The 115,343-nt window shown below is 50.8% G+C and carries 94 protein-coding genes (1 of these 94 running past the window's edge); 52 read left to right on the top strand and 42 right to left on the bottom strand.

What is annotated here, in order from left to right; translation table 11 throughout:
- Positions 1 to 667, bottom strand: partial view of a long-chain-fatty-acid--CoA ligase gene (locus RBT11_13910; GenBank protein ID MDX9787875.1) — the beginning only. 869 nt of this gene lie to the left of the window's left edge; only the first 667 of its 1,536 coding nucleotides appear in the window; its start codon is at positions 665 to 667; its stop codon lies off the left edge, out of view.
- A gap of 253 nt (positions 668 to 920) precedes the next feature.
- Here RBT11_13910 and RBT11_13905 point away from each other — a divergent pair, with 253 nt between their 5' ends.
- The 3 genes from RBT11_13905 to RBT11_13895 all read left to right on the top strand — a co-directional run bounded on the left by RBT11_13905 (position 921) and on the right by RBT11_13895 (position 3,818).
- Positions 921 to 1,244, top strand: a complete 324-nt coding sequence (locus tag RBT11_13905; protein ID MDX9787874.1) for a hypothetical protein — start codon at positions 921 to 923, stop codon at positions 1,242 to 1,244.
- Positions 1,245 to 3,217: 1,973 nt separating this feature from the next.
- Positions 3,218 to 3,475, top strand: coding sequence for a hypothetical protein (locus RBT11_13900; protein ID MDX9787873.1), 258 nt, complete (start codon positions 3,218 to 3,220; stop codon positions 3,473 to 3,475).
- A gap of 136 nt (positions 3,476 to 3,611) precedes the next feature.
- Complete coding sequence (locus RBT11_13895; protein ID MDX9787872.1) at positions 3,612 to 3,818, top strand: hypothetical protein; 207 nt, start codon at positions 3,612 to 3,614, stop codon at positions 3,816 to 3,818.
- A 125-nt stretch (positions 3,819 to 3,943) separates the two neighbouring features.
- On the opposite strand, the gene RBT11_13890 is transcribed toward RBT11_13895, so the two are convergent.
- Positions 3,944 to 4,261: a hypothetical protein gene (locus RBT11_13890; GenBank protein MDX9787871.1), complete on the bottom strand. Its 318-nt coding sequence runs from the start codon at positions 4,259 to 4,261 to the stop codon at positions 3,944 to 3,946.
- Between the two features lie 729 nt (positions 4,262 to 4,990).
- Here RBT11_13890 and RBT11_13885 point away from each other — a divergent pair.
- The 3 genes from RBT11_13885 to RBT11_13875 are packed head-to-tail and all read left to right on the top strand — an operon-like array spanning position 4,991 to position 6,685.
- The gene (locus RBT11_13885) at positions 4,991 to 5,362 is read left to right on the top strand and encodes a DUF4277 domain-containing protein (protein MDX9787870.1); all 372 of its coding nucleotides are present in this window, start codon (positions 4,991 to 4,993) and stop codon (positions 5,360 to 5,362) included.
- A 36-nt stretch (positions 5,363 to 5,398) separates the two neighbouring features.
- On the top strand, positions 5,399 to 5,992 hold the full coding sequence (locus tag RBT11_13880; GenBank protein ID MDX9787869.1) for a hypothetical protein: 594 nt from the start codon (positions 5,399 to 5,401) through the stop codon (positions 5,990 to 5,992).
- A 30-nt stretch (positions 5,993 to 6,022) separates the two neighbouring features.
- Positions 6,023 to 6,685 (top strand): transposase, encoded by a 663-nt coding sequence (locus RBT11_13875; protein ID MDX9787868.1) that lies wholly within the window; start codon positions 6,023 to 6,025, stop codon positions 6,683 to 6,685.
- A gap of 230 nt (positions 6,686 to 6,915) precedes the next feature.
- Here RBT11_13875 and RBT11_13870 read toward each other — a convergent pair whose 3' ends face one another.
- The 4 genes from RBT11_13870 to RBT11_13855 form a co-directional block, all read right to left on the bottom strand.
- Positions 6,916 to 7,674, bottom strand: coding sequence for a hypothetical protein (locus tag RBT11_13870; protein ID MDX9787867.1), 759 nt, complete (start codon positions 7,672 to 7,674; stop codon positions 6,916 to 6,918).
- A gap of 87 nt (positions 7,675 to 7,761) precedes the next feature.
- Positions 7,762 to 8,904 (bottom strand): acyl-CoA dehydrogenase family protein, encoded by a 1,143-nt coding sequence (locus tag RBT11_13865; protein MDX9787866.1) that lies wholly within the window; start codon positions 8,902 to 8,904, stop codon positions 7,762 to 7,764.
- 315 nt (positions 8,905 to 9,219) lie between these two features.
- Complete coding sequence (locus RBT11_13860) at positions 9,220 to 9,660, bottom strand: hypothetical protein (GenBank protein MDX9787865.1); 441 nt, start codon at positions 9,658 to 9,660, stop codon at positions 9,220 to 9,222.
- A 33-nt stretch (positions 9,661 to 9,693) separates the two neighbouring features.
- Complete coding sequence (locus RBT11_13855; GenBank protein MDX9787864.1) at positions 9,694 to 10,350, bottom strand: hypothetical protein; 657 nt, start codon at positions 10,348 to 10,350, stop codon at positions 9,694 to 9,696.
- Between the two features lie 309 nt (positions 10,351 to 10,659).
- On the opposite strand from RBT11_13855, the gene RBT11_13850 reads away from it, so the two are divergent.
- Positions 10,660 to 12,549 carry a U32 family peptidase gene (locus RBT11_13850; GenBank protein ID MDX9787863.1) on the top strand — a complete coding sequence of 630 codons (1,890 nt, stop codon included), beginning with the start codon at positions 10,660 to 10,662 and terminating at the stop codon, positions 12,547 to 12,549.
- Between the two features lie 209 nt (positions 12,550 to 12,758).
- Positions 12,759 to 13,055: an antibiotic biosynthesis monooxygenase family protein gene (locus RBT11_13845; GenBank protein ID MDX9787862.1), complete on the top strand. Its 297-nt coding sequence runs from the start codon at positions 12,759 to 12,761 to the stop codon at positions 13,053 to 13,055.
- 144 nt (positions 13,056 to 13,199) lie between these two features.
- On the opposite strand, the gene RBT11_13840 is transcribed toward RBT11_13845, so the two are convergent.
- On the bottom strand, positions 13,200 to 14,108 hold the full coding sequence (locus RBT11_13840; protein MDX9787861.1) for a MotA/TolQ/ExbB proton channel family protein: 909 nt from the start codon (positions 14,106 to 14,108) through the stop codon (positions 13,200 to 13,202).
- 45 nt (positions 14,109 to 14,153) lie between these two features.
- Positions 14,154 to 14,960 (bottom strand): flagellar motor protein MotB, encoded by an 807-nt coding sequence (locus RBT11_13835; GenBank protein MDX9787860.1) that lies wholly within the window; start codon positions 14,958 to 14,960, stop codon positions 14,154 to 14,156.
- An 802-nt stretch (positions 14,961 to 15,762) separates the two neighbouring features.
- Between RBT11_13835 and RBT11_13830 the strand changes: the two genes are divergently transcribed.
- Positions 15,763 to 17,571 carry a MopE-related protein gene (locus tag RBT11_13830; GenBank protein ID MDX9787859.1) on the top strand — a complete coding sequence of 603 codons (1,809 nt, stop codon included), beginning with the start codon at positions 15,763 to 15,765 and terminating at the stop codon, positions 17,569 to 17,571.
- Between the two features lie 136 nt (positions 17,572 to 17,707).
- A complete protein-coding gene (locus RBT11_13825; GenBank protein ID MDX9787858.1) occupies positions 17,708 to 18,829 on the top strand; it encodes a hypothetical protein in 1,122 nt (373 codons plus the stop codon).
- A gap of 18 nt (positions 18,830 to 18,847) precedes the next feature.
- Here RBT11_13825 and RBT11_13820 read toward each other — a convergent pair whose 3' ends face one another.
- From RBT11_13820 to RBT11_13800, 5 genes are read right to left on the bottom strand one after another with little or no spacing between them, the layout of a single operon-like run.
- The gene (locus RBT11_13820; GenBank protein ID MDX9787857.1) at positions 18,848 to 19,357 is read right to left on the bottom strand and encodes a FlgO family outer membrane protein; all 510 of its coding nucleotides are present in this window, start codon (positions 19,355 to 19,357) and stop codon (positions 18,848 to 18,850) included.
- A gap of 37 nt (positions 19,358 to 19,394) precedes the next feature.
- On the bottom strand, positions 19,395 to 21,341 hold the full coding sequence (locus RBT11_13815; protein MDX9787856.1) for a redoxin domain-containing protein: 1,947 nt from the start codon (positions 21,339 to 21,341) through the stop codon (positions 19,395 to 19,397).
- A gap of 19 nt (positions 21,342 to 21,360) precedes the next feature.
- Entirely contained in the window at positions 21,361 to 22,566 is a 1,206-nt protein-coding gene (locus tag RBT11_13810) for a serine/threonine-protein kinase (GenBank protein ID MDX9787855.1), read from the bottom strand.
- Positions 22,563 to 23,513 carry a serine protease gene (locus tag RBT11_13805; protein MDX9787854.1) on the bottom strand — a complete coding sequence of 317 codons (951 nt, stop codon included), beginning with the start codon at positions 23,511 to 23,513 and terminating at the stop codon, positions 22,563 to 22,565. Before RBT11_13805 ends, RBT11_13810 begins: the two co-directional genes overlap by 4 nt.
- Positions 23,514 to 23,521: 8 nt before the next feature.
- A complete protein-coding gene (locus RBT11_13800) occupies positions 23,522 to 24,247 on the bottom strand; it encodes a Stp1/IreP family PP2C-type Ser/Thr phosphatase (protein ID MDX9787853.1) in 726 nt (241 codons plus the stop codon).
- A gap of 304 nt (positions 24,248 to 24,551) precedes the next feature.
- Between RBT11_13800 and RBT11_13795 the strand changes: the two genes are divergently transcribed.
- The 3 genes from RBT11_13795 to RBT11_13785 all read left to right on the top strand — a co-directional run bounded on the left by RBT11_13795 (position 24,552) and on the right by RBT11_13785 (position 28,672).
- Entirely contained in the window at positions 24,552 to 25,565 is a 1,014-nt protein-coding gene (locus RBT11_13795; protein MDX9787852.1) for an FHA domain-containing protein, read from the top strand.
- 217 nt (positions 25,566 to 25,782) lie between these two features.
- The gene (gene tssI, locus RBT11_13790) at positions 25,783 to 27,807 is read left to right on the top strand and encodes a type VI secretion system tip protein TssI/VgrG (GenBank protein ID MDX9787851.1); all 2,025 of its coding nucleotides are present in this window, start codon (positions 25,783 to 25,785) and stop codon (positions 27,805 to 27,807) included.
- A 97-nt stretch (positions 27,808 to 27,904) separates the two neighbouring features.
- Complete coding sequence (locus tag RBT11_13785; GenBank protein ID MDX9787850.1) at positions 27,905 to 28,672, top strand: hypothetical protein; 768 nt, start codon at positions 27,905 to 27,907, stop codon at positions 28,670 to 28,672.
- 48 nt (positions 28,673 to 28,720) lie between these two features.
- Here RBT11_13785 and RBT11_13780 read toward each other — a convergent pair whose 3' ends face one another.
- Genes RBT11_13780 through RBT11_13760 form a run of 5 tightly spaced genes read right to left on the bottom strand, consistent with a single transcriptional unit; the run spans position 28,721 to position 33,942 of the window.
- Positions 28,721 to 30,325, bottom strand: coding sequence for a class I SAM-dependent methyltransferase (locus RBT11_13780; protein ID MDX9787849.1), 1,605 nt, complete (start codon positions 30,323 to 30,325; stop codon positions 28,721 to 28,723).
- Positions 30,326 to 30,339: 14 nt separating this feature from the next.
- Positions 30,340 to 31,239 (bottom strand): hypothetical protein, encoded by a 900-nt coding sequence (locus RBT11_13775; GenBank protein MDX9787848.1) that lies wholly within the window; start codon positions 31,237 to 31,239, stop codon positions 30,340 to 30,342.
- 4 nt (positions 31,240 to 31,243) lie between these two features.
- Positions 31,244 to 32,425 carry a DUF2169 domain-containing protein gene (locus RBT11_13770; protein MDX9787847.1) on the bottom strand — a complete coding sequence of 394 codons (1,182 nt, stop codon included), beginning with the start codon at positions 32,423 to 32,425 and terminating at the stop codon, positions 31,244 to 31,246.
- Positions 32,418 to 33,467 (bottom strand): DUF2169 domain-containing protein, encoded by a 1,050-nt coding sequence (locus RBT11_13765; protein MDX9787846.1) that lies wholly within the window; start codon positions 33,465 to 33,467, stop codon positions 32,418 to 32,420. Before RBT11_13765 ends, RBT11_13770 begins: the two co-directional genes overlap by 8 nt.
- A gap of 13 nt (positions 33,468 to 33,480) precedes the next feature.
- On the bottom strand, positions 33,481 to 33,942 hold the full coding sequence (locus RBT11_13760) for a hypothetical protein (protein MDX9787845.1): 462 nt from the start codon (positions 33,940 to 33,942) through the stop codon (positions 33,481 to 33,483).
- Positions 33,943 to 34,725: 783 nt separating this feature from the next.
- Between RBT11_13760 and RBT11_13755 the strand changes: the two genes are divergently transcribed.
- The 8 genes from RBT11_13755 (at position 34,726) to RBT11_13720 (ending at position 46,187) form a co-directional block, all read left to right on the top strand.
- The gene (locus tag RBT11_13755) at positions 34,726 to 36,237 is read left to right on the top strand and encodes a class I SAM-dependent methyltransferase (GenBank protein MDX9787844.1); all 1,512 of its coding nucleotides are present in this window, start codon (positions 34,726 to 34,728) and stop codon (positions 36,235 to 36,237) included.
- Positions 36,238 to 36,343: 106 nt separating this feature from the next.
- A complete protein-coding gene (locus RBT11_13750; protein ID MDX9787843.1) occupies positions 36,344 to 36,931 on the top strand; it encodes a YajG family lipoprotein in 588 nt (195 codons plus the stop codon).
- A gap of 66 nt (positions 36,932 to 36,997) precedes the next feature.
- Positions 36,998 to 38,263: an efflux RND transporter periplasmic adaptor subunit gene (locus RBT11_13745; protein MDX9787842.1), complete on the top strand. Its 1,266-nt coding sequence runs from the start codon at positions 36,998 to 37,000 to the stop codon at positions 38,261 to 38,263.
- Positions 38,264 to 38,266: 3 nt separating this feature from the next.
- Positions 38,267 to 41,407 (top strand): multidrug efflux RND transporter permease subunit, encoded by a 3,141-nt coding sequence (locus RBT11_13740; protein MDX9787841.1) that lies wholly within the window; start codon positions 38,267 to 38,269, stop codon positions 41,405 to 41,407.
- A gap of 49 nt (positions 41,408 to 41,456) precedes the next feature.
- Positions 41,457 to 42,953, top strand: a complete 1,497-nt coding sequence (locus tag RBT11_13735; GenBank protein ID MDX9787840.1) for a TolC family protein — start codon at positions 41,457 to 41,459, stop codon at positions 42,951 to 42,953.
- On the top strand, positions 42,950 to 44,263 hold the full coding sequence (locus RBT11_13730; GenBank protein ID MDX9787839.1) for an efflux RND transporter periplasmic adaptor subunit: 1,314 nt from the start codon (positions 42,950 to 42,952) through the stop codon (positions 44,261 to 44,263). The genes RBT11_13735 and RBT11_13730 overlap by 4 nt, the downstream gene beginning before the upstream one ends.
- The gene (locus RBT11_13725) at positions 44,260 to 44,976 is read left to right on the top strand and encodes an ABC transporter ATP-binding protein (protein ID MDX9787838.1); all 717 of its coding nucleotides are present in this window, start codon (positions 44,260 to 44,262) and stop codon (positions 44,974 to 44,976) included. The genes RBT11_13730 and RBT11_13725 overlap by 4 nt, the downstream gene beginning before the upstream one ends.
- Entirely contained in the window at positions 44,976 to 46,187 is a 1,212-nt protein-coding gene (locus RBT11_13720; GenBank protein ID MDX9787837.1) for an ABC transporter permease, read from the top strand. The genes RBT11_13725 and RBT11_13720 overlap by 1 nt, the downstream gene beginning before the upstream one ends.
- An 81-nt stretch (positions 46,188 to 46,268) precedes the next feature.
- Here the strand turns inward: RBT11_13720 and galE are convergent, their stop codons facing one another.
- On the bottom strand, positions 46,269 to 47,264 hold the full coding sequence (gene galE, locus RBT11_13715) for a UDP-glucose 4-epimerase GalE (protein ID MDX9787836.1): 996 nt from the start codon (positions 47,262 to 47,264) through the stop codon (positions 46,269 to 46,271).
- 357 nt (positions 47,265 to 47,621) lie between these two features.
- Here galE and RBT11_13710 point away from each other — a divergent pair, with 357 nt between their 5' ends.
- Complete coding sequence (locus tag RBT11_13710) at positions 47,622 to 47,795, top strand: hypothetical protein (GenBank protein MDX9787835.1); 174 nt, start codon at positions 47,622 to 47,624, stop codon at positions 47,793 to 47,795.
- Positions 47,796 to 47,804: 9 nt separating this feature from the next.
- On the opposite strand, the gene RBT11_13705 is transcribed toward RBT11_13710, so the two are convergent.
- The gene (locus RBT11_13705) at positions 47,805 to 48,203 is read right to left on the bottom strand and encodes a GatB/YqeY domain-containing protein (protein MDX9787834.1); all 399 of its coding nucleotides are present in this window, start codon (positions 48,201 to 48,203) and stop codon (positions 47,805 to 47,807) included.
- 262 nt (positions 48,204 to 48,465) lie between these two features.
- On the opposite strand from RBT11_13705, the gene hemE reads away from it, so the two are divergent.
- From hemE to RBT11_13660, 9 genes are all read left to right on the top strand, one after another.
- Complete coding sequence (gene hemE, locus RBT11_13700) at positions 48,466 to 49,512, top strand: uroporphyrinogen decarboxylase (GenBank protein ID MDX9787833.1); 1,047 nt, start codon at positions 48,466 to 48,468, stop codon at positions 49,510 to 49,512.
- Between the two features lie 91 nt (positions 49,513 to 49,603).
- Entirely contained in the window at positions 49,604 to 50,971 is a 1,368-nt protein-coding gene (gene hemN, locus RBT11_13695; GenBank protein MDX9787832.1) for an oxygen-independent coproporphyrinogen III oxidase, read from the top strand.
- Positions 50,972 to 50,990: 19 nt separating this feature from the next.
- Positions 50,991 to 51,947 (top strand): ferrochelatase, encoded by a 957-nt coding sequence (gene hemH, locus RBT11_13690; protein ID MDX9787831.1) that lies wholly within the window; start codon positions 50,991 to 50,993, stop codon positions 51,945 to 51,947.
- Between the two features lie 17 nt (positions 51,948 to 51,964).
- Positions 51,965 to 53,365, top strand: coding sequence for a protoporphyrinogen oxidase (gene hemG / locus RBT11_13685; protein MDX9787830.1), 1,401 nt, complete (start codon positions 51,965 to 51,967; stop codon positions 53,363 to 53,365).
- Positions 53,366 to 53,577: 212 nt separating this feature from the next.
- A complete protein-coding gene (locus RBT11_13680; protein ID MDX9787829.1) occupies positions 53,578 to 53,868 on the top strand; it encodes a nucleotidyltransferase domain-containing protein in 291 nt (96 codons plus the stop codon).
- A complete protein-coding gene (locus tag RBT11_13675; GenBank protein ID MDX9787828.1) occupies positions 53,861 to 54,241 on the top strand; it encodes a DUF86 domain-containing protein in 381 nt (126 codons plus the stop codon). Before RBT11_13680 ends, RBT11_13675 begins: the two co-directional genes overlap by 8 nt.
- 160 nt (positions 54,242 to 54,401) lie before the next feature.
- On the top strand, positions 54,402 to 55,655 hold the full coding sequence (locus RBT11_13670) for an aconitase/3-isopropylmalate dehydratase large subunit family protein (protein MDX9787827.1): 1,254 nt from the start codon (positions 54,402 to 54,404) through the stop codon (positions 55,653 to 55,655).
- Positions 55,655 to 56,179, top strand: coding sequence for a hypothetical protein (locus RBT11_13665; protein ID MDX9787826.1), 525 nt, complete (start codon positions 55,655 to 55,657; stop codon positions 56,177 to 56,179). Before RBT11_13670 ends, RBT11_13665 begins: the two co-directional genes overlap by 1 nt.
- The gene (locus RBT11_13660) at positions 56,176 to 57,390 is read left to right on the top strand and encodes an NAD(P)/FAD-dependent oxidoreductase (GenBank protein ID MDX9787825.1); all 1,215 of its coding nucleotides are present in this window, start codon (positions 56,176 to 56,178) and stop codon (positions 57,388 to 57,390) included. Before RBT11_13665 ends, RBT11_13660 begins: the two co-directional genes overlap by 4 nt.
- Before the next feature lie 23 nt (positions 57,391 to 57,413).
- Here the strand turns inward: RBT11_13660 and RBT11_13655 are convergent, their stop codons facing one another.
- From RBT11_13655 to RBT11_13645, 3 genes are all read right to left on the bottom strand, one after another.
- Entirely contained in the window at positions 57,414 to 57,707 is a 294-nt protein-coding gene (locus RBT11_13655; protein ID MDX9787824.1) for a hypothetical protein, read from the bottom strand.
- Positions 57,708 to 58,187: 480 nt separating this feature from the next.
- A complete protein-coding gene (locus RBT11_13650) occupies positions 58,188 to 59,378 on the bottom strand; it encodes a hypothetical protein (GenBank protein ID MDX9787823.1) in 1,191 nt (396 codons plus the stop codon).
- Between the two features lie 5 nt (positions 59,379 to 59,383).
- Positions 59,384 to 60,250 (bottom strand): MoxR family ATPase, encoded by an 867-nt coding sequence (locus tag RBT11_13645; protein ID MDX9787822.1) that lies wholly within the window; start codon positions 60,248 to 60,250, stop codon positions 59,384 to 59,386.
- Between the two features lie 321 nt (positions 60,251 to 60,571).
- On the opposite strand from RBT11_13645, the gene RBT11_13640 reads away from it, so the two are divergent.
- On the top strand, positions 60,572 to 61,240 hold the full coding sequence (locus RBT11_13640; GenBank protein MDX9787821.1) for an MBL fold metallo-hydrolase: 669 nt from the start codon (positions 60,572 to 60,574) through the stop codon (positions 61,238 to 61,240).
- 17 nt (positions 61,241 to 61,257) lie between these two features.
- Positions 61,258 to 62,058 carry an NAD(+) synthase gene (gene nadE / locus RBT11_13635; protein ID MDX9787820.1) on the top strand — a complete coding sequence of 267 codons (801 nt, stop codon included), beginning with the start codon at positions 61,258 to 61,260 and terminating at the stop codon, positions 62,056 to 62,058.
- A gap of 54 nt (positions 62,059 to 62,112) precedes the next feature.
- Here the strand turns inward: nadE and RBT11_13630 are convergent, their stop codons facing one another.
- Positions 62,113 to 62,910, bottom strand: a complete 798-nt coding sequence (locus RBT11_13630; protein ID MDX9787819.1) for a hypothetical protein — start codon at positions 62,908 to 62,910, stop codon at positions 62,113 to 62,115.
- A 223-nt stretch (positions 62,911 to 63,133) separates the two neighbouring features.
- Here RBT11_13630 and RBT11_13625 point away from each other — a divergent pair, with 223 nt between their 5' ends.
- The 5 genes from RBT11_13625 to RBT11_13605 all read left to right on the top strand — a co-directional run bounded on the left by RBT11_13625 (position 63,134) and on the right by RBT11_13605 (position 66,360).
- Entirely contained in the window at positions 63,134 to 63,529 is a 396-nt protein-coding gene (locus tag RBT11_13625) for a hypothetical protein (protein ID MDX9787818.1), read from the top strand.
- A 206-nt stretch (positions 63,530 to 63,735) separates the two neighbouring features.
- On the top strand, positions 63,736 to 64,416 hold the full coding sequence (locus RBT11_13620) for an RNA polymerase sigma factor (protein ID MDX9787817.1): 681 nt from the start codon (positions 63,736 to 63,738) through the stop codon (positions 64,414 to 64,416).
- Positions 64,417 to 64,422: 6 nt separating this feature from the next.
- Positions 64,423 to 65,016: a zf-HC2 domain-containing protein gene (locus RBT11_13615; GenBank protein ID MDX9787816.1), complete on the top strand. Its 594-nt coding sequence runs from the start codon at positions 64,423 to 64,425 to the stop codon at positions 65,014 to 65,016.
- A complete protein-coding gene (locus RBT11_13610; GenBank protein MDX9787815.1) occupies positions 65,009 to 65,590 on the top strand; it encodes a DUF3106 domain-containing protein in 582 nt (193 codons plus the stop codon). Before RBT11_13615 ends, RBT11_13610 begins: the two co-directional genes overlap by 8 nt.
- A gap of 23 nt (positions 65,591 to 65,613) precedes the next feature.
- Positions 65,614 to 66,360, top strand: a complete 747-nt coding sequence (locus RBT11_13605) for a hypothetical protein (GenBank protein ID MDX9787814.1) — start codon at positions 65,614 to 65,616, stop codon at positions 66,358 to 66,360.
- Positions 66,361 to 66,394: 34 nt separating this feature from the next.
- Here the strand turns inward: RBT11_13605 and RBT11_13600 are convergent, their stop codons facing one another.
- Positions 66,395 to 68,179, bottom strand: a complete 1,785-nt coding sequence (locus RBT11_13600) for an adenine deaminase C-terminal domain-containing protein (GenBank protein ID MDX9787813.1) — start codon at positions 68,177 to 68,179, stop codon at positions 66,395 to 66,397.
- A 248-nt stretch (positions 68,180 to 68,427) separates the two neighbouring features.
- Here RBT11_13600 and RBT11_13595 point away from each other — a divergent pair, with 248 nt between their 5' ends.
- Together RBT11_13595 and RBT11_13590 are read left to right on the top strand one after the other, a co-directional pair.
- Positions 68,428 to 69,840 (top strand): CoA-binding protein, encoded by a 1,413-nt coding sequence (locus RBT11_13595; GenBank protein MDX9787812.1) that lies wholly within the window; start codon positions 68,428 to 68,430, stop codon positions 69,838 to 69,840.
- The gene (locus tag RBT11_13590; GenBank protein ID MDX9787811.1) at positions 69,833 to 70,468 is read left to right on the top strand and encodes an acetate--CoA ligase family protein; all 636 of its coding nucleotides are present in this window, start codon (positions 69,833 to 69,835) and stop codon (positions 70,466 to 70,468) included. The genes RBT11_13595 and RBT11_13590 overlap by 8 nt, the downstream gene beginning before the upstream one ends.
- Before the next feature lie 508 nt (positions 70,469 to 70,976).
- Here RBT11_13590 and RBT11_13585 read toward each other — a convergent pair.
- Positions 70,977 to 71,684, bottom strand: a complete 708-nt coding sequence (locus RBT11_13585; protein MDX9787810.1) for a hypothetical protein — start codon at positions 71,682 to 71,684, stop codon at positions 70,977 to 70,979.
- A gap of 222 nt (positions 71,685 to 71,906) precedes the next feature.
- Here RBT11_13585 and RBT11_13580 point away from each other — a divergent pair, with 222 nt between their 5' ends.
- A complete protein-coding gene (locus tag RBT11_13580; GenBank protein ID MDX9787809.1) occupies positions 71,907 to 73,904 on the top strand; it encodes an ABC-F family ATP-binding cassette domain-containing protein in 1,998 nt (665 codons plus the stop codon).
- A 161-nt stretch (positions 73,905 to 74,065) separates the two neighbouring features.
- Positions 74,066 to 74,596 (top strand): peptidylprolyl isomerase, encoded by a 531-nt coding sequence (locus RBT11_13575; protein MDX9787808.1) that lies wholly within the window; start codon positions 74,066 to 74,068, stop codon positions 74,594 to 74,596.
- Between the two features lie 117 nt (positions 74,597 to 74,713).
- Here RBT11_13575 and RBT11_13570 read toward each other — a convergent pair whose 3' ends face one another.
- From RBT11_13570 to RBT11_13560, 3 genes are all read right to left on the bottom strand, one after another.
- Complete coding sequence (locus tag RBT11_13570; protein MDX9787807.1) at positions 74,714 to 75,796, bottom strand: class I SAM-dependent RNA methyltransferase; 1,083 nt, start codon at positions 75,794 to 75,796, stop codon at positions 74,714 to 74,716.
- A 70-nt stretch (positions 75,797 to 75,866) separates the two neighbouring features.
- On the bottom strand, positions 75,867 to 76,103 hold the full coding sequence (locus RBT11_13565; protein ID MDX9787806.1) for a YheU family protein: 237 nt from the start codon (positions 76,101 to 76,103) through the stop codon (positions 75,867 to 75,869).
- A 45-nt stretch (positions 76,104 to 76,148) separates the two neighbouring features.
- A complete protein-coding gene (locus RBT11_13560; protein MDX9787805.1) occupies positions 76,149 to 76,436 on the bottom strand; it encodes a hypothetical protein in 288 nt (95 codons plus the stop codon).
- A gap of 768 nt (positions 76,437 to 77,204) precedes the next feature.
- Here RBT11_13560 and htpX point away from each other — a divergent pair.
- The 3 genes from htpX to RBT11_13545 all read left to right on the top strand — a co-directional run bounded on the left by htpX (position 77,205) and on the right by RBT11_13545 (position 80,739).
- A complete protein-coding gene (gene htpX / locus RBT11_13555) occupies positions 77,205 to 78,134 on the top strand; it encodes a zinc metalloprotease HtpX (GenBank protein MDX9787804.1) in 930 nt (309 codons plus the stop codon).
- A 65-nt stretch (positions 78,135 to 78,199) separates the two neighbouring features.
- Positions 78,200 to 78,517 carry a YebG family protein gene (locus RBT11_13550; protein ID MDX9787803.1) on the top strand — a complete coding sequence of 106 codons (318 nt, stop codon included), beginning with the start codon at positions 78,200 to 78,202 and terminating at the stop codon, positions 78,515 to 78,517.
- A 314-nt stretch (positions 78,518 to 78,831) separates the two neighbouring features.
- Positions 78,832 to 80,739 carry a propionyl-CoA synthetase gene (locus RBT11_13545; protein MDX9787802.1) on the top strand — a complete coding sequence of 636 codons (1,908 nt, stop codon included), beginning with the start codon at positions 78,832 to 78,834 and terminating at the stop codon, positions 80,737 to 80,739.
- Positions 80,740 to 80,825: 86 nt separating this feature from the next.
- On the opposite strand, the gene RBT11_13540 is transcribed toward RBT11_13545, so the two are convergent.
- Together RBT11_13540 and RBT11_13535 are read right to left on the bottom strand one after the other, a co-directional pair.
- Positions 80,826 to 81,962: an acyl-CoA dehydrogenase family protein gene (locus RBT11_13540; GenBank protein MDX9787801.1), complete on the bottom strand. Its 1,137-nt coding sequence runs from the start codon at positions 81,960 to 81,962 to the stop codon at positions 80,826 to 80,828.
- Between the two features lie 158 nt (positions 81,963 to 82,120).
- A complete protein-coding gene (locus RBT11_13535; protein ID MDX9787800.1) occupies positions 82,121 to 83,656 on the bottom strand; it encodes an AMP-binding protein in 1,536 nt (511 codons plus the stop codon).
- 334 nt (positions 83,657 to 83,990) lie between these two features.
- Between RBT11_13535 and RBT11_13530 the strand changes: the two genes are divergently transcribed.
- The 3 genes from RBT11_13530 to RBT11_13520 all read left to right on the top strand — a co-directional run bounded on the left by RBT11_13530 (position 83,991) and on the right by RBT11_13520 (position 91,048).
- Entirely contained in the window at positions 83,991 to 87,122 is a 3,132-nt protein-coding gene (locus RBT11_13530) for a sigma-54 dependent transcriptional regulator (GenBank protein MDX9787799.1), read from the top strand.
- 217 nt (positions 87,123 to 87,339) lie between these two features.
- Positions 87,340 to 88,965: an AMP-binding protein gene (locus tag RBT11_13525; GenBank protein ID MDX9787798.1), complete on the top strand. Its 1,626-nt coding sequence runs from the start codon at positions 87,340 to 87,342 to the stop codon at positions 88,963 to 88,965.
- 139 nt (positions 88,966 to 89,104) lie between these two features.
- Positions 89,105 to 91,048 carry an FAD-dependent oxidoreductase gene (locus RBT11_13520; protein MDX9787797.1) on the top strand — a complete coding sequence of 648 codons (1,944 nt, stop codon included), beginning with the start codon at positions 89,105 to 89,107 and terminating at the stop codon, positions 91,046 to 91,048.
- A 100-nt stretch (positions 91,049 to 91,148) separates the two neighbouring features.
- On the opposite strand, the gene RBT11_13515 is transcribed toward RBT11_13520, so the two are convergent.
- A complete protein-coding gene (locus RBT11_13515) occupies positions 91,149 to 92,702 on the bottom strand; it encodes a long-chain-fatty-acid--CoA ligase (GenBank protein ID MDX9787796.1) in 1,554 nt (517 codons plus the stop codon).
- A 629-nt stretch (positions 92,703 to 93,331) separates the two neighbouring features.
- On the opposite strand from RBT11_13515, the gene RBT11_13510 reads away from it, so the two are divergent.
- Genes RBT11_13510 through RBT11_13500 form a run of 3 tightly spaced genes read left to right on the top strand, consistent with a single transcriptional unit; the run spans position 93,332 to position 97,111 of the window.
- Complete coding sequence (locus tag RBT11_13510; GenBank protein ID MDX9787795.1) at positions 93,332 to 94,333, top strand: xanthine dehydrogenase family protein subunit M; 1,002 nt, start codon at positions 93,332 to 93,334, stop codon at positions 94,331 to 94,333.
- Positions 94,330 to 94,824 carry a (2Fe-2S)-binding protein gene (locus RBT11_13505; protein MDX9787794.1) on the top strand — a complete coding sequence of 165 codons (495 nt, stop codon included), beginning with the start codon at positions 94,330 to 94,332 and terminating at the stop codon, positions 94,822 to 94,824. The genes RBT11_13510 and RBT11_13505 overlap by 4 nt, the downstream gene beginning before the upstream one ends.
- The gene (locus RBT11_13500) at positions 94,793 to 97,111 is read left to right on the top strand and encodes a xanthine dehydrogenase family protein molybdopterin-binding subunit (protein MDX9787793.1); all 2,319 of its coding nucleotides are present in this window, start codon (positions 94,793 to 94,795) and stop codon (positions 97,109 to 97,111) included. Before RBT11_13505 ends, RBT11_13500 begins: the two co-directional genes overlap by 32 nt.
- A 548-nt stretch (positions 97,112 to 97,659) precedes the next feature.
- On the opposite strand, the gene RBT11_13495 is transcribed toward RBT11_13500, so the two are convergent.
- The 9 genes from RBT11_13495 to RBT11_13455 all read right to left on the bottom strand — a co-directional run bounded on the left by RBT11_13495 (position 97,660) and on the right by RBT11_13455 (position 111,090).
- A complete protein-coding gene (locus tag RBT11_13495; protein ID MDX9787792.1) occupies positions 97,660 to 99,066 on the bottom strand; it encodes an FAD-dependent oxidoreductase in 1,407 nt (468 codons plus the stop codon).
- A gap of 174 nt (positions 99,067 to 99,240) precedes the next feature.
- A complete protein-coding gene (locus tag RBT11_13490; GenBank protein ID MDX9787791.1) occupies positions 99,241 to 100,377 on the bottom strand; it encodes an acyl-CoA dehydrogenase family protein in 1,137 nt (378 codons plus the stop codon).
- Positions 100,378 to 100,395: 18 nt separating this feature from the next.
- Positions 100,396 to 100,860, bottom strand: a complete 465-nt coding sequence (locus RBT11_13485; GenBank protein MDX9787790.1) for a hypothetical protein — start codon at positions 100,858 to 100,860, stop codon at positions 100,396 to 100,398.
- Positions 100,861 to 101,077: 217 nt separating this feature from the next.
- Complete coding sequence (locus RBT11_13480) at positions 101,078 to 102,625, bottom strand: AMP-binding protein (GenBank protein ID MDX9787789.1); 1,548 nt, start codon at positions 102,623 to 102,625, stop codon at positions 101,078 to 101,080.
- Positions 102,626 to 102,673: 48 nt separating this feature from the next.
- The gene (locus RBT11_13475; GenBank protein MDX9787788.1) at positions 102,674 to 105,073 is read right to left on the bottom strand and encodes an MMPL family transporter; all 2,400 of its coding nucleotides are present in this window, start codon (positions 105,071 to 105,073) and stop codon (positions 102,674 to 102,676) included.
- Positions 105,074 to 106,249: a YCF48-related protein gene (locus RBT11_13470; GenBank protein ID MDX9787787.1), complete on the bottom strand. Its 1,176-nt coding sequence runs from the start codon at positions 106,247 to 106,249 to the stop codon at positions 105,074 to 105,076.
- A 107-nt stretch (positions 106,250 to 106,356) separates the two neighbouring features.
- Entirely contained in the window at positions 106,357 to 107,727 is a 1,371-nt protein-coding gene (locus RBT11_13465) for a DUF1329 domain-containing protein (protein ID MDX9787786.1), read from the bottom strand.
- Positions 107,728 to 107,947: 220 nt separating this feature from the next.
- Positions 107,948 to 109,498, bottom strand: a complete 1,551-nt coding sequence (locus RBT11_13460; protein ID MDX9787785.1) for a DUF1302 family protein — start codon at positions 109,496 to 109,498, stop codon at positions 107,948 to 107,950.
- Positions 109,499 to 109,839: 341 nt separating this feature from the next.
- Positions 109,840 to 111,090 (bottom strand): MFS transporter, encoded by a 1,251-nt coding sequence (locus RBT11_13455; protein MDX9787784.1) that lies wholly within the window; start codon positions 111,088 to 111,090, stop codon positions 109,840 to 109,842.
- Positions 111,091 to 111,558: 468 nt separating this feature from the next.
- Between RBT11_13455 and RBT11_13450 the strand changes: the two genes are divergently transcribed.
- Positions 111,559 to 114,714, top strand: coding sequence for a sigma-54 dependent transcriptional regulator (locus RBT11_13450; protein ID MDX9787783.1), 3,156 nt, complete (start codon positions 111,559 to 111,561; stop codon positions 114,712 to 114,714).
- Between the two features lie 463 nt (positions 114,715 to 115,177).
- Here RBT11_13450 and RBT11_13445 read toward each other — a convergent pair whose 3' ends face one another.
- On the bottom strand, positions 115,178 to 115,321 hold the full coding sequence (locus RBT11_13445) for a universal stress protein (protein ID MDX9787782.1): 144 nt from the start codon (positions 115,319 to 115,321) through the stop codon (positions 115,178 to 115,180).
- Positions 115,322 to 115,343: the final 22 nt, after the last annotated feature.

Raw genomic sequence — 115,343 nt, 5'->3', positions numbered from 1 at the left:
TGTTAGGTGTAAGGTAATTAAAAAAACCCACATTGAATAAAGGTACGACGTACATTTCAATATCTTTTGACCGATGCCCCATTTCCAGAATCTGATTTAATGATGCCCACAGGTTCGCTCTATGGGTTCTGAGAACCCCCTTTGGCTTTCCTGTGGTTCCAGAGGTGTAAATAATGGAAGATTCATCCTCCAAAGAAATCTGGATGTGGGGTTCTTCGGCAGAATTGCTCTGGATAAGTTTTTCATAACTTAACGTGTTAGAATGATTTCCATCAGATCCAACCAAAATGAAATTTCGAACTTTATCCAATTCGGGCCTGATGGAATCGATAATTTCACTAAATTCCTGCCCATAAATGACTACAGAAGCATCACTATCATTTATAATATAGACAAGCTCCCGCCCAACTAACCTGAAATTCAGGGAAATGGATACCGCTCCGATTTTCGCAGAGGCGTAAACCGCTTCGACTATCTCGTTTCCATTATGAAGCAGTATAGCAACTCTATTACCCTTTCTTACCCCCAACTTCTGAAGAGCATTGGCTAATTTGCAAACCCTCTCATTTAAAAGGCGGTAAGTCATTTTAATATCATTGAAAATGACTGCCAATTTATCTGGTTGCTTACTGGCATGTAAGGCAAGAAAATCGATAAAAGAGTTCATTACAGGCTCCTAATAATGACGCTTGAAGAGGCTTGACAAATTGAAGGGGCTTGACAAAATTTTACCAAACGTTTGTTTGATAACACATAATCCATTATTTTGCCTCTTGTCAAGAAATTTATCAAATTATGTTACGAGCTAATAAAATATCCGATGTAAGGCACCGTAAATAAAGGAACAAAAATGTGCGCTATTTTCAAATTAGGATGAAATCGGGAAAAATTTTGTAAACATTCAGACCGAATCGGAATATATGGCAGAGTTTTCATATCAGCCCGGCAAATGTGAAAAATGCTATCGAATGGTCGCGCTCAAAAAAATCATAAAAGTGACAAAGGGCGAACTTAAGCTTTTTGACGACGTTCGGTATTTTTTTTACATTACAAACGAGACAAAGATGTCCGCAAAGGAACTGATTGAATTTTATCGCGGCCGGCGGATCACAAAAACGACATCGAACAACTCAAAAACGAAGTCCGAGCCATTCAATCCCCCCTCTGACAACCTTGTTTCCAACTGGGCCTATATGGTCATTGCGTCGCTGGCCTGGGACCTGAAAGCCTGTATGGCATGCTGATGCATTATCGTCCCATTGGCGCTCAAATCATTCGCATGGAATTTAAAAAGTTCGTCAATATGTTTATTCAAATACCGTGTGTCATTATCAGAACCGGTAGGCGGATTTGTTACAGGATAATCGGATACAATGATAAGCTCAACCACACCTTCAACTTTTTGAATATGCTAAGATCATTAGTTTTTCAGTAAGGATCTATCTTCTGGGCAGCCGTTGCAACAGCAACCGCGAGCTCATTCCAACACAGTAACTGAAAGGATATCGATCATAAACAGAGTAAAAAATTTCTTATTACAACACCAATCATGAGGAGAAGTGTGCCCAACAGATTTTTCCAGCATTACTTTTTATATAAAAATCATAGAAGTAATTCAAAAGCCTGAAAAAGTTTTGCTTCTTTTAATATACGCTTATTTTGGGTCTAAACTTACTGTAATAGCAGCTATGATAAATTTTACTCAAGTAAAAACGCGGCGTATAATCTCCGGCACCTTTCACATAATTTTATTTCTCCAGAACCGATAGCCTCTTCTATTTTTCCAATTTGTCCAACAGAAGCGACGGATCTTTCACATAGATCGCATTTTATCAGTTCATGGCTCAATATTGGTGATTTGGGTTTAAGTTGAATAAATCTTCTTAGACTTATCACATGTTTTAAAGACACAGCGTTGACCGGGCATATGCTCATGCATGTGGCACAAGCAATGCATCGATAATGAGAATAATAAAAAAACCTATCAGTTTTAAGATCTTGATACGCCAATGCCTGTGTGGGACAGTTCTCCGTACATGCGGCACATGCAATACATACTTTTTTATCCAGATAGACTCTTATAAAAAGAAATCCGACCACAATCAGCATGATCTCACCGGTAATAACGTGCAACGTATACATATTGTCGGATAAGAACTGGAACCTGCTTCCAAATGGATCATGCACCGATAAATAGCCAGTTGTAAAAGGGGCGGCGACGAGACCTAACAGCAAAAAATCCCATGCATTGGAATTCCTCCTGATTTTGGAAATTAGAACTCTTCGAAGAAAAAAAACCGCACAGAGCATTATGACCATTATGGTCAATATCTCGGAAATATGCAGGGGAAGCGGTGTCCAAGCCAAACCCAGGCGTGAATAAGATAATGTGAAAACGTGCATTGGAAGCCATACTGGTAGAGCAATGAGCGTCACATGAAAAAACAGTCGCAGGAATGAATAGTGAGGCTTTTCCAAATAAAGAGAATTTAATGGGAAGAAGCTTCTGCTTAATACTGATGTGATGTATTTCAATTTATTCTTTTTGAATCTTGGTGCACTTTGTATGATAAGACGAATGGAGAAAATAAAGCGCAAAAATAGGGCGGTAGGAAGAAATAAAAGCGCAAACCAAAGAAAATATTGATGAGCGAAAGCATAAAAAGTCATTATTAACTCGGATTTCGCTTGTTACAGATAGTAGTTAATAAATTTAAAATACGGCGAAATTCAATGATGTTTTGTGGAAAGCAACGAAAAATTGCACATATGCCCATATAGCTAAATATAACAAGCTGTAATTTTTGAAAATATGCATAGATTTTTTATTGCTGATATTATATGTGATTTCTATACTTTACGGAAATTACATATATGCCTAATCCGGCAAAGCCGGATGCTGGAATACTGGGATGCATAAAAGCCATCTTTCACCTTCGGCGAATATACACGCAAAAGCGTGCATGTTTCTGGTAAAGGGTCTAAAAATGTCATCAACGATGTTAAAAAACCAAACCAGTTGGATTTGCCCCGATTCTGCCGCATTATTTCGAAAAATGCGGCATTGTGGATATCATTGATGAGCATGTACCCACTGATCCGAGACGCAAAGCCCTTACCCATGGGCAGGCTTGTATCGCAATGATTACCGGCATTCTGTTCCAGGTGATGTAGTTGTACCGGATCTGCCAGTTTGCAAAAGAGAGCACGGTTCTTGATGCGCTGTTTCCCGGCCGCGCCGCAGGACTACTTTGATGACCGCTTGGCTGACACTCTGGATGCCCTCTATAGTTACGGTCTGGGAAATCTGGAGGGCATAATTACCAACGCCATGATCAATGCCTTCGATATTCAAACCGACATCTGTCATAACGACACCACTTGTGCCTTTGTGTATGGGAGCGTTGACAATCGCCAAACCGATCGAAGTATCACGATCACTTTCGGCTACAGCAAGCAGTACCGCTCAGCTTGAACCGATTTATTTGCATACGCCCGACCGGATTGAGACTTATCTGTTCCTTTTCAAGTTCGCACTGCAAGCCGTTGTATTGATCGAACGGTCGGCCCGCAAAAACATCCAGGCTCGGGACTAAGGACTGGGTGATTTCATGCCTAACCGTAAAGATTACCGGACATCGGAAGCCGAATATCTACTTCAAAAGTTCGAGCATGTTGTCAGCGGGCATATACGTCTTCCCGACGGAAAAGACTACAGCTTCGTATCTGAACTAACCAACCTGCAAAGCGATATTTTGACCATACTTGAGCTGCCCAAACGCTGTTACTCCTATGCGTATCTCTTCAAAAGCTCATAGTATCTCATAATACTGGCAGAAAAATTTCGAACTATCGGAAATTATCAAAACCTTTTTTTTCAAAGAGCGAAATCAAAGTTTTTAAACAATTTAATCGAACAAATGAATTTCGAATTTAATGACATTTATCCACCTGATAGTGCGTAATAAATGAATACAATATCTCCATTATTTAAGATCGTATCAGGACCGTCCATATAATCAATCATCTGGACTCTCCCTTCACCACCGATTTGTATGCCTATCTTGATCAGTTGATTAAAGGCATAATCATCACCGCAAACTGAAATATAGTCACTAAGACCATCTTTATATTTTTTTGTTATTATTTTTATTAGTTTTGAAATTTTATAATCTTCAAAGAGCTCTATTATTTCTTCGGTTGTCCCAATTTTATTGGCAAAAACAGACAGGAACTTGACCTTAATTTGCATTTTTTGCATATTATTCAACCTATGGGCAGAGGAAAATCTTTCTTCCCAAAAATTCCAATATTACTTTTTTAAACTCCTCTCTTTAATGACACAATATACTCCCTCATCCTTAAAGCCCGGATTGAAGCACAAATAGTCCGATATACATTCTGCTTTACGCAGGCATCCCATTTGCAATCGGTTAATCAAGTCTGGCTCTCGGATAAACGGTTGGCTCATTTTAATGTAATCGGTAATTCCGTCGTTTATAATCAAATCGGCGACCTCAAAGGATCTCAAACCCCTATAGGAGGATTAATGCAATTGTAATTTCTTTTTTAATATGGCGAGCATATCCTTCGAAGTAGGCTTCCTCATTCTCTGTTAAAATTCCAGGCCTGTGCTGGCTAATTCTGACTGTTTTAAGCCATTTTTAATCACCTATTATACCACAGCTTACCCCAATGACTTTAAACCCAGCATCGGCAAATCTTTTCGCGACCGGCAATGAATCATCGATTGCCAGTGCGTTATCGATAAAATCAGCGCAGTTCATCTTTATCTTGAATTTCGCTTGTTCCGTTTATTGGTTTTATAAATTAAAAATCAAAGGAAATCATTAAAAATATATAACTGTTATAGATTGAGCGCTTTTTCACACAATAATTCCAAATAAACCCATATAACCAACTGAAATCAAACTAGATTTTTACTGTTAAAAAGCAGAGTCTTTCCAGCATGTTAAGGAGGGCGCTGCAATTGATACCACCAGTTATCAAAAATGTCCAAACACAAGCGGTTGGATTTGCACCGATCCTGCACCGTTATTTTGATCAATGTGGGATCCAGCGCATCATAAATGATCAGGTTGAGCCGAATCTAAGAAGGAAAATCTTCACCCTTAGCCAAGCTGCCATGGCTATGGTTTCCGGCATACTGTTTCAGGTCATGCAACTATATCGAATTTGCAAATTTGCCGCAGAAAAAACCGTGCTCAACGTGATGCTACCCAATATTGCGCCCGAAGAGTTCTTCGACGACCGGCTTGCCAATACCCTGGATGCCATATTTTCTTATGGAATCGGGGAGCTCGAACTGGCTATCACCCGGAATATGATCGAGGTGTTTTAAATCCAAACTCCTGTCTGTCACAATGATACAACCTCAATGTCTGTTTACGGTAATGCCGACAACAACAAGACCGACCGCAGCATCCGTGTCACGTTTGGGCATAGTAAAAAGCACCGCAAGGACCTAAAGCAACTTGTCTGGTCGATGTCCGTTAGTTCCGATCACGCCTTCCCATTATTTCAAAAGGTCTATAGCGGCAATACGGCTGATGTAACTACCTATGTCGAGCAGTGGCACAAACTGATTGATCTGCTCGACGGCCATGATTTCCTTTACGTGGCTGATTCGAAATTGATCACTCACGAGAACATGGCGCATATTTCAGACAATGATGGGTTTTTCATCGCTCCGGCGCCGATGTATGAATCCTACAAGAATATCTTTGAAGAGGCACTGAGCAAACATGACAGTGAGCTACTTATCCTTTATAAAGAGCACGTTAACCGCGGCTTTGAAGTCCCCATGGAATTTTCACATGAAGACAAAACCTACAAGCTGCGGATGATCATTCTGTTCGATCATGGTCTTCGCGCCCTAAAACAAAAAGCGTTGCAAAACCGCATCCAGAAGACACGCGACGATTTCAAAGAACTTTCCGGCAAACTCAACAGTTATAAGCTGAAAAGCTAGGAACAGATAGAGGCGGCATGCGCCGCCATCTTGAAGAAAAACAACACAGACTTATTTTTCACCTACACCGTAATCAACAATCCGGTCACCACCTATAAGAACAGCAAACGCGGCAGGCCATCGGCAGACTCTGAAAAGGAAAAGATAGCTGAAGTCAATGACCATTTCAGCGTTCAACATGAACTTGACAAAGATGCTTTCGAAAAAGCTCTCTCCCAGTGCGGCGATTATCCGCTTCTAACCAACAAGCCCTCAGATAAACTGAGCATCGAGAAAGCTATGCTGGCTCACAAGAGCCAATACAAGTGCGAGCACACCTTCCGCCGGGCAAAGGGGCCTTACAGCATTGAGCCCATCTACCTGCATACCCCTGAGCGAATAGAAGCATTTTTGTTCCTCTTCAAAATCACTTTGCAGATGTTGGTGATCATCGAGAGAACCGCCAGGAATAATATCGACAACCGAAACCGGGGATTGGATAGATTTATGCCAAACAAAAAGGATATCCGTAATCCGCGCAGCGAGTTTATGCTGAAAGAGTTCGAAGATATCGTCCAGGGACAAATACCGCTACCTGACGGAGATAGCTGTGGCTTTGTATCCGAACTTAATGATCTTCAAAAAGATATTCTCTCCATCCTGGACGTTCGACTTCACTACTATGACTACCAGCATCTGATAGATTCAAGCTGAATCCATGGCCGATTAATAGAGCAGGCAATGGGAAGGAAGGATGAAAAAATAAATACGTGCGTTTTCAAAGAGCGAAATTAAAGATTGATATTATTGTTTCAGAATATCAAAATTCAAATTGTTTTGGACAGCAGTGCAATAATTTACTTACAAGATTGATGGGGAAAGAAATTTTTTCTCTCCCCATTAATTTAGTAAATCATTAACAAACCCAAAATCCGCATGACTATCTACAACGTAACACCCTTTCTCTTCAGGACAGCCTTTGTGGTATCAGGAATATTGTTTTTCAGCTTATCAGGTAAATCTTCAATTACTTTCTTGTCATATGTCCACATATGAATACATCTTTTCCCTGAGCAGTCATCGCCCAAATCTGGGACTCTCACACAGTACAAACCCGGTTCGACATCCATATAGGCCTCAATGTATGCATTATCAAACCTTCTGCAATAAAAGGCATTTCCAGGCATACTTAAAGGGGGCCAGAAAAGACATCCCAACCTGCAGCAAACGCTTTTCTGATCATCGCACCAAGAATATGCATGGGTATCAGGTCCATACAGCAAATGTGCAATATCCTGGTACCACACTATTCTTTCCAAGGGAACGGGGGATCCAAATTTTTTCTGAAGCAGTTCCCATCCTCTGGCACCCAGATTGTAACCGATTTCGTGGGCGACCTTTCTCGCCATTTCCTGGTCACCTATTTTGGCGATGGCATTATACAATGTGTGCCAGTGCATTTTAAACATATAGGAATGCCCGGCTAAGACATCATCGATTGTAAGACTGGACAGATCTTCTCCCGTCCTGAACTCAACTACCTCCATCAGCCTTTCTCTGGACAATCCAAATCCTGCGCTTGCCGATTTCCAATCTAAAATCCACGCCATGGGCGTGCTGTTTGGCCGATGAACATCAAAACCCCACCTAAATTCTTCTTCTGGTGTTGTTGGAAAAGCCACGGGTGACAATTTGTCTTTCATAACTATCTCCTTGCAAAGGGTTTAAATTATAGGTTTTAAAAATTATAATATACAATATAAATTTAAAAGGCCGGTTAGTGCGTGTTATCACCTCAACAACTTGCCGGCGATAACAGATCTCATGACCTGATTTGTTCCTTCAACAATTTGAAGCTGCTTGGCATCCCTCATCATCCTTTCGACGGGATGGTCACACATTAGCCCTGCGCCTCCTAAAATTTGAACAGCATTTGTCGTTACTTTCATCGCGACATCAGAAGCAAAGCATTTTGCCATAGCTGAAAACTTAGGGATGCCGGAAGATTTCTTTTCCACCTGTGAAGCGGCATAATAGGTCAAATGTCTAGCTGCCTCTATTTCCATTGCCATATCGGCCAACATAAATTGGATCCCCTGAAACTTACATATGGGTTTCCCGAACTGAATTCTGCCGGTAGAATATTTCAACGCATAATCAAAGGCACCTTGCGCTAATCCAACAGCGCATGCTGCAATCAGGGGTCTAGTTAAATTTAATAAGTTCATCAAATTTTTAACAGTCTGGCCTTCGCCGCTGATTAAATTCTCTTTTGGTATCTGACAATCTCTGAATAAAACTTCGCAAGCTGCAGCTCCACGAACACTTATCTTTTTTTCTTTTTTACCAATGGTTAATCCAGGAGCGTTTTTTTCTACGACAAAACAGCTGAGCCCCTCAGCTCCTGCTTCTGGATTCGTTTTTGCAAAAACCGTTAAAATATCAGCATTATCAGCATAAGAAATATAATGCTTAATACCGTCTAAATGAAATTTATCACCTTTTAACACTGCGCATGTAGAGACGGAACCCAGATCACTTCCAGCCTCAGGTTCTGTGGCGGCAAAAGCAGCATGCCATTCACCACTCGCCAGTTTTGGAATATATTTTTTTTTTAAATTTTCATTATTACCCACTATAATCGGCAAAGCCGCTAATTCCTGGGTTAATGGCATCATTGCGGAATTTATATCCACTTTGGATAATTCTTCAATGACCAAACAACAGGTATGAAAATCTAAATTCGTCCCCCCATATTCCTCGGGGAAAAACATTGAAAATATATCCGCTTCTTTTAGAAGATTCCAGATATCATTAGGAAATTGTGCACATTCATCAGCTTCTGCTGCACTTTCTTTAATTTTTTCGGATGCGATCTTTTTAACAGATCTTAATATCATGTTCTGTTCTTTTGATAATTCATTAAGATACATGGCCACTCCCTTTCCGAACCCGTTAATATAAAATGCGTAAGTTTCTTTTCATTGATTATTTAAAGCGATTTTCTTGTAAATAGGATACATAACATATAATAATGATGGAAGGTTATAATTTTTACCAAACGTTTGTTCAAATATATAGGAAGCACCTTTCTCATGTCAAGTTTTTTTAGCAATTTTTTTTTCAATTTTCTGTTCTGAATCTACAAAAATATTCAAGTATCTATCCAATTTACTTTGGTTTCCCCCAATTTGAAAAAATACGAATTCATCCATTTCACCCATCTTTAAAATTTGACGAATTCAAATTCAGAACTCCTGATATGGCGCAATTCCAGATGCAACGGCCATAGCGCCAAAGACAATTTTTAGCCGGGTCTGTGGAAACAGAAATTCTTCTTGATTCATCATCTCGCACAGTTCGTTTAGTGCCCTATTAAACCGCGGATTGGCCATCGGATGAAAATTGACCGATATGATTTCGGCCATCTTATCGGGCAGGATGTCCGCAGGTCGTTCAAATAGGCCTTTCAAAAAAGCACGGCCTTCATCGCGTGCGCGGGAAATTTGCTTTCTCCTTGTATCGCGGACAAGGCACCAGGCGATCACCGTCGGCTTCTTCAACATCGTAGGTGATGAGATGATCCAGGCTATATTCATTACGCATGTACCGGAAAAAATTCTCCTGACTCCATCGGGAAAACAAGCTGCGGCAATCTGCTCGACGCTCAGATCCTGCCAGGGGGTCATAACCGATGTCTTGTGGCCGGAATCACAAAGGCGTCAAACTTCGCGCATCCAGAACGATTTGCTCACAAGAACGCTCCTCTCTGCCAAACGATAGGTAATGGGCTTTCCGGAAAGCCGGCCTTGAGCTTCAATGAAGCAGTCCTCAGGCCAGGGTTCATACTTGCCCTTGCGGTAAGTAATCACATCCACGCCAGCTTTAAACCATTCGGCAAAATTCTTTGGGCTCCAGCCCTCTCTATCGAAAATGAGCGTAATCCGCCTTTCACCGGCCAGCTTTTTCATATACGGGATTATCTGGCCATTTACCATCGACAGCAGGCTGTCGTTTACCTCCGCGGTAAAGACAAAAAGCGGTTTGCGGTCGGCATCGTTGACCCAAAAATCAGTGGCAGCCGGCATGCAAAGCCGTCGGCGGGCTACATGCGTTTTAGGCAGCTTGTGCTTACGGCCATTGTAGCGCCTGACGTGACCGTCGATATACACAAAGCCGATGGCATCAAGATCATCATCGCACCACCGTCGGGTCAACTCCGTCATAAACTCCAACGATTTACCGTTTTGCCCCATCTCTGTGAGTTTCCGGCGCAGGGTCTTTACTTCCGGAATACGATCGAGACCCAGAATAATACCAAGCTCTCCAGGCGATTTCGCCTTGAGTTGTTCCGGGCTTTTAATGCGCAAAAGCGCCATAAACGCAACCGTTAAATATAATTTACTTACATAAGCATGAGACAGAATCTGGAGCGAATCCTCCAATCAAAGAAAAAAATCACTCGCAACAGGCAATCCAAAGGCTGAACAGGCAACCGATTATGCTCCCCTGAGCCGCACCCCCAAACCGTTAACCGCCGAACTAATCGTTGACAAACAAGGGGCTCCTGCATTTATAGTCGGGTTGGAAAGGGTAATGAGCCGGCAATTTTCGATAAGTTCAGCACCCAACCGAATACCGTGAGGCGCAACGAACCGTAGGCGCAGACTTTTGGCAGCACAATGAAGATGATTAAACAACCAAACGATGGCCATGCGCTGGTATCCCGAATAGAAAAACCCGGCGCCGCTCAAATACCGCTTGAACTTCTGGCGCCGGCCGGCAACGTTCAAATCGGAATAGCTGCCATTGATCACGGAGCCGATGCTGTGTATATCGGCGCTCCCAAATTCGGTGCCAGGGCCGGAGCCGGCAACACTATTTCGGAAATCACGGAATTAGTCCGTTATGCACACATGTTCTATGCCCGGGTATATGTAGCGCTCAATACGATTCTGACAGACCAGGAAATGCCGGAAGCACTGCAAATCATTCACTCGGTTTTCAATATCGGCGCTGACGGGTTGATTCTTCAAGATGCCGGCCTCCTGGAGCTGGACCTGCCCCCCATTCCGCTGATCGCCAGTACCCAGATGCATAACCATACACCGGAAAAGGTAAAATTTCTTGAAGACGTGGGGTTTAAACGCGTCATCCTCGCGCGGGAATTGTCTTTAACGGAAATGGCGGAGATTCGAAACCAAACCCGTGGGGAACTGGAAGCCTTTGTGCACGGAGCGCTGTGTGTTTCCTATAGCGGCCAATGCTATATGAGCCAGGCCATCGCCCAAAGAAGCGGCAACCGCGGCGTCTGCGCGCAGCCATGTCGTTCCCGTTACACGCTGACCGATGGCGACGGCACTGTTGTGTTACGGGACAAATTCCTTTTATCCCTGAAAGATCTTAATCTCATCACTGCCATTTCCGATCTGGCTGCGGCCGGTGTAACCTCGTTTAAAATCGAAGGCCGTTACAAGGACATCGATTACGTCAAAAACATCACAGCCGCCTACCGGATAGCCATCGATCGGTTTATCGACACGCACCCGGCATATCGCCGCGCCAGCGCCGGAGTCAGTACCTTTACGTTTTCAGCGGACCCCGAAAAAACCTTTAATCGTGGCTACACAAACTACTTTCTTTTCGGTCGAAAAGAAAAGATCGCCTCAATGGATACGCAAAAATCTATCGGGCAATTCTTGGGGATTATCAGCGCGGTAAGAAAGGATTCATTTCGCATCCAAAATGCCGACCTCACCAACGGGGACGGTCTTTGTTTCTTTACAAAGGAAAACACCCTGGCAGGATTCCGGGTCGACCGAATCATAAAAGAAACCGTTTATCCCAATACCATGAAAGGCTTGTCAATCGGCACCCGGTTGTATCGCAACCATGACCACGCTTTTTCCCGCATGCTGAAAAAAGATTCCGGGGCACGACGTATCGGTATAGAAATGAATTTTATTCAGAATAATACCCATATCCATCTTCTGGTTAAGGATGAAGACGGCAACCGGGCCGATCACGTCATGGCCGCTTTATTTGAACCTGCCCGCGACCCGGTCCGAGCACGCGCACAAATTCAGACACAGCTGACCAGCACGGGCAATAGCCCCTATCATGTAACGGAAATAACGATTTATCCCGAAGCGCCGGGATTTCTCCCTTTGAGCACCCTCAACGGCATCAGACGCCATGTCCTTGAAGCGCTCACTCAAATCCGGCCTCGACATTACCCGCGTCACACCCTTCGGCTGACACCCAACACCGTTGCCTACCCGGAAAAAATATTGGACTTTCAGGCCAATGTTCTGAATGAGTATGCCCGGCGCTTTTACGAACGCCACGGCGCGCAACTTCGCGAACCCGCATTTGAAACCCTTTCCAATACAACCGGAAAAACGGTTATGACCACGCGATATTGCATTCGCCACCAACTGGGCGCTTGTCCGAAGTCCGGCAAAAAAACGCTTGTACTCAAGGCGCCCTTGCGAATCACCGACGGGCATCATGCTTATCGGCTCGATTTTGACTGCCAACAGTGCAAAATGTTCGTGGTGATGGAAAACACGCAGTGAGCAATATAACGTCTGGTGCGCAATCCAAAATATACCGCCGATATTCGGTCCTAAATGTTATTATCTAAATTTATTTAGAAAATAGATAATCATAACAATACGCTTGTTGACCGGAACAAATTGGCATATTATGTTTGCATATGACACTTAATCCCCTTTACACCTGATCTCGTTCATATGGCTCAAACGATTAATGAAGGAAGACAAGTATGGCGGTGAGAATTCTGATTAGAAGAAGGGTTCCGGAAAGCAAGGCGCGAAAAATGCTGCCGCTTTTTAAGAAAATGCGACAGATGGCAACGGCTCAGGCAGGATACATATCAGGTGAAACCCTGAGAAACTGCGATGATCCAGAGGAGTTTTTGGTTATCAGCACATGGCAATCCATTGCAGATTGGGAAAATTGGCTTAAAAGCCCCGATCGCCAAAAAACACATGGAAAAATTGATGACCTTTTAGGCGGCGAAACGCTCTATGAAGCTTTTTATTCCGGGTTTACTGAATGAACCACCTATCGTTAGATACTCACATGCCGTTTCATCAATAATCCAATGGGCACCAACGAATCACTATCCGGGTCGATAGTGACTTTGCCAAATAAATAGCCCTGGCTACCTATTTAATCTTTCGGCAGCCAGGGCTATTTATGGTCAATCTGCCGCCGGTTCAGAAGGCATTTCCGGCATCTCGGGAGGATCAACGTGAACCACATTGCCGATATGAAACCGTTCCCGGATTCGTTCCAGCGAAACCAGTTTGCCCTTTCGAAGGGAGGGCGTTAAAAACGATTTCAGTTTCATTTCCAATGCGCGAGGATGCAAATTGCTGCCGATCGCGACGACTCCCTCAAGAATAATTTTCTGCAACAAAAGCTCATGATCGGTTCTCTCTCTTATATGCGCGGCCATCGGCAAAAAGAAAAAATTCGCTATAACAACGCCATAGAGCGTGGACGTAAGCGCAATGGGAATCGTGGCCAATATGGTCGCCGTGTCACCAATTCCCGCCAGCATGCCAATCAGCCCCACGACGCTGCCCACCAAACCAAAAGAGGGGCAAACCTCGGCCAATGTTCGCAAGATACGCTCGATTTCCTGGCGGCGCATTCTAAAAAAATACATTTCCGTGTTTAAAAAGTCCCGAATCTGGGCGACCTCATACCCGTCCACGAGCAACCCCAGGGCGTGCCTTAAGAAAAGGACGGTCGACTCTTCCTCGTCCTCCTGCAATGACAAAAGCCCCTTAAGCTTACTCTTTAATGACAAATCAACCAAAACCTCTATGATCTCTTCCGGCTCCTTTTCCCTTAATTTAAAAGAAACCCTCAGGACCTTCCAAACGATGAGCAGCCGTTGCATTCGAAAACTGATCATGGCAGCGCCCATGGTTCCGCCGACAACAATCAGGATTCCCGCCAAATTAAAATATAAACCCACTTGGCCCTGAAAAAAGAACCCGAGAAAAAACAAAAATAAAAAAATCACCAGTCCAACGAGGTTGCGATGAATCTGAATGACGCCCTTAACCGTTTCCAATTTTTCTTTAATTCTCTTATCCATACATTTTTCCTCAACGCTACGGGGGCAATTCTCTGCTGATGAACGCTATTTTTTCGAAAGAATAATTTCAACGCGCCGATTTTTCGAACGGTTTTCAATCGTATCATTGGGGTTGATCGGCTGAAAATAGGAAGAACCGCTGATAATCACCCTTTCGGCGGGAACCTGCATTTCTTCAATCAAAAAACGGGCCACCCTGCAGGCCCTAATGGCCGAAAGCTCCCAGTTGCTGGCAAATTGTTCCGAATGAATCGGCACATTATCGGTATGCCCGGCAACAGTCACCCTATCAGTGGTCTTGCCGATTGCGTCACCAATCTCACGCAACGAGAGGATAGCCTGTGTTTTCAATTCAGCCCGGCCCGTATCAAATAACAGATCTGCCGGTAAAATAATCCGCACCGCCTGATCTGCTTTCAACGCCACTCGATTCATATCCTGCAGTGTTTCCGGGCGAAACGCCTCCATCGGCTGTTCCCGCGGTTTGCTCTTTTCGATCCTTATCGCGGTTGTTTCAACAGGCGCTCCTTCTTTCCCGGGGTCGCTTTCCGTTTTTCCGGTCAACATTTTTGCCGGCGCCTTTATCTCTATACCGCCGTACCGGAGATCCCGGTTCGCCGACTGGTAAATGAACATTACGGCAAACAGGATAAACATAGTCATCATTAAATCCGACCATGCGATGGACCAGTGAACCCGCCGGGGTTTTCGAATCTGAAAGAAAATATCTTGCTCACGATGAACCGCCAGGCACGAAAAGGTATCCATCAGCGTACCGGCTTGAAAACAAGCGCTATTTTCGGATTTCTTTTCGGCCGCTTCAGGATTGTTTTCGTGTGAATATTCGTCCATAATGTCGAAAACCAATTATCATGTTAACAAAAAACCGGTCTGAATCAATAAGGTGCGTTACCGGGTCTTTTCCGACACCTTTGAGCCGACATGTTTTTATGCACTTTTAATGCCAAAAACAAAAGCATTCGCTCTTCAGTAAACATAACATCGGTTTGTTTCACTTGAAAACCCGCACAACTTTTGCTTGTCCGTCAAAGATGATTGTTTGCTGTCAGAGGCTTGACGTTTCACAAACAGCGAACCAAACCCCCGCCCCGTTTGGTCTTCTCGGCATGGCTTCCGACACTCACCTTGGCCATTTGAAAAAGAAACCGCCAAATTTGCGCCGTAGGGCTTTTCATAACTTGCCCCCAAGGTTTAGGCCCTTTACCAGAAACATGCACGCCTTTGCGTGTATGTTCGCCAAAGGTGAAAATGACTTTTATGCATCCCAGCATCCCAGCATCCCAGCATCCGGCTTTGCCGGATTAAGGAACACGATTTTTAGCAAGAATCGCTGAGTTAGTATATATGGTTTGACTTTTTTATGGTTTATTGTTTATGCTTTTTTTAACAATCGGATGAGTTCATGATGTCAATCGACTACCGGTTGCTCTTTCCTTTTAAAACAATTAAGCAATGTAGATAGTTATAACGAGCTATACCATATTATGGACGGCTTTTTTTTGATTAAGGTCGAAAAGGTTTCTGACTTTTTCTGAACCGGCGTCGAGCCTCTCTTTGATTCGTTTTTCTTAAGGTACATATGGCTAAAAAGAAATTTCAGAACCACCTGAACAGCGTACGGAGAACTGTTGATATGAGGAAGAAAGTATGTGTTATGATGGCCGTCGGCTTGCTTCTATGCACACAGATCATCGGCTGGGTATGGGCAGGTCAGGTAGTGACCGGTTCTCATAAGAACTGGGCCAAAGTTACCTTGGCCCAGGAAAAAGACATCGGGGATATTACGACGCCGGGCACATTGGCTGTTCTCTATTTCATTAACAAGACCGGACGGACGGAGATCGATCCGCTTCAAAAGGGCCTCGCCTACATGTTGATAACCGATCTTTCAAAGGTCGAGGGCCTTCAGGTAGTCGAACGAGCCAAACTTCAGGCTTTAGTGCAGGAAATGGGGTTGGGGTCATCAGGATTGGTCGATCCGGATACTTCTCCAAGGGTTGGGCGTCTTTTGGGCTCAGCCCATGTTGTAAGCGGCAATTTTTATAGTTTCGAATTGGAAAAATTCGGAATCGATCCCGGCCTGTTGCAAACAGTCGACGAGAAAATTTCAGACCTTCCCGACGCCCAGGGCATCTTGGAAGAAATATTCAAAATGGAAAAAGCTGTTCTTTTTGCAATACTGGAAGCGCTAAAAAAAGTACCGGAGGATAAAAAGGCCGTCGCAGAGTTGGAAAAACCGATGACCTATAGTTTTCCCGCGCTTATTTTTTTATTCAAAGGCTTTGATGAAAGTGACAAGGGAAATTACCTGCTGGCGGCCTCATATTATGAACGCGCTTTAAAAGCGGATCCCGCCCTGACCCCAGCCTCAGAATCGTTGACCGAGCTACAGGTTTTAGGATTGATCGGCAAAAAACCAAATCCGCGCGCATTCCTCCAGTCCTTGAGGGACAGAACCTCGTTAACGGATCGGTTATCATTGGATCCGGCGCTTCAGCGGGTCAGAACACCTCGGGATGTTGAACAGCGTCAAAGTCTAAGACCGCCCAAACCGGATGATGTGGACGATGACGGAGATGGTTTCACTGAGAATCAGGGCGATTGCAATGACGCGGATGCAAGTGTTCACCCCGGCGCCATGGAAATTTGCGGAGACGGTATCGATCAGGATTGCAACGGTTCTGATCTGATTTGCCCGGAGGATATCGACAATGACGGCGACGGGTTTACGAAAAATCAGGGCGATTGCAATGACGCGGATGCAAGTGTTCACCCCGGCGCCATGGAAATTTGCGGAGACGGTATCGATCAGGATTGTGACGGTAGTGATCTACCTTGTCCGGAAGATATTGACAACGACGGAGACGGGTTCACTGAAAACCAGGGCGATTGCAATGACGCGGATGCAAGCATTCACCCAGGCGCCGTCGAAATCTGCGGCGATGGCATCGACCAGGACTGTAATGGTAGTGATCTGATTTGTCCGGAAGATATCGACAACGACGGAGACGGGTTCACTGAAAACCAGGGCGATTGTAACGATAACAACGCAAGTATTCACCCAGGCGCCGTCGAAATCTGCGGCGATGGCATCGACCAGGATTGTAACGGAAGGGATCTGATTTGTCCGGAAGATATCGACAACGACGGAGACGGGTTCACTGAAAACCAGGGCGATTGTAACGATAACAACGCAAGCATTCACCCAGGCGCCGTCGAAATCTGCGGCGATGGCATCGACCAGGATTGTAACGGAAGGGATCTGATTTGTCCGGAAGATATCGACAAGGACGGAGACGGGTTCACTGAAAATCAGGGCGACTGCAATGACAATGACCCGAATATCAATCCTAATGCTGTAGAATCATGTGATGACAACGTAGATAACAATTGTGATGGCCAGATTAACGAGGGTTGCGATTTTTTCTTTCCCGTAGAATAGCAAGCATTGGTACGGTTTGAAATGATAAGTGAAAATGAAAAATGAGCACACCCATAGCACCCGGGATATTCATTTGGAGAAATGGGGGGCTTGAAATTGGTCGGCACTAAGTTTAGTTCTTACAAAGGACGGTAAAATGAGAAGAATCGTTTTATTTTTATTGGTTATCGTAATGGCTGCGGGCGTTCAGAAAGCATCGGCGGTTGATGTTCGCTTGATGACCGGATTTGATTTCAACCGGTGGTACAGCGACCATGACAGTCGCGGAATGCAAACCTCCATTCCGGTCATCATTTATGCCGAGCAATCAAATTTTTCAACGAAAATATTAACCTCTTTCGCACACACACAGTCGGATATGTTTGGTAAAGGCAGCAACTCCCTTGGATGCGTTATCGACACCAAACTGAATTTATCTTATTCAATTATTGATCAGTTTTTTGCGGATTGTCTTTTGGGCTTTGATGTGAATTTGCCCACCGGCCGCACGGAACTGGATGCAAAAGAGTTGGAATTGGCGATGGATCCGGACTTGGTGGCCATTACACAATTCGGTGAAGGGCTCAATTTCAACCCCACGTTTACACTGGCAAAGGTCTGGAATAACTGGGCTGCCGGTGTTGGAGTGGGATACCTTTGGCGGGGGGAATATGATTACAGCGAAATGATTCACAACTATGATCCCGGAGAAATCTTGAGCTTAACCGGTGAGATTGTCTATTCTCTTTCTTCCCGATGGCAGTGCCGTTTATTCGGGGAGTTTGCGTTTTACGACAATGATGAAGTCGATAATGAGAAATATTATGAAGAGGGTATTTTTGTGCTTACGGGTTTCGGCGTTAATTATTCTCAGGACGACTGGGACATTGCCTTGACCGTTCAGGGCATTTTTAGGGGAAAAAGTGCCTTTCAGGAGGAAGGTGAAGGGATCAAGACTGAAGATCGTTCAAGCTATGGGGATGAGTGGAACGCTGACTTCGTCTGGCGATATAATTTTTCAAAAGAAACTGTCCTGCGCACGCAGGTTTATTATCTTATTGTTGCAGAAAATGATTATGGAACGGATTCCTCTTTTTATATCGGTGAAAAGGAAAAAATCTCGGTTGCGGTGGCCCTGCTGAGCCAACTGACACCCAATTTGAGAGGTGAGTTCAGCCTGAGTGGATACACGATGGATGTCGACCGAAACTGGTATTTCTCGGAAGATCGTACATTCAATGGGTTTATCATTGGCGCCAGTGTAACCCAGAGTTTCTAGGTCAGTGGTTCATATGGTTCAAGGTCGAATAATCTCCTTTGCAGCGGCTTCCGCCGCGGTCAGCCATCCGGCCAAATCTGTACTGCTCACGGTTTTTTCCGTGGCTTTTAGAATGCGGCCGGTCTCCACCTCCACGATTCGAAGATCAAGGCGCATCTGATTGGCGATAACCTGGTAAGCGCCGAATATCATCAGCCGGGCCCCCACCATTTTGCCGATACGCAACTGGGTTGAAGCATCGGCCAGTGAAGAAGATCCGAGATTCAACTCCCTTAACACCAATTGAAGCTGCTGCCGTTCAACCAGCGTGTATTGCTCGTTTTGCCGCACGGTTTCCATGATTTTCGCGGATAAAAGATCCCCTAAGTCCGCTTGGGCGGGGTCAAGCGGACTTAAATTTTCGAGATCCCAAACCGCAATTGCGGGTTTTCTTTCCTGCGGCACGGGGGATGACGCGCGTTGGTGCGTGGCGCAACTAAAGCTAACCAAACTCACGAGGACAACCATTATCACCTGCAGTTTCTTCACCTTTTTCATCCTTCCGTACCGGGTCCGCCCATTGCGGTTAGAGTGTTTCCATCAGTTTTTCAACGACCTGATCATCCTGCTTAAACGCGCGATGCTTCTGAACTACTTTTGCATAGCTTAGATCGGGCTCCACGCTGACGATTTCAATTCTCCCCACGGCCTTGGGGGCGCCCTGAAGCAGTTTCCCCTTATATTTGATAGGCGCCTGGGTTTCAATGACCTCGAACTGCGTGCCCTGAACAACGCCTTGTTTAGCGCCGATATTGAGCATTACCTCTTCGCCGCCGGCCTGCACCAAAAAGCCTTGCAACGGGTAATGTTGTATAATGGCGGTAAGAATTTCCCGAGTCAGCCCATGAAGCATTTTGGGCAATGCTTCTTCGGCGTTGAGTTGCTTGGTGATGACTTTCGGTACCGCCGTGGTTTCCGTATCGATGAGCCGAAGGCTCATCAGGGTACCGTTATGAAGATGAAGCAGCGTTCCGGTGCTGATGAGCTTTGCGGCCAGTACACGACCCAGTTTCAAGGCGGTTTCAGGATCGGCCAGATCGGACGAGCCCAGATTCAGCTCCGTCAGCAGTTGATCCAGTACGGCCCGCTCCACCACCTTTACGCGGCCCGAGGCGTTGAGCTTGTCGCCGAGTTCCGTGGTGATAACGGTTGAAAAGCCGTCTCGTTCGGAAAGCGCGCCTTTTTCCTGAAGGTCCACAAAGGTTAACACCATGGGTCTGGAGGTCCAGGTATCTTCTGATTTGGAGACTTCTTGTTGCTGAGTTTTAAACCGCTCTGATAGTTCCTTGACCAACCGATTGATTTCATCTCTTTTGGCTGCATTTTTCTGCAGCGCAAGCATCTGCTCGGCTTTTTGCGCGAGCACGGCGGCAAAGGTGTCGGATTTATTCAGGCTCAGCGCCTCGCGGTAGGAAGAGAGGGCCTGATCCCATTTGCCTTCCCTTTCATAGGTCATCCCTTTATTTGAGGTGGCTTCCACATAATAGGGATCTATGGTGACCGCCTGATCATACAACCCCCTGGCCTGGTCGAATTTTCCGATCGTGGCATAAAACCGGCCGAACTTGTTGAGCGCTTCAGCCTGGTGAAAGGTGTCCCCTTCCTTCTTCGTCACGGCTTTTTGGTATTCGGCTTCTGCTTCCGCATTTTTTTTCTGGCTATATAGAATATCCGCTTTAACCAGATGGGCCAAGGGCCTTTCAGGCGCTTTTTGCTCAACTTCCCGGGCCATGTTAAGGGCTTTTTGCGTCTCCCCTTTTTTGGCGTAAACGGCGCTAAGTCCTTCCTTTCCTATAATTTCCCCCTGCCCTTTTCCGGTCGCAACGTTTTGAAAAATCTTTTCAGCACTTGCCAGGTTTCCTTCCTTGATTTCGGCATACCCCTTGAGTGCTTTGGCCCTAATGTTTTCCGGATTTTTCTCGATCACCACATCGGTAAGGGCTTTGGCCACCAGCGTTTGTTTTTGCTGCAAGGTTCTTTCCGCAAGCTTTACGAGCATTATTTCCGTGGTTTTGCCACCGCCCTGAAAATAGTCCAGCACGGTTTGCTTCGGACCGATAATGCAGATGGTCGGTAAAATCAATTGCGCATGGTACAGCGCGCTGGTACCGCCGGAATCCAGGAGCACGGGAAAGTCCGGCTTGGTTTGGGAAATGAAACCGTCCACAGCCTTTCTGCTGGAGGTGGTGATACCCCAAATCACCAGATTCTTGTCCGCAAAGCGTTTCGCCAGTTTGTCCAGGCTGAGAAGCCCCTCCTGACTGGGCCGTGATTCGGCGTCAAAAAAATAGAGAACCGTCATCGGCTGGTTTGCCACCACGGCAAGATCATAAGTCTTTCCAGCCGCGTCTTTCAGAGAAAAACCCGGCGCCGCTTGGCCCGGCAGGATTTGTGCCAAACACACCGGGGCAAATACCACTGCCAGTATTGTCAGGGTCAGGCAGGTTTTAACGAAGAAAAAGGACTGTCGCATGGTTAACCTCCTATTGGCTTCATTCTTTCGGAATCAGGCGTGCGAAAACCGGCATTTCGCCGGTATCCCTGAGTTGCACTTGCGCTTCATATTCATGATAATCCGGCAGACTCACCCGCACCTCGTATTTTCCAACCGGAAGATCTATCTTCAGGGGGGTGTTGCCTTTAAAGGACCCGTCCAGATAGACCTGAGCACCGTCCGGATTGCTACTGATGTTCAAAACCGGCAAGGGAGTTCTTGGTCTGCTAATCGGTGCCGGCGGCGTTACCAACGGGGTGTGGCCCGATAGAAACCAGATCAGTCCGGCGGCAACGATAAGGGTACAAACCGCTGCGATCGCAAATGCCCTTCTTTTCGCCGTTTTCCGGGAAAGTGGTTGGTTAACGGATTTTGTCCCCGAATCGGTGCTGAGGCATGCCGATAATGCCTCAACCATGGATTGCCCGCTCTGAAACCGCTTGCCGGGATCTTTGTTCAGGCACTTTAATATGAGGTCGGATAACGCCCGGGAGGCCCCGCACGCAACAAACGGCTCCGCCGCAATGGGCTCCGCCGGCTCTTCACCGGTAATCGCATGAAAAATGGCAGCCAGGTTATTGCCCGAAAAAGGTCTTCTTCCGGTCGACATTTCATAAAGGATCACGCCCAGAGAGTAAAGATCCGACCGGCCATCCACGGGTTGCCCCTTGACCTGCTCGGGAGACATGTAAACCGGAGTGCCTAAAATCTCGCCGGCCTGAGTGAGCTGGGGAGCCGCGGTGTCTTCGATGTGCGCGATGCCAAAATCGGTGATTTTAATGTCGCCGTTCGGGGCAAGCATGATGTTGGATGGTTTGATATCCCGGTGCACGATGCCCTGGCTGTGCCCGTAATCAAGTGCGGCCGCGACCTGAATGCCGATATGAATGATTTCTTCAAGGCGCAGTGGATTTCCTTTAAAGATTTCATCCAGCGGCCGTCCCTCTAAAAACTCCATGGCGATGTAAACCGTGTCATGGTCTCTGCCCACATCATAGACCGTTACAATATGCGGATGCGATAGCCGGCCGATGGCCTTGGCTTCCTTTAAAAACCGCTGAAGAAAATCCTCGCTGGTGACGCGGTCCGGCCGCAACACCTTCAGGGCGACCCGGCGATCGATTTCAGGATCATGAGCCTGATAAACCACGCCCATGGCCCCTTTTCCCAGCTCCTTTTGGATCTCGTAACGCCCGTATTTCATAGGGGATTTTTTTCTTTTAAAAAGCGGATCATGGTTTCAAGCGGGATGAGAAACCCCAGGTCGGATGTCCCGCGGTATCGGCCCTTTACCATGCCCACAAGGTTACCGTTGACGTCGAACACCGGGCTCCCGCTGCTGCCCGGATAAATCTCCATTTGCACTTGCCATAGCGGTTGATCATTGACGAGGCGCGGAGGGCCGTTGATCGTGCCGGAATAAATGGTTCCCCGCAGATTGACGGGACACCCGACCGTAAACACGGCCTCTCCCATGCCGAGCAGATTCCGGCCTTCCGCAAGGTTGACGGCGGTGTCCGTTTTCATCGGCAGTTGAATCAACGTTAAGTCCATGAGTGAGTTTTTAAACAAGATTTTTCCCTCTGCCTGGTGACCGTCATAAAGGGTAACCGTTACCTCCCGAATGGTTTTAAGGTCGTGGCCCGTGCAAAGAACCAATCCCTCTCTATCAACGATAACGCCTGAAAACTGAATGTCCTTTCCGTTCGTTCGGGCATGAATGCAGACCACGGACTCTATTTTGGACAGAACCACCACCGGAACTCGCTCGCGGGTATCGCGAGAAGGCTCCACCCCGGGCGTATCGATATACTGCAACAGATGATCCCACAACTGCTGGCGCCAAGTAACCGTATTTTCTCTGGAATAACGTATGGTTACCAGCGTAGCCAGGGGAGAGCTCGGGACAAGCTCAACCGCCCAGCCGGCATCGCTTTTATCGGCCTGAAGGGTAATCCGGCCGGATGTTGATTCTATCTTTTGTATTCGGTATCCTTGGTCTTCCCACCACCTTTTCAGCACGTCCGCGGTTTCACCGATGGGCAATGGAATCCGCTTTTGCTCGGATTCGGTAACGGCAGACCCGGTCCCGCTCATAGCGGCGCAGAAGATGGCCAGGATCAGGATAATGATATGGCGAATATGGCGCATGCCGCGTTTCATTCGATTTTGATTAATACCACTGTAATGTTGTCTTTGCCGCCCCCGACCTTGGCAAGTTCAATCAGTTCGTCGGCTTTTTGTGTCAGGGGCAAAGACTTTGTTAATACATCCGCAATGTCCGCATCGTCCACCGGATCGGTAAGACCGTCCGAGCATAGCAGAAAAAGATCTCCGGACGAGAAATTGCCTCGAATCAAATCAAGTGCGGGCGTTTCATCCACCCCGACCGCTCGCAAAATCACATTTCGCATGGCGTGTGTTCGCGCTTCCTGAGGAGTAATCAGCCCCTGATCCAATTGCCTCTGAACGAGCGAGTGATCTAGCGTCAACTGTTTAAATTGACCGTTTTTGAGGCGATAGGTGCGGCTGTCCCCCATATGGCCGATGAAGAACCGATCACCCGAAAATACCATCAGTTCAGCGGTGCACCCCATCCCTTTATGTTCGGGTATTTGTTCCGTATGCCTTAAAATCCGATCATTTGCCAACCCGAAGGCTTGCTGGATCAATTCGGCTGAATCTTTGGGTAGTCCTTCCGCGGTGGAAAATATTTCCGCAACGGTTTCTGAAAAAATCCGGCTGGCCAGCTCACCGGCGGCCGCGCCGCCCATGCCGTCGGCCACCAGAAAGAACCCGAATTCCGGCCTTACCATAAACGTATCTTCGTTATTGGATCGCCAAAGGCCGCAGTCTGTTTTCCCGAATGAAACGATTTTATTCATGCAGGCAATACCGGTTCAGTCATGAGGTGATTGATTGCGTAAACGCTTTTCTATTTATCGGGAATTCATCGCAAAATCAATTGATTTATCGATTTGCGGCGGATTGGCCGAATTCATGAAACTACTTGACATGCAAGTCCAACTATTATCTATAAATAGCTATCGTCGGCTGCGCCCGCAACCCAAATTGCGACAGTAAGTAGAGGAAGGCGGCCCCGCGCGGTCTTCCTCCTCGTTCGACGGGCCCGAGCATTGATTTTAATAACATCATACGACTTATACCCATTCACAAAGTGGACAGATTATGAAACTACCACCCGCCATTGTTATTCAACTGATTCATATCGAAGGTCCCATGAAGGGAGAAATTCAGGAGTTTAGCCAACCGGAAATAACCATCGGCCGGCATGCCGCATGCGATGTCTGCTTTCCCAAGGATTTGACCATCATCTCCCGGCATCATGCCCGCATCGTCCGCGATGGCAATCGGTTTATGTTGGTAGATTCAAGCACCAACGGCTCCTTTGTGAACGGCAAACAGGTTAAGGAAGCCATTCTGAAAGATGGCGATGTCATCCTTTTTGCGGAAGGCGGGCCAAAGCTCAGTTTTTTAACTCAGATTCTGGAGGGCAACGACATTCCGGACAGTCCGCTGCAGCCAATGGTCAAGCCGTCAGTCCCGGCCCCCGTCAAATCGACGACCGAACCCGACTACCCGCCGCAGCCAACGCCGGCAACACCACCCGCGCGGCCCGTCGCACCGGTTCAGCCGCCGGTTTTTACAGCGCCCGTCAGTCCCCCGCCGCCTACGGCGCCAACACCATCACCGATGACAAGTGACCCGATGGCCTCGCAGCCCTCCGACAATATTGCCATTCAGCAAGTGAAAAAACCGCTGGTGATTCAGTTCGGCCCGACGTTGCAATCCTTTAACACGCTGCCGGTGGTGATCGGCAATGGCGGCAATTGTGACTTCAAGCTGGCGCACCCCGCCATTTTTGAGCGTCATGCCCAGATTTTTTATCACCGGGAACAATATTGGATCAGGGACTTAACCGGAAAGAACGTGGTCCGGATCAACGGGGTGCCGGTAGCTGAACAGGGCACGCTGGCGCCAGAAGCGCGCCTTTCATTGAATGCTAAAGGACCGGATTTCAGGTTTTTGGGCGACGGCAGGCTCGCGGAAATCGAACCGGAAATGGCGCAAACAGAGACGTCCGAATCAAAGGAAAATTCACCGGACATCCATAAACCCGCCGCTTCCGGCAAAGGAATGAAAGAGATCGGTGCGATGATGAAACGGATGTTGAAGCGATAATTCACCTAATCCGGCAAAGCCGGATGCTGGGATGCTGGGATGCATAAAAGCCATCTTTCACCTTCGGCGAACATACACGCAAATGCGTGCATGTTTCTGGTAAAGGGCCTAATCGTCAAGATACATTGCTGACTTTTTCCCATTTATCTTGATTCAAGTTAACTGCGGCTTCCCGCTTTTTTGTCAATAAAAATGGTATGACCGAGGTAAATTGACCATGTCCATGTATACTCAGGAAAACAGGCTGATAGCGATTGAGACGCCGCTCGGGCCAGATGTGTTGTTGCTTAGTGAGCTCAGCGGCACGGAAGCGGTTTCCCGGCTGTTTAGTTACCGCTTAACCCTGCACTCTGAAAATCACCATATTGCCTTTGCCGATATCATTGGCCGGAATGTAACCGTGTCCATTGAGCTGGACAGTGGCGAAAAACGTTACATTAACGGTATCATTGCCTCTTTTTCACAGAGCAGTGCGGATCCGGCAAGTTCGGAACCTGTTAATTTTTCGAAATATTCAGCGATTCTTGTTCCTTGGCCCTGGTTATTGGCAAGAACATCCGACCTCAGAATATTTCAGGAACTATCCGTTCCGGACATCATTGAGAGAATATTCCAGGAAAAAGGGTTCAGAGACTTTGCGATCCGGCTTCACGGACAATATGAGAGAAAAGGATACTGCGTGCAGTACCGGGAAACGGATTTAAATTTCATTTCACGATTGATGGAAGAAGAAGGGATATTTTATTTTTTTCAACATGAAGCAGGAAAGCACACCCTCGTGCTATCCGATTCGGCCGCGGAGCACAGACCCTGCCCGGAGCAGAATATCATTCGGTATTCTCGAACGCAGGGTGCCGTGGTTGATGAAGACGTTATAGACAGCCTCGAGATTCAGCAGGAAATACGAATCGGAAAATTTACGCTGAATGATTATAACTTTGAAACGCCGTCAACAAAACTTTTCGTTGAGGCCATCAGCAAAATCGATCTGGGGCCCGGTGAACGGGAAATATATGACTATCCTGCTGAGTATGGCAAACGCACTCAGGGGAACAGACTTGCCAATCTTTTCATGGAAGGTGAAGAGGCGCAGATCACGACGATTTTCGGTACTAGTAATTGCCGGGACTTGCGTACCGGTTATCGATTTGAATTGCAGGATTACTTCCGGGAAGACATGAACGACAAATCCTATGTGCTGCTGGAAATATCGCATATGGCCTCTTCAAATATCGCACGGGTCAGCAACGAGGGCGGTGCTGTTTATAAAAACAGTTTTTCCTGTATCCCCCATGAGACCCCTTTCCGTCCGCAGCGAATGACCGCCAAGCCGATCGTTGAAGGTCTTCAGACGGCGGTTGTGGTGGGGCCGCCGGGAGAAGAAATATACACGGATGAGTATGGACGGGTCAAGGTTCAGTTTCATTGGGACCGGGAGGGGCAAAATAATGAGGACAGCTCCTGCTGGATACGGGTCAGCCAGTCCGCTTCGGGCCAGGGGTGGGGGTCTATTTATGTTCCCCGAATCGGCCAGGAAGTTATCGTGGAATTTGTTGAAGGTGATCCGGATCGACCGATCATCACGGGGTGTCTTTACAACGGTGCAAATCCCCCGCCCTTCAGCCTTCCCGATGGGAAAATGATCATGGGATGGAAATCGAATACGACTCCGGGCGGCGGGGGGTATAATGAGATTTCGCTAAATGACACGAAGGGAAAAGAAAAAATAACCATTCATGGTCAGTATGACATGAATACGACCATAGAACACCATCAGACCACCAAGATCAAAACAGGGGATCGAACCTTGACGATCGACGCGGGCACCAACACCACAAAGGTGAAAGGGACGGACAGCCTGACCGTCGAGGCCGGTTCACGCACGGTGAAGGTTACGGGGGGTGACTGCAGCACCACCTCTACGGACGGCGCTGTAAAATTACTCGGAAACGGCAAAGGCGTTAACATCACCGGCAATACCAAAGGCGTCGAGATCGGGGGCACGGGCAAAGGGGTTACCGTCTCCGGCAAGGGCGGCAGCGGGGTGAAAATTAGCGGAGAACCCAATTTCGAGGCTTCGGGAGCAGCCGAAGCGGTCATATCGAGCCCAAGCGTCGATATCGGGTATCAAACGATCAAGATTCATGGGACGTCCATCGAATTATCGGCGGGCGGCTCAACCATCAAAATCGGCGGCAGCGGCATCACCATTAAAGGGCCGATGGTCAACATCAATACCTGAGCGTAGATAGCCGAACCCCCGAGGCTAAGCCTTTGAGGACCGAAGACAGACATCTATTCCGACAAAATGAATGCTTAAACAATAGGCCTTTTTTATCATGTCGTTATCCACTCCCTTTCGGCAATGGACAGTCGGCGGCGTTGGCGGTGCCAGCGGCGGGATTGGACCGCTAAGCGCCGGCGCAGCCTCCTATCGATTGACCGGAAGCGGGCATTCAATTCGGAGTGAGGCCGGCATGGAATATTTTGCAGTCCCGATTGATAGAGTGCAGATGGTTCATAATTTGCGAATGGTCCGGACATCCCGATTCAGGCATGGCAGGGCCGTCTGGGCGCCGGCCAACCGGTTGCTGGTAGGGGGTAGAATTCCCCGTCTGGTCAATAACTTCAGCCTCGGATTTGCCGGTATCGGCCCGAGCTTTGGCATTCCCGTCTCTGCCGGGGTATCCACCCCTTTGCATGATTCTACGAGCGGCCAGGTTCACTTTTCAGGGGATACCAGGCGGGCTTTGGATTTTTCCGGCGAGGGCATGATCATTGAAATCGCAGGGGCCATTTTGGGCATGGGCGGCAACTCGTTGCAAATTTTGCTGTTTGATGCACCCCATACCCTTTTTGGCGGATCGGAATCCATTGTCCGAAGAGTTCGAGAAGCCATGAGCGCCTATCACTCAAGTGGCGGCAACCTGTTGTCATCACTCCAAAGTTTTTTTTTAAATACGGCCATCTCTTTTATTTCCGGAAACTACTCCGGCGCCGGGTTGGGCATCACCTTGTATTTGGGACGTTTCGGGGGCATCTCGGAAGTTGGTTGCGGTTCCGGCACCAGCGGTCAATGCGCCCCCAGTGTTCCCTACGATGGATAAGACCGCTGCCGGCGGCTGCCTGCTTCAAACTCAGGCAAAGAGGTGTGCTTAGCGAATTAACAGCCCCTGGCGCCCGAACTGGTGCAGTTTTTCTTCAAGCGCAATGCCCATGATTCTTCTTAGCTCTGTCGGCGCTTGCATGCGCCGGCCTTCCACATCCACGACCAGAGCGCCGGATGCGGCCAAATCCGTCAGCGCTGCAACGATCGCCGTGCGATCCTGGCAGCCGTCCAGCAACGGCACCAATTGCCTTTCAAAGGTGTCAAGCGCCACCTGTTCGTGGCGACGACTGGTCACCGTCCCCTTGTGAGCCGAATATCTGACCCAGGCGCAGGCTTGCGGATGCTCCCCCGCGGACAGCACGAACGGAACGGGGTGGCAATGCAGTTCGCATATTCCTTGAGAGAAACAATTCAGCAGCGCTCCCGCCAACGTTTGCCTATCGGTCTCGATGTCCGGAACCGGTATTCCCGAGGCCTTCATCAAACCGGCGATTCGTGCTCGTGCTTTTTCCGTCAGTTCGGAAAGAGATAGGGTCGCCGGCCAGCACTCAGCCAGGCAAACCAGCGCGGTTTTCACGATCGGCTCCCGGCTGGAAATCGTCTGCTGTTGCAAGCCGTGAAATATCTCTTCCTTTTCCGAGGCCAACGAAGGGGTCGAATGCGCTGCCCTTGCGGCGGCAGCACAATGCAGACCGCTCAGGCACCACGGCCCCAGCGTCCGGTTGAGCGAAACGCCCTCATGGCACAGCAGTGTTTGCCTGAACATCCGGTTTCTCAAAAAATCCATGTATTGTTCCATTTCGATGATGTCGCGGCCCAACCGTTCCAGCGTATTGAAAATAGACGAGCCGCAATTGCCGGCAAGCATCATCGGGAACTCGGCCTCTGCGAGGTATTTAAGTCCGTGCTTGGCCGCCAGTTCGGTAAACTCATGGAAATAGACCGGCTCGTTGATCTCTTCTAACGAATCATGCCGGAAATACGTGTCCTGCCAGTTGCGCATCTGTTCCAGCTCGATTCGAAGCAGCATGCCGTACGGGTTGTTCTGTCCGCGAACGGACTCGCTCAGCCATTGGATCAGCGCGCGCGCCTGTTCGATTTGCTTTAGCGGATCATCGAATTTTCGGGAATGATACAGCATCATGTCGCGAAGCATGCCGCGCATTCGCCAGCCCGGATAAGTATTGTAGCTGATGTAGGCAACACCGTTTTCATGAAGTCGCTCGCGGCAGATGCTCAGAATTTTTTGCTGAACCGCCGCCGGTACCCACGAATACACCCCGTGGCAAATGATATAATCGAACGTCCCGAAACGTTGGTCTATATCCCGAATGTCCGAATGGCGCAGGTCGATATTCTCCAAGGACAATGCCGCGATCGCCTTCCGGCCGGCGCTGACCTGCCGCGCCGAAAGGTCGACCCCCACGAACCGGCTGCCCGGCAGGGCGCATGCCATGGGGATCAGGTTTGAGCCGTCCGCACATCCCAATTCGAGGACACGGCATGAACGAAGGTCGGGCGGGGTCATCCCGAAAAGCGCCGCAAGTGTTTCCAACCGGTCCGGATGGCTCTGTGGATAGGCACCGGCGGGATAGGGCATCTTGTCATACGGGGTGATTGCGGCGCCTTGATCTGCTTTGAAATCTTCCATGGGGGCATGTCATCTCAGTCGGCGTTATGAATGCGTGGATCCGTACCGTCTGCGCCACTCAACGTGTCTCCGGCGGATGCCGTAGAAGATGCCGGCGGAGAAGCACTGTTGCCACCGGACGCCGGGGGGCCATCCACGCCGTCATGAATGCCCCGGTCAATATCCGGACCGCTTTCTCCGTACTCCTGCACCTGGTCCACCCCCACGCCGAAAAGCTTTTCAACGAGTGTGGCCGCTGCTTGCACGATGGGTCGTTCGGCCACATTTTCAACCACATCCTTAAGGACCTCTCGGGTAGATGCCTCGCCGAGCTCTTCTGTAATTTCCCTGGCTGCCTGGCGCATGACCACCGAAACGACCGCCTTTGACATCTGCTCGCCCATCCATCCGCCGGCCTTGGAAGCGGCCCAGCTAACAGCCACGTCCACAAGGGTCAGGACCAAGCCCGAAATAAGATCCCCCAGTGTCATTCCCACAAATACGCTGTTCGGGCAGATGACGATATCCGAGGGGTAATTGCAAGGGTCATTGCAGGCCTGATTGATGCCCACAAAGTTGAAAGGAATCAGATCACACGCAACCGGCGTACCCGCGCCGTCCACATCAATTTTCACGGTTGACGCCGAGAACATCGGCTTTGACCCGCCGAATGCAATGATGAGGGGAATGAGCGCATTGTTCGGGGGAATGCCGATGTGCGGCACAACGAATCCGCTGTCGTTTCCCTGCCCGATGAACTGAAATCCAAACGGCCCGATCACGGTCTTGGAATACTTTGCCTTGATCGTAAGACCGAGCAGCGTATCCATTGAAATATGAGGGGTAATCACCGGCACGACCGAGGGCGGATTAACCGCCGTATGAGATCCGATGCCGACAAAGGTGTGGGCCGTAAGGTGAGCGACATGCATCATAACGTTACGCAATGCTCCATTTCATAACCGCCATTTCGTGATTGCCATAGCGACGCGAAACTTCGCAGATGGCGGCATATACAAGAATCACCCGGTTTTCGTCGGGTTGGACGACGACTGCGGTCAGTTTGGTTCGGGTCTCACGCTGATCGGAAGGTTTCAGCGCGATGGTGACTTTCGGCAACGTGCCGGGAAGGCGCAGTCGTTTCTCGGGCACTGATGGAAAGAGATTCTTCAGAAACAGTTCGGCATCCGGGGGAAAATTCGAAATTGCAAGGCCCGGCGAAGCCCCCTGCTGAAAGCGAAGATCGAAAAAAGGAAAACGCCCTTGCGAGAGCGTCAGAATATCCGGTGGAATCCACCCCTGGCGTGTTTCCGGCACATCGCCGGCAATCTTTTCATGCTCATGCACCTGGCCTGCAAAGGCAAGACGCGGAAACCAGGAGGGGTGGTACCAATCAAATCCGGCGGGAAGCGGTGCCCGAAGCCACGCCTCGGGTTTGCCCACCGCCAGACGCTCCGGTGTTACGGGATCAAACGGAAATTCCAGGTTAGGCACCTTTGCCGCTTCAATGCTTTCGCGGTCCGCTGTCATCAAATAGCCACAGCCACTGGGATTGCGTGGGTAATGAAACTCCGTATTGCCGGCCACGATGTCTGCAAAGCGAGGTTGGGCCGCCTGAAAGGCTTTCACCAGCGGGTCGCCTTCTCGCGCCAGCGCAACCGTGTCAACGCCGCCGTAAGCGCGATCATAGCGCAACGGCATTTTCATGAACGGCGCGGGCGGGGTGAAGGCCGCCTTTTGGCCGGTCCATTCGAGGTGTCGGTCACCGTGGACACGAACGACGCGCGTGATGGGCCCGGCGCGGAGCTCGACATCGACCGTGGGGATGGCATTATACGCATATGCGTGGCCCTGAACGACGATATCCGTTGCAGGCTTGAATGCGTATAGATCCGCATCCCAGCGGGGCGGGGAAACCAGCGGCAGGGGGCGCTCCGCCTCCCATAGGGTCACATCGTCCTGTAGCTGAAGCGCTTCTTCCGTTAGCTCACAGCGCCCGGTGGAAGCAATGGTGAAAGCCCGCTTGAAAACCAGCGCAAGCTGGGGCGTGTTCCCCGGTTGCGCACAGACAAACCGGATCATTTCCGTCCCGGGCAGCGCATTGAAGTCGATTTCACTCATAAGCTGGCACCTTCATTTCAGGTTCCGCCCATTGGATGAAATACTCGGGAGGCGGTGCGAGCGGTGCCGGGCCGGTACGAAGAACCGCGATGCGTCGTTCCAAAGGCACCATGCGGTACCGGAACACACACCGGTATCCAAAGATAACCCGTTTTTCCTCGGTTAGAAGGATAATTGAATCCAGGTGAGCAGGGAATACATAGGGCCGATCCTGAAGCTGAACGTAAACATGAAAACTTAGCTCCGGAATAGCGAACTGGCAACCACCGCCTTTCGGTTGGACATTGTTCACCATGATGATCTCACCGGGAGTCGGCGCTGGCTTCAGCACGAGGTGCGGGTTTGCATTGTTGAAGTAAGCCGGCTTCAACTTGATGAGCCGGGGCACCGGCCCTTCCGTGTTGAACTCCGCAGCGCGATGCGCGCGCAGGGACCATTCCTTCGGGTAAGGACCCGGTGCACGCGGATCCGGTTGATCCTGCCACGTCTGAATGGGATGATCCGGATCTTCGAGATTGGGAAGCAGCCCGCCTTCCGCCGCAGATTCTTCAATAAAGAAACCGCGCCCTGCCGGATTGGCGGCAAACGGCATCTCACCGGCATCGACCTGCGCTTTGCCGCCATAGGCGCGTTCCCAGACAAGGGGAATGCAAGAGAAAGGCTCCGGGGTGCTGGGGATAAGGGGTTCATCCGGACGATGACGGACCCACGTGCGATCGCCAAACACGTTAATACCGTAGGCGAATTTACCGGCCTGTATCGTTACATTGACAAATCCGGCCGTATCCTGCGACGGGTAAGCGTTGCCCAGCACTATCAGGTCCGCGCCATCACGGAGAAAGGGCGTTTCCCCCTCCAGGTCGCCGTATTCGGTTTTAAAGGGCATCCCGCCCACCGGCCATGGCGGCCCCTCATCGGAAACCAGCGCGTTGTCCTTGATTCGAAATACAGCCTTTACCACTACGGCGCCGAGCATGCGTTCTTCCGATATGATGGTATTCATAAAAACGGCGGGAAACGGGGTGCCATTATCTAAATCCATGCGCTTTAAATCCTCAGCAGTTTAGACGCACCCGTTCGCCGGTGAGACGCACATCATCGTTGGCCTTCACATTGACGTTGCCCAGCCGGGCCTTGATGGTTTGCACCCGCGCCGTGCTTGAGAGGTCGCCGACAGCATCAATGGTCGCATCGCCGCCACTTCGAATGCTAACCCCTTCGGCACCGCTGAGCGACAGACTTTTCCCTGCGAACTCAAGCGGACCGGACGATTCAATCCGTAACCCGCGTTCAAATCGCATTACGGGGCCGGACGGCGTGATGCGGATGCTGAACGTCGCCTCTCCGGACGGGGCGATAAGGGTCAACAAATCCTCGTACTCGCCGCGTTCGATCTGCAACCGCTGGCCGCCGACGAATTCTATCCGGGTAACTTGCGCAACGCACCGTTCTGAAAGGGTGGTTGCTTCACCGCCCGCTTCGGCACAGGCGACGATCGTATTTGGACGAGAACTCATATTCGCTCCTTATGAGTGAAACCCTACGGTCGGGAAATTATTACAACCAGTGCCCGGGCACCTATCGGGCTTGTCGACTTGAAACCGCCGGGCTTGCGTTTTTAAAAATACCCAAAGGCAGTGTTCATTCGGCATGGGAATAAGCGTCTGTTTTTTAGTGGGGAGCATATGCAAAAGCCGATTGTGTGTCAAGACATTTGTCGATACAACATATTGACTTGAAAGAATAATGCCAGGCGTGTCGCCTCCGTTTTAGGATACGATTCAGTCGAAGCGGCCTCAACCCATCCGATGAAGAAATCATAATGACGTTACATATCCGGATGCAAGGTTATACGCAGTAAAATCAGCAGAGACGATGCACAGGGCCACATGCCCCAACGGGGCTGTGTAACATAGCCCGGGGTTGCGGCGAAGCCGCTACCCTGGGAAACGAGATACGAACCGGTTTGTCAACAACCCCAATGGGGTTGATGGTTAATTGATCGGTTCATCGATTTCCCGGGGTAGCGGCTTCGCCGCAACCCCGGGCTAGTTGACAAAGCCCCTTCGGGGCAGGGGTGTGAGGCCGGAATTGTCAATAAGATGTAGAATTTTAATTCGATTTATATCAGGACAAAATCACCGTGGATGTTCAATATTGCCATAAGGCATTTCATTTTATAGGGTGCTTTTGATTCGATGGGTCGTCATAGCCAAATTAAAAGCGTTAGCGTCGAGTCACGATGAGCGAAAATTTCAACCGGAGCACTCACTTCACGCTTTTTTAGAGAGGTTTTTCCAATGTCCCAAATTACAGGTAACCTTTTTCGTTTCAAGGACGACCATGCTTACGAGCGCCTTCGAAACGTGTTCGGCATAGCTGGGTACAACGATGGGAACATCCTGGAGACGTTGGGGGTTAAGAACTTTCCTTCCATACGGGGAACCGATGTGCCCCTGCTGATGCGGCGTACCGAGCAGCAAAGCGCCTTGAATACGCTGATTCGGCTCTTTCTGATGGAAGTGCCGGTTTCAATGACCGCGGCAAAACGGGCTTTTGATTCTGAGGGATTGTCCGCTTGCACGAGTGCGGGATTGCTCCTGGAAAGCGGCGGGGAAGTAATCGCCCGCATCAAGATTCTTCCCTTTAAAGGTCTGCTGGTGGCGTTTGATCAGAACCGCATGCTTCTATCAGCGGAAAAAGCACGGTATGTGATGGGCATCGGCGCAAGCTCCTTGACCCTGGCCAACCTGACCATTCGAAAGCATGCCGGACGCACGCTGGATCTTGGCACCGGGTGCGGCATTCAGGCACTGCTGGCAGCTCAGCACAGCGACAGGGTGATCGCATCGGACAAAAATCCGCGGGCCGCGGGGCTTGCCGCTTTCAATGCCCGGTTAAACGGATTAGGCCACCTTCATTGTCTAGTGGGGAATCTGTTTGAACCGTTTTGCAAGCATCAATTTGACCTGATCGTGACCAATCCGCCCTTCGTTATTTCGCCCGAAACCCGATATATTTACCGGGATGGCGGAATGCCGGCCGACCATATCTGCCGAACCATTGTCCGGGAGGTTCCAAAGTTTTTAACGGATGGCGGTTATTGCCAGATGTTGTGCAACTGGGCCGAAACAGCCGATAACCCCTGGGAGGAGCGACTTCGCGAATGGTTTGACGGCACCGGATGCGATGTATGGGTGCTGCGCTCTGAAAGCCGGGATGCGGCCACCTATGCCGACACCTGGATTCGTCACACGGAGCCCGGCATCGGCCCGGAAGCCTTTGCCGAACGCTTTGATGCGTGGATGCAATATTACCGGACCCAGGGCATCGAGGCGGTGAGCGCGGGACTGATCACCATGAAGCGCGAAGCCGGCAAATTGAATCATTTCAGAGCGGAAGATGGCCCGGAAAAAATGATCGGCCCCTGTGGAAAGGATATTCAGCTCGGCTTTTCGCTTCGGAATTTTCTTTCATCTATACGTAATAATAACGAATTATTTGAGACAATGTTCCAGATAGCCCCCCATGTGCGCCTGGTGCGAGAAGCCGTCCCCGGTGAAACGGGCTGGACCGATGAATCCTTTCAGTTGCAACTGACACAGGGGTTGGCTTATAAGGGCAATGTCGACCCCTTTGTCGCCAATCTGGTGGTCGGCTGTAACGGTAAACAGCCGCTGAAAACGCTTCTGGCGCAAATGGCGACACAACTCGGGGTGGACGCCCCCGAAAAGATAGCGGAACCCGTGAGCGGTGTGGTTCGTGAGCTTGTTGCACGCGGATTCTTATTGCCGGGTCCAATCAATGATTAACCATAACAGACACGATTTTTTAATCATTCTTCCCTACTTTCTACATATTTTATTGGTAGATACAAGTTCGGACGAGAAGATGAGAACCAGTAAGCAGAGGTGACCGATGAAAACGATTTTCAACTCCATTTTATTATTTGTCTGTTGTTTGGGGCTTCTTGCCTGCAATGTACTTCCACAAAATTTAAAACTGGCGCCGAATGTCACTGTCACGGAAAGTAGTCAGGGAAAAAGCGCCGTCATTACCGTCAAGGTGGTTGATGAAAGAGCGGATTCCATTCTCGGGCATATTAGTTCTGCTTCCTTTTCCGGCAGAGCGGATATTGTGACCAGCCAGGATCTTCCCGCCTTGATTCAGGGTGAAGTCATAAAGGGGCTTTTCAAAAAAGGATTTAATGCCTTACCTTGTGAAGTGAATGAGCGGCCTGTCTTAAAAGTGGTGATACAAACGATCCGATATGATGTCATACAAGGTGTTTGGGCCAGCCGTATTGAAACCAACGCGATATTAAAGGCGGTTGCCACGGTTAACGGCACAACGCACGAAACGATTTATCGCGCTGAAGATGAGAAGAAACTCGCGTTTCAACCCACTATGGAAAAAAATGAAATCTATATCAATCAAATGCTTAATGATGTCATTAAGGTTCTCCTGAATGACCCGCAGTTGATTGACTATTTATCAAACGCATAACAGCATCCAATGCCGGGGCTATCTTGCGCAACGCCAACGGCCCCCCATCGGAAAGGTACTGCCGCAATGAATGAAAATCCCGTAGGGGCGATCCCTGTGTTTGCCCTTATCACGAAGGGCGAGCATAGGGTTCGCCCCTACAAGTTCGCGCGCCGAAAACCGGGCCGGGACCATGATTCAGGGCAAAGTTTTTTTTTCTGTCTGTTTCTTTTCGCATTCCATGCACTGGCGATTTCCATTTTATGGTTTTCCGATACGGCGTTAGCCGAATCAAAGAAAGATAGCCAGGACCGTCCGCCGGTAGTCACGGTCACAACGGTCGTAGAAAAAGAGGTGAACCCACCCGATGACTATGTGGGCCGTGTGGAGGCGATTCAGGCCGTAGACCTGCGCGCCCGGGTGGAAGGGGTTCTGGAGCAGGTGAAGTTTAAGGAGGGGGGCGAGGTTCATGCCGGTGATTTACTCTATGTGATTGAGCAAGCCCCCTATCGGGCCAGGGTGAACGAGGCCTTAGCCAAAGTCGCCGATGCCGCGGCCGCCCTCACCAAGGCCAGTCAATACCTGAAGCGGCTCCGAACCGTGCGATCCGGCGGGGTATCCGCCACCGACCTGGATACGGCGCTGAGCACGGAACTTCAGGCTAAAGCTAAACTTCAAGAGGCCAAAGCCGGCCTTGAACAAGCCGAGATAGATCTGGCATATACATGGATTAAAGCGCCCATCAACGGCCGGATCGGGCGCACCGCCTACACGCGGGGAAATCTGGTGGGCCCCGGGTCCGAACCGCTTGCCAGAATCGTCCAGATTGATCCCATCCGCGTGGTCTATTCGATCAGCGATTTCGATTCTGTCCGTATCAGCGCCGACGTCCATAACGAGACCGCGGATTCGGCGGACTGCCGCCTCATTCCTCGTATTCGATTGCCGGACGGAACCGTTTACCCCGCAACAGGTCGATTTGATTTCATGGACAATCAGGTGGATTCGGGCACCGGAAGCATTGCCGTTCGCGCGGTGTTTGACAATGCGGCAGGCACCTTGCTGCCCGGTCAGTATGTGACGGTGCAATTGACCTGTAAAACGGGCAAACACCTGCCCGCAGTGCCCCAGGCTGCTGTGCAGGAAGACCGGGAGGGCCGTTATGTGCTGGTCGTGGACGCCCGTAGCCAGGTGCAGCAACGCCGGATTACGACCGGGGGAACAATCGGCGCCGACTGGTCGGTGGAATCCGGACTGGTGGCGGGTGAGATGGTTATTGTACAGGGCACCCAAAAAGTAAGGCCCGGCCAAAGGGTGGATCCCGTTTCCGACATCAGCCAAAGGGGTGAATGAGGCATGTTATCCCGCATCTTCATCGATCGGCCCCGGTTGGCGCTCGTTGTATCGATCGTCATCACCCTGGCCGGTGTGTTGGCTTTACTGAACATTCCGATTGCCCAGTACCCGGAGATCACGCCGCCTGAAATCTACGTGAGAGCCACTTATCCGGGAGCCAATGCCCAGGTGGTGGCCGACAGCGTGGCCGCGCCGCTTGAAGCTGAAATTAACGGCGTGGACGATATGCTCTATATGTCCGCCACTTGCGCCAATGATGGCTCCTACAGTCTGAGCATTACCTTTGCGGTGGGAACCGATCCCGATATCGCTCAGGTCAATGTTCAAAACCGGGTTCAACAAGCCGTTCCCAAACTGCCGGTCGATGTGACGGATCAAGGCCTGTCCGTTCGCACGCGATCTTCCGATATGCTGGCCGTTTTTGCCTTTTTTTCACCCAAGGGAACCAGAGACAACCTATTCCTCAGCAACTATGTCGGCATCAACGTTAAGGACGCCTTAACGCGCATCAAGGGGGTCAGCGAGGCTGTTATTTTCGGGGAACAACAATACAGTATGCGCATCTGGATGTATCCCGATCGACTGACCTCCCTCGGTCTTACAGCCGACGACATTATAACAGCCGTTCGTGAACAAAATATTCAGGCCTCGGTAGGCGCCATCGGCGCGGCGCCGGTTAAGGAGACGCAACAACTCCAGTTTACCATGCAGGCCAAGGGCCGTTTAAAGGATGTCGAGGATTTTAAAAATATCATCGTTCATACCAATGCCCGCGGCGGCACCGTTCGAATTCGGGACGTGGCCCGGGTGGAACTCGGCGCCCTGTCCTATGCCTCACAATCGAGACTGAACAACGCTCCGACCATCAACATGGCGATCTACCGGACCTCCGGTGCCAACGCGCTTGAAACCGTTCAGGCTGTGGAAGCCGAGGTGAAGCGGCTCTCCGCCCGTTTTCCGGAAGATATCGCCTATCGCCCCGTGTACGACAACACCAAGTATGTTCGGGCCGCAATCGAGGAAATCGCGTTAACCCTCTCCATTACCTTTTTGCTGGTGGTGGGGGTGACATATCTGTTTTTACAGGACTGGCGCTCGACTATGATTCCGACCCTCACGGTCCCCGTGTCCCTGGTGGGCACCTTTGCCGTGCTGTTTGCCGTGGGCTTCAGCGCCAACACGGTGACGCTATTCGCCCTGATTCTGGCGATCGGCCTGGTGGTGGATGACGCCATAGTGGTGGTGGAAAATGTGCAACGCCTGATGCAGGAAGAAGGACTCGACCCCAAGACTGCGGCTGTTAAATCCATGGAACAAGTGACCGGCCCGATTATTGCCACAACCCTCGTGTTGTTGGCCGTGTTCGTGCCGGTAGGATTTATGCCTGGCATTGCCGGTCAATTGTACCAGCAGTTTGCGATAACCATCTCCACGGCGGTGGTGCTCTCGGCGATCAATGCCCTGACATTGAGCCCCGCGCTCTGCGCCACCCTCCTGAGACCGCCCCGGCCCATTCGGCGCGGGCCCCTATCATGGTTTTCCAAGGTGCTTATCGCCTCCCGCAACGGGTATGTGGCCGTGGCGTCGCGGTTGGTCCGCCGGTTTTCCATTGTTCTTTTTATTTTTCTGCTCGGTTTCTTCGCCAACACCTATCTGTTCGTCAACCGGCCGTCGAGTTTTCTGCCGGCGGAAGATCTTGGTTCTTTTTATGTCAATGTGCAACTGCCGGACGGTTCGGCGCTCGCGCGCACCAATGGCGTGATGCAGCAGGTTTCGGAAATACTCCACCAAACTCCCGGCGTGGCCGATGTCATTGCGGTCAGCGGGCGCAGCCTTCTCAGTGGTACGGGCGAAAATTTAGGGCTCTGCGTGGTCGTGTTGACCCCCTGGAATGAGCGGAATCGACCGGAACGGCAGATTGAAGGGCTTCTGCGCAATGTACGGCGCCAGTTGAATGCAGTTCCCTCCGCCACTATTGTCGCGTTCGGACCACCGGCCATTCGAGGGCTGGGACGCACCAGCGGGTTTGACTTTCAACTTCAAGCCATTGGCGAAAAAACCCCGCAGGAACTCGCCGCAGTGAATCGCGCCCTGGTGGTGGCCGCCAATCAGGATTCGACCCTACAGGCGGTTTTTTCGACTTATTCGGCCAATGTACCGCAAATTTTCATCGATCTGGATCGAACCAAGGCCGAAACCCTCAAGGTGCCGGTCACCCGTGTATTTTCGACATTGCAGGCGCAACTGGGTTCCCGTTATGTCAATGATTTCAACCTTTACAGCCGGGTGTTTCAGGTCAAGGTGCAGGCCGATGCGCCCCATCGTGACGCGGTGGAAGATATCAAAAAGCTCTATGTGCGCAGCGATGACGGGGCGATGGTGCCCATGCGCTCCCTGGCGAATATATCCACGGTACTCGCGCCGCAGTCCGTGAACCGTTATAATCAATTTCTTTCTTCCCAAATCAACGGCGAGCCGGCCCCGGGATTCAGCTCGGGGCAGGCGATTGCGGCCATGGCTGACATTGCCGAAAAAACATTGCCGGAAGGATATGCGTTTGAGTGGAGCGGGCTTTCTTATCAGGAACAAGCCATTCGCGGCCAGGCGCCGGTTTTGCTTGCGCTTGCATTGCTCTTCGGGTACCTCTTTCTGGTGGCACAGTACGAAAGCTGGACCATACCGTTGACCATCATTGTCTCGATTTCAATGGCCACCCTTGGCGCGTTGGCCGGTCTATGGATCTGCGGATTGGACTTGAGTATCTATGCTCAGATAGGGTTGGTGCTGCTGGTGGGCTTGGCGAGCAAAAACGCGATTCTGATCGTTGAATTTTCCAAAACCCAGCGGGAAACCGGCAAGTCCATTGCCGAGGCAGCGGCGATCGGCGCCCGGATTCGTTACCGGGCCGTGTTGATGACCGCCTTTTCCTTTATCTTCGGCGTGCTACCCATGGTCATCGCCACGGGCGCAGGCGCCAACAGCAGACGGGCAATCGGAACGACCGTGTTTGCCGGTATGTTGGCGGCAACATTGGTTGGGATTTTTTTAATTCCGGGTCTCTATGCCGCCGTGCAGACTTCCCGCGAGAAAATCTCAGCGCGAAGACATCGGAGGCATCGGGGAAACCAGGCATCCGGCTGATTATCGAACGCCTTAACATGCCGTTAAAAGCGTAATGAAACAGAGAGAAATGACTGATAACGAACCCATGAACGAAATAAGTCCTCCCGGACTCAAGCCATTGTGCGGACTGCTGGCGGGACTGACCCTGATGGGGCTCGCCGGATGCGCCGCCGTGGGACCGGATTACACCCCTCCCGCCGCCAAAGCGCCGAATGCCTGGCACACCGCCCTTCAAAACGGACTCAGCGCCGGCCCTATAGACCCGGTATCAATCGCCTCATGGTGGACGCGCTTCGATGATCCGGTTCTTTCCGAATTGATCACGGGTGCCGTAACAAATAATCTCGATCTGGCCGAGGCCCGCGCGCGGGTTCGTGAAGCCAGGGCCGGAAGAGGCATCAGCCAGGCGGCTTTATTTCCCGCGCTGGATGCCACTGCTTCGGCAACCAAGAGTCGAAGCAGTGAAAACAGCGGCTCAGGCAGGGAAAGCGAGCTCTATGCGGTGGGCTTTGACGCGGGGTGGGAATTGGATGTGTTCGGCGGGGTTCGGCGCTCGATTGAGGCGTCCGATGCCGATCTGGCCGCTATCACGGAGGATCTTTACGATGTTCTGGTTAGCCTGGTGGCGGAAACCGCTCTAAATTACCTGGAAGCCAGAACGTTTCAGGAACGCCTGCGCGTGGCCGAGGCCAATATCAAAACGCAAGAGGAAACGTACCGTCTGACCCGTTCCCGGTTCGAGGCGGGCCTGAGTGACGAGCTTCCCGTGCAACAGGCCCTTTATAACCTGGAAAGCAGCCGCTCGGAATTGCCGACCCTTCGAACCGGTCTGGAAGCGGCTCAAAACCGATTGGCGGTGTTGCTGGGCATGCAACCCGGCGCGGTTCATGACGCACTATCCGAAGCCAAACCCATTCCGGTGCCGCCGGTATCGGTAGCCGTGGGCGTGCCGGCCGAAGCCCTTCGCAGACGTCCGGACGTTCGTCGGGCTGAGCGCCGCCTGGCTGCCCAAACGGCCCGAATCGGGGTTGCAGTGGCAGATCTTTACCCCAAGTTCAGGCTTTCCGGATCCATCGGGCTTGAATCGATTTCAACCGGTGATGTGCTGAACACCGACTCCCGAACCTGGCGCATCGGCCCGGGCATTTCATGGAACGTGTTTGACGCCGGCGCCATCCGTCGGAACATCGCGGTGAACTCCGCGCTTCAAGAGCAGGCTCTTATTCAACACGAATCAACCCTCCTTGCCGCACTAGAGGAAGTGGAAAACGCTCTCACCGCTTATGCCGAGGAACAACATCGACGCCGATCACTCATCGCCGCAACCGAAGCGGCGCAACTTGCAACGGCGCTTTCCAGGGATCGATATATGGCCGGGCTGGTGGATTTCAGCAATGTGCTTATCAACGAACGCGCCGTGTTGTCCTTTCAGGATAACTTGGCCCTTAGCAACAGAACCGTCACCGCCAACCTGGTGCGCCTTTACAAGGCACTCGGGGGCGGATGGACGCCGTTGGACGAAGGGTCTGACGTAGCATCAAGCTTATCAGGTGAAACACCATGAAGAATACGGAAACAAACGCTCACGACGACATCGCTAAAACCCTTGAACCGGGGGCCCCGAAACGCCGTGGCACCCGGCTGAAAAAGTGGCTTTTCTGGGGAGTTATGGTGCTGGTACTCGCATGGATCGGTATCCGATGGCACATGGACCGTAATACGACGAGCACCCGTTATATGACCCGGCCTGTGACAACCGGTGATTTGACGGTGACGGTTACGGCCACCGGCAACTTGCAGCCAACCAATCAAGTGGATGTGGGCAGCGAGTTGTCCGGTATCGTCGACACCGTGGGTGTTGATTATAATGACCATGTCAAAATCGGTCAGGTGCTGGCACGGCTGGATACGACCAAACTTCAGGCACAGGTTCTCCAATCCAGGGCCACCGTGGAAGCCGCCAAGGCCAAGGTGTTGCAAGTGCGGGCAACGATCACGGAAGCGCGCGCTCAGCTTGATCGACTGACCCACCTGGCAAAATTAAGCGAACGCAAGGCCGTTTCCAAGCAGGATCTGGATACGGCTCGCGCAACGCTGGATCGTGCACTTGCCGATGAAGCCGCCGCCATGGCATCAGTCGATCAGGCCCGGGCGGTTTTGGAGCTAAATGAAACCGATTTATCCAAGGCGATGATTCTCTCTCCCATCAACGGCATTGTGCTGGTGCGCTCGGTGGAACCCGGCCAAACCGTGGCCGCCTCTTTGCAGGCGCCGGTCCTTTTTACGCTGGCGGAAGATCTGACCCATATGGAACTGCATGTGGATGTGGACGAGGCGGATGTGGGCCGGGTACGTGCCGGCCAAAAGGCAAGCTTTACCGTGGATGCCTATCCGGAACGCACCTACCCCGCCGAAATCACCCAAGTGCGCTATGGGGCCAGAGCCACCGAAGGCAGTACGACCACCGGTGTGGTCACCTATGAGACGATTCTCAATGTGGACAATACCGACCTATCGCTCCGACCCGGCATGACAGCGACCGCGGATATCGTGGTCGAGGAGGTTAAAAAGACCCTTCTGATACCCAATGCCGCCCTGAGATTCAGCCCACCGTCCGACCCGAAAGACGTTCCGGCGCCGCAAGGCGGTATTATGATGAAACTCTTTCCCAGGCCGAGACGTTCCGGGGAAAAACAACGGTCTGAATCATCCGCTGAAAAGAAACCGCACCGCGTCTGGGTCGAGCAAAAAGGGCAACCCGTTCCCTTACTGATTCAAGCCGGTTTGACGGACGGCATCATGACGCAGATCCTTACGGGCGATATTATGCCTGGCATGGAAGTCATCGTCGATGCCGTGAGTGAGAAACCATGACGCCGGAACCAGGGAACACCCCGTTGATTCGACTAGAACGGGTCAGCAAAATCTATGGCGAAGGCCATGCCGCGGTGAGAGCGCTGGGCGGGGTCGATTTAACCATTGCGCAAGGGGAATTCGTGGCGGTGATGGGCCCGAGCGGCTCCGGCAAATCAACCTGCATGAACATATTGGGGTGTTTGGATACACCTACAACCGGCGCATTCCTGTTTAACGGCGTCAATGTCGGAAAGCTGTCCCGGGATCAACGGGCAATTCTGCGCCGCCACTATCTCGGTTTCGTGTTTCAGGGGTTTAACTTGCTTAACCGCACCTCGGCACTTGAGAATGTGGAATTGCCGCTGATTTATCGCAAAGTCCCCCTTGCTGAACGACATGCAAGCGCCCGTAACGCCTTAGCCGCCGTCGGCCTTAATGGATGGGAATCCCATACGCCAGGCGAACTCTCCGGCGGCCAGCAGCAGCGGGTGGCCATTGCGCGCGCGATCGTTACCGAGCCCAAGGTGCTGTTGGCCGACGAGCCCACCGGCAATCTGGACTCCGCCCGAAGCCGGGAAATCATGAATCTCTTAACCGACTTAAACCGCGAACGCGGATTGACCATCGTCATGGTCACGCATGAGCTGGATATGGCGGCTTACGCCGGCCGGCGCATTCATTTCAGAGACGGCCTGATCGATCACGGCTCTCAAACCGGAGATGTCCGCTGATGTTGTGGGAAACGATACTGCTGGCGCAACGGGAGATTCGGCGCAATGTGTTGCGATCTTCCCTTACCATTCTCGGCATCGTGATCGGCGTGGCCGCTGTAATCACCATGGTCACCGTGGGAAAAGGCGCCACCGCGCAGGTAGCCGCCGATATCGGGAAACTGGGCAGCAATATGCTCCAAATCAGGCCCGGTCAGGGTTTTCACGGACCCGGCGGCAGCCGCTCCACCGCCGCTATGTTCGAGGTGGCGGATGCCAATGCCATCGCCAAGGAAATTGACGGCCTGGTGGCCGTAGCGCCGACCGATGCCACAAAGACTCAAGCCATATTCGGGAATCAAAACTGGTCCACCACCATAAATGGCACCACCAATGACTTTCTCAAGACTCGCGACTGGCCGCTTTCGGCCGGTCGCGCCTTTACCGAGGCAGAAATGCGATCCGGCAAAGCGGTCTGCATTATAGGCGCCACTGTTGCCAAGGAGCTTTTCGGCTCCGAGAATCCGCTGGGCGCCGCCATTCGGCTTCAGAAACTGTCCTGTCAGGTCATCGGGGTTCTGGAATCCAAAGGCCAATCGAGCTTCGGCTCAGATCAGGATGATTTGGTGCTGGTTCCCATTCGAATTTTTCACCGCCGAATTTCCGGAAATACGGAAGTCAGTGTTATCTATGTATCCGCCAGAGACGGGGTCTCAACGGAAAAAGTGAAGGGCGATATCGAGCGGTTGATGCGGGAGCGACGCCGAATCGTGGGTGGCAAGGAGGATGACTTCAATGTTCGGGACATGAAGGAAATTCTGGCCACGCTGACCGGCACCACCCGCATTCTCACGGCATTGTTAAGCGCGGTGGCAGCCGTGAGCCTTCTGGTGGGCGGCATCGGCATCATGAATATCATGCTCGTATCGGTGACCGAGCGGACCCGCGAGATTGGTATTCGGCTCGCCATCGGCGCGCTTGAAAAGGAAGTGCTCTTGCAGTTTCTGGTGGAGGCAGTGGTGCTGTCCTGTTTCGGCGGGCTGGCCGGCATCGCGCTCGGCCTATCGGCAGCGGCCTTCGGCACGCGGGTGCTGGATGTACCCTTTATCTGGAATCCGGGTGTCGTGGCCCTTGCTTTTTTGTTTTCCGGCGCCGTGGGTGTCATCTTCGGCTTTTTCCCGGCCAGAAAAGCCGCCCGTCTGGATCCCATCGAAGCCTTGCGGCATGAGTAATGGCCTTGCGCCGGCGTTACAGTATCTGTCAGCCGAATAAACATTAGCTTCCAGCGCAACCGGGTTAGGCAATGTTTTGCGCTAACCACCGGTTGCATCATGCTCCCGCGAATGCCAATGCCAGGCCGTCCGAATGATGGTCTCCAGGCTTTCATATTCGGGATGCCATCCCAGCGCTCTTCTGATTTTATCGGAAGCCGCGACCAGGACGGCCGGATCACCGGCCCGGTTGCCGGTCTCAACGGCCGGAATCGCGCGCCCCGTGATGTTCCGGCTCAACTCGATGACCTCCCGCACGGAGTGGCCCTTTGAATTTCCCAGGTTGTACACCGTGCTGGCGCCGCCGTCCAAAAGGGCATTCAAGGCCAGCAAATGCGCCCGGGCCAGATCACAGACATGCACATAATCCCGCACGCAGGTGCCGTCCGGCGTCGGGTAAGCGGTACCGAAAATTTGAATATGCGGCAATTCACCCAATGCGGTTTTAAGCACCAGCGGAATCAGATGGGATTCGGGCTGGTGCCGTTCACCCATCAGGCCAGCGGGATCTGCACCCGCTGCGTTGAAGTATCGAAGGCTCATAAATTTTAAGCCATAAGCGACTTCGCAGTCTTGAAGCAGCCGCTCAACGGCCATTTTGGTCGCGCCATAGGGGTTTGTGGGCGCGCACGGCTGATCTTCCGTGATCGGAACGGTCGTCGGCTCGCCATAAACCGCCGCGGTTGAGGAAAATATAAACCGCAGGACCTTGTGTCGAACCATGGCCTCAAGCAGCGATAAGGTGCCGGCAAGATTGTTGCGGTAATACGCAAGGGGGTTACGAACGGATTCCCCCACCAGGGAAAACGCGGCAAAATGCATAACCGCATCGATAGCATACCGTGAAAAAAGCTGATTCAAAACTATGGGGTCGCTCAAATCCCCGCAAATAAACTCCCCGCCGACGACAAGATTCCGATGCCCCGTGGAAAGATTATCCAAAATGACCACCCGATGGCCGGCCGCCAACAGCGCCTTGACCATGTGCGTCCCGATATAACCGGCACCGCCCACCACTAAAATGGCCCGATCCGCCATACCTCATCCTCCACCCTATATTTAATTAACAGTCCGATCTTTAAAAGATTTTTTAACTCAAACAGCGGTTAAACACAACCCCTTCCGTAAAGGAAAAAAGTTTTATCACCCGGTTGAAAACCATTAATTTTCTCAACCTGTGAAACAAATGCCACAACTATATGGCGTTGGTTTCACAAATACTGAAAATATGTCGCAGTATTTTAAATAACCCATTGTTTTTTTTATGCCATTAAGTTTCTTAAAAAATGGGCACGCCTCTTGCTTAACCATACCTTATCGACACGGGAAAGAAAACCATGCGTTTAATTTTTCGGTTGCTCGAAAAGGGTCTCGCGGGCAAAATGAGGTAATAATATGGAAAAATTCGCGCCATGTGAACAGGGCATCAAAGCCCTGATGCTCCATTACCGGAAATCTTTTCGAATCCCTGAAAACATAAATCATTATTCCGAGGAAGATTATCGGGACGCTGAAAGAAAATACATCAAACTGTGCATGACCCACGGGAAATATGCGCTTTCAAATTAACCGGCAGGCTTACATTTCTTTCAAAATGTCTTTGACCGCATTGCCGTCCGCCCGTGAGCCAAAATGCGCCATCACCGGCTTCATGGCCTGCATTTTATTTTGAAATTGGGAAAAATCGATGTTGGACCGAATCCAGGCTGCGATCTCTTCGGTTGCGGCCATTTGCGGCAGATAGCCCTCAACAACGCCGATAAAAGGGGAATCCGGCAGCGCCCCCTTTTGCTGCAACACTTCCCGTTCGGACTTAATCAATTTTTTTAGAATAGCGATGACTTCATCGTCGGGCAACCCTTTTTTACCACCCCGGCTGAACTCCCCGAGAATCACCCGAATGGCTGATTTTCTTTCTTCATCCCTTGCTTTGATCGCTCCGGCCAGGTCCTGTTTGATTTTCTCTTGAAGTGTCACGCAATCCCCTTTATTTTTTTTAGAATCACCGTCAATTTATGGTTGGCGCCGATGTTCATGGTCATTTTCGAAACCGTTACATGATGGTTTCAGAATATAAAAGAATTTTTAAATCAGTTGGTTCAACATTTTCCCCCTTCCGTTACGCAGCAATGGGGTTAGTTGGTGTTGTAAAAGCGCGTATCTTCATATATCAGCATTAATAAGGTGCTGCGATTTGAATTACAGCTCAGGGAAAAAAGGAAATCAAGGAGAAAAGTGAGTGACTCATCTAAAAAACGATCTCTTTTTGCGCGCGTGTAAACGGTTACCGGTTGAAAGAACGCCCATATGGGTAATGCGTCAAGCCGGTCGCTATTTGCCGGAATACAGAGCGGTGCGGGAAACAGCGGATTTTTTCACCATGTGTCAAACGCCGGAGCTGGCCGCGCAGGTCACGCTTCAACCGGTGGATTTAATCGGGGTGGATGCCGCCATTATTTTTTCGGACATTCTCGTGATACCCCAAGCCATGGGAATGGAACTTGAAATGTATGAGGGAAGGGGCCCGGTGTTTCCTCATCCCATTCGAACCCGGGCGGACGCAAAAATGTTGAAAGACATTGATCCGACGGTTGAGCTAAAATATGTTCTAGATGCCGTGGCATTGACAAAGCGGGAATTGGCCGGGCGAGTACCGCTCATCGGTTTCTGCGGGTCACCCTGGACGTTGATGGCGTATATGGTGGAAGGACAGGGCTCGAAAAATTTCTCAAAAGTTAAAAGCTTGATCTATAATGACCCCAAACTTGCCCATGCGCTTTTGGATAAAATTGCGAATGCGGCGGCCCTCTTTTTATCTGCAAAGATTGAAGCCGGCGCCAACGCGGTTCAGATTTTCGACACCTGGGGGGGGCTTCTGGCCTACGACGATTTCAAAACCTTTTCCCTGCAATATATGGAAAAAATAATCGCTCAGATTCGCCGGACCGATGAACCCGTCATTTTATTCGCCAAGGGCGTTCACTCCGATTTCAACTTGCTGGCCGACAGTGGCGCCGATGTCATCGGCCTGGACTGGGTCGCCGACATCGGCATGGTCCGGGCGCAGATTGGGCACAGGGTCGCGCTTCAGGGAAACCTTGATCCGACCGTGCTTTACGCCGACCCGGCAACCATCGAGGCACAGGCAAAACGGGTTTTGGACGCTTATGGCCACGGCACGGGGCATGTATTTAATCTGGGGCATGGGATTCTGCCGGATATTCCACCCGAGAATTTAAAATCCCTGGTAACCTTCGTTCAAACGGAAAGCGCGATGTATCACTAGCAGCGGCCACGGTATCCGCATAACGACGACAACGGAAAGCCGCACGGCGATACGCCGGAATCAAGGACAAAGGGGAATCATCTTAACTGATATGGATCTGACTTTAATCAAAAAATATGATAAACCGGGGCCACGCTATACGAGTTATCCCACGGCGCCGCAATTTTCCGATACGTTCACCCATCAGGATTTTCTAAAGGAAATTGCCGACACCAATCGCGCGGCAAACCCGCCGGACCTGTCTTTATATTTTCATTTACCGTTTTGCGATACGCTCTGTTATTTTTGCGGCTGCAACATGATCGTCACTCGCAATAGGGAACGCATTGGTCATTATGTAAACTACTTAAAAAAAGAAATCGATCTGATACGGCCTCACCTGTCGCCGGACCGAAAGGTGTCCCAGCTTCACTGGGGCGGCGGAACCCCCACGCATCTGACCCCGGATGAAATTTCGAATCTGAGCGCCTATATTCACACCCGCTTCAATTTTCAGGACGCGGTGGAGGCGAGCTGCGAAATTGATCCCCGGGAGCTGACCCGGAACCATCTGGCGGCGCTGCGAGCCGCCGGTTTCAACCGAATCAGCATGGGCGTGCAGGACTTTAACGAAAAGGTGCAAAAGGCGGTCAATCGGATTCAGCCCGAGAACATCACGCGCAGGGCAATTGCGTGGGTTCGCGAGCTGGGCTTTCACAGTTTCAACCTGGATCTGATGTACGGGCTTCCCTTTCAATCCGTCTTCAGCCTTGAAAAAACGATCGACGGCGTGATCGACATTTCGCCGGATCGCATCGCGTTGTTTAATTTCGCCTATGTACCCTGGATGAAAAAACACATGCGGGCCATTCGCCAGTCAGACCTGCCGTCGCCGGAAGAAAAACTGAATATTCTCAAAATGGCCACGGAAAAGTTGATTGCCGCCGGTTATGTGTTTATCGGCATGGATCATTTTGCAAAACCCGATGACGAACTGGCCGTGGCGCTCCGGGAAAAACGATTGTACCGGAATTTCCAGGGATACAGCACGCATGCCGGAACGGATCTCTACGCCATGGGCATTACCAGCATCAGCCAGTTTGGCCGCATCTATGCGCAAAACGTCAAAACCGAAGCGGAATATTTCGCAGCGCTGGACAAGGGGGTGCCGCCCACGGCCAAAGGGATTGTGTTGTCGGACGACGATGTGTTGCGCCGATGGGTGATCACCCGCTTGATGTGCGATTTTGAATTGGATTTCGGCGCCGTGGAGGAAAAGTTCGGAATTCATTTTGAGACGTATTTTCGCTGGGGGTTGAACAATCTGAGGGAGATGACGGCAGATCACCTGCTGCGGATCGACAATCGTAAAATAATCGTTTTGGAGATGGGACGGCTGCTGATTCGCAATATCGCGATGAATTTTGACGGATTTATCGAGCGCCAGCAAGATAGCGCCAAATATTCCAGAACGGTCTAACGGGGAAAAAATATTGTTTATGAACGCATATGCGGTTGTCTTAATGAACCTCGGCGGGCCGGATTCCTTGGAATCCGTCGAACCCTTTTTATGCCACCTCTTCAGTGATCCCGACATTTTCCGGATTCCCTTCGGCCAGCGGCTCTTCGCCAAATTCATTTCCAAACGCCGGGCGCCGAAAGTCATGGCGCGGTATCGCCAAATCGGCGGCAAATCACCGATCAATGAATGGACCGAAGCACAACGCCGGCTGCTTCAAGAGGCACTGCAGGTGGAAAACCCCGGCGCCCGGGTCTACACGGCCATGCGCTATTGGCACCCGTTCATCCACGAGACTGCCGAAAAGGTCGCAGCAGACCGCTTTGAGAAAATCGTATTGCTGCCGCTCTATCCCCATTACTCCATCACCACCACGGGATCAGCCTTTAACGAGTGGAAAAGAGTCTATTCCGGGGACGTTGCCGCGTTGAACTATGTGTCGGACTATTTTGATCACCCGCAATATATCGCGGCGATCAATGAACGGATCGATGAAACGATTCAAACGTTTCCGGAAGCCGCGCGCGGTGAAATTCAAATCGTGTTCAGCGCTCACGGCACGCCGGTTCGATTCGTGAAAGAAGGCGATCCCTACAGCCGGCAGATACAAAAAACTGTGGATGGCGTTATGACGGCCCGCAGGCATTCGCACCCCCATCACCTGTGCTTTCAAAGCAGGGTCGGGCCGGTGAAATGGCTCGAGCCGTCCACCGAAAAAATGATCGAGAAACTGGCCACCCAAGGCAACAAGCACCTGTTGATCGTTCCGGTCAGTTTCGTATCGGATCATATCGAAACCTTGTTTGAATTGAATGTGGAATACCGGGAGGTGGCGGAACGGCTCGGCATTGAAACCTACCGGGTCATGACGGGATTAAACGCCTCAACCACCTTCATCGCAGCGCTCAAAGACATAGTTCTGGCAACCATCAAATAGAAGAAGTGCGTTCCATAATGAAAAAAAAGAGCATTCACATCACGGTATTGGGCGCCGGCATATCGGGGCTGGCGGCGGCGTATTGGCTTCATGGGGACGGATTTGAGATAACGGTTCTTGAGGCTAAATCTGCCCCCGGCGGCACCATGGAAACCGTTCGCGAAAATGATTGCCTCATTGATTACGGGCCTAACAGCGGACTCGAAACCACACCGCTGATCGGCCGAATGGTACGCGAACTGGGGCTGAAACAGGAACTGATTTATGCCAATGAGTCCGGCAACCGGCGATACATATTGAAACATAATCAGCTTATGGCCCTTCCCATGGGACCGGCCGCTTTTCTTAAAACCAAGCTATTTTCCACAAAAGCCAAACTCCGGCTGCTGGCCGAACCCTTTATCGGCAAATCAGCGGACGGCTATTACCAAAGCGTTTCCGAGTTTGTCCGCAGACGCCTGGGACGAGAGTTTCTCGATTACGCCATCAATCCCTTTGTTGCCGGCGTGTTTGCCGGAAATCCGGATTCGCTGAGCGTTCAATCCGCTTTTCCCAAACTCTACCGGCTTGAAACGCTCTACGGCGGGCTGATCAAGGGCATGATAAAGGGCGCAAAGGAACGGAAAGCAAGCGGTGAAACCTCCAAGCAAACCGCTCGCATGTTTTCCTTTCGCAGCGGCATGCAGACGCTTCCCGTCGCCATTGCCGGTAAATTGGGGGAAGCGGTTCGATATGGGTGCGACGTACGGGAAATCGTCCCGTTCAACCACCGGTTCAAGGTGCGATACCTTGAAAACCAACACGCGATGGAGATGGATACGGATATCGTATTATCGGCGATTCCGGCCTATCGGGCCGCAGCTATATTCGAACCGATGGATACCACCCTTAGCCGGCATCTTAACCAAATCTACTACCCGCCCGTGAAGGTTCTTTTTTTGGGATTTAAAAAAGCAGCCGTCAAAAGGGAGCTGGACGGGTTTGGTTTTCTGATACCGGAAAAGGAAAATAAAACCTTTCTGGGCGCCATCTGGACCTCCACGATTTTTGTCGGCCGGGCACCGGAAGAGGTTGCCGCCTTTACCTTGTTCGTCGGCGGTGCTCGATCGCCCCATCTTTTTGACACCGACGCGGATACGCTGTTCCACACAGTGTTAAATGAATTCAAGGAAATCATGAATATCGAGGAAGCACCTTTATTCGTTCGTGAGCGCATGTGGTCCAAGGCCATTCCTCAGTATACGCTCGGATATATCGAGCATGAGCGGTATTTTGAACGATTTGAAACCGAGCATCCCGGCATCTTTTTGAGCGGTAATTTTCGCGGGGGCATTTCGGTCGGCGATTGCGTCAAAAACTCGGAATCTGTTTATCAGCGGATAGTAAGAAAGGGGTCACTAATAAGCTGTCAACAATGAAAACTTGACACCCTAAAAAATAACCCGTCTCATGATATCATTTTTCCTTTTATGAATCCTTGTGATATACATATGCGCCGGGGAAAAGATCACCTTATGGTCAAAACCCGACAATATCCCATGCTGACTCGCTTAAGCTGAAACAAAGCGATGTTTTGTAAGTAATAGTGGAATTACCAGATGTTCTTTGGCGCACTATCAAAGGGCCACACATGAACAAAAACGAAATACTAACAAATTTGCAGCAATATAAAGAACGCAACAGCAGTGGATATCTTATTCGGCGGATCGGTATTTTTGGCTCCGTGGCAAGAGGATCTTCCACGATTCAAAGCGATGTCGATATCGTTGTTGAACTGGAACGGCAAGATTTGTTTGACCTGATCGGGATCAAACAGGATCTTGAAGAAAGGCTAAACTGCCCGGTGGATATCGTGAGCTATCGCCAAAAAATGAATCCCTTCTTGAAACGTCGAATCGACAATGAGGCGATTTATGTTTGATAGGGAACTGGCGCTTGAAATTTTAATCCAAATCCGCCAAGCGGCCCAAACAGTTTTAAGGAGGTCTGCGCCCATCAAATCACCTGAAGACTTCACAAGTTCCGATGCGGGTATGGAAAAACTGGACGCCATTTGTATGCAACTGATTGCCATTGGTGAGAGCTTAAAAAAGTTTGATGAAATAACGGACAATAAGTTCCTTCCCCGATATCCCCAAATAGAATGGAAAAAGGCCAAAGGGTTACGGGATATTATCAGCCACCACTATTTTGATGTGAACGCCGAAGCCATCTACAGCGTCTGTAAAGACAATATGAGTCTACTATCGGGAACGATCACCCAAATCATCAGAGACATCGAACACCAGAAATGAGACACCATTTTTTTTGGGGGGGGAGAGAAGAAAAAAAGAAGGGGATCAAAAAAAAGATAATGAGTTTGGCTCAGAAGTCGCAACAAAAGGAATAAGCTGTCAACAATGAAGACTTGACCCCTACCATCCTTTCAACCCTTAAAAGGAGTTTTATCCGTCAATGTTTCAGGGAATCACGGGTGATATTCTTCAGCGGCATTCATGCGGTGACAGAGAAGGCGCTTATCAGCAGGTTGAGGTTGATTTCATTTTGCTTCATGACCCTGCCTGCGCGCTGCTTCTAAAGGAGTTCACAGCGCTCGGCCAACCGTTTTTTGATAAAAACAAGGTCCTCATCACCGTGGATCATTTCGCGCCGCCCGCGAGCGTGGAAAGAGCCAACATGGTCAAAGACGTCCTTTCGTTTGTGCGAATGGAAAAACTTCCCAACGCGCCCGTATATCAGGGCATCTGTCATCAGCTCCTGGTGGAGGGGCCATGGGCCAGCCCCGGGAAACTGATTCTCGGCGCGGATTCCCACACCACCACCGCCGGCGCCGTGGGATGTTTTGCCACGGGCATGGGCTCTACGGATATCCTCTATGCATTGGTCACCGGAAAAACCTGGCTGTCTCCCCCCAGGGCCGTTCATATTCTTCTGAACGGAAAGTTTCCCGCTTATGGAATGGGAAAAGACCTTATCTTGACCCTCCTGGGACACCATGGAGAAGACGGGTTTATCCACAAGGCATTGGAATTTTGTGATTCACAAGGTGCCATGGCGATGGATGACCGATTCGCCATCTGCAACATGGTGGTGGAAGGCGGCGCCAAAAACGGCCTTTTCATTCCGGATGATATCACAGCCGCCTACCTGTCGGAGACCGGTTTTGATCTATCGGAGACCTATAAACCACCGCCAAACCAAACGCTGGGTTATGAAAAACGGCTGAAGATGGATCTTTCCGCCATCACCCCCAAAGTGGCGTGCCCGCACAGCCCGGCCCATGTGATCGATGCCGCCGAGGCGGCAAACGAAACCATCGACCAGGTATTTATCGGCTCCTGCACCGGCGGCAGGCTCACGGATCTGGCGGCGGCAGCGCAAATTTTAAAGGGCAAGCGCATTCACTCAAATGTACGGCTGTTGATTATTCCGGCATCCATCTCCATCTATCAACAAGCCATTGAAAGCGGCATTCTTCAAACGCTGTTGGCAGCGGGCGGCACCATCATGAACCCGAGCTGCGGCCCTTGCGGCGGTATCGACAAGGGAATTCTCGGTGCCGGTGAAACATGCCTCAGCACCTCCAACCGTAATTTCAGGGGCAGAATGGGCGATCCGAACTCCCGTGTTTTTTTATCTTCCCCGCTGTCGGCGGCCGCCAGCGCATTGACCGGCAAGATTACCGATCCCAGGGAGGTAATGGCTTAATGACGATGCTTCTTCCCTTTACCGCAACCGTTTGGAAACTTGAGGATAACGTCAACACGGATCTTCTTCACCCGCCGGATTACTTCAGTTTAAATGATGCGCGCATGAAAGCCGGCGTTCACGAAGGCATGAAACGGTTGCAGTCCGCCGTTTCGGCGCATCTTTCGCATGATGCTCTGGTCATCGTGGCCGGCCGCAATTTCGGATGCGGATCAAGCAGGGAAACCGCCGTGCGCGCCCTTCGCGCGGTGGGGGTAAAAGCCGTGGTGGCCCGGTCTTTCGGCCGAATCTTTTTTCGAAGCCTGGTCAACCTCGGTATGCCGCCGCTTATCTGCCATGATTTTCCGGATCACATCAACGACGGCGACGCGGTTACGATTGATTTTGCGCAAGGGCACATCACCTGTGACGGCGAACCACCGTGGTCCATTGAGCCCTTGGATGCGCATGTCCAAAAAGTGATCCTCTGCGGCGGATTGATTCATTATTTAAAAAAAGAACAGATGACCGGTAGCCAGTTATGACCTACGATTATGATGTCATTGTTATCGGCGGCGGGCCGGCAGGACTCAGCGCGGCCATTCGAACGCGGTGGATCAAGCAATACAAGGCCGTACCCTGCAGCACGCTGGTCATTGAAGCCGCTCATATCGGCGGGCTCGCCGGTTGGCGGGGGTGTCAGTTCGCAGGGCCTTCCTGGCAGTTGGACCGAGAAGAGATTCTCAACCGTTTTCAATCGGATATTCACGGCCTGAATATTCCGGTTCACCGGGGACGGGTTGAAAAAATTGAAACCTCCGGTCCGATCAAAACGGTGCACACAACGGAGGGCGCAACCTTTCGCGCCCTTTGCGTGATCATCGCCACGGGGATCAAATCCCTGGTCAATGAGCGGGATTTTCTGGGCCGTGGTCTTGAGGTTACCAACATGGGCTATGAGGCCATTGTTGAAAAGGTCGGCGAATTTTGCAGACGGCCCGGCGCCAAGCGGCTGGCCGTCGTGGGAAGTTCCAAATTATCCAATTTGATGCCGCTGATCCGTAAAACCACGCCGCCGGGCGTGGAAATGGTGTTTATCATGGAGGAAAACGGCATTTGTGAGGGGGATGTGATTCGGGGGTGGGTCGAACAATACTTCGGCAACACGCGGATAGAAGGGCTAAAGTTAAAAACCGGTACCGGATCGGTGCGCCTTGATTGCGATGCGGTGCTGCTGGACTTCAACTCCTATGAGCTTGCACCCGCCTGCCGCATTTCAATGGATAACCGCCCTGCCCCGTTCTCCTTTATTCCGGTAGATGCGGACATGTTGACGCAAACCCCCGGCATTCTGGCAGCCGGAGATATCACGCAAGGCGCTTATAACAGTTTTTCCAGGGCCGTCTCTCAGGGTATTACAGCGGGTTTAAGCGCATACCGGTACGTGTTTGAAAAAAAATTCAATCGACCTCCCCCGCTGTTTGCCTATCGCCCCACGGATTTTATTCTTCACGCGGATTTCAAAGAGCTGCCGGCGTTAAAGGCAACCATGAAGCCGGTTGTCCTGTGCCGTGAAACAGAAATCAAAGATGAGCTGACCGATGATGTCGAGGACCTTGCGGGGCTTTTTGACGGAAGGCATTCCATGGAACGGATTTCAGAAATAACGGGCCGAAGCCTTTCGAAAATCATGGCACTGGCGACCGCCTTAGTGGAAAAAAAGAGGATGACCGTGCATGTCGAAATAGATGGCTGATCCGCCTTCGCCGGGTTAGAAAATCAACAGGGCTCAATGGTACCCAATCCGAGCCAATTGACACTGCATGCCGGGCCGTCATCGATTTCTTCATTTTCTACATACGTGGTCAACACCTTTTCCATGAGGGCCAGCGGCTCTTCCTGTCTTGTTTTTGCCAACTGCTCATAACGGTTCCAAATTTCTTTTGGCATATTCAGACTGATTTTCTCTGACATTTTCTTCCTCCCTTTATACTTCCCGCCCGATGCAGCGACCACTCGAACAGCGGTCTCGGGCACTTCCTTGACATGCACGGTACAATTTGAATCAAGCATACCGTACGACACCGAAAAGAGTCAAGCAGGAAGACCGCAGTGCAACACGATGAATTTGTTCTAACCCCTGTTGGGGCTGAGCGATATCACCCGCGGCAATAACAGTCGAGACGATGGACTGGGCCTACTGCCAAAGGGGCTGCATAATCCAGCCCAGGGTTGCGGCGTATGCCGCTACCCTGGGAAAGCAAGATGCCAACCCATTTATAAACAACCCCGGAGGGGTTGTGTCAAGGCATTAGGAAGGACAATTTCCATGGGATTGACACAACCCCTTCGGGGTAAGTGGGTAGGGTTCGACCCGATTCCCCAGGGTAGCGGCATATGCCGCAACCCTGGGCTAGTGGACAAAGCCCCTTCGGGGCATGGGAATGAGATCGGAAGCATACATAATATACTGAATTTTATTACGATTTATATCAGAACAAAATAACCGTGCCGCAGCGCGCAGGGCAACCGCAAATCTCTCCGTAGGCACGTCTATTTTGCCATGAGATGAACAACCGCCTGCTCCAGCCCGTCAATTGAGAGTTCGAACATCGGGAAAATATTTCGAATGACATTGATGGTATAGCCGCCCCCCCAAACGCGTTTGGACATGGGGTTTAACCATACGGCATGGGAGAAAGTTGTCGCCAACAGTTTCAGTTGCTCAAGGCTTGGCCTTCCGCTTCGCTCATCCACCATAATCGACCCATCACTGGCCATCAGTTCATAGGGCGCCATACTGGCATCCCCGACGATAATCAGCCGCGTTTCGGGGTCCTGGCGAATCAAGGTGGAGATGGTTACCCCTTGCTTATATCGGGAGGGATCTCTCCAGAGAACATCATAAATGGTATTGTGGAAAAAATAAGTCTTAATGTCCTTGAACTGATTGCGGGCATAATCAAAAAGTGTTTGCACGACGGGAATGTACGGGTCCATGGACCAGCCGCCATTATCAATGGCCAGAATGACCCGCAGCTTATCCTTCAAGGCTCTTTTAAAAACGATTTCGATTTCGCCGGCGTTTCGCATGGTTCGGTAAATGGTGGCATCCACATCCACGGTATCTTCCGGACCCGCGGGCATCATATTCCGAAGCCGCTTCAACGCTTCACCCACCATGGCTTGCGTCAAAGGGCCCTGCAGGGAGTAATCCCTGTAGCGGCGGTCCATTGCCACCTTAACAGCGGACTTTCCTCTTGAAACCCCGCCGACGCGCATGCCGCCGGGATGATATCCGGAATGCCCCACCGGAGACGTGCCACCCGTGCCGATCCATTTATGCCCGCCATCATGGCGGCCATCCTGCTCCTTGAGCCGATCCAGGAAATATTGCATCAATTCCTCGGGCGTCATGGATTCAACTTGTTTTGCATCAAGGCCTAACGCATCGGCGACCTTCTTGGGGTCCGCCAGCCAGTTGGCCAGCATGCCGCGAAGCAATTCGTCCAGCTCAATTCCCTTATGTTCCGGCAGGTCCGCCCCATGAAAAGAATGCGCAAATACCTGGTCAAAGGAATCAAAATAGCGTTCACTCTTTACCAGCGTGGTCCGGGCGGCAATATATAAATCATCGAGAGAGGAAACCAACCCCAGAGACAACGCCTGATGAAATTTCAAAAACGCCGTGGGACTCACCGGAACGCCGGCATCTCTTAATGTGAAAAAGAAGTTATTAAACACGCTCGTTATCTCCGCCGGCCCATGGCGCCGAGTTCTCCGGCCACGTTCTTTGCGTGCTCGTAATCGAGACTCTTTTTAAACAGCACCCCCAAATAAGGGGCATTGCCGGGCGTCAACCGGGCCGGGTTGTATTCTTCGTCGGCCATGATCGCCCGAACCCAATTAATGAGTTCCCTTGTGGCGGGTTTTTTCTCAATGGCGTTGAGCCGGCGCAATTCATAAAAAACGCCGATCGCCTTTTCCATCAGGACCGCGTCGATCGCGGGAAAATGAACCTGAACGATTTTACGCATCATTTCCGCATCCGGAAAGGCGATGTGATGAAAATTACATCGGCCCAAAAAAGGATCGGATAAATCCTTTTTGGCGTTGGAGGTGATGATGATGACCGGCCGGTTCCTGGCCTGTATGGTTTTATCGATCTCCGTAATGTCAAAGGTCATTTGATCCAGCACATCCAGCATATCGTCCTGAAAATCGGTATCCGCCTTGTCGATTTCATCGATAAGCAACACCGTCTTTTTATCCGCGGTAAATGCCTGGCCGATTTTACCCATTCGAATGTATTCCTCAATGTTGCTGACATCCCGATTGGAGTCTCCAAAACGGCTATCGTTAAGACGCGTCAACGTATCGTATTGATAGAGCGCTTCCACCAGCTTCATACTCGATTTTACATTCAGAACAATCAGCGGCATCCCGAGACTTTCCGCGATGGCGTACGCCAGCATGGTTTTTCCGGTTCCAGGTTCCCCCTTTAGCAGTAGCGGCATCTCAAGCGCCATTGAAATATTGACGATTCGCGCCAGTTCATCGTCCAGCACATATCGGGTCGCCCCCTTAAATTTCGGTATCGCGTTATCGATGGTCATGGTGTCCTCTTAATAAAGTTTTAAAAATCATACTGTTAAATCGATTATTGAATAACAATTATGAAGTTATAATATGTTGCGTATCATGTCGAAAACTTAGATTTATTCCGAAATGTTACTTTAGATCCTAAACCGCTGAAAAAGTCAAGCTTCGGCCGGCATTGAAAAAATCCTCAGCCCGATGCACACCGATTCCGGCAGTTCAAAATGCGAGCCGATCTGCGCCACACCCCGAACGGGCGGTTGATTATTTTTGCGGGATATGCAAGAAGTTTTCATGAAATTCAGTCTTTCGGCCCCCCTTGTTTGGAGACGATACCAATGGAAATTATTCCGAATCTATGGCAGGTAGGCGGATCCGGATTCACCGCAGTCGAGGATGCAGCCATTTATCTGGTGCGCCTCGGAGACCAGGCTTTTTTGGTGGATGCGGGTTGCGGGTTCGGTCATGGCAAATTAATTCAAAATATCGCTGCGGTCCTGCCGCGCCATGTGGAAATCGTCTATCTTTTTCTCACCCATTGCCATTTTGACCATACGGGCGGCGCCGGCGCCGTCAAGACGGAATACGGTTGCGGCCTGGTTGCGCATGAAAAGGACGCGGTTTTTCTTGAAAACGCAAACAATAAAGTCACCGCAGCCGCTTGGTATGGCGCGCAACTGACTCCGGTGATGATTGATATTAAAATTCAAAAGGAAGAAGACTCGATGCGCGTCGGGGACGGCAAAGTTTTCCTGTACCACTGCCCCGGCCATTCCCCCGGTTCCATGGTTTACCTAGTGTGTCTCGGAGAGACACGGGTGCTATTCGGCCAGGACGTCCATGGCCCCCTGGACCCGATGCTACTGTCCAACCGGGACGACTACATGCGCTCGTTAAAACGGATGAGAGATTTAGAAGCGGACATTCTCTGTGAAGGGCATTTCGGTGTCTATCGCGGGAAAAAGGCCGTTCGACGATTCATTGAGTCATATCTACGTACGGCATAGGGAAAAAGGGGCTCAAGATGAACAAACAGAAAATCATTGATCATATTGTCGATTGGTTGTCAACCTATTGCCGCCAATCGGGCATGAACGGATTTGCCGTTGGCGTATCCGGCGGCATCGATTCAGCGCTTACTTCCGCGCTGTGCGCCAAAACGGGCACCACCGTGCTTGCCTTTAACCTTCCGATCTATCAGGCACCGGAACAGGTCGCCTTATCCACCGCGCATATTCGATGGCTGGAAACGCATTTCAGCAACGTCAAAGGCGTGGCCGTTGATTTGACATCGGCCTTTCAAGCCCTTGAAAACACAATCCCTTTGGATATACAAGATGGTCTGACCATGGCCAATACGCGCTCAAGACTGAGAATGCTGACGCTTTACGCCTTTGCCTCTCATCATCGGTTGCTGGTGGCCGGCACCGGAAATAAAATTGAAGATTTCGGGGTCGGCTTCTATACCAAATACGGCGATGGCGGCGTGGACCTCTCACCGATCGCCGATCTGTTCAAAACCGAAGTTTATTTATTGGCCGAATTTCTGGGAATATTCGAAGATATTCTGAACGCGCCACCCACCGACGGCCTCTGGGACGACAAACGGACGGATGAAAGCCAACTGGGTGCCTCTTACGCTGAACTTGAATGGGCCATGACGCATGAATCCGGGGCAGAAATGAACCCGTCCCTTAACGACCGGCAACGGGAAGTGCTTGCCATCTACCGGCGGTTTCGCCAGGCAAACCGTCATAAAATGGAGCCCATTCCGGTATGCTGCATTCCGGATTCTCTTCGAAAGGAGAATGCAAGGGAAATCTGAACGGCCGATTCCCGATGGCGTTCGCGGGGGTGAGAGCGCCACCGTCAAAATGGGTTAGTCTCTCGGCATTTTGGATAAAACCATCTTTTCCAGATAGGCGATGACCGGCTCACCCTCGATGGGTGCCGGCTCCAGCCCCTGATGCACCCGGCGGAACCATTCCATTTCCTCGGTATCCCGGCTGTTGATTTGCTTTTCAATCAACTTCAGGGTGTTCGCCAATGGGTCATAAACCAGCACGGGGCCGCATAACACGTCTCCTGAAGGCTTAAGAACCACTTTTGCCAGGATGATCTGATGGGGTAACACCTGAAAAGGCTTCGGCGGCGATGAAAACCCCACCAGTTCGGCAAACATCGCCAGGCATTCCTTCACGCCGTCCGGCTCAAAGTCCGCCAGCGCCGCCATGCCGTCCTTCGCAATCGATTCAATGTCCGGTTTCGTATATGTCAGATCAAGCGTTTCCAAGCACATCTGGTGAATCGTTTCCAGCGATCCTTCTTTCTTGGAAACGATCACGTTCTTATCATTTAAAATCTTGATGGCATTTCGAATGCTTACCATTTCCTTTATGGTCGGACTCTTGCGCATGGCCACATCTTCAACCGTGGTGTTATAGAACGCCAATTCGTTGTCCAACACCAGAACCATGGGTTCCTTTGCCGCCGAATCGAGAAGATACAACTCAAGATCCCTCACCATTTCTTTTTTCATCGGACTGAGCGACAACAGCTCCCGCATGCGTTCCGTATCCAGACGACGATCACCATCCGCCGGCCCGATGGACAACCTGATTTGATCCGTTAACGCATCGATCTTAATCTTTTTGAGCAGATTTTCCTTAAATGACATACGGCCTCCACCCGATTGAGTTGTTTTGGCTTATTGTGAGCACATCCGGCTGTTTTAGCAAGAAATTTTTGCAGCACCAGCCACGCTGTATCCCTGTTCGAGGGGGTCATGAGCGGCCGATGAATCGAAATTTTTTAAAAAAACGGTAAACCTTTTTCAAATCAAAACGTCTAATAGAGCAAAACACGAGGTTCACGAACCATCAATAAAGAAAGGTACAGAAATGAAAAAATACGGGTTAAAAATACTCCTGATCGCCATCGGCATCGCGTTTGGCTGCGCGGGCACCGGTTGGACTCAGGATCGATATGACCGGCGGCAGGACAGATCGCACAGAAATAGTTATGATTACAGGCAGAACGAGCACAATCGGTACAATGACTACCGGCATGACGATCATAAACGGTACAATCATTACAGACAGAACGATCGTAACCGGTATTATAATAATTACAGGCATGATAATTATAAACGCTATCACCATTACCGGCACAACGATTGTAGCCCGTATTGCTATCGTCGGCATAACACTTACGATCGGAACGTGCTTCTTTTCGGGTTTTTGCCGCCTCTGCCGCCACCGCCGCCCTTTTTATGGCCTTTTATCAGGGGGCATTAGCCGTGGAACGGCCGGCTTTCCGATCACCGGACGGGAGGCATATAATGCCGCCCATCCGGTATCATCGAATGGACAAGGCGGGGCTTTCGTGCCTTCAGGTTTCGGACGACAACAGAATATGATATAGGGTTCGATAATAAGCGGCAATAGGTTCCAAATGTGCACCATTCCGCTTTTAACCATGCACGGATGCCCGGAAAAAAAAGATGTCGCCAAAAAATGCCGGAAATACCGGCCATGCAACCGCGGAAAACAGCCGCTCGGCAGGAACGGATTCGGAGGATACCGATCCGGAATTTACGGATCACCAGTTGGTGCGCCGAATCAAAAGCGGCGAATCATGGGCTTCCGAACGCCTGATGCGCCGATATTATTCAAAAGCCAGGGCGCTGGCGTTTCAGATGTGTGATAGAAACGCGGATGAAGCCGAAGACCTGACCCAGCAGGCCTTTTTAAACGCGCTGGGCGGTATCGGTAAATTTCAGGAAAATGCGTCATTTAAGACTTGGTTCTACCGCATCCTTATTAACACTTGCCGTGATATGAGGCGACGGCGACGACGCTGGCTGGGCGTGTTTGCCCCTGTTTTTTCAAGGGGGGAAAACGGTGAGGAAACCCCCTTTTCACCGGAAGCGGTTCCCGATGAAACAGAGACGGGAAATCCGGATTCGGTATACCGTCATAACCATATGAACCAGGATATTCAGCAGGCGCTTGAATCCCTTCCCGAGCAACAACGGATGGTGTTCCAGCTTAAAGTGGTTCAGGAACTGAGCATTCCCGAAATTTCAGAAATTCTGACATTGGCGCCGGGAACGATCAAAAGCCATCTTTTCAGGGCAACGAAAACCATGCGCAACGCGTTGGCCGAATGGGCAGGGAGGTAAATAACGATGACACTATGCCCCGAATACGAAACATTATTTTGGTCGGATATTCACGGCGTGCTTGATCCATCGGAACGCGACGTCTGGGAAAAGCATCTTTCGATCTGCCCAGCGTGCCGTCACGCAAAGATCACGGCGGCTCAGGAGCTCGGCATCATCAAAGAAGCCATTGTGCCGTCCCCCCTTTCTGGAAAAGCGCTCAACGCCGCCATTCACCGCATTGAAAACCGTATGGGGAAAAAGAGACTTTCAGCGAAAACCGAACACGCCGCAGAAAAACGGCGTTGGTTTCACCCCGCCCTATGGGTTCCGGTCGCCACCGGTGTCTGTCTGGTTATTTTTTCCATCGTGGTTTTTAATCTGAATCCAAAAGCGGTCGTACCGGAGCCCGTAGCGGCCGTCTCGGTATTCACCATTCACGACGAGATTCAGAAGGAAGATATGGAGGTCATCAGCAATCTGGAGTTGCTGACGGAATTTGAATCCATTCAGAAGATTGTGCAGGCGGTTGATCATGCGAAGGAAACGAAGCCTTCGTCCACCCGACCGGAGCCGCTTCAGGGAAAAAGGTTTGGCGGGGGTAAGGTAATCTATGGTTAATTACGCCAATGCCTGCAAAAAAGCAATCACGCATGTGCCGGTCGTTATGTTTATTTTTTTCTGTTTCGCGGTCCAGGCAACGGGAACCGCTTATAGCGGCTTACCGGCGGATTCAAAGAACCTTGGATACCGATGGGCGGATAGAAGGTACGCGACAGTTCCTGCGATCATGAGTACCCAACCTAAACCGGCAAAGCCGGAAGCTGGAATGCTGGGATGCTGGGATGCCGGGCAGCCAACAACCTTCTCCAATGATACACGCTTTTTCGTACATGTTTCTGATAAAGGGCCTATGCTGGCGAAGAAAGGGCGCGGATCGGACCGGGAAAATAAGTTGGAAGACAAATACAAACAGTGGCAAAATCTCTCCCCGGCCGAGAAAAACCAACTGCGCAACCGAATGAAGCAATATCGGCAAATGTCGCCACAGGAACAAGAGCAGTATCAACGCCGATCCCGCCAATGGAACCAGCTCTCACCCGAAGAACGCAGCCGCATTCAACAAAACCTTCGGCGCTGGGAAGAGCTTTCCCCGGCGGAGCAAAATGCCATTCGCCAACGATTTCGCGATTAACTCATAACTCAGGAGTCTCTTACATGAGCAAAGACAGGGTCACAAAAAAAGTGTTCGTTTTCTTTATTTGCCTGATGATTGTAATTTCATCCTGCACCTATAAAGACCGGGTTCAGCCGATACCGCTCGCCGGGGCGAATCAAAATGCCCTGAACGTCAATGGGTTATATGTGTCCGCGGTTGCGTATGTTGATGAAAAAGCGGCCGAAAAAGCCTTTGGGTTCAATATTCGCCAAGCGGGACTCCTCCCGATTCAGGTATCGTTTCAAAATGAGGGGGCGCAAAGCGTTGAGGTGATTTCCGAACAAACCTTTTTACTGGATTCCAAAAATCAGGCCTGGCCGATCAATACTCAGGAGAGAACCTATCAACGGATTGAAAAGCACACCGACGTTGGAGAAACCGTTGCCGGCGCCGGCAAACCCGCCCTGCTGCTGGGAGCGGCCGGTGCGGTGGCCGGTTTGGCCATCGGCATCATCACCGGTGAAAACATCGGCGAAGCAGTGGGAAAAGGCGCGGTCATCGGGGCAACCGCCGGTGTGTTGGGCGGCGGGGCAAGCGGCTATTCAAAAGCGGAAGGAAAAATTCGAAACGATTTGAGATCCAAAACACTCACCAGCAGCCTGATCGGACCCAATCAGATTGCTTATGGGTTTCTCTTTTTTCCCGGATTCCCCGAGGAAGCGCAGGACGCCAAATTGTTGAAACTGACGCTCGGCTTTGATGAAGGGATGCAGACGGTAAACCTCAATTTAAATACGGCACCATGAGGAAGCGAAACGGCACCTTTGCTGAAACCATTGATCAAAGATCGGTGAACAGGTCGTATAAACTTCCGTCTTTAAGATTCACATAGCCTTTTTCGGAGATTTTCAGATAGGGAATCGCCGAAGCGGTAAGGGTGCTCAGGGTTAATACCGGGTCCGAAAAGGGCACCCCGAACGCCTTTGCCGTTTCGTTGATGGTTTTGATTCCGACGGCGATTTCGGGCATAGGCGCTTCCGATAAATACCCGAATACCGGCATCGCCAACTCGGTAACCATTCGGCCATCCGCAAACAACACCACCCCCCCTTGCATTTGCGCGATTCTGTTGATGGCCAATGCCATGTCCGATTCGTTCGTCCCCACTACGAGAAGATCCGACGAATCCCAAGTGGTGCTGGCAGCCAGCGCCCCGGTTTTAAGGCCGAAGCCCAGAATCAGCCCGGTGAACATTTTTCCGGGAATACGGCCTCTGTCGATGGCTGCGACCTTCAACAAATCCCGGTCGGTTGAAATATGAATTTCTCCATCGTCCACGGGCAAGGTCATTATTTTTTCCACCGTTACCAGGTCCGTCCGCATTTCGATCGCTCGAACGGTTGCTTCCGGTTTCATCGGTGACGGGGATCGAATGCTAAAATCGGCCGGCACCAGCGTCTTGGGCAGCTGAACGCTGTTTCTGCTGTGTTGAGAGTAGTCATGTTTTCTCGGTGGAACGGTCACCCGGCCGTTTCGAGCGACGACTTTACCGCAACTGACAACCCATTCCGGTAAAAATGTATCAAGATCCGGCAAAACCAGCATATCCGCGTACCGGCCGGGCGCAATACCACCAACGAGGTGATCGATTAGAAAATGCTCCGCCACATTGATCGTGGTCATCTGAATGGCCGTAATCGGATCAAATCCATAGGCGACTGCTTGCCGAACGACATTTTCCATATATCCGTTTTTTATCAAATCTCCGGGAGCGATACCGTCGGTGACAAGGATCAAGCGGCGAAGGTCGACCTTTTTGTCTTTTATTTCCGAAATGGCTTTTAAATCCTGTCGACTGCTGCCCTCTCTGGCCATGACGTAAATGCCCATGCGCAGCCGTTCTATCGCTTCTTCCGCGCTGATGGGCTCATGGCAGGAGGTAACACCGCAAGCCGTATAGGCCGCAAGCTTGTGGTCCCTGGCTCCAGCGGAATGCCCCTCAATGACCTTGCCCCTTTGAAGTGTCTGCTCGAATTCCCAGAGATACACCTCTGGCAACTGCAGTATTCCCTGCCAGTAGGATTCGCCAAGGCCGAGGACATCGTGCCTGTCCAGCAGGGATTGCAACTCCTCGGTCCGGATTACCTGAGATTTTTCAGACGTGAACACCAGGGCCGGCGCCGTGGCAAATATTTTGATCGGCTGATTCTGGAACGAAGAAAGACAATCCCGTACCCCCGCGATACCGCTGGCCGGATAGGATCCATTGACTTCAGAGATAATCGTGGTGGTGCCGCCCGGAATCGCATGCTTCAGGAATTCATCAATGCTGAAATTCCAAGCCAAATGGGTGTGACCGTCAATAAAGCCAGGGACGAGAAATTTGCCTTGGGCATCAATGCATTGCGTTTCCGGGCCGATCATTGCCGTTGGCGCCTTTCCCACATAGGCAATCCATCCGTCTTTTACACCGACGCCATAATCATCCAGTATTTCGGCTGTATAGACATTAATTAACTTCGCATTGACAATCACAAGATCAGCAGGCGACCTTCCCAGCGCCACATTCATCAATAATCGGGAGTTTCGGTTTTTTACCGCATCAATGGGGCCAAATCCATTCATATAATAAACGCCTTCGTGTCGAGAGGATGCCTATTTTATCTCATACGGTTGTCAACTCGTTTCGATACGTCTTTTTATATACATGAACTGCGGATCTTCGAAAAGCACTTTCCCGAAATCCGCCGTGGTAAGGCGCAACGGCGCACTGAAAACACGGCGGCCAGCGTTCCGGCAGATTGACTGTTGTAATAGCCTCTGTTTTGCTGTACAAAAAAAGAGGTTTTCATATCACCGACAAAGAGGGAAAAATGCCACTGACGCCTTTAATGGAAAAGAGATTGAGAGCAGCCTTTCACGCCAAACGCATCGCCGTTGTGGGCGCATCAGAGGACCAGCTTTCTATTGGAATGGGTCCCGTCTATAACCTGATTACTTATGGTTTCAAGGGTGAGGTCCTTCCGGTCAATCCGAAACACGATAAGATACTTGGGCAAAAATGCTACCCCGACCTGGAATCCATCCATCCGCCTCCGGACCTGGCCATCCTGGTGTTAAACGAACGGCTTGCGGTGGATATGACGGAACGCGCGGCAAAACATGGTGTCGGCGCCGTCACCATCGTGGCGGGAGGCTTCGGTGAGGTGCGCGCTGGGGGCGGAGTCCTTCATGAACGGCTAAAAGAAATCGCTTTTAGATATGAACTGCCCGTTATCGGACCCAACACGCTCGGTTTTTGCGCACTCAACCAGGGGCAAAACGGCGTATTCAGCCATTTTACATCCGATCGTGGCAACATCGCCATTATTTCACAAAGCGGCGGCGTCGGAATGACGATCGCATTCCGCCTTCAAGACATGTTCTGTGAGCCGGGCTACTTCGTCGGGGTCGGCAACCAGGTGGTCCTGAATTTTGCCGACTACCTGCAAATTTTAAGGGACGCGCCCGACATTCACGCTTTTGCGCTGTTTGTGGAAGGTGTGGAAGACCCCCGGTCTTTATATGAGGCATTGAGGGCCACCGCCCTGAAGAAGCCGCTCGTTGTCTACAAAGCCGGAAAAAATGAAGGGGTGTCAAAGGCAACCGCAACGCATACCGGCAGCCTTACCGGCGAATATCGGCTCTACAAGGCCATGTTCAAGCAGGCCGGCGCCCTGGAGGTGAATTCCACCCATGAGGCGGCGGTCGCGGCCAAGGCCCTCAGCATGGTAGGGGTTCCGGCAGGCAACCGGCTATGCGCCTTTACTTACACCGCAGGACCTTGTATCGTGGCCATGGACCGGCTGCTGGAAAAGGGGTGGGAATTGCCGGACCTGACTGACCGGGCCAGAAGCAAGGTGAGGTCCGTTATCGGCGAAAAAATTCCCGTCGACCTGCAAAACCCCGTGGACCTGACCGGCCCCGGTTCGTTGCCGAAATTTTATAGCAGTGTGTTTGAAACCGTTCTAAACGAAGATTACGACGCTTACCTGCTGGTTTATGCTTACAGCGCGCACACGCGGGTACCGTCCGTCGAACTTGTCTCCCTGATCAAACAACATTCCGGTAAAAGTGTCGTGCTCGTCCTTATGGGAAAATATTTTGAGACCGCGCCCTACCTGAAGGAACTCACCGCAAAAGGCGTCTGTGTGTTTTCAACCCCGGAGGACGGCGCAGTCGCCCTGAACGCGCTGCTTTCGCGCAGCCATTTTTTAAAGAGGATCAGCGCCGATGATCATGCCTGAACACGAAGCCAATAGATTGCTGACAAACGCCGGCGTTCCCGTCATTCGCCTGGCGATAGTCGACAACATGGCGCACGCCGCTCAAATTGCCATGGAAATGAGCTATCCGGTTGCGCTTAAATTCTCATCGGCCGCCTTTGTCCATAAATCGGAAGTGGGCGGCGTACACCTGAACCTTTTTACCGACGCGGATTTGGGAAGCGCTTTCGGCAGGCTCTGTGATCTGAGGGAAAAGCTCGACCCCGAGGCAAAAATCATTATGGAACCCATGCTCTCCGGTGGCGCGGAGCTTTTTATCGGTTTTCAGCGGCACTCTCAGTTCGGGCCGGTCCTGAGTGCGGGGCTGGGGGGAACCCTGCTGGAACTGGTCGATGATGTGTCCTTTCGGCTGCTGCCAGCCACAAAGGCCGATTTTCACGAAATGCTTGATGACTTAACTTCGTGGCCAAAATTAAAGAAGGGGTTTCGAAACCTGCCTGCTGTTGATGAGGCACAGGTGGTCAGTGTCATGGAGAAAGTCGCAACCTTTGCGATTTCCAGGCAAGACCTTCTCGAACTCGACCTCAATCCCGTATTGGTGAAGCCCGAAGGCCTTATCGCGGTTGATGCGCGCATGGTATTATCCTGAAGAGCGGCAAAGCCGAAAGCTGGGCGGAACGGGTCAACCATGCCGCTTCGGCCTGAAGAATGCTCCCGGCCAAGCAGAAAGATCATTGAAGGATAACTACTTTCCCCGTGCACTGAAGTTAAAAACGCTTTTGAGTCTGATGCTGATAAGCTTGCTGTTAACGGCGAAGGCGAATCAGCGGGCCGGAAGGTAACCCCGATAGGACACCGGTTTCAAACGCCTTCATCAATACCCTTTCCGAGCAGGAGCGGACCTGGCTGCGCGACCATCCCGTCATTCGCGTGGTTCAGTATCCGGGGTGGCCGCCGGGTGAATTGCCCGAAGCACGGCGTCAAACAGATTGATTCCATGCTGGGCGAGAACGCGTGCGATATCGGAAAACAACTGGCTCCATCAAGTCCTCCAACGTGTTGAGGACTACATACTATATCGCTTTTTTCTGATGCCAGCTTTTTTTCCGATTTCCGAAGATAATTTTTCAAAGAGCTAACCTGTTACAAATTTGATATTAATCCGATATCATATTCACATAATCAAGCACCGCTTTAAACAGAGAGGCGCTGTGGCTTAACTGTTGGTATGCCTCCGGTCTGGTAATGAGCCGGTTTTCGGATTCAAGCCGGTAACCAAGCGCAATTGAAATGTTGGCTATTCGCGCAATTTCTTTGATCAGGTCTTTTTCCGAATCAATTTTGACGGGATAGATGGTGATGTTGCCGACGAGGCTGTCCAGCCCTTCCTCATTTACCCACTTTTCCATTTTCCGGTGAAATTTTTTGTTAAACGCCGAATAAAAAACATTGTGCATGGGCATGCTCAAATCACCAATATAATGCGCACAAAATGCCAAATGGTATTCGCCGTATTTTTCTTTTTTTCTCATTTCAACATAATCGCGCACTGCGTGAACAATGGCGCCATAAAGATGCCCGTCCCGATCTTGCTGGTTATACCGCTTCATCTGAGCTTCTATGATCGGCGGTGTGATCACGGCGTGCCTTGAATTATTGACGTAATGATTGCTCCCCTCGATCTTGCCGGCCTTTATTTTGATCATGTCGGCGCCGGCGGCATTAAACCATTTATAATATCCGGCGGCTTTGGCGATGGCCAAATGCGTTTCATCGTTCCAGGCGCTTGAATTTTCCGGGGAACCGAGCATGAAAAAAAACAAAATAATAATGACGATAGGCAAATGACAGTATTTCATATTCATTGAAAAAAAATCCTCCGTCACGTTAAACGTATACCTTCTGCCCTACCCCATTCAACACATCCAAGCGCCATGCGATAGGCGGTGGGTGAACGGATAAGGACTCATTGTGATTATATAAGAATAGGCGCCATTGCAATAGTCACCATGCCCCGGCAACGCTGTGCACTTGCATGGCACTCATTTTTTGCGGAAACCCGTTTTTGCGCTGGATCGGAACACGGCATGCATGGAACCATACGGAATATTGACATCCAACCCCCGGTGCACTATGACACGCATCATATTTCTTTCAGCGCAACACCGGAACTTCGGGCCGGTTGCACCAGCGATCGATGGAACCAGATCATGATCAGTATTGAAAATTTATCCAAAGGGTTTGCGGGCCATATGCTTTTCGACAAGGCCGGCTTTCAGATCAATTCGCGGGAGCGGGTTGGCCTGGTGGGCCGAAACGGGCATGGAAAAACCACCCTCTTTAGAATCATCACCGGCCTCGAAGAGCCAGATGAAGGGGTGATTCACATCCCCAAAAATTACCGGATCGGCCATGTGCTTCAGCACCTGAGATTCACCAAGCCCACCGTGCTTGAAGAAGGCATGACCGGGCTGCCGGAAGCCGCATCGGATCAGGCATGGAAAGTGGAAAAAATACTGGCGGGCCTCGGGTTTTCTTTATTGGACATGACCCGGCACCCATCTGAATTTTCAGGCGGCTTTCAGGTAAGATTGAATCTGGCCAAGGTGCTCGTGGCCGAACCCGACCTGCTGCTACTGGATGAACCCACCAACTACCTGGACATCACTTCCATTCGCTGGATCGAGCGATTCCTGGTCAGTTGGCCTCATGAGCTGATGCTCATCACCCACGACCGGAATTTCATGGACAAGGTGGTCACTCACACTTTGGGCATTCATCGCAACAAAATGCGAAAAATCAAGGGGGATACGGAAAAATACTACAACCAGATCGCCCAGGATGAAGAAATATACGAAAAAACCCGCGCCAATGATGAAAAACGGAAAAAGGAAATCGAGCTGTTTATTTCCCGCTTTCGGGCGAAAGCCCGTCTGGCCAACATGGTTCAATCCCGGGTCAAAACCCTTTCCAAAATGGAAAAGCGGGACAAGCTGGAAAATATAAAGGCCCTCGATTTCTCTTTCCGCTATGAACCGTTTCCGGCCAAGCAGGTGTTGCGGGTTGACAACCTCGCTTTCGGCTATGACTTGAAATCCCCTTTGTTTCAGAAACTCTCCTTTTCCGTGGGGGCCAGGGAGCGGGTTTGCATCATCGGTAAAAACGGCAAAGGGAAAACAACCCTCATTAAACTTCTGGCCGGTGCCCTACCCCAACAGCAGGGGGATATCGGCTATCACCCGGTGGCGGTAAAGGGGTTTTATGAGCAGACAAACGTAGACTCCCTGCGCGATGCACGAACCGTTGAAGAAGAAATTCTTTACGCCGCGCCGCAAGTGGAACGCCAACTGGCCAGAAACATCGCCGGCGCCATGATGTTCGAGGGAGACAATGCCCTTAAAAAGATATCGGTGCTCTCGGGAGGAGAAAAAAGCCGGGTCATGCTGGGAAAACTGCTGGTAACGCCCACCAATGTGCTGTTGCTGGATGAGCCGACCAACCACCTGGATATGGATTCCTGCGATGCACTGCTTTCCGCTTTGGATAGTTTTCCGGGCGCCCTGATCATGGTCACCCATAACGAGATGTTTCTCCATGCGCTGGCCGAAAAGCTCATCGTCTTCCAAAATGAAGGCGTGTCGGTATTTGATGGCGGGTATCAGCGCTTTCTGGAATATAAAGGGTGGGAAGGTGAGGATCCACCGGCCGGACTTTCCGCGCCGGCGAATGCGGCGGAACCCGCGATCAAATTAAATCGCAAGGAGCTGCGCCGGCGGCGATCGGAAATCCTGACCGAGCGCGCTAAAGTCGTCAAGCCGATTGAAAAGAAAATAGAAGCCGCCGAAAACGAAATCGATGCCAATGAAAAAAAGCTATTGACCCTGAATGAAGAAATGCTCTTAGCCTCTCAAACCGGTGATGGCGAAAAAATCGCTAAATTATCCCAAACGCTTCATGCGTGTCAGACCGTGATCGAGCGCCGCTTTGATGAACTCGAAAAGCTGAGTGAGGAACTCGACGCCAAAGCGAAACCCTTTGATGAGCAGTTAAAAGCCTTTGAAGAGGCCGCTGAAATCGGACAATAAAAAAAATGTTGAGCTTGACTTATTCGGTTTGATATCTAAATTGGTACAAAAATATCAATCAAGTCTAGATCCTTCAAATGCTGGTCAAACTTTCCCTCATCGGAGCGTTTTTAAAAAAAACAGTTGCTGCGGGTTTTAGGTGCAAACCAAAGGAGTTTATCATGGCAATAGTGGCAAACGGTTTGTTTGTACAAGTCAACTACAGGGGAACGCTTGAGGGCGGGCATGTGTTTGATACCAGCGAGGGACAGGCCCCGATTGAAGTCCTGATCGGTGAAGGGCAACTGATAAAGGGCTTTGAGGATGCGCTGATAGGAATGACCGAAAATGAAAAAAAGACCATCACGTTAGCACCGGAAGAGGCTTATGGGCTTCGGGATGAAAGCCAGCAGCACATCGTTCCAAGATCGGTTGTCCCTGCTGAATTTATCCCTTTGGTCGATCAAACCGTCGGGCTGACCACGCCGGACGGACGACAAATCCCCGCAACCATCATCGAAGTGACCGACGAGCAAATCACGCTTGATCTGAATCATCCGCTTGCGGGTGAATCCCTGACCTTTGAAATTGAAGTGGTCGGGATCACGAAAGCGCCCACCCAGCCCCCCGTTGGATGCGGATGCGGATCTTCCAACCCCGCCACCGGCGGGTGTGGATGTGACGGGGATTGCTCAAGCGATTGCGGGTGTTAAGACAGATTGACGGATTCGTTAGAATTATTTTTTCACGCAAAGCCGCCAGGAACGCCAAGAATAAGCCCTGTGTGTTTTTGCTTTGCGATCTTAGCGTCTTTGCGTGGAATTCAAGTCTTAAAACAATTCATATTTAACCAGTCTTCCGTCCAGGCCCGCGTTTTTCATCGGCCTTTTCCAGGATGGTTTCAGGCCGACGCGCTTGATCATCTCCCGGTTGCCAATGAAGATGAAGGCGCTCGACCCCTTGCAGCGCTGTTTTAAAAAATCGCCCATTCCTTTATAAAATTCACCCAAATCATCAGGGTGCTGCATTCGAATACCGTAAGGCGGGTTACACAGAATCACGTTGTTCTCAAGCCCATTCAGATCATTAAAATCCCTTTGAATAACTTTAATTTCTTTTCCACCGGGAAGCAGCGACCTGTTTTTTTCGGCAGCCCGTATTGCGCCTCGATCCACATCGCTGCCCGCCACAAGTCCCGGCGGCAGGGGGCGAATGGCTTGATCCGCCGTTCTCTTGACCTGGTCCCAGAGGCGGCGGTCAAAATCCGGCAACCGCGTAAATCCGAATTTTTTCCTCAGATATCCCGAGGGCATGCGACAATAGGCCATCATGGCCTCACATAACAGCGTTCCGGAACCGCACATGGGATCATAGAGCGGTCTTTCTCCCCGCCAACCGGAAAGGGTCACCATCGCGGCCGCCAAAATTTCCTGCATGGGCGCGGCTACGGACTCCTGCCGGTATCCGCGCCGGTGCAGGGAACCACCGGATGTATCCACACTGATGAGTCCGCGCGTTTTTTCGACATGAAGGCTCACCCACATATCCGGAACCAACTTTTCAACATTCGGACGAATGCCGAATCGGCTGGTGTAATAGTCGGCCACGGCATCCTTCAGGCAAAGAGAGGCAAAATTTGAATGCGTGATTTGGTCGTTGCCGGACACATTTGAAAAGATGGCAAAGGTTCCGTCGACCGGTAAAAACTTCACCCAATCGACGGATTTACCGGCCCGGTAAATATCATCCCGATCATCGCAGGTAAATGACACGAGGGGCGCCAAGACACGCGTCACCAACCGCGACTGATAGTTAATCCCGTAAAGGACAGCCGGATCCGCTGAAAAAGAGGCGCCGCGGTACTCGGCTTTCACCCGGGTCGCCCCCAGGCGCCTGAGTTCATCGAGTGCCAAGTCCTCAAGGCCTCCCGGAATTTGCGCAAAATAACGGTTTGTGTTTTGGTAAAGATACATATTAAAATAATTACACCTTATTGGGTAAATGCGTGGTCAGGAAGGATCGGGAGACGATATTCCATTCCTTGGTCTTCTCCTCGTAGACAATGTAAGCCTCTTTTCGGAAAAGCTGTTGCCGGACGTCGGCAACACTGCGGTCCAGTGATTCGCCGATGTACCCGGAATCGGTGCCTTCACGAGTAACGAATTCTTCGATAAGCGCATCAAGCACTTGCGCAGCAATCCTTTCAAAGGGGATCATCATGGATCTATGTGCGACTCCGGCTCGCCTTCTGAAGAAAAACCCGACTTAACGCGATTTAAACCCGGCATACACCCATATCGCCAGCCACCCAACCGCAACCGGAGCGACGCCGAAATATAAAAAGGGCATAGAATCACTACGCCACGGTTTCAGGAGAACGCCAAGCAGGAACAAATGAACCACCGAAACAGCCACCGCAATCCGCAGCTTTCCGGACATGGCGCGCTTTTGCAGAACGTTGGCAACCACAGGCCTTTTCGACAACATCCGCGGGACAAAAAAAATGCCTAAACAAATAACAACTATAATCAACAGTTCCTGAAAGCCGGCCATAAACGCTCCTCTATATAACCGTGTTTAGCTATCATACATACTAAGTGGAAACAAGCGGGCAGTGCAAACGCTCCACGGTGAATTTGCTCTACCTCAGGACAAGAAGTCATGATGACGTTGCATATCCGGATGCTGGGTTGTACGCAGTAAAATCGGCCGGGACGATGAACAGGGCCACATGCCCCAACGGGGCTTTGTAACATAGCCCGGGGTCGCGGCGAAGCCGCTACCCTGGGAAGCGAGATACGAACCGGTTTGTCAACAACCCCAACGGGGTTGTGTCAATGGAAGGGCGTTGATATGCCGCAGCCGTTTCCACCGTTCACATTCCTTTGGTGTTTTCAACGAAAGGCCGCGAGTCGTTCTTTCGGAATGCGAAAGACGGACACAACCCCGTTGGGGTTGATGGTTAATTGGCTGGTTTATCGTTTCCCCAGGGTAGCGGCTTCGCCGCAACCCTGGGATAGTTGACAAAGCCCCTTCGGGGCAGGGGTGTAAGACCGGAATTATTCATAACAAAAAGAATTTTAACGCAATTTATACCAAAACAAAATCACTGTGGCGGATGCCCGAGCATTGCTTTTTCCCCGTCTTATTATTATATTAATTACACTGTCGTAAACGAATGGTTCAATTTTAATCGGCTCATTCTTCGGAATGCCCGGGAATAAACAAGGTGGCTATTATGACCGCAAGTTTCGTAAGATGAAGGGGCCGCTTGATGATTTTCATATATAACTTGTTATAATATTTAAGGAGTATTTCAACATGGGAAACCAGTTCCGCGTCGCTTTTTTGCTGGCCGTCATGACGGTCGTGTTCATATTGATCGGACAGCTTCTCGGGGGCAGCCAGGGAATGGTCATCGCCTTTTTTTTTGCTGTTGCCATGAATTTTTTCAGCTACTGGTTTTCTGATAAAATCGTATTGAGAATGTATCGCGCCCAAGAGGCTACTCAGCAACAGGCGCCGGATCTCTATGAAATGGTCCGTACACTTGCCATGCGCGCCGGGCTTCCCATGCCCAAGGTATATATCATTCCGCAGGATACGCCCAACGCATTCGCCACCGGCAGAAATCCCGAGCACGCTGTCGTGGCGGTTACCGAAGGGTTGATGAAACTGATGGGACGGGATGAAATCATGGGGGTTCTGGCGCATGAGTTGGCTCATATCAAAAACAGGGACATTTTGATCGGCTCCATTGCCGCCACCATGGCGGGCGCCATCATGATGCTGGCCAATATGGCCAGGTGGTCCGCTATTTTCGGCGGCGGGCGAAGCGACGACGAGGAAGGCGGGTTGAGCGGTTTCGGTCTGATTATCATGTCGATTATCGCGCCGTTGGCGGCCATGCTCATTCAAATGGCCATCTCCAGATCCAGGGAGTACCTGGCCGATGCCACAGGGGCCGGCATCGTGGGGCATCCCAACGGATTGGCCGATGCGCTTGAGAAACTCGGCGCTTATTCAGGACGACTCCCCATGAATGCCAATCCTCAGACCGCCCATATGTTTATCGTCAACCCGCTGAGCGGAAAAAGCTTGATGAGCCTTTTTTCAACCCATCCTCCCCTTTCCGAGCGCATTGCCCGCCTTCGCGGCGGGGCGCCCCCCGCAGCGATATCAGGGCCCGGCCGGCAACGGACAAACATGGCGGAACAGGGCCGTGCCTTTTGGGACCGGTTGTCTAAATAATCTTCAGCCAACTCCTTTACCAATATCTTTAACCAAGCAACCCGCTTAACGAGAGGATCTAAAAAATGGCAGTTGAAGTGCGCTACCTTGTTATCAGAGACGGGAAAGAGGTGGGAATGTACACAAGCAAAAAGGAAGCCGATGCGCATGACAAAATGCTCGATATCGCCGAAAATCTGGTCTCATTCATGGAAAAAGCGGAACATATCGATCTCAAGGAAGAACAGATGGAGGAGCTTTCCATTTACTTTTCCCAAAACAGAGAGGAAGTGATCCAAATTCTGAAAGGCATGCCCTCTGGCCGGCTATTGCATGACACGGCAGGGGAAGAAACCAAAAAACCTGTTCCGGTTAAAGAAAAAGGCCCCAAAAAAGATAAATGACATTCAACACGCCGATCGGCGATAGGGGGTCGTGTTAAGGGGGAAGGAGTTGTTTAACCAACTGATTTTAATTAACTAATAAACTCCTGCGGTTTTTTTTACTTGACTCGCTTCAAGAATTGACGGACCATTCGATTCATACTGAACTCATCTGCAATACCATGGCAAACAGGCTCAGCCTGACCCTACGGTTCTTACTACTGTCAGCCCGACACGAATGATCACCCACTCCGGAAAGGGTTAGCCCGCTAAAGGACAGCCTGATCCGGAAGTAATGTTAATAGGTTGAAATCAAAAACAGCGGAGGTTTCTTCATGACCCACCATTATGAAACGGTTTACAGGCAATCCATTGAAAACCCGGACGAGTTCTGGCGCGGCCCCGCGGACGATTGCAAATGGTTTACAAAATATAATCAGGTTCTCGATGATTCCAATAAACCGTTTTACAGGTGGTTTCCCGGCGGCAGCGTCAATACGTGTTATAATGCTGTTGATTTCCACATAGAAAATGGATTGGGAAGCCAGGTGGCGCTCATTTACGACAGCCCCGTGACCAATACGATCAAAAAATACACCTATACCGAACTCAGGGATGAGATCGCTCGGCTTGCCGGTGCCATGGCGGCAAAAGGTGTCACCAAAGGGGATCGCGTCATCATCTATATGCCGATGATTCCGGAAGCCGCTATGGCGATGCTGGCTTGCGCGCGCCTGGGAGCCATCCATTCCGTGGTCTTCGGCGGTTTTGCGGCCAAGGAGTTGGCCACCCGCATCAATGATGCCAAGCCCAAAGCCATCCTGTCCGCCTCCTGCGGCATAGAAGTAAAGCGGGTAATTCCCTATAAACCGCTTTTGGACAGCGCCATCGAGCTCGCGTCTACAAAACCCGAGTGCTGCATTATTTTCCAGCGCCCCATGGTCAGAGCGGCCATGGTATCCGGCCGGGATTATGACTGGCATGATCTCACGGCAACGGCCAAACCGCACGATTGCGTACCGGTGGCATCCACGGATCCGCTTTATATTCTCTACACTTCCGGCACGACGGGTGTTCCAAAGGGCGTGGTGCGCGATAACGGCGGGCATATGGTCGCGCTTAAATGGACCATGAAGGCCATCTACAACGTCAACCAGGGGGATGTCTACTGGGCCGCCTCGGATGTGGGATGGGTGGTCGGTCATTCCTACATCGTTTACGGCCCCCTTCTCAAAGGCTGCACCACTGTTCTGTTTGAAGGAAAACCCGTTGGAACGCCGGATGCCGGCGTTTTTTGGCGTGTCATCTCCGAGCATAAAGTCAATGTGCTTTTTACGGCACCCACCGCGTTTCGTGCGATCAAACGCGAAGATCCCACCGGTGAGTTGATAAAACACTATGATTTGTCACACTTCAAAGCGCTCTACCTGGCCGGGGAGCGCACTGATCCGGACACGCTGCACTGGGCTGAAAAGCAGTTGCGCGTGCCCGTGATCGACCACTGGTGGCAGACGGAAACCGGGTGGGCCATCGCGGCCAACTGCCTCGGGATCGAGGCGTTTCCGGTAAAGCAAGGCTCTCCCACCAAACCCGCGCCCGGGTGGAATATATCCGTGCTCGACGGGAAATCCCGGCCCGTTCCGGCCGGCAAGATTGGCGCGCTTGTGGTCAAACTGCCGTTGCCGCCGGGATCCCTGCCCACGCTCTGGAATAACGATGCCGGTTATATCGCCTCATACCTTAAAGAATTCCCCGGCTATTATAAAACCGCCGACGCAGGCTTCATCGACGAAGACGGTTATGTCTTTGTCATGACCCGAACCGACGATATCATCAACGTGGCCGGGCATCGGCTCTCCACCGGAGCGCTCGAAGAAGTGCTGGCGGATCACCCGGATGTGGCCGAATGTGCGGTCCTGGGCGTGGACGATACCCTCAAGGGACAGATTCCGGTTGGTTTTATAGTCCTGAACGCGGGCGTTACGCGGGATGAAGCGGAAATCGTTAAGGAAGTCGTACAGATGGTCAGAGACCGCATCGGGCCGGTGGCCTCCTTCAAGGTCGCTACCACCGTCAAGCGACTTCCCAAAACCAGGTCGGGCAAAATCCTTCGCGGCACCATTCGAAAAATCGCCAACAACACGGAATACACGATGCCGGCGACCATCGATGATCCGGAAATACTGAACGAGATACAAGACGCGTTGATTCGGATGGGATTTGCCAAGCGGAAAGCCGAATAACCACTACCATCGGCCATTGGTCTATCGCCAAGGCATAAGAGCGCATTTGCGCCGTTATGCCTTGGTCTTCGTTTACACCCTTCCCGCTACAGGTTCCGGCTGATCAGGTCTTTCATGATTTCCGATGTGCCGCCATAGAGTCTCATCACGCGGGCATCGCGCCAGAGTCTCGCGATTTCATATTCTTCAATATATCCATAGCCACCGAAGAGTTGCAGGCAGTCATCCACAACACTGCTGCGAAGCTCGCTGTGCCAAAGCTTGGCGGCTGCCGCCTGGTGGATGGTGAGCTGTTTATTCACCAGCGCCTGTATGCAGGCGTCCAGGTGAGCCCATCCGATCTGAAGCTTCGCTTTGATGTCCGCCAACACAAAGCGGGTATTTTGAAAATCAATAATGGGCCTACCGAAGGCTTTTCGTTCCCGAACATAAGGAACGGTAATGTCATAAGCATGCTGAGCCGAAGCCTGGCAAGAAACCGCAATGGATATCCGTTCTTGCGGCAGCTCATTCATCATATAGCTAAACCCTGCCCCTTCCTTGCCAAGCAAGTTTTCAGCCGGGACAAACACATTGTCAAAAAACAGTTCGGCCGTATCGGAGGACCGGTTGCCCACCTTATCGAGTTTTCGTCCTTTCGTAAATCCATTAGCGGTTGCATCACAAACAAACAAGGAAATCGCTTTTGCGTCTTTGCTAGCACCACTTCGAGCGGCAATAACCCCCACACCGCAATTGATGCCGTTTGTAATGAAAGTCTTAGAGCCGTTCAGCAAATATCCGCCATCCGTAGGGGTGGCTTTGGTTTTAATCGATTTTAAATCGCTGCCCGTATCCGGCTCGGACATGCAGATGGCGCCGATAGCTTCCCCTGTGGCCATTTTGGGCAGCCACTGTCGTTTTACTGCTTCAGTGCCGTATTTATGAATATAATGGGCCACAATGTCATTATGAACCGCAAAGGCCGGGCCGGTCGTTCCCGCCATCGCCGTCTCTTCCAGAATGATGGCATTGATTCTAAAATCAAGCCCGCCGCCACCGTACTCTTCAGGTATGTCCGGCAACAACAAGCCCTGCGCGCCGCAAGCGAGCCAGAAGTCGCGATCCACAATCCCATCCTTCTCCCACTTTTCAAGCTTCGGCAATAGCTCACGTTTATGAAATTCCTTAACACTGTCTCGAAAAAGCTGATGATCCTCGTTATAAATAGTTCGTTCCAACATGAAAAACAATACTCCTCTATTATTCACATATCCCGGCTTCGCCGGTAGCTATCAGCTATCAGCTATTAGCTATCAGCTATCAGCTATCAGCTATCACCTATCAGCTATCAGCTATCAGCTATCAGCTGGCTCTAATAAACTTGAAATTCTCATTGCGCTTAACGGAGCAATTTTTTAAGAACCTTTCCCGCCGGTGATGTCGGCAGCGTATCCAAAAACGCATATGACTTCGGTATTTTGTATCCAGCGATCAACTCCCGGCAATGCGCAATGAGCTCTTCGGGCGTCGCGGTTGCGCCCGCTTTCAGAACCACCAGTGCCTTGACTGCCTCGCCCCACTTTTCGTGCGGAACCCCGATGACCGCTACGTTCTGAACAGCCGGGTGTTTAAGCAGAGCCTGCTCAACCTCGATCGAATAAATATTCTCTCCGCCGGATATGATCATGTCCTTTGTGCGATCGACCAGATAGTAAAATCCCTCCTCATCATAATATCCAACATCTCCGGTGTTATACCATCCGTCTATCAACACCTCAGCGGTCAACTCCGGCTGATTATAATATTTTTTAAAAAGCGTCGGTATTCTTACCCACCATTCACCGGGTTGCCCCACGCCTGCTTCACACCCATTAAAATCCATCACTTTGATGGTGGTAAAGGGTAGCGGCCGGCCGCATGATTTGAGTTTTTCTTCGTTTTCCAGATCGTGCTCTTTAGGCCGCAGCAAGGTGACACCGCCGCCGATCTCGGTGGTGCCGTAAAATTGCATGAATTCGCACTTCATTTCTTTGAGCGCCCGCTGCAATAGCGTTAACCCAATGGGAGCCCCCGCATAGACAACCATTTTCAAACTTGAAAAATCATCCGGTTGATGGTTGGGGGCATCCAGGAGCATGCCAATCATGACAGGCGCCAGAATCAGCAAGGTCACCCGGTCTCTGGCAATTGCTTCGATCACCTTGTCGATTCGCACTTCCGGCACGATGGACAACTTCGCGCCATTGTATAACGCGACAAGGCCAAAATGAATCTGCAACAGATGAAAGTTGGGTGCTACAAACAGGGTGACGTCTTTGGTCGTGTGGTCCAATGCCGGCTCCAGCTCCAACAGGAGGAACCAAAAGTTCACGCCCTCTACGGACAGTTCGACGCCTTTTGGGACACCGGTAGTTCCGGAAGTATATAACTGAAAGGCGACATCTTCATTATTAATATCAACCTTCGGTCGGGTGCTGTCTGCGGATGCAATCCACTGTTCAAGCTCTTCAGGCCGCTTTTCTTCCGGGTTTATATAAACCACATCAAATTTAAGGCTGGATGATGCCAGAATCTTTTCAACTGTGCCTTTGTACTCGATATCAGCAAACAAAACGGGAATGGCCGAGTCTTCAAGAATAACCACGAGCTCTGCGGGCGTCAGCCGCCAGTTCAACGGAAGAAAGGCACTCCCCGCTTTTACGGCACCGAAAAAAACATAAAAGTAGAATTCCGAATTCTTTCCGATAAACCCGATTCGCGAATACCTGGGAACCTTTTTCTCTATCAAGGCATTGGCAATGCGGTTGCTTTCCCGCTCCCACTCATTATAGGTAATCGATCGATCCGCCATCAAAAAGACCTTTTCGTCTCCCCTGTGTTTTGCGTGATAAGTGGGAACATCCGCCAACGTCTTAATTTCCGGATAAATCCACATAAAAACTACCTCCTTTTATATTCAACATGCTATGTTAATCCCAACCGGCTGGTATGTTGTCCATTATTCCATGCTGCCTTTCAGATAAGCAATAGTTATACCAATCATTAGAATATTTTCAATCTGTTGTTTTTTTAAAGATAACCACTATAGCCCCCCTGCGGCAGTTGGCCAAATGCTGATATTTCGTCAAAAAAATGCTTTCATTTAACCAATTTTTGTTTTAATATTTACGCGCTTGATCGTTATCAACGCACCCCGGAAATAAGATGGCCGAAACATTTCAACTGGGTTCAATAGCGCCGGGGGGCAAATAAACGGATACGGAGCATTCATGACAAATGAACTACCCCGGTTTTCACCGGACCAATGGGATTTTTTGGCCGTCCTGAAGGCCCTGAATACATCCGTGCCGATTGACATTATTGGCACCTTGGTGCCACTCACGCCGGTGCCCCTCTTTGACCTGATTCGACGCGCCACGCAACTTCACATCCTTGAAAAAACGGATAACGATGTCTTTGCCATCACCGCAAAGATTCCGCCGGCGGTCGAAACAAAGCTGCAAGCGATGACCACACCGGTTCAAATATCAAATATTATCGACAAATTGCACAAATTCAACCTGTTGGACAACCTCGACCCGCGCATTATGGTTCAATTATATCTGCAAGCGCAGCGAAGGGAGGAGGCGGATCTTGTTCAATTGTCATTAACGGAAAAGGCCCTTCTTCATCAGGACGCGGATGCCGCAATTAATTTCGCAAACCATCTTCTTGAAACACATCCTTCGCACCCAAAAACCACCGGGACGGGCAATCGGCTGATTTCCATGGTTTTGAAAATTTCAGACCTTGGTTTTGCCAACGGAAAAGGTTTTCCCGACATGCTGCCGCTGCTCCAAAAAACATGCGCCATTTCAGATGCTCTGGGAGATAAACGCTCTCGGGCGCTGTTGGATATGCATATCGGGCGCCTATTTTATTTTTTCGGCAGGCATGTTGAATCGGTTGCATCGCTTTCGGCCGGAAAACAGGCCGCGGAAGCGCTCGGAGACGCGGATATTCTGAACCAGGCAGCCGGTTTTACCGGGCTTTTTCATTATGTTCAAGGGGAATATCGAAAAGCCCTGACATATTTTGAAACCACCGTGGAGCAAACCCGGCTCTCCGAAAACGATATCATCAACCCGTTCGGACCGGTCTTCCTGAGTTTGTCCGCTCTAGCCTTTTACCAGTTTGATCGCGCCTTTACCATGTTGGATATTTTTCATCGAATGGCGGAACAAAAACAACAATTCGGGGCGGCTACCCTTTTGAGGGCCGTTTTGGGATATATTCTGCTAAGGCGCCAAAAAGAAAAAGAAGGAATGACCCATATAGCCATTGCACTGGATCAAGCCGCTGAACAAGGCAATGTGCTCGCAATATATTGGGCCAAGCTGTTTAAGACCTATTATCAATTTTTAAAGGGAAACTTGACGGAAGCCCGAACTACCTTCATGAACGCCTTGAATGATGCCACCACCGGCAATCTTGGGGTGGCATACCCCGCCTTTCCATGGATTCTGGATATGCTCCTTGAATTTGAACGTTACAATATGCCATGTGTGCCCAACTGCGGTTTGGATATCGCCGTCGAATTTTTAATGAATGGACCGAGCATTCCCCTTAAAGGTTATGCGCTGCGAATTCTGGCGAAGCACATCGCCATACAAAAAGGCCCGGTCGATCAAATACAAGCCCACCTTGAAAACAGCATAGAATATATGGCACAAACCGGCTTTAAGGTTGAAATGTCCAAAACGCAAATCGAGATGGCCCGACTGGAACTGTCCAAAGGAAACCGGAATAAAGCACAAGATTATGCGCGGGAGGCCTGGCGGGACCTGCCCGCCTACGCGGAACATTTTTTCCCCGACGATCTTCAGCATTTGATCGAGAATGTTTCCAAAGGCCCGTTTCTTAAAAGTTTTATTTCCCCGGAAGTTGTGTTTAACCGTTTTTCCGATATTCTGGAAAAGTTCGTTCCGGCCTCGGACCTGAAAATATTGCTCAGCCGCATGGTAACGTCCACCAATTGGTTTTTCAGCGCCGAACGGGGAGGATTTTTTTTATTCAAGGGGGACATCAAAAAGGAGAAACCGCAACTCCTGGGCGCGGTCAACCTGACCGAAATAGAGGCCGCCTCGGAAAACTTCAGACCCAGAATAAAACTGATGAGAGACGCCATTCTCACGGACCGCCCCTTTCTCAAAAAGTTGCCGATCGCCGTTGAACAAACCGATCCCGTCAAAATGGTTCCGGTTCTTTGCCTCCCCATCAACTTGGGAGAAGATCGCCGGTGTGTCTTGTATCACGACAATTCCGTTCTTGCAGACTGCTTTGACTTTTTGGATGATCATTCTCTGAGCCTCTTCAAAAATTACCTCGATGGCCTATGCCGTCAAATATGGGATTACTGCCAGACCACCCAGCGTAAACCCAGCCGAATATCCGAGGAAATTATCGACCGGGGAACCCCATTGAAAGAAAACTTTGTCGGCAACAGTCCCGTGTTCTTGAATGCGATCAAAAAAGCCAAGCGCATCGCCGATGCGGATTTCCCCATTTTGATTCAGGGCGAAACCGGCGTGGGCAAAGAAATTATGGCGCGATGGATTCACAACAACAGCCCGCGCCAAAGAGGCCCCTATGTCATTATCGATTCGACGACCATAGCGGAAAATCTTATGGAAAGCGAACTGTTCGGGCATGAAAAGGGCGCCTTCACCGGCGCGGACCGACAGAAACCCGGACGCGTTGAGCTGGCCGGTGATGGCACGTTGTTTCTCGACGAAGTGGGCGAGCTGCCGCTTTCAATTCAAGCGAAACTGCTGCGGGTTCTGGAAGAAAAAACATTTACCCGGGTCGGCGGAAGCCGAGTCCATAAATGTAATTTTCGACTGATTGCCGCCACCAATCGCGATCTTTCCAAAGAGGTTCAGGCCGGTCGATTTCGGCAGGATCTATTCTACCGTCTCAATGTCCTTCCGTTGCAAATCCCCCCCCTGCGAGACAGGAAAGAGGATATTCTTCTGTTGGCGCGACATTTTCTGGAAATCTCATGTAAGCGCCTTAAACGTCAGCAGCCCCCCATTACGCCCATCGATGCCTCGACATTGCTCTCTTATCCTTGGCCCGGCAATATTCGCGAATTAAAAAATATTATTGAAAGAGGCGCGCTGCTATCGGATGACAATCATCTGGAACTGCAATTAGCCGCGACAACCGTTGGCCAACAAGCAGGCCCCTTTGAGGCATTGCCAACGATTTTCGAATTGCAACGCCAATATATCGCCTATGTCCTAAAGACAACCGGCGGACGATTAAGCGGGCCTCGTGGCGCCGCAACTATCCTCGGGTTGAATCGAAGTACGCTCTACTCTCGAATGAGAAAACTGGGGATGTCTTTGGATACAGTTTAAATAAGAGCGCCGATCGCTGATATATCAACACCGCCCCTCCTCCTAAAATTTTTTTTTCTAATATAATCAGATAGAAGAATCTAATAAAGGCGTATGGTATAAATATTGCTTAGACAAAGTGCACGATAGGTAATTTTTCCTGAAAAATTTATGGCGCGGATTTATTGAAAGAAATAATATTGTTAACCGAATAACAGCAAAAAGTGAGGGGATGCAAATGAAAGGTTTGATGATGGAGGTTCCCATGTTATTGTCCGGGCTGATTGACTACGCTGCGGAGTGTCATGGGGAAACGGAAGTGGTCGGTCGGCGATTAGATGGCCAAGTAGAAAGAAGGAATTATCGAACGCTGCGAAAACAAGCAGCCAAGCTCGCCAACGCGCTGATTGATCAAGGCTATGGTCTTGACAGCAGAATGGCCTCTCTTGCATGGAATACGGTAAACCACATAGAGGTTTTTTATGGGGTTTTAGGCATCGGCGCCTCCCTGCATACCCTGAATCCACGGTTATCGGCTGAAAATATTGCCTATATGTCAAACAAAGTCGACAATGAGCTGATCTTTGTGGATGGCGCGACCATAGGCCTTGCCGAACAACTCCAAGACAAGTTGACGAATGTGAAGGGCTGGGTTTTTCTGGATGAAAATGAACCGATGCCGGCAACCACATTGAAAAATATCGTCGTAAAATCCGATCTGGTGAAAACAGCGGCCGAAGACATCGAGTGGCCTCAGTTTGACGAAAGGCAGGCGGCTACCATTTGTTTCACATCGGGAACGACCGGAAAACCCAAAGGCGTTGTTTATTCTCACCGAAGCACAACCTTAAGCGCGATGAACATGACCATGGCCGATATGTACGGGGGGTATATTAATGGGGATTTAATGACCGTTATGCCGATCGCCCCGATTTTCCACGCCAATGGGTGGCAAATGCCGTTTACAGCACCCATGAACGGTCACAAGTTGGTGTTGCCCGGGCGTGATTTTACCGCCAGAGCGCTTATCGATCTGATCAACAACGAGGAAGTGACCATGATCGGCGCCGTTCCCACGTTGTATATGGATCTTTTTTCCAACTTAAAACCGGGTGAAACATTTTCGGCATTAAGAATCGCCTTAATCGCCGGCACACGCGTACCGGACAAATTATTTGAACTTTTTGACCAACATGGAATTGAGGTCGGCCAGCAATGGGGAATGACGGAGACACCGGGCTGCACAAGGGGGACGCTGCCGCCAGGCGTCAACAAACTGCCCAAGCAGGAAAGAGAAATTATACGCCGCAAAAATCAGGGCCGCATTGCCTTTTCCGCGAAGCATCGAATTATTGATGAAAACGGTAACCCGCTGCCTCACGACGGCATTGCCTGTGGTGAAATGCAGGTCAGGGGCAATAACGTGGCGGGTCGTTATCTGGGGCAAAGCGAAGAAGAACAATTTGACTGGCTAAGCACGGGTGATGTCGCGTGTATCTCCCCGGACGGCCGGGTGGAGATCGTGGATCGAACCAAGGACGTCATCAAATCGGGAGGCGAATGGATCAGCACGCAGATACTTGAAAGCGCGGCATCGGATCACCCCGCCGTTGACAGAGTGGCCGTTATCAGTATCCCCCATCCCCGTTTTCAGGAAAGGCCGCTGATGCTCGTCAAACTGAAAGAGAACGCCACTTGTACGCAAGAAGAATTGCTCAATCACCTGAGAACAAAGGTCGAAAGCTGGTGGCTACCGGATCGAATCGAATTCATTGACGATGTGGCGGTCACTTCAACCGGCAAACTCGACAAAATCGAGCTGAGACGTCAATTCACGGGCAGAACGACACAAATGGTGATATAAAAAGACCGCCGGGATTTAGAACCCGGCGACTTTAAGGGATGGTCCGGGGTTCACCCGGACTATCCTTCGAACTTACGGTTGGCTGCCGTGGGCTCGATTTTTTTAAACGGCCTGCTATAGTGCAAAAAAAGGAGGGGGCTTGAAATATAAAAAACTATTTTCGCCGATCACCATCGGAAACATGGAATTGAAGAACAGAATCGTGATGGCGCCCATGGCCACCAATTTTCTATCCTATGGAGAGATAAACCAGCGGTTCATCAGTTTTTATCGAGAACGCGCCAAAGGGGGACCCGGTCTCATCGTCATCTCCATGACCCCTAACCGACTCGATAACAATCCCCCCTTCCCCGGCGTTTATGATGACCGCTTTATATCCGGAATTTCAAAGCTGGCGGCGGCCTGTAAAGAATTCGATGTCAAGGTGGTCGCGCAACTGGTGGTAACCTATAGCTGGGCGTTTCCGGGACGTCCGGTGGAATTTGTCAGCCCGTCGGGCACCACCATAACCAAACGGGTGGATCCTCCGTTTAGACTGGGGGGACCGCTTCCGGGGTGTTCACCCCATCGCCGGCCGTTGAAAGAGGATGAAATCAGGGAGATTATCGAGGATATCGGCGATGCGGCCGGAAGGCTCAGAGAAGCGGGGTTTGACGGCGTTCAATATTTAGCCGCGGCCGGATATCTCGTATCCCAGTTTATCTCGCCCATCACGAATCAAAGAACGGATTCATATGGCGGCAATGTAGAAAATCGAATGCGTTTTCTGACCGATATATTAGCGGATTGTAAACAGAAGGCCGGCGAGGATTGGTCCTATCTGACGCGGATTTCCCCTCAAAAGACCAAATCCGGAATTACTGTAGACGACCTGAAAGAGATCGCGCTCATTCTGCAACAGGCCGGTGTGCACGCCATTGATGCCTTGCCCGGATGGCATGAAGATCCCATCCCCATGATCGCGCCGGCAACCCCTCAGGGCCAGTGGGCTTCCATCGCGCAAGCGCTTAAAGAAACCGTTCAGATTCCCATCGGCGCCGGGACACAGATTCAAGAGCCGGAAATCGCCGAGAGCATATTGGAAGAAGGAAAAGCCGATTATATTTATATGTGCCGCGCCATGATCGCCGAGCCCGATTTTCCCAATTTGGCCAAAGCGGGCAGAACGGATGAGATTCGGCCTTGTATCACCTGCGGGCACTGTCTGGAATCCATTGCGGACAATGTGTGCGTGCATTGTTCGGTGAATCCCGCAGCGGGCCGGGAAGCGGACTATCCGTTTACGCCTGCGCAAAAACCCAAAAAAGTGTTTGTGGTCGGCGGCGGCCCGGCAGGCTTGGAAGCGGCCAAAATTGCGGCTGCCAGAGGGCATCATGTTACCCTCTTTGAAAAAACGGGGCAATTGGGCGGGCAGTTGAACCTGGCCTTTATTCCGCCGCATAAAAAAAGAATCGGGTTATTAGATGCGTATTTGATTCGGGAAGTCGAGCGATCCTCTGTTAACGTGATGCTGAACACCGAATTTACGGTGGAAACCGCCGAGCGGGAACGCCCGGATGTGGTGATTGTCGCGATCGGTTCGGATCCGATCATTCCGCCGATACCCGGCGTTGACCTGAAGCAGGTGGTGACGGCGCTGGATGTTCTGGCGGGAAAGGTGGAAACCGGCCAGAATGTCGTTATCATCGGTGGAGGCGCGGTCGGATGCGAGACGGCCGAATTCCTGAGCATGCAGGGAAAGCTGCCGGTCATTATCGAAATGCTTGATTCCGCGGCCAAAGACGTTTGTAAGATCAACCGATGGCATCTGATATCAAGATTGGCGCAAGCCTGCGTGGGCATCCAATTAAGCGCGAAGGTCGTCGGCATCAGCGACAAAGGTGTTGAAGGCATCCGTCAAGGCAAGAGCGAACTTTTCCCGGCGGATACCGTTGTGCTGGCCGTTGGAATGCGGGGCAACCGGTCGCTGACCCACCTTTTGAGGGGAAAAGTACCGCAAGTCTATTATGTGGGCGATTGTACGGAACCCCGGAAAATGACCCAGGCGCTGACGGAAGGGTTTATGGCAGGCGCAACGGCCTAGTGAATTTCAATCGCAGGATTTCGCCGTGCCATTATTGCAAATAAGGATAGTCCGCGCTGCACGCGGACTATCCTTCTGAACCCACGCGAGCCAACAGGCTTCATGGATTGCTATAGTCTTTACGCAGCATTTTTTTCAGCACCTTGCCCGTCGGGGAAGTCGGCAGTTTTTCCACAAAATCGTAATATTTTGGAATCTTATATCCGCCGATCAAACCGCGGCAATGGGTTATAAGCTCATTTGCCGTCACAACGGCGCCTTCATTTAACACAATCAGCGCCTTGACCGCTTCTCCCCACTTTTCATCCGGCACGCCGATGACCGCCGCCTGTTGAACGGACGGGTGTTTCATCAACGCCTGCTCCACCTCAATCGAATACACATTTTCGCCGCCGGAGATGATCATGTCCTTCGTGCGATCGATGATATAATAAAATCCTTCTTGATCGCAAACGCCGACATCGCCGGTTTTGTACCACCCTTTTTTTAACACCTCTTCAGTCAAAGCGGGCTTATTATAGTACTGTTTGAAAACGGAGGGGACACGCACCCAGAATTCACCGGCCTGGCCGACACCCGCCTCACGTCCGTTAAAAGCCATCAGCTTGACCTCAACATAGGGCAAGGGGCGGCCACAGGATTTCAGTTTTTCCTCATTTTCCAGATCGTGTTCCTCCGGCCGCAATAAGGTCACGCCGCCACCGACTTCCGTTACACCATAAAATTGCATAAAATCGCATTTCATCTCTTTAAGCGCCCGCTTCAGCAGGTTCAAACCGATGGCGCTTCCCGCATAGACAACGAGTTTCAGAGACGAAAAATCCGCTGGGCTGGACTCGGCGGCATTCAGGAGGCCTTCAATCATGATGGGCGCCAGTACGAGCACGGATACCCGATGCTTATGAATCGCATCGAGCATGGAATCGAATCTTACCTCCGGAAGAATGGACACCTTCGTCCCGTTATAGAGTGCACTGATGGAAAAATGCATTCCCAGCAGGTGAAAATTGGGCGCGATAAACAACATGACGTCCTGAGTGGCGTACGTCAACGTCGGCTCTAAATCCAGCAGAAGAAACCAGAAATTCACGCTGCCGAAGGTCAACTCCACTCCTTTGGGAACGCCGGTAGTGCCGGAGGTATATATCTGAAAAGCGGTATCCTCGCTGCTGATCTCAATCATCGGCCTGTCATCGGTGGCGGATTCAAGAAATTGTTCCAGTTCTTTGGGCCGCGGCGTGCTCCAATCAATATAAACCGTTTGAAATTGATGCGCGGATTCGGCTTGAATTTTTTCAATCGTCGCCTTGAACGCAACATCCGCAAAAAGAACGGGAGGCGCCGCGTCCTCGAGAATCACCGTGAGTTCGACGGCGCTGAGGCGCCAATTCAAGGGAGTGAACGTGTGCCCCGCTTTCATAGCGCCGAATAACACATAGAAGTATAATTCGGAGTTCTTGCCGAGAAAAGCGATTCGCGAATGCCCGGAAATCCCTTTTGTCACCAACGCGTTGGCGACGCGATTGCTTTGCCGCTCCAATTCATTGAAGGTAATCGATCGATCCGACAGCAAAAAAACGGTTTCGTCACCTCTGTGTTGGGCGTGATAGGCGGGCACATCCGCCAAGGTTTTTATTTCCGGATAAATCCACATAAAAAATGCCTCCTTTTAAATTCAACAGAATGTGTAAGAATCTTTTGGCCGGTAAGCGATTACCAAAGCGCCTCAATCATAGGCACGCCTCGCCGGGCAATTTGGCCGTCGATTTTTAATCTCATCACCTTTCGTTCAAACGCATGCGGAAGTTAACTCCATATTCATCCGACTCGTTAAATGTGCCAAGCAAGCTATGCCATATTTTTTGTTTTAGCAAAAAGCATACCACCTACCTTTATTTTTGCTAACATAATGTTTTTATATTACTAAATCTTATAGACAGGTGGTCGCACCATGATAGGATGCTGATATATCTTCAATCAACCGCTTTTATTTAATCACTTTTTGACCTATCATCCCACTTGCCGGAGAAGGCAGGCTTAGATTTTTTTTTTGTTGTCTTTAAAAATGGCGAAACCCGACCTGTTAAAATAAAAACGGAAAACGCTGAAATAACAACATTCGCCCGCTCCTCCTCTATTTTTTTTTCTTATAAAAACAATAAATAATATCAACTTTAATCATATGGCATATATATTGCTGATTATTGGTGATTAACACTGAAAAATAACTGTGATTGGCACGGCAGCGCTTAAACACACGAACGATCTAAAGGACATGCTATTATGCGCCTTCCCCATTTTGAATATGAAAAAGCGTCTTCACTTGAACAATGTTTGGACATACTGGAGCAATATGGCGAAGAGGTGATGATTTTGGCTGGCGGAACGGATCTTCTGGTCAATATGAAGTACGGGACTGTTCGCCCCAACAGAATTTTAAGCATCAAAAGCATAGCGGACCTTCAATCTATCGACGAGGACGGGGAAGGAAACGTGAAAATAGGAGCGGGCGCAACACTCTCCGATATCGCCCGGAATCCGATCGTTTCCGAGAAACTTCCCGCCCTTCACGAAGCGGTCCGTTCCATTGCCTCCAAACATATTCGAAATATGGCCTGTATCGGCGGCAATATCTGTCTTCCTCCCAGATGCTGGTACTTTAATCAGTCAAGGCTATGGCGAGAGGCTTTAGGCCCTTGCCATAGGACCCAGGGGACTGTGTGCCACGCCATGCCGGGCGCGAAGCGCTGCCATGCCGTCAATTATTCCGATACGGCGCCGGTACTGATGGCGCTCAATGCACAAGTTCATGTCATGAACAAAAAGCGGGAAAGAGTGATGCCGCTAAGGGAGTTTTACCGCGACAATGGGGCGGCCCATACGGTATTGGCGCCCGATGAAATTCTGACATCCGTGCTCGTGCCGCAGAGCGCTCTGTCAAGGCGGACGGTCTTCATCAAAGTCAGCGATCGAAAGGGACTGGATTTCGCCACCGGCAACATCAGTGTATCGATCAAGAACAAGGGCCAACAGATTACCGAGGTTGCTATCGTCGTCAACTCGGTTACTTCTGCGCCTGTGCGGCTCAATAAAGCGGCGGATCACTTGATGACATTCGGATTTGAGGGAACATCCGTTTCAGGAGCAGGCAAGATCGCCCGGTCCGAGCTCGGACCGGTGACCAATCTTTTCACCTCGGCGGGCACCAAAAGGCGAATCGTCGAAGTGCTGGTAAAACGGGCAGTGGATTGCCTCAAGGCTAATGAAAGGAAGGCCGGAAATTGAAAAAACTGATCACGCTCACCATCAACGGCGAACAGCATGAAGTGGCCGTAAACCCCTGGCAGACACTGGTTGAGGTACTGAGGGATGAGTTGGGACTTATGGGCACGAAAAAAGCCTGCGGCATCGGAACTTGCGGCGCATGTAGTGTTATCCTGAATGGGCAGGCCGTTCTTTCCTGTCTGACACTGGCTGTTGAATGCGAGGCGTGTTCCATCACGACGATAGAAGCAATCGGTGCCGGGAATAACGGGTTGCATCCCATTCAACAGTCCTTCATCGAAAACGGCGCGGTGCAATGTGGCTTTTGTACGCCTGGAATTATCGTGACCGTCAAAGCATTGTTGGATGAAACGCCCAACCCCGATGACAATGAGATACGGGAGGCTTTGTCCGGCAACTTTTGCCGATGCACAGGGCATATCAAAACGGTGGAGGCCGTTAAAAAGGTTGTACAATGCCATGAAGGAGAAAATCGTGGTCAAAAATCATGAAAAATATAGTGTCGTCGGAAAAAGAGTGCCGAAGCAGGATGGGCCTCAAAAAGCGACCGGACGAGCGCAATTTACCGATGATATGGTCTTGCCGGGCATGCTTCATGGTAAAATTATCAGGAGTTCGGTACCAAGGGGGAAAATACGCAGGATCGACACATCGCGCGCCGAGCGACTGATGGGCGTCAAGGCGGTGATTACGCCCAAGGATGCCGTGGGCATTTCGATGCGCAGCGGTGAGCCGTTGCTCTGTAATGACATGACAGTGAATTATATCGGGCAGGAGATCGTAGCGATCGCGGCGATGGATGAAGATACGGCCTGCGAAGCGGCAGAGCTGGTGCGGATAGAATATGAGCCGTTAAAAGCAGTTTTCAGCATTGACGACGCCATTGCGGAAGGGGCGCCGCTGATTCATGCGGGAAAAGCAGGCAACCGCGCCAAGTCGATTGCGATTGACTATGGCGATACGGACCGGGCCTTTTCCGAAGCCGAATATATCAGAAAAGGCGAATACACGGTGAAGCCGTGCCACAATTGTTATGCGGAACATCACGTCGTGATTGCCGACCATTCGGTTTCGGGAAAACTGGAAATATGGACACCCAATCAATCCCCGCTTATTGTGCAACAAGACATGACGAATGCTTTGGGAATTTCAGAGAGCAACGTCCGGGTGCTCAGCCTTCACACGGGCGGCGCCTTTTCCGGCCGGGTCGGCGCCAGAAACCACCATTTCATAGCGGCGATTCTTTCCAGAAAATCATCAAGACCCGTAAAGATCCGTTGCACAGCGGATGAAGAATTCATTGTTTACAAAGGCGGCGGAGAGCAACGTTTCAGCGCCCGCACCGGGGCCATGAAGGACGGCACCTTGAAGGCAATCGAGGGCGAGCTGCTGATTGAGTGCGGCGCGTACCTGGAACCTGTTCTCGTTCAACTGCTTCGAAGATTTACTGAAATATACACCGGGACCGCGTTTTATAAAGTGGATGGCATGCGATTTCGGGCCAACGTCGTGTATACCAATCATCCGCCGCGGAATATGCATCACGGCGCCAGCGCACTCGGCGTTCGGGCGGCGCTTGAAAGCGAGATGGACCTGATCGGGCAACATCTCGGATTGGACCCCGTGGCCATGAGGCTCAAAAATGCAGTGGAAAAAGGGGATAAGACCATCGGCAATATTCACTATGCAAGCTGCGGGTTAAAAACGTGCATCGAAAAAGTTGCAAAGCATTCCGCCTGGAAGAAAAAATATGGAAAGCTTCAGCCCTTTCATGGCATCGGTATCGGATGCGGGGGAATCAACTCCGGTGGAAAGGTGACATTGGATCATGATACCTCCGCCGCTATCATCAAAATCGAAGAAGACGGGAAGGCGACTCTTTTGACCGGAATACCCGACATGGGGCAGGGATCGCATACCGTTATGGCCATGATCGCAGCGGAAACATTGGGAATTTTTCCGGAAGACGTGACGGTCGTTTCCGGGGACACCGATGTGGTTCCACTTGACATCGGGGCATTCAGCCAACGGGGAACCCTCGTCACGGGAAACGCCGTAAAGGCCGCCTGTCTGGATGCGCGGAAACAACTGGCCCGAATCGCTTCCAAAAAACTGGGCGTCAACATGTCTTCACTCTGTTTCCGGAACAGGCTGGTCTACGCCAAGAAAGCGCCCGAAAAGCCGTTATCGTTCGACAGCGTGGTGCATGACGCACTGCATTCGCAGGAGGGCAGATATGTGATGGGAAAGGGCTTTTACAACCCGCCCTCCCCTTCCGGTATGGTGGGAACCCTGGCGGCGACACCGGCATTTTCTTTTGGCGCCCAGATTGCCGAGGTCGAGGTGGATCCCGAAACGGGCACGGTCCGGCTGATCAAAATGACCGTGGCCCATGACGTGGGCCGCGCACTGAACCCGTTGGCGGTGGAAGGCCAAATAGATGGTCAGGTGTTTAGCGGCATGGGACAGACCCTTCATGAGCAGCGGATTCAGGAAAAAGGGCTCGTGTTGAACCCCTCCTTTCTTGAATATAAGCTGCCAAGGCCCTTTGAGGTGCCGGAAATAGAGCGTATTATCGTGGAAACCATTGACCCGTATGGACCTTTCGGCGCCAAAGAAGTGGGAGAGGGACCCATCATGGCGGTTCCGGGCGCCATAGCCGGCGCTGTCAGCAACGCCATCGGTTACCCCATAACGGAATTCCCGATTACTCCGGAAGCCGTATTGCGGGCACTTCGACAAAAAAAGAACCCGAACAAGCGCGCTATGAAAGAATAAATTCCAGGAATAACCGCGTTGGTTTGTTCAGCAACCCGGCCATGCCCCTCTCCGTATAAGAGAGATAAAGCGTTTGACAACCGCCATATCTTATAATATTCGAATTTAGTGGATTATTATCGAGACACAAGCACAACCTATACCCAAATGCAGCAGGCGTTGCACCCAATTTTTGAAAGTTTTGACGCTATTGAAGCGATATACCTTTTCGGCTCAACGGCATCGGGAACCGCGCGAACAGACAGCGATGTCGATATTGCCGTGCGATGTGTGTACGGCACACCGTCCGAACGCTGTTTTGATCTTCGTCGGAGCAACTTGAGATGCCTGACCCCGATGTGATTGAATCCAAACTTAGGTTTCTCAGGGAATACCGTAAAAATCTTCCTGCTTTCAGTTGTTTTTATTCTGAATTCTGGATTCTGCTCCCTGACTACTGAGCAGTTACCGGATATGTAGCAAAACAGGCTCTTTTATCTTTATCCCGCTACGGGAAGATTTTGATAAAAGAGCCTGTTGTTATAAGTTACTGAAACCGCAATGCGGTACTAAAACTCTTCCAGGTCGATCAATTTTGTTTTGAGGATCTTCTGCGCGCAAAGGACTGCCGACGATACCGCGGTATCCATGGCGACGCCCCAGCCGCGTACGGTATCGCCCACGTTGTAGAGTCCGGCCACATTCGGCGCCCTGACGTCCAGCCGTTGCTTCCAGGCGTTGCCCGGAAAGGCCATGCTCGTGTCCGTCGCCAGAATCACGCCGTCCCCCTTCCAGATGATGTCCTCATCCTTGAAATCGGGGAACATGGTCTTGATCTCCCGCCAGAAGCTTCGAATCTCCTTATCGTAGATGGATTTTCGCTCTCGAAGCAAATCCACGTACCAGCGCGGCCATACCGGGCCGTACTGAAAGAGGTGCTGGCCCTGGGGCGCAATGCTCGGCACCCAGTTGGTGGGTTCGCTGAGCCATCTCACGTAGCTGGCGCCCGTGCTGTTGACCTCTTCCATACAGGGAACCAGCACCGCCGTCTTATAAGACATCAGCGGTTTCTTGCTGATGCAGGTGATGCCGGCGCTGGCCCGTGCCGCCAACTGGCTGTGCTCTTCTAAAAAACGCGCCTTATCCACAAACCATCTGGGGAAAAAGTCCCGTGGAATCAGCCGGAAAATATCCCACACCGGCATGTTGCTGATCACGATGGGCGCTTCGAGCTTCAAGACGCCGTCCTTGCTCTCTGCGATCACACCGGTCACCGCCTCTTTGCGCACGGTGATTTCACGCGCCACGCTGTTCAGCAACACCTCACCGCCACCGGCGGTAACCGCCTTGGCAAAGGCCTCGTTGATCAGGTTCAAGGGACCGTCCTTCGGATACACGGACCATGCCTTTTCCTTCAGGGCCAGCTTCAGGCACCGGAGCACTTCACCGGCGGAAAGATTGGAATTAAACTCTTCGGTGATATAAATATTGCCCATCTGCGCGATGAAGTCCTGCACATCCAGGCTGCTGGTATGATCTTTCAGCCAGTCGCCAAAACCGATATAATCCCACTCCTCCATCTCGTCAAAGCTCATCTTTTCCACCAAACGCAAGGTGTCGATCAGCTCCGGCCGGTCTCCTGCCGGAATGTAGTCCCAGGTGGCAAAATCATCGATCTCACCGGGCACTTCATGGAATTTCTTGTTCCGAAAAAGAACGAAATTGGGGTCGAGCGTCTGCAGGGGAATACTCTGTCCGACCAGGTCCAGCAGTTTCACCGCATGGCCGCCCGCGGACAGGCCGTGAAATCCGTATTCGGTTAAAATCCCTTTCAGCGGAAAAGACGTAGCCCTGCCACCGACAATCGGCGCCTTTTCAAGAACCGTTACGTTTTTCCCCCTTGAAGCCAATGCCGCGCCTGCCGCCAGCCCGCCGATCCCGGCACCGATAATAATTACATCACATTTCTTCGCCATTTTATTCTCCTTAAAAATACTTATTACTATACATACTGATAGTTTTGTGATTCTTAGGCCCTTTACCAGAAACATGCACGCTTTTGCGCGCATATTCGCCGAAGGTGAAAGATGGCTTTATGCATCCCAGCATTCCAGCATCCCAGCATCCGGCTTTGCCGGATTAGGCCACGCTTAAATGGATCTGCCGATCAATTCTTTCAATATCTCGGAGGTGCCGCCGTAAAGTCTCATCACCCGCGCATCCCGCCATAACCGGGCAATTTCGTACTCTTCAATATAACCGTACCCGCCGAACAGTTGCAAGCAGCTATCCACGACGTTGCTGCGCAGCTCGGTATGCCAGAGTTTGGCGGCCGCCGCTTGGTGAACGGTTAATTTTTTATCCACCACCGCTTGAATGCAGGCGTCCAAATGCGCCCAGCCGACCTGAAGCTTGCTTTTAATGTCCGCCAGCACAAAGCGCGTGTTTTGAAAATCGATAATGGGTCTGCCAAAGGCTTTTCGCTCTTTGACGTAGGGGACTGTAATGTCATAGGCATGCTGAGCGGCCGCCTGACAGGAAACCGCGATGGTTAACCGCTCCTGAGGCAATTCCTGCATCATATACGCAAACCCGCGGCCTTCCTCCCCCAGCAGATTTTCTGCCGGAACAAAGAGATTATCAAAAAACAGCTCGATGGTATCCACCGATTTATTCCCGATCTTCTCGAGTTTCCGCCCTTTTGTGTAGCCTTCGGCCGAGGCGTCACAAACAAATAAAGAGATTGTATCCGCGCCCCTGCCCGAGCCGGTTCGCGCGGCTACGACGCCGAAATCGCTGCTCAACCCGTTGGTGATAAACGTTTTGGAACCATTCAACAGGTAACCGCCGCTGGTGCGCGTTGCTTTCGTTTTAATCGCTTTTAAATCGCTTCCCGTGTCCGGCTCCGTCATACAGATGCTGCCGATGGCTTCGCCGGTGGCCATTTTGGGTAACCATTGCCGTTTGACCGCTTCGGTGCCGTAATTGTTCACATAATGGGCGACAATATCGCTGTGATTACTGAAAGCCGGACTACATGAACCGACAAATGCCTGTTCTTCCCCGATAATCGCATTGATTTTAAAATCAAGCCCCCCACCGCCGTATTCTTCCGGAATATCCGGCAGCAGGTACCCTTGCGCACCGCAAGCAAGCCAGAATTCACGATCAACAATACCGTTTTTCTCCCACTTATCAAGATTCGGAACCATCTCCCGTTTAAAAAATTCTCTTACACTATCCCGAAAAAGCGCATGATCTTCGTTATAAATACTTCTTTTCAACACGTTGCTAATCCTCCTTGTTTATTCAACAACCACTTTTCCCTCCCTCACGATTCTTCTGCGCGGACCCTCTTCGGGTTTGGCTGATTTTTCCAACACCTCCAATTTATAAGAAAAGGTTCCGGCTTCCTTGAAATTCAAACTGACTGTCTTGCCGTATGTCAAAAAATCGGTGAGAAAACACCCTTCAGCCTCGATAAAACCGGATGCGGACTCGGTCGCAAGAATGCAGGATTTGGAATTTTCATCAAAATTGATGCTCACATTTTCTTTTTCAATCCAACTGACCCAGATCACACAACTATCTTTTGGCACTTTCAATTCACTCGGGTAGAGATAAATTCGGTGCTCTCCGCCGACGGACTCTTTGGCGATTCTGACAATGAAACACTGTGCGGCATTCAACAGACCGGTATGCAATACAAAAAAAGCACAGATCATTATCAATACTAAGGAACGAATCCACTGGGCTCTAAAACCTTTCATCTTTAATTCCCTTCATTTTCCTCTATAGGGTCCTGAACGTTGCGTGCGCCAATTGCCGTTGTAGGGGCAGACCTGTGTGTCTGCCCCCGTGAATCATGGTGCACGCTCCCCGCCAAACCAGGGCGGACACATAGGTCCGCCCCTACGGTGACCGCGACGCCAGCATGTTGTTTTCATTAACAAACCGGTAATGCTCACCAACCGGTTTATCCTTGCTTCATACACTGCCGTGTACTTTACGAAGTGCGGTCTTCAAAATTTTCCCCGCTGGAGACAAGGGAAAACTATCCACGAACTCGATTGATTTTGGTATCTTATAGCCGGCGATCAGACTCCGGCAATGGGTCAGCAGCTCATCCGCCGTCGCGCTTTCCCCTTCCCTCAGTATCACCAGGGCCTTGACCGCTTCCCCCCACTTTTCATGCGGCACACCGATAACCGCCGCATTCTGGACGGCCGAATGTTTTAGCAACGCTTGTTCCACTTCGATGGAGTAAATGTTTTCGCCACCGGAGATAATCATATCCTTGGTTCGATCGACGATATAATAATATCCCGCCTCGTCGCGATACGCCACGTCACCCGTATGGTACCAGCCGTCTTTCAGCACCTCCGCGGTCAACTCCGGTTGCTTGAAATATTGTTTGAATATCGTGGGTACTCTTGCCACGACCTCACCGGGTTTTCCGACCCCAGTTTCCCGCCCGTTAATATCAATCGTCTTTATTTCAACGTAGGGTAGAGCCCGACCGCAGGATTTTAGCTTCTCCACCTTGTTATGGTCTTCGGGCGGCAACAGGGTAAACCCGCCGCCGCTTTCCGTTGAGCCGTAAAACTGCAGAAAATCGCATTTCATCTCTTTAACGGCCCGCGCCAGCAAATCCGGGCTGATGGAAGACCCCGCGTAGAGAATAAATCGCAACGAGTCAAAATCATACGGTTGGCGGTTGGGGGCGTTCAGCAGGCTTTCGATCATGATAGGCGCCAGCGCCAGCGCCGACACCTTGTCCCGCCGAATGGCCTCGATCATCAATTCGATTCTCACCTCCGGCACAACGGACAGTTTACTGCCGTTATATAAGGCCGCCATACCGTAGTTAAGCGCCAGCAGATGGAAATTGGGCGCAACGAACAGCATGACGTCCGACTCCCAAAAGGACAATGAAGGCTCCAGGTCCAACTTGAGGAACCAGAAGGTGTGGGACCCGAAAGTCAGCTCAACGCCTTTTGGCATACCGGTTGTTCCCGAGGTGTATAACTGAATGGACGTGTCCTCCAACTGTATGTTGACTTGCGGCCTGCCGTCATCAACGGATCCGATCCAATTTTCAAGCGCCGTGGAACGCCTGTCCTCTGAATTGAAAAAAACCACCTCAAATTCGTGATCGCAACTCTCTTTTATCTTCTCAATCGTTTCCTTATACTCATAAGTCGCAAATACCAGGGGAATGCCCGCATCCTTGACGACCGCAGCCAGTTCAGCGGGCGCAAGCCGCCAATTCAGCGGAAGAAACGCTTGCCCCGCCTTCATCACGCCGAACCAGATATAAAAAAAGTATTCGGAGTTCTTGCCGATAAAACTGATTCGCGAATATCTGGGAATCTTTCTCTCTATGAGGGCGTTGGCGATACGATTGCTTTCCCGCTCCCATTCCTTATAGGTAATCGATCGGTCGGCCAGCAAAAAAACCTTTTCGCCACCCTTCTGTTTGGCGTAATAAGTGGGCACGTCCGCCAGTGTTTTGATTTCCGGATAAATCCACATAATAAACTGCCTCCCTGATCCTATCGGATCAACTATTCATTCCAGCGGTTAACCTGCCGCCCGAACGTCGAGCGCCTGTTCCCGTTTTCCGGCAAAAATTCGGCGAGCCCGTTCCATCAGACCGGCCAGGGCCGGCAGCAGGACAATGGCGCCGATCATGTTCACGAAAAACATGAAGGTGAGCAGTATGCCCATGTCCGCTTGAAATTTGATGGGTGAAAACGCCCATGTGGCCACACCGACGGCCAGCATGAAGCCGATCAGAATAACCGCCTTACCGGTAATTCGCATGGTCTTTTCATAAGCATCGAAAAGGGAAAGGCCCTCGCTTAGGCCATACTGCATCTTGCTGTAAATATAGATGCCGTAGTCCACCCCGATGCCCACGCCCAGCGCAATGACCGGAAGCGTTGCCACCTTGACGCCGATGCCCAACCAAACCATCACCACTTGGCAGAGCACCGAGGTCAGCATCAACGGCAAAATGATGGCGACCACCGACCCGATCGACCGAAAGGTAATCACGCAAAGCACCGCCACGATGCCGTAAACCCAGAACAGCATGACATATTGGGCTTTACTGATGACAATATTGGTCGCCGCTTCAATTCCCGAACTGCCGGCAGCCATCAGAAACTTCGATGTTTCCGTATTGTTTTTGGAAGAAAATTCCTCCACCAGGTCGACCACGGCTTGAAGGGTTTCCGCCTTATGATCTTTCAGGTAGATTACGATCGGAGAATTCGTGCCCGCGCGATTGCTGGCGCTCGGGGGCGCTTTGATGGCCACGGCGTTCAGTGTCCGTTGATTGGACGTCAATCCCTTCCATTTTAGATTTCCCTCATTAAACCCGGTCAGGAGCATTTTCACCGCATCCGCAATAGAACTGGTCGCCTGCACCCCCGGAAGCTGTTCCAATTGCCACTGAAGCGCTTCCATGGCAACCAGGTTATTGTAATCACTGTTCTGCTCCTCGGGCGTTTTCACCATGACGACAAAAAGATCGGAACTCGCGGAATAGTTTGCCACCATGAACGCATTATCCAGATTATACCGGGAATTCGGCCTGAGCTCCGGCGCACCGGGATCAAGATCGCCGATTTTTAAATTCTTGCCGCCGATGATTCCAAGCGCGAATAACCCTACCGCCACCAAAACCGCAACCACTGACGCCTTTTTCCCGGTCATTTTCGCCAGTGTAGACCAGACAAAGCCTTTAATCGAAATGCCGGATCCTATCAGTTTTTCGGTTTCTGAACGCCGAACCCCGGTGTAGGAAACAAGAATCGGCAACATGGCCAGATTGGTGGCAATGAGGATCACCACGCCGATACTGGCGCCTATCGCCAGTTGTTGAATGACCGTGATCTGAATAATCGCCATCGTGGCAAACCCGATGCCGTCGGTTATCAGCGCGGTAAGCCCCGGTTTATACAGTTGCCGAAACGTCAATCGGGCCGCTTGAAGTTTATCCGCACCATTGGCGGTCTCACGATGAACGCCGGAAATAATCTGGACGCCGTGGCTCACCCCGATAGCGAATATTAAAAAGGGAACCAGCATCGAGTAAGGGTCCAGCGCCAGATTGAACACTTTCAGCGTCCCCAACTGCCACACGGCGGCTATGATGGAACAGCCGATCAATAAAAGGGTACTGCGAACACATCGGGTATAACCGAATAAAATGATGGTGGTGATCAATATGGTGACACCAAAGAAAATGGCGATCTTGTCGGTGGCGTCCAGCATATCCCCCATTACCTTGGCAAACCCGACAATGTGTATTTTAATGGTATCGCTTTGATATTTTTCACGAACCAGCTCTTCAAGCCGGCCTGAAAACTCCTTGTAGCTGAGCGGCTGCCCCGTATCGGGGTTGATTTCCATCAGGGGCACGTTGACGACGGCGGATTTGAAATCGTTGGCCACCAATCTTCCGATGATTCTGGCCTTGAACACATTTTCCTTCAGCAACGCAATGCTGTCCGGTGAGCCGTCATAGGTGTCCGGAATGACGGCGCCGCCCTCAAAGCCCTCTTCGGTCACTTCTATCCACCGGGTATTGGGCGTCCAGAGGGATTCGATGGCGGAGCGCTCCACGCCGGGAATAAAAAATATTTCATCCGTAATGTTACGCAGAATCTCCTGAAACTCGGGCGTAAAAATATCTCCCTGGGTCGTTTCCACCGCGATTCTGACGGCATTGCCGAACCCTTTCAGGTCTTCCTTGTGAGCCAAATAATTGGCAATATAAGGATGTTTGGTCGGAATCATTTTTTCAAAACTGGCATCCAGATGAAGGCCCGTCGCTTTATATCCCAGAAAAAACGTCACCAAAATGAAAACGATCAGCATTACCGGACGATTTTTAAAAACGATCAGCTCCAATAAGGGTATCTTTTCATTCTTCGAATTCAAAACCGTTTTTGTTTTGTCTTTTGCCGCCATTTATTTGTCCCCTTGCTTATAATCGCCTATAGGTAACCGTTGAGCCCCCCTCATTCCCACCATCACCGCATTGCCGTCCAAGGCATCGGCCACGCCGATCCATCCGGCGCCGACTTTTTGTTGCGTAAACGTGGCGGTTTCCCCGGATCCGATCAGAATCACGCCGGAATAGGATACCATGATGAGCGTTCCATCGGAACACACGGTCGCGCCGCCAATCGTGCCGCCGGTTTCCGTTTCTAAATGCCGCCAGGTTTCGCCCAGATCCGTGGAGTGAACGATATTGCCGCCGAGCCCGTAGGCTATCACAAAGGGATCATTGGGATAAGCCACGATGCCGAAGAAGCTGCCGTCATAGGAGGAGGACGATAGCTTTTCAAAATGCGCCCCCTCATCCAACGAGCGAAATATGCTTCCGAATTCGCCCGCGATAAAAATGGAGCCCTTTGCACCGGCACAAATGGAATTCAAGTGATTTCGATCCGGATTATCAATTCTATCCCAACAGGCCTGCCAGGTCTTGCCCCCATCCACCGTGCGGCCAATTTGCCCATAGGCGCCAACGACAAACCCTTCCATGTCGTTTTTAAACCACACGTCCATAAGCGGCTCACAGCAAATTTTTTCATCGAAGGAACGCTGAAAATCTTCCATCGTAAACCGCAGCGCATCCAATTCAGAAGATAAGGCCGTTTGATTTTCCGGATCGGCGGCAGCCAGGGCCGCTTCTTTTTCCGCTACCAGCGATTTTGCCAGGGTTAACCCGGCCTCGATCAATGCCATTCCATCCAGTTGTCGCGTCCAATTCAGGCCGCCGTCCTCCGAGTGCAGGACAACGCCGTCATGCCCGACGGCCCAGCCTTTCTGAGCAGAGGGAAAATACACCGCCGTCAAGGTCAGACTCGTGGGCACCTCGGCCTGCTGCCAGTTGATTCCCTTGTCATCGGAATACAAAATGTGCCCGCGTTCTCCCACGGCGACGAGACGGGTACCGGTATTGGCCACATCCGTCAGCATCGATGAAACAGCCTTGCCGGTTTTCATAGCCGGTCGATGCAACAAATCCGTTACCGCGTAAATTGGAACGGAACCGGAAAGAACGAACACGAATACCGCAATAAAAAGCAACCAACGCCGGTTAAGGGGCGTTACGGCAAAACGAGTAGACTGGGTCATGGTGCCCTCTTCTGAATGATTCGAATAATGTTATCCAACTTGGTATAAAAACAACGCCGCTCTCTCGCAAAAGAGAAAAAATCCTTCGCGAGAGAGCAAGCTTGGAATTACTGTCCCATACGTCTCATCTGATCCGGCAGAAAGTATGATTCATCTTCCCGCTGATCGAAAATAGGCATATTGTCATAATCTGAATAATCATAATTGACCGAAGAGATACCGCTGGGCAGATCAAAATGCAGATTCATAAAGATCTGGACTCCCGGAATCTCGTAAGCGTGCGCACTTGGTAACAAATCCGTGCGCCAGAGATTGCCCCGGGCATCATACACATCCTGGGTAATGGCTGCCCAACTGTCCTCATCGTATTGAATAACCCGCTTAGCGTAACTTTGCCGGGCGCCCGGCTTTACGGTTGCTTCCACCACCCATACCCGGTGCAGCTCAAAACGAAGATATTCCGGCGAAATGTGCCCCTTTTTGTACTTCGTGGTCGGCGCCACTTTGGCCATGGATCGGTAGGTGTTGTAGGGAATGATCATCTCTTTTTTCCCAACGAGTTTCCAGTCGTATTTTTCCATGGAACCGTTGAATATATTGGATTGATCATAGGCCACCGTACCGCTGAACGCGGGGTTCGGGGTGTCATGGGCGACCGTGGGCGCCATTCGAACCCGGCGTTGCCCGGTCAGATACTGCCACGCCCTCCGGTTTTCCTGGGACTCATTCAGCGGATCGCGCACCAGCAACAACTCACCTTTTCTTCTTGCCGGCAGCAAATACTGTGATGAAAAATACCAGAAATCGCCTTTAAAGGTTTCCGCGCTGCCTTCCTTATAATAATACGGCCACTGCTCATTCACTCGTGAACCGCTGGAAAGCACCACCTGTCCGTCGGGTTGAATGAGATAAGCCGAGTAGCTATAGACCTTAGCTTGACTCTGATATCTGCAGGTGTGGTTCCAATGGACTTCAGCGCCGGATTTGGGAATCGGAAAAGGAATGCCGCCATAAGCGCCTTTCGGATTCAACTCGTCCTCCGAAAGCTCGGCCTGAAGGGCGTTTTTATAGGTGTTCTCATAGACGTACTCGGGCATGGCATGGGGGCGATGACTCGGATAAACATCAATTCTGAACGTATCCGGATATTTCTTCAGGAGCGCCTTAAGCCCGGCGTTCAACTGATCCGCGTATTGATCCATATTGCCCGCATTGATACTGAAAAGTATCTTATCACCCTCATACGGGTCCACATATCGGCTGCCGGGTCCTTGATAACCGGCCGGCGGCGTGGTCATTCCCCCATCCCACGCGGGGATTGTTCCCGCTTCGTTGCCGGCCCGCTCCGCACCGAACGGCGTCAGGGTGGTTTTCAGCGTAGCCGCTTCTTCCGCGGTCACCTTGGCCATCGCAACCGGTGCGGCCGCTAATATCACACCGATGAAAAAACAAAAAACAAGCAGTATCCTTTTATTCATTTTTACCTCCGTAAAAATTATGGAAAAACATTGAATGCCAAACGGTTTCACTTCATCCAGCTTCGCTGGCCTTTTAGCTGTAAGCTCTCAGCCGTTCCCTTGGACGATTAGGTATTTTATCAGAAACATGCACGCTTTGGCGTGTATCTTCACAGAAGGTGGGAGATGCCTTTTTTTGCATCCCGGCATCCCAGCTTCCCAGCAATCCGGCCTCGCCGGATTAGAATGTATATTTTACATAGGCAGCGAAATAATCTCTGTCAGCCTTGGCATAATCTTCGGCATCCCCCAGAAATTCCGTATAGCTGAAGCCGAATTTCATGTCCAAATTGTACGTAAAATCAAATCCGATGGCCAATTCGTGCTGCCTTTCCGTAAAGGTGCCGGCAAGAGATGATTTGCCCTTGACCTTATGCTTCCAGGTAACCGGCACTTCCATATCATACCCTTTTAAAATATTATTAAATTTGAAAGTAACTTTGGCCAGGTACCCCATGGCGTCCGTGTCGTTTGCCAGGTTGTGCGCATCCATAACCGTATTATAGCCGCCCTCTAACAATAACAGTGTCTGATCGACAAACAGAAAGGGCCCGTAGGATTGATAGACATTCACCAGGTACTGGACCACATCGAATTCCTCGTATTTCGATCCGACCACCGAAACCGGAAGATCTTGCCGATAGGCAATTTCACCACCGATATTGGTCTCTCCGATCAAGGTGCCGAAGCTAAAGCCGATGAGTTTGACATCCTCGGCATAGGCAAGATGATAGGTACCGGCGGCCGGATTGGCTACGAACATCGGAAATTTTTCATGATAATTGATATAGCACAAATTAAATTCGGTATAGTTAAGGCCTCTGGCCAGGTATCGCAGGTTGGCGCCCCATTGGCCGCTGTCGTCCGGCTCATCATCGTGAACGCGGGTGAACAGCACCCGATCCGGACCCCCTAGATAATAATGTCCCCCCTTATCCGTTAAGTCCGAAGTGCTGAAAAAAGAACCGGCCGCATCCAGAACATTCTTTTTATATTCCCATTGATAATAGGCGGCAACGCTGAAATCCGCGAAAAGATCCATTTGCATCAGCGCCTGCCCACTGGGCAGATAAACGTCCTTCAGCTCAAAACCGGGCACATTGACCTGTGTCACGTCGGCGTAGCTCATGGCATTGCCGATAGCGCCGAAGGTTGCAAGCGCCTCACCCCAGGTAACCACCTGTTTTCCGACGCGGACCATCAGGTTCCGATCGGCGATGAAAAAATCGCCCGAAACATATAGATCGCGAAGGTTGACCCCTCTTCCATGAATTTCCCGGGTATCATCGTCAAACTCATCGTGCTCGGAGAGTCTGCCACCGACGAAATTGTTGTTGGTCGAGGGAGAATCGTTGTCATTGTCCTGCGTATACGCTTGATCGTAAAACCCGTATACGGCTGTGTAAAAAAGAAAATTTTTAAAGGTGTAGGCGACCTCGGTGGATATCGAGCCTCTATTGGATGTGAGCGTCCCCTCGTCAAAGTTGCGATTCCCGTCATCGCCGTTGATATTTCTGAGATTGAACGAATCCGGCTCTGTCGCGCGGTAGGATATTCCATAATTCAAGGTGGTTTTAATATTGAGTTTGGAATCCGGCGACATTTCTACTTCAAATGCTTGGGACAATGTCGCCGACATGCCGGTGAGCGCAAGGCTGCACATCGCCACCATCACGAATTTGACCCCCCTCCTCCAGAACTGTGCGGACATCGATTTCTTTCTTTTCACCATCTTTTCCTCCTAATTTTTTGTGGTAACAGGTTGGTTGTGGTTACTTACAGCGGAATAAACGCCTCCTTTCCACGCCAATGCCCTAAGGTTGGGCTCCTCGGCATTTTCGATAAAACAGACTGTGCGCTGAAAAATTGATTTTATTCATTGCAAATTTTGGACCAAACCCATGTACCTTTTTTATCTATTTGTTTATTTAAGCAATCAGCTTTTTGATACCGCCTGTCGCCTGTTTTAAACGCTGATATTTCAGCAACCATTGTTTTTATTTAAGCGTTTTTTGGTTCACCCCATCGGCCCAAGAACGAACAAGGGTAACTCAGGCAAATTTTATTCAGGGGCTATTCCGCAGTCTGCTCAAGCTTCTTGCCCGCTCCCAGCGCATAAACACCGACCAGGGCGGTGCAGGCCAAAACGATAAGTCCTAAAATGAACAGAATGCGAAATCCTGTCCAGTCGATCAGGTAGCCCCAGATGGTTGCGCCGAAAGCCGCCATGAGAGCAGAAAACATTGAAATGCGCGAATAAATCTGGCTGTACTCGCGCACACCGAAAATGGACCGGGCCATCAGCGGCACCTGAACCACCGCGCAGGCGTAAAAGGGGCCGAACAGAAAACCGGCGATCAGAACGATGGCAACAGATGTGGGCACAAACCAGAGAAGCACCAGACCGGCCGCACCACAGATGAGGGCTGTCCACATGCCGCCCATGATACTCTTGTCGGCGATGGTACCAAGGCCGACTTTACCCAGAGCCTGGCCGGCCATCGCCGCCGAAGCCAGCAGACCGGCAAGCCCGACAACCGTTGCGGCAAGCGGCAGAGAACTCGCATAGGAGGGCAAAAATTGATAGATAACGGAATTAAAGCCCACCAGCCCGGCAAAAGCCGCCGTCGCGAAGAAGGGACCGGACTTGAACGCCTTGGACGCAGAAACGCCCATAACGACGGGTGCGGCCGTCAAGTGGTCTTGGCCGTTATCGCCATAGGGAAGCAGCCCCTTGTCCTTGGGGAAGCTTCGAATCGCAAAGAGGGTGAACGGCAGCGCAATGGCAATGGCTAAAATACCAAACACCCGATAACCCATCTGCCACCCATGGGTCGTGATGAGATAATCCCCCAACGGATTGAAAAGCACCCCTCCGACGCCGGTGAACGCCATACACAGGCCGACAAAGAAACCGACCCGCTGCTTGAACCATCGATTGATGAGTGTCGGCACGGCAAGGTAGAGGAGGATGGATTCCCCGAAACCGATGAAGGCGCCCGCAATGTAAAATTGCCACACGGCATTGAAAAATCCCATGGCAAAGAGCCCGCCACCGACAAGGAGCACGGCCGTGGATAATACGGCTCTCGCATCCTTTGCCGCCAGAATTTTGCCCGCAAATGACAATGCAAAAAACATCGTAAAACACAGGACCGTCATGTAAACGGCAAAGGTCCCCTTGCCGACACCCAGCGCCGTACTGACGGGGGTGTAAAAAATGCCGGCACAGCTGAACGCCAGCGCCGATGGGCCCATACACAACGCTATTCCGGTGGCCACCACAAGGTAGTGATTGATATTGGACTGCTTGTTGCTTCCCACTGACACCTCCCCCAATCTTGTTAAGCGGTTAAAAATGTGGCAAGTGAATCCGTTAAAAAACCTTCCGGTCTGTAAGAATATTGCCGGTTTATCCATCTTCTCGCCCCTGTCGGCACCCCTTTCACGCGAGCAGCGTGCTCCCTTGGCGACAATTAAAAATAGAACATAGCAATATTTGTACCATCTAAAATAAAATGGCCTATCACCTTGTTATTAAAAAATTAACCATATATATTCGTCCGGTGCCTTCCGCTGCCATGCAGATATATAAACAGGCACTGTTTATATTTAAGCTGTTCTTGATTTGGATTTTTTTTTAAGGTAAGGGAAATCTAAACGGTTCTTGCACAACCATTCCGTCGGCGCAAACAACTACCCGCAAATAACCTTCAACATCGAAGAACCCGACTGGTATTGAAATATCAACACGCTGATGTTTTAAAAGAAACCTTGAAGACAGGAGCAATCATGACATCCGAGTTACCCGGCTTCTCACCGGCCCAATGGGACTTCCTGGCCGTGCTCGAAGCGCTCGAAACGCCTGTTCCGATCGACATTGTCGGCACCTTGGTTCCGTTACCGGCAGTTCCCTTATTTGACCTGATTCGACGCGGCACCCAACTTCATATTCTTGAACAAACGGACGGGAGTATCTTTTCGCTCTCGCCGAACCTTCCCTCAACCGTCTCCGCAAAGCTGAAAGCAATCAATACCGCTGGTCGGGTTTCCGAAATTTTGGATCAATTGTCCAACTTAAGCTTGCTGGATCAACTCGACGCAACCATTATGGTTAAATTGCTGTTGCAAGCGCAACGAGTGGAAGAGGCGGCCTCTATTCAATTGGCTTCCGCCGAAAAGGCCATTTTAGCGCAGGATGTGACCTCGGCGCTCAATTCCTTGATGCCTCTTGTAGAAAACCGGCGTCACCTTTCGAGCCGAACCAAACTGGATAATCAGCTTATTACGATGGTTCTGGATGTTTCCGACCTGTGTTTGGCCAATGGAAAAAGTTTTCAGCCCATACTGACGCTGCTTCAGAATGCGAGCGTCATTACCGAAAAACTTGGTGACAAACGCTCGCAAGCGCTCATAAACATGAACATCGGTCGTTTTCTTTTTCTTTCAGGCAACCCCACCGACGCATTTAAGGCGCTTTCAGCCGGCAAACTGGCCGCGGAAGCCCTTGGCGACGATGATATTCTCTCCCAAACGGGCTCCTTTATGGGGCTCTATTGGTTTATTCAAGGTGAATATAAAAAAGCCCTTGCCTATTTTGAAACCATCGTGGCGCAAACCCGCCTGGCAGAAAACGACCTCGTTAATCCATTTGCCCCCGCATTCTTCAGTTTGTCGGCCTTGCCCTTTTATCAGTTCGATCGCGCCTTTACGATACTGGATGTTTTTCACCAAAAAGCAGAGGGGAAAAAACAGCCGGGGGCGGCCGTTATCCTAAGGACTGTTTTGGGCTATATTCTGCTGAGGCACCAAAAAGAAAAAGAAGCAATCGCGCATCTGTCCATCGCACAAAATATTGCTGCGGAACAAGGCAATATGCTCGCATTATTCTGGGCCAAGCTGTTTTTATCGTATCACCAGTTTTTAATCGGCAACTTGCCGGAGGCCCGAAATTTACTTCTAAAAGCCCTGAATGAAGGCACCCGAGCAGGGCTTGTCCCGTTACATGCCCACTTTCCCTGGATAGCGGAAATGCTGCTTGAATTCGAACACCATAATATCAGGCCGCTGCCCGATTGCAAACTGGATATCGTGGTTGAATCCATCATGGCCGGACCGACGCTTCCCGCCAAAGGCTGGGTCATGCGCATTCTTGCCAGGCGCGTGGCAATAAGAAAAGGGCCGGTCGATCAAATTCAGCGTTACCTTATAGACAGCATAAAGTATTATAAACACTCAGAGTTTAAGGCTGAATTATCCAAAACGCAGATAGAGATGGCTCGTCTGGAGTTGTCAATCGGAAATCGGGATAAGGCCCAAGCCTACGCGCGAGAAGCATGGCGTAACCTGCCCACCTACGCGGAGCACATTTTCCCCGATGATCTTCAGCATCTTATCGAAAATGTTTCAAAAGCGCCGTTTCTCAAAAGTTTTGTGTCTCCGGAAGTAATTCTGAACCGATGTTCCGAGATAATGGAAAGAATCTTCCCCGCCACCGACCTGAAAGTGCTGCTTGGCCGGCTGGTAACGGCCACCAATTGGTTTTTCAGCGCCGAGCGCAGCGGCTTTTTTTTGTTTGAAGGAAACCGGAAAAAGGATCAACTGCAACTTCTGGGCGCCGTCAACCTGACTGAAATCGAGACCGCCTCCGAAAATTTCAAGCCGCGGTCAAAAGCGATCATAGAAACCGTCCGCGGCAATCGTCCCGTGGTTAAGATGATTTCGGCGGAAATAGATTCAACGAATTTTTCCAAGAAGATTCGAATTCTACGCTTTCCATTCCATCTCGAGGAGAATCGTCAAGGCGTACTCTATCTCGAGAGTTCCGCTGTTGCGGACTGCTTTGATTATTTGAATGATCACACGTTGCACATTATAGGCGCTTATCTTGAGGGCCTATGCCGCCGGATATGGGAATACTGCCTGAACACGCAAAGAAAAGCCACCCGAATACACGATAAAACAACCGACCCGGGAAGCGCCGTAACCGAAACCGTTATCGGACAAAGTCCGGTTTTCATTGAGGTGTTAAAAAAGGCCAAACGCATCGCCAATGCGGATTATCCTATTCTGATACAGGGAGAAACCGGGGTGGGAAAAGAAGTGATTGCGCGGCTGGTTCATAAAAACAGCCCGCGTCATGACGGCCCCTATATTATTATCGATTCGACAACCATCGCCGAAAATCTCATGGAAAGTGAACTTTTCGGGCATGAAAAAGGCGCCTTCACCGGTGCGGACCGTCAAAAACCCGGCCGCGTTGAACTGGCCGGCGGCGGAACCCTTTTTTTGGATGAGATCGGCGAGTTGCCGCTTTCAATTCAGGCAAAGTTGCTGCGGGTTCTGGAAGAAAAAACGTTTACCCGGGTCGGCGGCAGTCGGGTTCACCAATGCGATTTTCGATTGATCGCCGCCACCAATCGAGACCTGACGCAGGAAGTTCGCGCCGGTCGATTTCGGGAAGATCTTTTTTACCGTCTCAATGTCCTTCCATTACAAATCCCCCCCTTGCGGGAAAGAAGAGAGGACATTCTTCCTTTGGCGCGATACTTTCTGGAAATCTCGTGCAAACGTCTTAAACGTTCATTGCCCCCCATCACCCCCGTCGAAGCTTCGGCCTTGCTCACCTACCCCTGGCCGGGAAACATTCGAGAACTAAAAAATATCATTGAAAGAGGCGCCCTGCTGTCGGGCGACGACCACTTGGAGTTTCAATTAACCGTGGCACCCATTGGCCATCAGACAACCTCCTTTGAAGACATGCCGACAATGACCGAATTACAACAGCGATACATCGCCTATGTACTGGAAACAACCGGCGGACGAATCGGCGGCCCTAAAGGCGCCGCCGAAATACTCGGGTTGAACCGCGGTACACTCTATTCACGAATGAAAAAATTGGGAATGCTCGATAGCGAGCACGGCAAGGACCATCTTGAGGCATCTTGAGGGAATCAGAAAATGCCAATACCTAACGCTGACTATTGCCCGCAACCCCGTAGGGGCGAACCTGTGTGTTCGCCCTGATTACGAAGGGCGAACACACAGGTTCGCCCCTACAATGCCGACGATAATTCGAAAATGCGCAGTAACTACTCAGGAATTCAGAATTCAGAATAATGCTCTAACCGCCGGAATCTTCATTCAACTAGATTAATCCGGCTGCTTTCAGTTGTTTTTATTCTGGATTCTGGATTCTGGATTCTGTCTCCTGGCTACTAAGCAGTTACAATGCGCATTGCATAAACGGTATATCAAAAAATTCGGTGTCCCTAATAAAATGTGTCCGAGATAATCGTTTGAAACTTCGTCATGCGATTCATTCACGCTGAAGGCGGGAATCCGGGTTCCGATAGAACCGCAGAATTCCCACCTTCGCGACAGAGAACGTTTTGCCGAGGTAACGTTTTTTTTACCTGACACAAAGCACGGGGCAATGCGCCTTGACAATGATGTATTGGGCGTTGGAGCCAAAAAGCAGTTTATCCAGCTTCGAGCGCCGCCGAATGCCGATGACGATCATATCGATGTGGTTTTCCCGGGCGAACTCGACCATGTCCACTCCGGGCGTATTGCCG

Source organism: Desulfobacterales bacterium, from assembly GCA_034003325.1.
Taxonomy (GTDB): domain Bacteria; phylum Desulfobacterota; class Desulfobacteria; order Desulfobacterales; family JAFDDL01; genus JAVEYW01.
This window is presented reverse-complemented; position numbering and strand designations above follow the sequence as displayed.

Bases quoted from the DNA above. Each gene is read 5' to 3' on its own strand.
- RBT11_13905 (MDX9787874.1), top strand. From the start codon at position 921: ATGGCAGAGTTTTCATATCAGCCCGGCAAATGTGAAAAATGCTATCGA.
- RBT11_13900 (MDX9787873.1), top strand. From the start codon at position 3,218: ATGCGCTGTTTCCCGGCCGCGCCGCAGGACTACTTTGATGACCGCTTG.
- RBT11_13895 (MDX9787872.1), top strand. From the start codon at position 3,612: ATGCCTAACCGTAAAGATTACCGGACATCGGAAGCCGAATATCTACTT.
- RBT11_13890 (MDX9787871.1), bottom strand. From the start codon at position 4,261: ATGCAAAAAATGCAAATTAAGGTCAAGTTCCTGTCTGTTTTTGCCAAT.
- RBT11_13880 (MDX9787869.1), top strand. From the start codon at position 5,399: ATGTCTGTTTACGGTAATGCCGACAACAACAAGACCGACCGCAGCATC.
- RBT11_13870 (MDX9787867.1), bottom strand. From the start codon at position 7,674: ATGAAAGACAAATTGTCACCCGTGGCTTTTCCAACAACACCAGAAGAA.
- RBT11_13865 (MDX9787866.1), bottom strand. From the start codon at position 8,904: ATGTATCTTAATGAATTATCAAAAGAACAGAACATGATATTAAGATCT.
- RBT11_13860 (MDX9787865.1), bottom strand. From the start codon at position 9,660: ATGACCCCCTGGCAGGATCTGAGCGTCGAGCAGATTGCCGCAGCTTGT.
- RBT11_13855 (MDX9787864.1), bottom strand. From the start codon at position 10,350: ATGGCGCTTTTGCGCATTAAAAGCCCGGAACAACTCAAGGCGAAATCG.
- RBT11_13850 (MDX9787863.1), top strand. From the start codon at position 10,660: ATGATTAAACAACCAAACGATGGCCATGCGCTGGTATCCCGAATAGAA.
- RBT11_13845 (MDX9787862.1), top strand. From the start codon at position 12,759: ATGGCGGTGAGAATTCTGATTAGAAGAAGGGTTCCGGAAAGCAAGGCG.
- RBT11_13840 (MDX9787861.1), bottom strand. From the start codon at position 14,108: ATGGATAAGAGAATTAAAGAAAAATTGGAAACGGTTAAGGGCGTCATT.
- RBT11_13835 (MDX9787860.1), bottom strand. From the start codon at position 14,960: ATGGACGAATATTCACACGAAAACAATCCTGAAGCGGCCGAAAAGAAA.
- RBT11_13830 (MDX9787859.1), top strand. From the start codon at position 15,763: ATGAGGAAGAAAGTATGTGTTATGATGGCCGTCGGCTTGCTTCTATGC.
- RBT11_13825 (MDX9787858.1), top strand. From the start codon at position 17,708: ATGAGAAGAATCGTTTTATTTTTATTGGTTATCGTAATGGCTGCGGGC.
- RBT11_13815 (MDX9787856.1), bottom strand. From the start codon at position 21,341: ATGCGACAGTCCTTTTTCTTCGTTAAAACCTGCCTGACCCTGACAATA.
- RBT11_13810 (MDX9787855.1), bottom strand. From the start codon at position 22,566: ATGAAATACGGGCGTTACGAGATCCAAAAGGAGCTGGGAAAAGGGGCC.
- RBT11_13805 (MDX9787854.1), bottom strand. From the start codon at position 23,513: ATGCGCCATATTCGCCATATCATTATCCTGATCCTGGCCATCTTCTGC.
- RBT11_13800 (MDX9787853.1), bottom strand. From the start codon at position 24,247: ATGAATAAAATCGTTTCATTCGGGAAAACAGACTGCGGCCTTTGGCGA.
- RBT11_13795 (MDX9787852.1), top strand. From the start codon at position 24,552: ATGAAACTACCACCCGCCATTGTTATTCAACTGATTCATATCGAAGGT.
- tssI (MDX9787851.1), top strand. From the start codon at position 25,783: ATGTCCATGTATACTCAGGAAAACAGGCTGATAGCGATTGAGACGCCG.
- RBT11_13785 (MDX9787850.1), top strand. From the start codon at position 27,905: ATGTCGTTATCCACTCCCTTTCGGCAATGGACAGTCGGCGGCGTTGGC.
- RBT11_13780 (MDX9787849.1), bottom strand. From the start codon at position 30,325: ATGGAAGATTTCAAAGCAGATCAAGGCGCCGCAATCACCCCGTATGAC.
- RBT11_13775 (MDX9787848.1), bottom strand. From the start codon at position 31,239: ATGATGCATGTCGCTCACCTTACGGCCCACACCTTTGTCGGCATCGGA.
- RBT11_13770 (MDX9787847.1), bottom strand. From the start codon at position 32,425: ATGAGTGAAATCGACTTCAATGCGCTGCCCGGGACGGAAATGATCCGG.
- RBT11_13765 (MDX9787846.1), bottom strand. From the start codon at position 33,467: ATGGATTTAGATAATGGCACCCCGTTTCCCGCCGTTTTTATGAATACC.
- RBT11_13760 (MDX9787845.1), bottom strand. From the start codon at position 33,942: ATGAGTTCTCGTCCAAATACGATCGTCGCCTGTGCCGAAGCGGGCGGT.
- RBT11_13755 (MDX9787844.1), top strand. From the start codon at position 34,726: ATGTCCCAAATTACAGGTAACCTTTTTCGTTTCAAGGACGACCATGCT.
- RBT11_13750 (MDX9787843.1), top strand. From the start codon at position 36,344: ATGAAAACGATTTTCAACTCCATTTTATTATTTGTCTGTTGTTTGGGG.
- RBT11_13745 (MDX9787842.1), top strand. From the start codon at position 36,998: ATGAATGAAAATCCCGTAGGGGCGATCCCTGTGTTTGCCCTTATCACG.
- RBT11_13740 (MDX9787841.1), top strand. From the start codon at position 38,267: ATGTTATCCCGCATCTTCATCGATCGGCCCCGGTTGGCGCTCGTTGTA.
- RBT11_13735 (MDX9787840.1), top strand. From the start codon at position 41,457: ATGACTGATAACGAACCCATGAACGAAATAAGTCCTCCCGGACTCAAG.
- RBT11_13730 (MDX9787839.1), top strand. From the start codon at position 42,950: ATGAAGAATACGGAAACAAACGCTCACGACGACATCGCTAAAACCCTT.
- RBT11_13725 (MDX9787838.1), top strand. From the start codon at position 44,260: ATGACGCCGGAACCAGGGAACACCCCGTTGATTCGACTAGAACGGGTC.
- RBT11_13720 (MDX9787837.1), top strand. From the start codon at position 44,976: ATGTTGTGGGAAACGATACTGCTGGCGCAACGGGAGATTCGGCGCAAT.
- galE (MDX9787836.1), bottom strand. From the start codon at position 47,264: ATGGCGGATCGGGCCATTTTAGTGGTGGGCGGTGCCGGTTATATCGGG.
- RBT11_13710 (MDX9787835.1), top strand. From the start codon at position 47,622: ATGGAAAAATTCGCGCCATGTGAACAGGGCATCAAAGCCCTGATGCTC.
- hemN (MDX9787832.1), top strand. From the start codon at position 49,604: ATGGATCTGACTTTAATCAAAAAATATGATAAACCGGGGCCACGCTAT.
- hemH (MDX9787831.1), top strand. From the start codon at position 50,991: ATGAACGCATATGCGGTTGTCTTAATGAACCTCGGCGGGCCGGATTCC.
- hemG (MDX9787830.1), top strand. From the start codon at position 51,965: ATGAAAAAAAAGAGCATTCACATCACGGTATTGGGCGCCGGCATATCG.
- RBT11_13680 (MDX9787829.1), top strand. From the start codon at position 53,578: ATGAACAAAAACGAAATACTAACAAATTTGCAGCAATATAAAGAACGC.
- RBT11_13675 (MDX9787828.1), top strand. From the start codon at position 53,861: ATGTTTGATAGGGAACTGGCGCTTGAAATTTTAATCCAAATCCGCCAA.
- RBT11_13670 (MDX9787827.1), top strand. From the start codon at position 54,402: ATGTTTCAGGGAATCACGGGTGATATTCTTCAGCGGCATTCATGCGGT.
- RBT11_13665 (MDX9787826.1), top strand. From the start codon at position 55,655: ATGACGATGCTTCTTCCCTTTACCGCAACCGTTTGGAAACTTGAGGAT.
- RBT11_13660 (MDX9787825.1), top strand. From the start codon at position 56,176: ATGACCTACGATTATGATGTCATTGTTATCGGCGGCGGGCCGGCAGGA.
- RBT11_13655 (MDX9787824.1), bottom strand. From the start codon at position 57,707: ATGCTTGATTCAAATTGTACCGTGCATGTCAAGGAAGTGCCCGAGACC.
- RBT11_13645 (MDX9787822.1), bottom strand. From the start codon at position 60,250: ATGACCATCGATAACGCGATACCGAAATTTAAGGGGGCGACCCGATAT.
- RBT11_13640 (MDX9787821.1), top strand. From the start codon at position 60,572: ATGGAAATTATTCCGAATCTATGGCAGGTAGGCGGATCCGGATTCACC.
- nadE (MDX9787820.1), top strand. From the start codon at position 61,258: ATGAACAAACAGAAAATCATTGATCATATTGTCGATTGGTTGTCAACC.
- RBT11_13630 (MDX9787819.1), bottom strand. From the start codon at position 62,910: ATGTCATTTAAGGAAAATCTGCTCAAAAAGATTAAGATCGATGCGTTA.
- RBT11_13625 (MDX9787818.1), top strand. From the start codon at position 63,134: ATGAAAAAATACGGGTTAAAAATACTCCTGATCGCCATCGGCATCGCG.
- RBT11_13620 (MDX9787817.1), top strand. From the start codon at position 63,736: ATGTCGCCAAAAAATGCCGGAAATACCGGCCATGCAACCGCGGAAAAC.
- RBT11_13615 (MDX9787816.1), top strand. From the start codon at position 64,423: ATGACACTATGCCCCGAATACGAAACATTATTTTGGTCGGATATTCAC.
- RBT11_13610 (MDX9787815.1), top strand. From the start codon at position 65,009: ATGGTTAATTACGCCAATGCCTGCAAAAAAGCAATCACGCATGTGCCG.
- RBT11_13605 (MDX9787814.1), top strand. From the start codon at position 65,614: ATGAGCAAAGACAGGGTCACAAAAAAAGTGTTCGTTTTCTTTATTTGC.
- RBT11_13600 (MDX9787813.1), bottom strand. From the start codon at position 68,179: ATGAATGGATTTGGCCCCATTGATGCGGTAAAAAACCGAAACTCCCGA.
- RBT11_13595 (MDX9787812.1), top strand. From the start codon at position 68,428: ATGCCACTGACGCCTTTAATGGAAAAGAGATTGAGAGCAGCCTTTCAC.
- RBT11_13590 (MDX9787811.1), top strand. From the start codon at position 69,833: ATGCCTGAACACGAAGCCAATAGATTGCTGACAAACGCCGGCGTTCCC.
- RBT11_13585 (MDX9787810.1), bottom strand. From the start codon at position 71,684: ATGAATATGAAATACTGTCATTTGCCTATCGTCATTATTATTTTGTTT.
- RBT11_13580 (MDX9787809.1), top strand. From the start codon at position 71,907: ATGCATGGAACCATACGGAATATTGACATCCAACCCCCGGTGCACTAT.
- RBT11_13575 (MDX9787808.1), top strand. From the start codon at position 74,066: ATGGCAATAGTGGCAAACGGTTTGTTTGTACAAGTCAACTACAGGGGA.
- RBT11_13565 (MDX9787806.1), bottom strand. From the start codon at position 76,103: ATGATGATCCCCTTTGAAAGGATTGCTGCGCAAGTGCTTGATGCGCTT.
- RBT11_13560 (MDX9787805.1), bottom strand. From the start codon at position 76,436: ATGGCCGGCTTTCAGGAACTGTTGATTATAGTTGTTATTTGTTTAGGC.
- htpX (MDX9787804.1), top strand. From the start codon at position 77,205: ATGGGAAACCAGTTCCGCGTCGCTTTTTTGCTGGCCGTCATGACGGTC.
- RBT11_13550 (MDX9787803.1), top strand. From the start codon at position 78,200: ATGGCAGTTGAAGTGCGCTACCTTGTTATCAGAGACGGGAAAGAGGTG.
- RBT11_13545 (MDX9787802.1), top strand. From the start codon at position 78,832: ATGACCCACCATTATGAAACGGTTTACAGGCAATCCATTGAAAACCCG.
- RBT11_13540 (MDX9787801.1), bottom strand. From the start codon at position 81,962: ATGTTGGAACGAACTATTTATAACGAGGATCATCAGCTTTTTCGAGAC.
- RBT11_13535 (MDX9787800.1), bottom strand. From the start codon at position 83,656: ATGTGGATTTATCCGGAAATTAAGACGTTGGCGGATGTTCCCACTTAT.
- RBT11_13530 (MDX9787799.1), top strand. From the start codon at position 83,991: ATGACAAATGAACTACCCCGGTTTTCACCGGACCAATGGGATTTTTTG.
- RBT11_13525 (MDX9787798.1), top strand. From the start codon at position 87,340: ATGAAAGGTTTGATGATGGAGGTTCCCATGTTATTGTCCGGGCTGATT.
- RBT11_13515 (MDX9787796.1), bottom strand. From the start codon at position 92,702: ATGTGGATTTATCCGGAAATAAAAACCTTGGCGGATGTGCCCGCCTAT.
- RBT11_13510 (MDX9787795.1), top strand. From the start codon at position 93,332: ATGCGCCTTCCCCATTTTGAATATGAAAAAGCGTCTTCACTTGAACAA.
- RBT11_13500 (MDX9787793.1), top strand. From the start codon at position 94,793: ATGAAGGAGAAAATCGTGGTCAAAAATCATGAAAAATATAGTGTCGTC.
- RBT11_13495 (MDX9787792.1), bottom strand. From the start codon at position 99,066: ATGGCGAAGAAATGTGATGTAATTATTATCGGTGCCGGGATCGGCGGG.
- RBT11_13485 (MDX9787790.1), bottom strand. From the start codon at position 100,860: ATGAAAGGTTTTAGAGCCCAGTGGATTCGTTCCTTAGTATTGATAATG.
- RBT11_13480 (MDX9787789.1), bottom strand. From the start codon at position 102,625: ATGTGGATTTATCCGGAAATCAAAACACTGGCGGACGTGCCCACTTAT.
- RBT11_13475 (MDX9787788.1), bottom strand. From the start codon at position 105,073: ATGGCGGCAAAAGACAAAACAAAAACGGTTTTGAATTCGAAGAATGAA.
- RBT11_13470 (MDX9787787.1), bottom strand. From the start codon at position 106,249: ATGACCCAGTCTACTCGTTTTGCCGTAACGCCCCTTAACCGGCGTTGG.
- RBT11_13465 (MDX9787786.1), bottom strand. From the start codon at position 107,727: ATGAATAAAAGGATACTGCTTGTTTTTTGTTTTTTCATCGGTGTGATA.
- RBT11_13460 (MDX9787785.1), bottom strand. From the start codon at position 109,498: ATGGTGAAAAGAAAGAAATCGATGTCCGCACAGTTCTGGAGGAGGGGG.
- RBT11_13450 (MDX9787783.1), top strand. From the start codon at position 111,559: ATGACATCCGAGTTACCCGGCTTCTCACCGGCCCAATGGGACTTCCTG.
- RBT11_13445 (MDX9787782.1), bottom strand. From the start codon at position 115,321: ATGGTCGAGTTCGCCCGGGAAAACCACATCGATATGATCGTCATCGGC.